Raw genomic sequence first — 115343 nt, 5'->3', positions numbered from 1 at the left:
CATCCAGTATTAGCTTGCCACTACGCCGTTTTTGACTTCTATTTTTTTGCCATTGGAGACCAGTATCAACAAGCATCAACAATGCTGCAGCCGCATACAGAGTGCGCCCCGCCAGCTCGGCCACGTCAGTGGTGCCACCCAGCACCAAATAGAAGGCGGGGATGGTCAACAATAAGCCGATCAATAACAAAGGTCGGGTAAACCAGGTCCAGAAGCGTTGCGTCACTGGAAATTTCATCGTATTTTCACCAAAAATCTCTTCACGTTAATCACCCGATAGCGCATGTGAAACCCGGATCCAGCCTTATCACTTTTTGGCAATCATCAATGAAAAAATTGAGCACGTCTTGTGATGGCGCAAATTTTGTAGAAATTCGAAGAATAAACGGGAGAAAATGCGGCAAAAAAAATAAGGCGGGCAAATTAAGCCATGCCATAAAACAAAGGCCGCTTGCCTTGAAGACAAAGCGGCTTTTTTTTGCAAGCAGCTGAGAACGCTGCGATTTTAGAAAGCAGCGATACCAGTCTGGGCGCGGCCCAGTATCAGCGCATGGATATCATGTGTACCTTCATAGGTGTTGACGACCTCCAGGTTCACCAGATGACGGGCAATGCCAAATTCATCAGAAATACCATTACCGCCCAGCATATCGCGTGCAGTGCGGGCGATATCCAGAGATTTGCCACAGGAATTACGCTTCATGATGGAAGTGATTTCAACTGCCGCAGTACCTTCATCCTTCATGCGGCCCAGACGCAAACAGCCTTGCAGTGCCAGCGTGATTTCTGTCTGCATGTCTGCCAATTTTTTCTGTATCAGCTGATTCGCAGCCAGTGGGCGGCCAAATTGCAGGCGGTCCATGGTGTATTGACGTGCCGTATGCCAGCAAAATTCTGCCGCACCCAATGCACCCCAGGCGATACCGTAACGGGCTGAATTCAGGCAAGTGAACGGGCCTTTGAGGCCTTCTACATTCGGCATCAGGTTTTCTTCTGGTACAAATACTTCATCCATGACGATTTCGCCAGTGATGGAAGCACGCAAGCCGACCTTGCCATGGATGGCCGGTGCTGTCAGGCCTTTCCAGCCTTTTTCCAGGATAAAGCCACGGATACGGCCATCATCCGTTTTTGCCCAAACCACAAAGACATCAGCGATAGGGCTATTCGTGATCCACATCTTCGCACCACTGAGGGAATAACCACCCGGCACAGTCCTGGCACGGGTCACCATGCTGCCTGGGTCAGAGCCGTGATTAGGCTCGGTCAGGCCAAAGCAGCCTATCCATTCACCCGTTGCCAGCTTGGGCAGGTATTTTTGTTTTTGTGCTTCGCTACCAAATTCATTGATAGGCACCATGACCAGCGAGCTTTGTACGCTCATCATGGAACGGTAACCAGAATCAACACGCTCCACTTCACGCGCCACCAGGCCATAGCAAACATAGTTCAAACCAGCACCGCCGTATTGCGTAGGGATCATGGAACCCAGCAAACCAAGCTCACCCATCTCACGGAAAATGGCTGGATCTGTTTTTTCATGACGGAAAGCTTCCAGTACCCGCGGTGTCAGCTTTTCTTCGCAATAGACACGTGCAGCATCCTGCACCATGCGTTCTTCATCGCTGAGTTGCGAGGACAATAACAAGGGATCTTCCCAACTAAATACAGCCTTGGCCATCTGTTTCTCCTGATTTGAATATGTACCGTTATATATTTATTTACATGCCACTTTCCTACCATAAGAAGTGACATGTCTGGTTTTATGCAGCCTTATTGATGTGGCAAATGCAGCAAGGACAAACCCAGTTGCGCCCTGCGTACCAGCCAGGGGCTGGGGCGATAGCGCGGGTCGCCAGTACTGGCATACAAGTTCCGCAAAACCAATAGTATACGCGAAGTGCCGAGTTTGTCGCCCCAAGCCAGCGGGCCTAACGGATAAGCGAGGCCTAATACCACTGCCTTATCGAGGTCTTGCGGGCTGCAAATACCTTGCTGGGCGATGTCGCTAGCGATATTGATGATGGTCGCCAATATGCGCTGAACAACAAAACCGGCGCTATCCTGTATCAGGCTGACGCCCTGTCCGCTTTTTTGCAGCAGGGACTGGCATTGTGCTGCCAGGTTTGCATCTGTAGCGGGATTCATCATCAGGCTCAGATGTCCCTGGCAAGCAGTCAAGGCATCTATGCCAAGAGTACGGCGGGCATCCAGCCCGGCTCTCGCCACACAGGTGCTGACATCTTCACCGTATGGGCTGACTATACACAGCGCCTCTGCAGATGGCTGCTCACCATTTTCGATAGTAACGCCGCAACGCTCAAACAACGCAAGCAGTGCTGGCACCGCGTCCGCATTTTCCTGGTTGACCCATACTGGCCCTGCCCAGACGGGCTGCTGCTCAGGAACCGGCGGCACTTCCTGGTTACCGTTATAAGAATAGAATCCACGCCCAGTCTTTCGACCCAGCACACCGGCATGTACTCGCTGCGCAGTGATGACACTGGGGCGATAGCGTGGCTCTTCATAATACTGATGATAAATCGCTTCCATGACAGGGTGCGATACATCCAGCCCGGTCAGGTCCAGCAATTCAAACGGCCCCAGCTTGAAGCCTGCGGCTTCACGCATGATCTGGTCGATCTGGCGAAAGCTGGCGACATTCTCTTGCAGGATGCGCAGGGCTTCCGTGCCATAACCGCGCCCAGCATGGTTGACGATAAAGCCCGGCGTATCCTTGGCGCGCACTGGCAAATGCCCGGTTTGCGTGGAGAACGCCATGAGCTGCTCTGCGACCGCAGCATCGGTCAGCAAGCCATCAATGACTTCCACCACCTTCATCAAGGGGACTGGATTAAAGAAATGCAAACCTGCGACACGCTCAGGTATTTTTGTACCTGCCGCAATGGCGGTAACTGACAGGGAGGAAGTATTGGTCACCAGTATGCAAGCGTCGCTGACGATGTCATCAAGTTGCTGGAACAAACCACGTTTGACATCCAGCTTTTCGACAATAGCTTCTACCACCAGGTCACATTGTGCGAGGTCCTGCATGCCATTGACGACTTGCAGGCTTTCTAATGCACGCTGATACTGTTCTGCACTGAGTTTTGCTTTGCTCAGCATTTTTTGCCATTGTTCGGCAATCAACTGACTGGCTTTGCTTGCTGCATCGGCCTGCACGTCAAACAAGAGCACGCTAAAACCTGCCTGCGCAGCAATCTGCGCGATGCCGCGCCCCATGGCACCGGCACCGATAACACCAACAACAGCAATACTGGTCTTCATATTTACTCCGGGACGATGGCGGTGACTTCTATCTCCACCCTGGCTCTGTCTTCTATTAAGCCTGCCACCTGTACTGCTGTCATGGTCGGGTAATGCCGGCCTATGATATCGCGATAGGCTTCGCCAACTTCTTTGTAAGCACCTACATATTCTTTCTTATCGATCACATACCAGGTCATGCGTACGATATGCTCAGGTTTGGCATTTGCCTCTGTCAATACTTCAACGATATTCTGCAAGGCCTGTCTTACCTGGCCCGCGAAATCATTGGTCTGAAAGGCGCATTGCGCATCCCAGCCCACCATGCCACTGACGCATACGGTGCGGCCACTGGCAGAAATGCCATTTGAATAGCCACGTGGTCTGGCCCAGCCTGGAGGTTGCAAAATGTCCATCATCTATCCTCTCATTGATGACTATTCAGCTCCTAAAGTCTGAAAAGTCCATTATATCTATCTAATATTGCAATACTTCAGCATGGCAGTACGCAGTTCATCAGGTATGGCTACCGCCTTGCGCAATTTCAAATCCATCATGACCAGAACCAGCCTGGCTTTCAAGCGAACATCCTGTTGTGGCCCGCTAAAGCAAATTTGCAGTTCAACTGAACTCTTGCCCAGCTTCGTTAAGATCAATTCTGCCAGCAAGCTTTCACCCAGTTCTGCCGGCTTGATGAAATCCGTTTCCAGATGCACGGTCGGTAAACCTATGCCACGCGCAATATGCATTTCATGGAAACTGCAAGCCAGACCTTGCGCGCACCAGTCTTCCACCACACCATTCATCATTTCAAAATAGCGCGGATAAAATACAATACCAGCCGGGTCGCAGTGGGCAAAGCGTATCGGTAATTCAGCGTTAAAGATCATGCCGCAGAAAACTCTTTCAACAATTCACGGCCTATGATCAGTTGCTGCACTTCCGTCGCCCCTTCATAAATACGCAGAGAACGGATTTCACGGTACAAGCGTTCTACCGGTACTTCGCTGACGACACCCAGGCCGCCAAACATCTGCACCGCTGCATCTATCACTTGCTGCGCACCTTCAGTCGCAATCAGTTTGGCCATGGCAGCTTCCTTGGTAACTTTCCTGCCCTGGTCTCTTTGCCAAGCGGCACGGTAAATCAACAGGGCTGAACTATCTATGGTCGTAGCCATCTGAGCCAGCTTGGCCTGCGTCAGTTGGAAATCGGCCAGAGTCTGGCCAAACATCTTGCGCGCCGTTACTCTGTGCATGGCTTCATCCATGGCACGACGGGCAAAGCCAAGCGCAGCACCAGCCACGGACGTGCGGAAGATATCCAGCGTCGCCATTGCTACCTTGAAGCCCTGCCCTGCCTCACCCAAACGCTGTGTTGCCGGGATGCGGCAATTAGTAAACTTCAGGCGCGCCAGCGGATGTGGAGCAATCACATCGATACGTTCGGCAATCTCAAAGCCAGGCAAGTTAGCATCAACGATAAAGGCAGTGATGCCACGCGCACCCGGCGCTTCGCCAGTGCGGGCGAACAATACATAAAAGTCGGCAATGCCGCCGTTGGAAATCCAGGTTTTCTCACCATTCAATATATAGTGACCACCATCAGCATCGTCGACAAATTCTGCCGCACATTGCATGGCTGCCACATCTGAACCTGCTTCAGGCTCGGACAGGGCAAAAGCAGCAATCGCCTCGCCTTTGGCTACCTTGCTCAGATAAGTTTGCTTTTGCGCATCTGTGCCATGCAGGCTGATCGCTCCTGAACCCAGCCCTTGCATGGCAAAGGCAAAATCTGCCAGACCCGAATGACGGGCCAGGGTTTCGCGTATCAGGCAGATGGCACGGGTATCAATGACGTCAGCATTGCCGCCATAGGCACTGCCGCCTATGGCATTCTTGAGCCAGCCAGCCGCGCCTAGCTGCTTGACGAGATTGCGGCAAGCCTGATCGACATCCGCAGCATGATGATCAGGCAGGTTTTCTGCAGACCATGTATCCAGCGTGCGTTGCAATTCACGGTGCTTTTCATCAAAGAAGGGCCAGTCCAAATAGCTAGTGTCAGTCATAATATGCGTCATGCTCAATTCCCTTCAAAAACCGGCTTTTGCCTTGCTACGAAGGCATGGTAGGCACGATGAAAATCATTGGTCATCATGCAGATAGCCTGGGCCTGTGCTTCCGCTTCTATGGCTTCATCGACGCCCATGTTCCATTCCTGCTGCAGCATTTTCTTGGTCATGCCATGAGCAAAATTCGGGCCTTCGGCCAGGTTTTTCGCATAGTCCTGCGCTTCTGCCAGCACATCGTCCGGCGCTGCCAGTCGATTGAAAAACCCCCAGCGCTCTGCTTCTTCGCCTGACATCGAGCGCCCTGTATACAGCAAATCTGATGCTCGCCCCTGTCCTATGATGCGCGGCAAAATGGAGCAGGCACCCATATCGCAACCAGCCAGACCAACCCGGGTGAACAGGAAAGCCGTCTTGCTACGTGCCGTGCCTATGCGAATATCAGAAGCCAGCGCCAGTATTGCACCTGCGCCAGCGCAGACGCCGTCAATCGCAGCAATAATCGGCTGAGGGCAGGCGCGCATGGCCTTAACCAGATCACCCGTCATGCGGGTAAAACTCAGCAGACCTGGCATATCGAGCTTGGTCAGTGGACCGATGATTTCATGCACATCACCGCCAGAACAAAAGTTTTCACCAGCACCGGTAATGACGATGGCCTTGACATCATCGCCATACGACAAAGTACGGAACAGGTCGCGCAACTCTGCATAAGAATCAAAAGTCAGCGGGTTTTTGCGTTCAGGCCGGTTCAGGATGATGGTGGCAACGCCAGCATTGACGGCATAAGTAAAATGCTGTGCTGCATAGTTTGCCAGCTGCTGGCGATTGCCAGGCAAATCCTGGGCTTGTCCGGGTAGATATTTCATATGGATTGTTCCTGCGAAGGTTTGTTGTCCAGGTCGCTATCAGCACCCGGTTCATGCAAATGCGTTTTCACTTGCGACAATAATTCAAATAATTTACTTTTCTGTTCTGCCTGCAAGCCAGAAAACATATCGGCTATCCATGCTTCATGGACAGCCGCCATACGTTTGAAGGCACGACGGCCAGCAGGTGTCAGCTTGACGCTGTAAGCACGTCTATCCTTGAGGTCGGCCACACGGGTCACCAGTTTTTCTTGCTCCAGTTGATCAGTAATGCCAGTGATATTGCCGCCGGTGACCATCATGCGCTTGGACAACTCCCCCATACGCAAGCCTTCGGGATGTCGCTCCAGTTGCGCCATCAGGTCGAAGCGTGGCAAAGTAATACCGAATTCGCTGCGCAGACGGCTGCGAATTTCGCCCTCTATCATCACGGTGCAAGACAGCATGCGCAACCACAGTCGCAAGGACTGATGGTCATCTTGCGTCAGGCGGGTTTCCATGTCGAACACTGGGTTGCTGTCTTCTTTCATACCTGATCTTGTTTGTTGCTCTGATTTCATCACATGACTTCGCCACCAGCTACGGCTATAGACTGCCCATTCATCGCCGATGCGCCATCCATGCATAGCCACAGCACTGCATCTGCCACTTCTTGCGGCTGTACCAGGCGTTTTTGCGGATTGCCCGCAGCCAGTTCAGCTTTCGCCTGTTCTTCAGTACGGCCAGTTTTGGCGACGATCTTGGCAACTGCCTCTTTCACGATATCGGTTTCGGTGTAACCAGGGCAAACCGCATTCACGGTCACGCCTTTCGCCGCGACTTCCAGCGCCACTGCCCGCGTCAGGCCTATTACGCCATGTTTGGCAGCGCAATAGGCAGAGACATAGGCATATCCCTTCAAACCCGCCGTGCTGACCACATTGACGATACGGCCCCAGCCCGCTTCCAGCATCGCTGGCAAAGCCTGTTGCATGCAAATGAAGCTGCCGTTCAGGTTCACGTCCAGCATGCTTTGCCACAAGTTGGCATCAGTTTTCAGAAAAGAAGCTGACCTGGCTTGTCCAGCATTATTGATGAGGATGTCGATACGACCATCCCTGCCTTGCGATAATTGAAAAGCTGCCTGCACTGATTGCACATCGCTAACATCCATGACGACATACTGCACTTTGGCATGGATCAGCGAAGCCACAGCCTCCTGCAAGGTCGCTTCACTACGGCCTGCCAGTGTTACTGTCGCCCCTTCAATGAGCAAGGCTTGCGCTATCGCCAGGCCTATACCTTTGCTGCCACCAGTAACCAGCGCATGCCTGCCTTGCAAACGTTCCTGATACGCTGTCATGCTCATCCTTCCAGCAATTTGGCAGCAACTTGCTGCGGCGTCAGACCGGCGCTGGCTGCGGCGACTTGCCTTTCACGTTCCAGATTGCGTTCCAGTTGCATTTTCCCTGCCACATATTGCTTGGGCCAGGGCATATCGACAAAGCCCAGTTTGGCTGCCTCATGCAAAGTCCAGGCAGGGTCAGCCAGGTGTGGCCTGGCGATGGCACACAAGTCAGCACGGCCAGCAGCGATGATGCTGTTTGCATGATCAGCCTCAAAAATCGCACCGACAGCGATGGTGGGGATTTGTGCTTCATTGCGTATGCGGTCAGCAAACGGCGTCTGGAACATACGGCCATAGACAGGTTTTTCCTGCTTGCTGACCTGTCCGGATGAACAATCTATCATGTCGGCACCTGCTACCTTGAACAGCCTGGCGATGGCGACTGCATCATCAGGCGTAATCCCGCCCTCCACCCAGTCATGTGCAGATATACGCACGGAGATGGGTTTATCAGCAGGCCAGACTGCACGTATGGCGGCAAACACTTCCAGCGGATAACGGCAACGGTTTTCCAGTGAACCACCGTATTCATCTTCACGCTGATTGGTCAGTGGCGAAATGAAGCTTGATAAGAGGTAACCGTGGGCGCAATGCAGCTCCAGCCAGTCAAAGCCTGCCTCTGCTGCTGCTCTGGTCGAATGGATAAAATCATTTTTTATCCGCTGCATATCTGCCGCTGTGGCAGCGTGCGCAACTTGCGAAATGCCCGGCAGGTATTGCTGCTCTGACGCTGACACCAGCGGCCAATTACCTTCTTTCAATGGCTGATCTGTTCCCTCCCAGGCTACGCAGGTGGAACCTTTGGCCCCGGCATGGCCTAGCTGCACAGCAATCCTGGCATCAGTATTGGTGTGGACAAAATCGACGATGCGCTTCCAGGCTTGTGTATGTTCAGGTGCATACAGGCCAGGGCAAGCTGGCGTGATGCGGGCATCGGCAGAAACACAAGTCATCTCGGCAAACACCAGGCCCGCACCGCCCATGGCCCGGCTACCCAGGTGCACCAGATGATAATCACCAGCCACACCATCGACCGCTGAGTATTGCGCCATCGGTGAGACGACTACGCGATTTTTCAATACCATGTCGCGCAGCTTGTAAGGCGTCAGCATGGGTGGAATCGCTGCTTTTGTTTTGGGTACTGGCAAGCCAGCTTTAGCATACGCCTGTTCTGCTATCCAGTGTTCAAAACTACGTACATAGGTCGCATCCCTTACTCGCAGGTTTTCATGCGACAAACGCTGGCTGCGTGTCAGCATGGAATAGGCAAACTGTGGTGCTTCCATGTCGGTATAGCGCTCAACATTCTCAAACCATTCCATGGAATTGCGGGCAGCGCTTTGTATCTTAAGAACTTCAATAGAACGTAAGTCCTGATAGGCTTCCAGCACGGCATCCATGCCTTGCTCGCCATGCTTTTCAAAACTGCGTGCCAGCTCTATGGCATCTTCCAATGCCAGCTTGGTGCCTGAGCCTATCGAGAAATGCGCAGTATGAGCAGCGTCACCCATCAAGACGACTGGCACGCGTTTATTGTTCAACTGGTTCCAGTGCACCCAGTTCTTGCAGATAATGCGTGGGAACTTGATCCAGTTGGCCGAGCCACGCAAATGCGTCGCATTTGACATCAAGGCATTGCCATCCAGGTATTTGGCGAACAGGTTTTCACAAAAAGCGATGGCTTCTTCCTGACTCATTTTATCTATGCCAGCCTTGATCCATGTCTCTTCTGGTGTTTCGACGATAAAGGTCGCAGTATCGCCATCATACTGATAGGCATGTGCCTGGAACCAGCCATGCTCGGTTTCTTCAAAGGCAAAGGTAAAGGCCGAGAACAGTTTTTTGGTACCCAGCCAGACGAAACGGCATTTGCGTGTATCGATATCAGGCTGGTAGCTTTGCTCATAGCGTGTGCGCACTCGGCTGTTCAAGCCATCGCAGGCGATAACAAGATCAGCACCATATTCCAGCGCCAATGTCTGGTCGTCTGTAACGTCGGTTTCAAACACCAGCTTGACATCCAGTTCTTCACAACGCTCTTGCAGGATATTCAGCAAACGCTTGCGGCCTATGCCGCAAAAACCGTGACCACCGGAGGTAACAACCTGCCCCTTGAAATGCGTGTCGATATCATCCCAGTGATTAAAGGACTGCAAGATGGAACGGGCGGTCTGTTCATCTGCATTCACCAGATTACCCAGGGTCTGGTCAGAAAACACCACGCCCCAGCCAAAGGTATCGTAAGCACGATTGCGTTCGACGATGGTGATCTGGTGCGCAGGGTTTTGCTTTTTCATCAGCAGGCTGAAGTACAGGCCAGCCGGGCCACCGCCTATGCATAGGATGTTCATTAATATACCTTGAAGAATAAATTTCTACTTTGAGCAATTCGCGAGCCGAGCGATGCCTTACTGCATTTTGCAAGAGGCTACATAGGCATCGGGATGATTAGTGAACACCGGACTCAAAGTTTTGTTGGTCACCCTGCCCTGACCATCCTTGCTGATGATGCGTGCATAATAATTTTGCACAGGGTAGTGATTGCTGTTGAACTTGAAGTCACCACGCACAGATTTGAAGTTGGCAGCCTTGATGGCTTTGCCCAAAGCGTCCTTGTCTTCTATCTTGCCCTTGACGCCGCGTACGGCACTATCCATCAACATGGCGGCGTCATAACCTTGTGATGCATACAGCGATGGCAGGCGGCCATATTCTTTCAGGAAGTCGGCAACGAAACGCTTGTTTTGTGGGTTATCCATATCATGCCCCCACTGCGAGGCATTGAACATGCCCAGCATGGGTGCGCCTACTGCCTTGATGATGTCTTCGTCGGCAGAAAAGCCTGGGCCGAAGAGCTGGGCGTTCTTGGATAAACCGGCATCCACAAACTGCTTGATGAAATTGATGCCCATGCCACCTGGCAGAAAGATATACACGGCATCAGGTTTCAGGTTGCGTATCTGCGCCAGTTCAGTCGCGTAATCAAGCTGACCCAGTTTGGTATAAATTTCTTCAGCAACCTTGCCCTTATAATAGCGCTTGAAACCAGTCAGAGCGTCTTTGCCAGCCGGATAATTTGGTGCAACCAGCGCAACATTCTTAAAGCCCTTGTCATTGACCTGTTTGCCGACAGCTTCATGCAGGCTGTCGTTTTGCCAGGCCACATTAAAGAAGTAAGGATTACATTGCTCACCCGCATATTGAGACGGGCCAGCATTGGCACTGATGTAATGCACTTTGGCACCAAAAATTGTTGGCCCCACTGCCAGCATCAGATTGGAAAACACGATACCGGTCATCAAATCGACCTTGTCCTTCTTGATGAGCTTGTCCACCAGTTGTTTGGTCGCATCAGGATTTTGCTGATCATCGCCCGTGATGACTTCGACTGGCAAATTGCCGAATTTATTGTCCAGATGCTTCATTGCCAGGGAAAAGCCATCGCGTATATCAACACCCAGGCCAGCGCCCGCACCAGACAAGGTGGTGACCATGCCTACTTTGACTTTGTCTGCAGCGAAAGCACAATTCGCATTGGTCGCAGCAATACTGGACAACAACAAACACAGCAAGGTCTTTTTCACGGACGTCTCCTTCGGGTTAATGGGCATGGGCAAATCTTTTGTATCTGATACTTGATATTTAATACTTAGCTGGCAGCAGGTGTACGCAATTTATAGCGTTGCAGTTTGCCAGTTTCAGTTCTCGGCAAGCTCGCCATGAATTCTATGGCGCGCGGGTACTTGTAGGGGGCAATACTATTCTTGACGAAATCCTGGATTTCCTTGCTCAGCTCTGCTGATGCCTGTGCATCACCTTTCAATACGACAAAGGCCTTGACGATCTGGCCGCGCTCTTCATCAGCCAGGCCTATGACTGCACATTCAGACACTGCGGGATGCTTTAGCAAGGCTTCTTCCACCTCAGGGCCTGCAATGTTATAGCCAGCAGAAATAATCATGTCGTCAGTGCGGGCGCGATACCAGAAGTAACCGTCGGCATCCATCTCATAGGCATCGCCTGTCAGGTTCCAGCCCTGGTGGACATAATTTTTTTGCCTGTCATCTGCCAGATAACGGCAACCAGTCGGCCCCTTGACTGCCAGGCGACCAACCACACCGGGGCCAGCCATGTCGCCATGCTCATCAAATATACAAGCCTGGTAGCCGGGTATGGGCTTGCCGGTTGCCCCTGCCCGCGCCTCATCGCCTGCCGCAGAAATAAAGATATGCAGCATCTCGGTCGCGCCTATGCCATCTATCATGACGAGGCCAGTCGCCTGACGCCAGGCTTCACGGGTCGCAGCGGGCAAGGCTTCACCGGCAGAAACAGTTTTCTTGAGGCTGGATAAATCAAAATTCTTTGCCAGCGTGGCCATCTGGCGATAAAAGGTTGGTGCAGTAAAACATACCGTAGCCTTGAATTCGTCTATGGCTTTCAGCAAGGATTCTGGTGTCAGTTTTTCCAGCAAGACCGCTGCTGCACCCACGCGCAAAGGGAATAGCAGCAAACCACCAAGGCCAAAAGTAAACGCCAGTGGTGGCGTGCCTATGAAAATATCGCTTTGCGCAGACTGCAGGGTAGAACGTGGGAAACAATCGCAGATCGCCAATACATCCCTATGGAAATGCATGGTGCCCTTGGGCATGCCGGTCGTGCCAGAGGTAAAACTGATGAGGCAGACATCTTCGGCCAGCGTATCGGCAGCAGCAAATTCAGGCGATTTACCAGCCATGAGCGCTTCCAGGCCATCATCGCCCTGATGATTGAAGTACATCACCTGCGTCAATATGGGATTGGCTTGTACTGCCAGCTCCATCTCTTCACGCAGATTTTCTGAGCAGAGTGCAGCCGCAATTTCAGCTTTATTCGCGATCACGCCCAATTCTTTGGCGCGTAGCAAGGGCATGGTAGGCACGGCTATGCAACCCGCTTTGATGACAGCCAGTACACTGGCAGCCATCATGGGATTATTAGCACCGCGCAACAAGACCCTGTTACCGGGCTGCAAATGCATATCTTCGAGCAAGACATGGGATATACGATTGACAGTAGCCAGCAGATGGGAATAAGTCCAGCTTTCTGTCTGGCTGCGAATAGCGATACTGTCCGCATGGCCAGTTGCACACATCTTGTCGAGCAGGTCAGCGACACAATTCAGGCGTTCGGGGTATTGCAACTCAGGCAAAGAAAAAATCAGCTCAGGCCATTGCTCGCGTGGCGGCAGGTGATCAAAAGCAAAGGTATCCAGATGGGCAGACCCTGGTAGCACAGTTGAATTCATTTCTTCTCCGGCTTTGGTACACAATATAGATACAGCAACCCCGAAAACACCAAACTACTTTAAACCTAAACTATTTTTAGGTAAAGTGTTTTTTTGCATCAAAATCCAGTTTTCCTCAAAGAAAATATTTTCAATTGCTTCGCTTATAGTATATTTTAGGCCTAAAGTAATTTCACATCTGCACCACCATCAGCATTTAGGGATCAGGGGATGAATATCACGCTTTTGCTTGAACACGGCTTAAACGGCTTGCAATTTGGCCTCATGCTTTTCCTGCTGGCAGCGGGGCTGACGCTGATCTTTGGCATCATGGATTTCATCAACCTCGCCCATGGCTCTCTTTACATGGCAGGTGCTTATTTCGCCGCCAGCTTTACCGGCATGACAGGTTCTTTCTGGCTAGGCCTGCTGGCTGCGGTGATAGCGACCGCACTGCTGGGCGTAATATTGGAAGTAGTGGTCTTCCGGCATTTATACCAGCGCGATCATTTATCCCATGTACTGGCAACTTTTGCATTGATACTGATTTTTAACGAGGGTGCGCGCATGATCTGGGGTGCGCAACCACTGATGCTGAATATTCCACCGCAGTTGGCACAACCAGTGGAGTTACTGCCTGACTTCTTTTACTCATCTTTCCGCCTGTTCATCATTGCCACCGGTTTGGCTGTGGCTGGTCTGCTGTATTTTGTCGTCACCAAAACCCGCATAGGCATGCTGGTGCGGGCGGGTGCATCGAACCGGGAAATGGCCATCACCATGGGCATCAATATCAAGCTGGTGTTCACCCTGTTGTTTGCCTTTGGTGCAGCCTTGTGCGCCATCGCAGGTGCATTGTTAGGCTCCATACTGGCGGTACAGGTGGGCATGGGTGAAAGTATCTTGATACTGGCGTTTGTGGTCATTGTCATTGGTGGCATAGGCTCGATACGCGGCGCGCTGGTAGGTGCCTTGCTGGTAGGCCTGGTCGATACCCTGAGCAAAACCTTGCTGCCCGGTGCGCTGAAGCTGTTGATGCCACTGGAAATAGCAGCCAATCTTGGCCCTGCCCTGGCATCGATACTGATTTATGTATTGATGGCAGCCGTGCTGTTCTATAAACCACAGGGCCTGTTCCCTGCACGCGGCTAAACAATAAAAAGGTCAATCATGCAGAGCAGCCTACATCACAGCATATCGCGCAAGTCCAGCATTGGCATCTTGTGCGCGCTGATTGTCTTCCCCCTGCTGGCGACTTACTTCGCCCAGGAATTTTACATAGGCTTGCTAAGTCGGCTGATGATTTTTGCCTTGGTGGCCAGCAGCCTGAATTTGATACTGGGTTTTGGCGGCATGATCAGTCTGGGGCATGCTGCCTTCTTTGGCAGTGGCGCTTATGTAGTGGGCATCCTGATGCAGCATGGAGTCACGTCTGCCTGGATAAGCTGGCCAGCGGCGATGCTGACTGGCTTTTTGCTGGCACTGGCGACAGGTAGTGTCTCACTTAGGACGCGCGGCGTATATTTCATCATGATCACGCTGGCATTCGCACAGATGCTGTACTTCTTGTTTGTATCACTGAAAAATTATGGCGGTGATGATGGACTGAGCCTGGCGCAACGTTCGGCGACCGGGCTAGACATGGCTAATGACAGCAATTTTTATTATCTGGTGTTGGCCATCTGCACTACATTTCTTTTTGTGCTTTACCGGCTGATCAACTCGCACTTTGGGCGAGTGATACAAGCCATCAAGGAAAATGAAACCCGCATGGAAGCCATAGGTTATCCGGTATTTCGCTACAAGCTGCTGTGCTTCGCAATTGCAGGCAGCGTCGCCAGTCTGGCAGGTGCCCTGCTGGCAAACCAGAACATGCTGGTCAGTCCCAATCTTTTGCACTGGACGCAATCCGGCAGCCTGATGGTGATGGTGATACTCGGTGGTGTAGGTTACCTGTCAGGTGGCATCCTGGGTGCGGTATTCATGTTGATGCTGGAAGAGATCCTGTCTGGCTACACCATACACTGGCAGTTATATCTGGGCATTATCCTGCTGCTGGTCGTCATGCTCTTGCCAAATGGATTGGCCAGCCTGCCACAAAAATTCATGTCCGCGAAAAAAACTCAAGGGGATCAGGCATGAGCGTGTTACAGCTAAAAGGCCTGGTCAAACGCTATGGTGGTCTGGTCGCAACCAACAATCTGAGCCTGGATGTATTACCTGGAGAAATCCACGCCATCATAGGCCCGAATGGTGCAGGCAAGACGACGCTGATACACCAGATATCCGGTGCCATTGCACCAAACCAGGGACAGATTATTTTCAATGGTGAGGATGTTACTGGCGTCAGCATGCATGAACGCGTCAAACTTGGACTGGCACGCTCTTACCAGATCACAAATATCTTCCCGTCATTTACTGTCATCGACAATCTGAGTCTGGCAATACAGGCACGTTCAGGCAGCAGCATGCGCTTCTGGCGCAAGGCGATAGATGAACAGGCACTTTCTGAACAAGCCCGCCAACTCGCCAGCGATATAGGTCTGGCAGAAGTAGTAAATAACAAGGCTTGTGAACTCGCGCATGGAGAGCAACGCCAACTGGAATTGGGATTAACTCTGGCGACACAACCCCAACTGCTCTTGCTGGATGAACCCATGGCAGGAACCGGACATGAAGAGTCAGGCAAGATGCTGGAACTGATCGCAGCCCTGCGTGGCAAGGCAGCAGTGATCTTGATCGAGCATGATATGGATGCCGTCTTCAAACTGGCTGACCGCATATCTGTCTTGGTAGCAGGTTCCATTATCGCCACTGGCACGGCAGAGCAGATACGTCAGAATCCGGAAGTCAAGAAAGCTTACCTTGGCGATGAAGCGGACATAGCATTCAAGGAAGTCGCATGAAGACCATACTGGAAGTCGAGCATATCGCCACTGCTTACGGTCACAGTCAGGTGTTGTTTGGCATAGACCTGCAAATCCGCCAGGGTGAAGTCGCCAGCCTGCTCGGGCGCAATGGCGCAGGCAAGACCACGACCTTGCGCTCAATACTGGGCCTGACACCTGCCCATAGCGGCAATATAAGCTTCATGGGCAAGCGCATAGAAAAAATGACGACAGATAAAATCGCCAGGATGGGCATAGCCCTGGTGCCGGAAGGCAGGCAAATTTTTCCTAACCTGACCGTTAAGGAAAACCTGGTCGCCTTTGCTGCCAACCGCAATCAAAGCAAATCGCCGTGGAGCCTGAAAGAGATTTATCAGCTGTTCCCACGTCTGGCCGAGCGTGCAGGCAATATGGGTAACCAGTTATCTGGTGGCGAACAGCAAATGCTGGCCATCTCACGCGCCTTGATGACCAACCCGCATTTACTGATACTGGATGAAGCGACTGAAGGTTTGTCACCACTGGTGCGCGAAGAAATCTGGGCTTGTCTCAGAAAACTGCGTGACCAGGGGCAAACCACGCTGGTCATTGATAAATATGTAGAAAAACTCATGCCCCTTGCCGACCAGCACAGCATCATGGAGCGCGGCAAGATAGTCTGGCATGGCAATAGCGAGAGTCTCACGCAATCACCCGAGACCTGGCAGAAATATGTGGGTGTTTAGAATTGGCATTTAAAATTGATAGCGTGCCTGCACGCCCAGACCCAGTACCTTAGCGCTACTCAAGTTCAGATTATCTGTCTGCAAATGCACACCCACGAACTGATTGCTCCAGCCTATACCTACTGATTTGTAGCGCGTATCAAAGCTCGCATCAAAACGACCATAGGCAGAATGATTGGCGACACTCAACACTGGCAGATTGACGCCGTAAAAATGCCGGACTTGCGCGGCAAATTCCCATTGCTGGTGTTGGTAAGCGAGTCGCGCAGTGTGCGTTTGTGGCACGGAGATTGAGCGTGTCCTTTGACGATTTACACCTTGCAGCAAAGGCTGATAGTTCAAATACCCCTTGCTGTCATATTGCACAACGGCAGAACTCAGGCTTTGCTGCAGCTCTGGCAAATTTTTCCAGGCAAAGCGGTTGTATGCATCTTCCAGTTGATATTGCATACGCCATGCCGGATTGATTTGCCAATCCATGGCAAGACTGGAACTATAGCCTCTGGCCTCCGGCTCAAATTGCTGGAACAAATATTGGTAACGGCTGTTCACATCCAGCTCGCTCGCAGAAAAACTGTAATGTTGGTTATCGACATAACTGGCCGCACCTGTTGCCTGCGTAGCGCGGTACTGCGGGTTCATATAATACACGGCACTGGCAAAGAAGCGTGGCTGATATTCACCACCAAAAGCGAACCAGCGCCCTGCCCGCAAACCAAAGCCTGACCAGCTTTCCAGTTGTGCATCCAGTTGATAATTAACAGCTTGTTGTGGCAAACCAGCTTGCTTATATGCTTTCACAAAAGCCAGGGTAGATGAACTGGCTTTGAGCATGCCTTCCTGGCGGGCTTCCAGATTCAAGCGCCACTCTTTGTATCCTACACCCAGTTCTGCCCGCAAACGCCGCAGACTGAAATTCGGACCATCTTTGGGAGAAAAATCTGTATTCCAGTCGCCCTCGATTTTGCGGGTGGGCATGAAGTCGGATGCTTCCCACAAATCCAGATTGGAAAATACCTGCCAGCCCTCATCACTCTTTTGTGGGGCAAGCACATCCAAAGCATATGCCTGTTGGCTTAGTGATGCGCAGAATAGGGAAAATATGAGGCGGGATGAAAACATGGGCTACTCAAAAAAATAGCCCGCTGGCATGCAGCGGGCCGTCAATCAATTTACAAATTACCTGATGGTTTCAAAGCTGCCATCAACATAGCTGATACGGCCCGCCTTGATATCCAGCCAGCCTACCTTGCTGCCATTCTGAAGTATGTCAGCAACTTCATTGCTGCCGAATACATCGAAAGAAACACCGGATGAACTACTGACACGTACTATTCTAGGCTTGCTCAGGCTTTCACTCATTTGTGCATTAATGACACTGCTGCCGTCCATATATTGTGCAAGAATACTATTGCTGCCAAAAGCATCGTTACTGGCTGTGACATTCAATTTCAATGGTGGGCGTTCTGGCACCTGCACTACACCAGACAGCGCTACCGCTTTGCGAACAAAATTATTTGCGGACTCAGGCTTGCTGCTATCAAAATTATTGTAGGCAAAACGCTCTACCGTTAATTGGCCATTGAAAATTTCCAGCGCGTTTGTCAAACCAGTTGCACTGCTGATGCTACCGACAAAATCAATGCGGTTCGGCTGATAGCTCAAGCCATTTTTATCAGAAGATGCATTGCCGATTTTAATTTCACCACGCACTTTGCTATTGGCAGCTTCAGCAGTAATCGCCAGCTTGAATTCTTTGACACCATTTTTTTGTAAATTACCTTTGTAATTCAAGGCAACAATCGCATACGACCCTTTGTCCAATGCCAGACGCGAACTCACCTGATCTTTTACATAGGATTTTAATTCACCACTGAAGTCATAGCGAAAATTGCCATCGACGGTTTGATTACGGTCAGTGCGAAGACTCCAGCTCTCAAAATCCGAAATCAGCTGACCTGAGCTATTGGTTCGCGGCGGCATCTTACCTTCAACTGTAAAGGCATACAGCTTATTACCCTCCATGGCAAAACTCATCTGGCCTGTATATGTTGCATTTGAATTGCCATTCATGGCAACGGCATCTGCAGGTTTAACTGGTCTTCTAAGGAAATCATTTTTCTCTTCGTTCCAAACAAAAACTGCTTTTTGCTGAACAAGTTCAGATCTATAGTTAAAACGGCTTACATCATTTGCGATCGGCTCCAGCCAGATACGATCTACCAGCTCCACCCATTCAACCTGGTATTTATAACTATACTTATAAGTACCCGGCAAGATGAAACGTGAAAAACGGCATTCTATGCCTGCCGCTTGTGCAGGCGTGGTTGCCACGTTCATAGCATCACGCATGACAGTACAATCGCCCAGATCGCCTATATTCTGATAACCACTCCATAAAGCAGTCTGTCCATAGAACAGGCCATTTACAGCAGTTTCACGAGTCTGCCCATTTCTGTATTTATTGAATTGGTCTATACCTTCAGTAATGGTCTTGGACCAAACCAGCAAGTCTTTATCCAATGGTGCAATTGCTTTTTCAAAATCTGTCTTGACTGCGTTTAGACGCAAATCCAGGCCGCCATTTTTTTGCGCATTGGACACTGCATAGATGTTGCTACGCAAGCTGCCAAACAATTGCTTGGTCACTGCTATCTTGTCAGCTTCAGGTACTGGAGCAGGCAAGCTGCTATTGGTAAATGTGCTGACGCCTGCTACCGAACTTTTACCGGATTTATTGAGATTTTCATCGCCAGCCACTTTTTCAAGGCTAGCCCGCAAAGCAAGGCGGACATCATCGCGCAAATTAAGTGTGCCACCTTCCAGCTTGCCAGCATTGGCAATTTGTCTGACCACGCAAACAACTCGCGCACCTTGTGTATTGGCATCACATGCAAAGGCCTTATCCAAAGCCAGTTGTGAGATAGCGGTCAAGCTGAGCCCTTGGATTTTCTCATCTACATGAGTGTCCAGAGAAGTATCTGCAGTTGTATGGATGGCCGACACCCTTTGTGGATCAAAGCCCAGCATCGCCTGCACGCCAGCCCTGGTACGGTCTATATTTGTGGCTGTCAGGCCGCCTGCATTTTCAGCCAGTTGGACGATCAACTCTGTCAGTGGCGTCACACTCCCCCAATAAACAGGCTCAGGATTGGCTCCCTGCTTGACCACACTGCGTAATATAAGCCCTTCTGGAAATGGCAAATCTGACTGAGTCGCTTCGTCATACATCAAAGCACCGGGAGCAGCACTTACCTCGATGATAAAGCTGCTGATATTACCTGGCAGTGAAATGGAATAAGCACCATCACCGCCAGTGATGGTGCTGGCAAAAGACGTTGCAGATTTATTTCCTGCCTGATCAAGGTTATAGGCAAGAACACGTCCGCCGGCTATGCGCCCCTTTGCGACGACACCATTAAATTGCCTCGCGTTATTACTCACCGATACTGCAGAACCAGCAGTATTTGTATTGGCGTTACTGGCAGAGCCACCACTACCTCCACCGCACGCGCTCAGCAAAGTCGAGAACAGAAGAGAAGCAAAAAATGGAAATTTATTATTTTTCATGTGCAAATGGAAGGTTTGTGCAAAAAAAGCACGACTGTCATAGCAAACGTAAAGTGCAAAAACATGCTAAAAGCATGCAAACACTGCAAGTTTGTTACAAAGTGTAAAGCCGAAAAGTTGGAGATTCTAACACTATAAATATGCCTTGTCGCCCATAAAGCGAAGACTATGGGGGATACAAAAGTATGTTCATTGTTTGCCAAATCAATTCAGAGGGGACCTGATGGCAATACTGAGTAAGCGAAACTAAGCGAAACGAGAAGCTTGCCGGGCAGCAGTTGTTTATGGCTTGACTGCTGGAGATGCGCGCTCAGCGGACGTGGGCGCGGGAGAATTTGCATCCAAAATTTGTACGAAGATTTCGTTTTTCTTGATCATGCCTAATTCGAAGCGGGCGCGCTCTTCCACAGCATCGGTTCCGTTTTTTAAATCCTGCACTTCGGATTCAAGTTTGCCGTTACGTTCTTTCAATTTTTCATTATTGCTTTTCACTAGAGCGACTTGCCTGTCCAACTCCCACACACGCAACCAGCCCCCCTTACCCAACCACAGCGGGTATTGGATCAACATCAGCAAGGCAGCAAAGGAGAGAGCAATCAAACGCACGGGCTATTGAAACAATGAATATAAAAGAAGAAACAAACAAGAAAAAGGGGAACATCGTTCCCCTTTTCGCCACCACAATACCAGATTACTTCAGATTATAGAAGGCATCGCGACCAGGATAGCTGGCAATTTCGCCTAAATCTTCTTCAATACGCAGCAATTGGTTGTATTTTGCCATACGGTCAGAACGGGACAAAGAGCCGGTCTTGATTTGCAGTGCATTTGTACCAACGGCGATATCAGCAATGGTGCTGTCTTCTGTCTCACCGGAACGATGGGAAATCACGGCTGTGTAACCAGCACGTTTTGCCATTTCAATGGCAGCAAAAGTCTCAGTCAAAGTACCGATCTGGTTGATCTTGATCAGAATAGAATTGGCGATACCTTTTTGTATGCCTTCTTTCAAGATCTTGGTATTGGTGACGAACAGGTCATCGCCAACGATCTGGACTTTCTTGCCCAGTTTTTCAGTCAGGATAGCCCAACCGTCCCAATCGCCTTCAGCCATGCCATCTTCAATGGAGATGATAGGATATTTATCTACCCAGGTAGCCAGCAGATTGGTAAAGTCAGCGGAAGACAAAGTCAGGCCTTCACCTTCGAGGTGATATTTGCCATCTTTGTAAAATTCGCTGGCTGCGCAATCCAGGCCCAGGGCGATTTGTGTGCCCGGCTCGTAGCCTGCGGCTTCGATCGCCTGGATAATCAGTTTGATGGCAGATTCGTGGTTATCTACGGAAGGAGCAAATCCACCTTCGTCACCAACCGCGGTAGTCAAACCCTTGTCATGTAAGATCTTTTTCAGCGCATGGAAGACTTCTGCGCCGTAGCGAACCGCTTCACGGAAAGATGGAGCGCCAACCGGGATGATCATGAACTCTTGAATATCCAGATTATTGTCAGCATGCGCGCCACCGTTGATGACGTTCATCATCGGTACTGGCAATTGCATAGCGCCTGAGCCGCCGAAATAACGGTACAGTGGCAAGCCAGCTTCTTCAGCAGCAGCCTTGGCAACAGCCATGGACACGGCCAGCATGGCATTTGCACCCAGGCGGCTCTTGTTTTCAGTGCCGTCCAGATCGATCAGGGTACGGTCCAGGAATGCCTGCTCATTCGCATCCAGACCCATGATGGCTTCTGCGATTTCAGTATTGATATGTTCGCAGGCTTTCAAGACACCCTTGCCCAGATAGCGTGACTTATCGCCATCACGCAGCTCTATCGCTTCACGGGAACCAGTGGATGCACCAGAAGGCACAGCAGCGCGGCCCATGACGCCAGACTCCAGCAAGACATCACATTCAACAGTTGGGTTACCGCGTGAATCTAGGATTTCACGACCGATAATATCAACGATGGCACTCATTCAATTCTCCTAAACAATCAAAATATCGAACAAAATAAAACGAATCTGACTTGCGTCTGCATCTGCATCTGCAGGCCTGATATGGCCTGGCTACAGAGAAATAAAGCAGTAATGAATTTGCTACTTCAAAATAATGGTGCAGATAATACTCCATTACTCTGGTTCGACGAACTGAACAAAACTTTATTCTTGCCGCTTTTTTGCACTAGTAAGCAAAAAAGCCTGTTTCACTACAGGACGAATCAAGCAAAAGCGGATTCCCGGAATTCTGGGCTTCATCTGCAATGCTTTTCGCCACTCAGCTCAAGCATAGCAACAACATTCTTTCAGGCAACTTGGCGTTATTTTGCAAAAAAGGCGAACCGCATAGTGGCTCGCCTTTTTCAATCAGGATTTATTAATGACAGGCAAACCAGCAATCAAAAAAACAGGCTGGTTCAAGCCTGCATCAAATCCGTACAATCTCATGCCTTACTAGCTTCTTGCGCCTTTTTATGCGCTATCGCCGCTTTGGCGAAAGAGATAAACAAAGGATGGCCGTCACGCGGTGTCGATTTGAATTCAGGGTGGTACTGCACACCCAGATACCAAGGATGGACCTCACGTGACAATTCCATGATTTCACACAAATCTTCTGTTGGCGTACGGGCAGATACAATCAGACCTGCTGCCTCAACGCGGCCCAGATAATGATTATTGGCTTCATAGCGATGACGATGACGTTCAGTCACGACATTGCCATAAATCTCTGACGCCAACGTACCGGAAATAACCGCACAAGTTTGCGCACCCAGGCGCATAGTACCGCCAAGGTCAGAATTTTCATCCCGCGTTTCGACTTTACCGTCATGGTTCTGCCATTCATTGATCAGGGCAACCACAGGCTGCTCTGTCTCTGCATCAAATTCTGTCGAGTTCGCCATGGTCAGGCCTGCCTTGTTACGGGCATATTCAATCAGGGCAACTTGCATACCCAGGCAAATGCCCAGGTAAGGTATTTTATTTTCACGGGCATAGCGGGCTGCCAGAATCTTGCCTTCTACGCCGCGTTTGCCAAAACCACCTGGCACCAGGATGGCATCGTATTTTTCCAGCGACTTGGTGCCGTGCGCTTCGATTTCTTCAGAATCAACATACTCAATATTCACACGGCTTTCAGTGTGGATACCGGCATGACGCAAGGCTTCTGTCAAAGACTTATAAGACTCTGTCAGGTCGACATATTTACCGACCATACCGATAGTGACTTCTTCTTTCGGATTTTCCAGCGCATAGATCAATTTGTCCCACATGGCCAGATCAGCTGGTTTTGGTGACAGACCCAGTTTATCGCAGACGATTTTATCCAAGCCCTGATCGTGCAACATCTGTGGAATCTTATAGATGGTATCTGCATCCCATACAGAGATCACGGCTTCTTCAGCCACATTGGCGAACAGGGAAATCTTGGCGCGTTCATCATCAGGGATAGGACGGTCAGCACGACAAAGCAAGGCATCCGGGAAAATACCGATTTCACGCAGTTTTTGTACGCTGTGTTGAGTAGGCTTGGTCTTCAATTCACCGGCAGCGGCAACATAAGGCACCAGCGTCAGATGTACGAAGGCAGCCGCATTACGGCCAGCGCGCAGGCTCAGTTGGCGGGCAGCTTCGAGGAAAGGCAGGGATTCGATATCGCCGACTGTGCCGCCAATCTCAACCAGGGCAACATCAGCACCGGCAGCGCCACGATGGATGAATTCCTGGATTTCATTGGTGATGTGCGGGATAACCTGCACAGTCTTACCCAGATATTCGCCACGGCGTTCTTTGCGAATGACGGATTCATAGATCTGGCCAGTGGTGAAATTATTCACCTTTTTCATTTTGGCCGTGATGAAGCGCTCGTAGTGGCCCAAATCCAGATCAGTTTCAGCGCCGTCATCGGTCACGAAAACTTCGCCATGCTGGAAGGGACTCATGGTACCTGGATCCACATTGATATATGGATCAAGTTTGAGCATAGTGACTTTGAGACCGCGCGATTCAAGGATCGCAGCGAGAGAGGCAGCGGCAATGCCTTTGCCTAAAGAGGAGACTACGCCCCCCGTAACGAATACAAACTTAGTCATTGCAGAAGGTGCCGAACGGCACAAGCGGGAAATTCGAATTATACATCACTAAGCAGCGATGTGCGAGAATTCCCGCCTGCAAATCCAGTGAAATTTCAGAACGTAGCTGGCTTACATTGCATAAATAATTTGCAACCTTGCAAAATTTTGTGCACCCTTGCCATTACTCAATTCCTTGATTTCATTGCTGCGACGGATGAAGGATGCTGATGCGCCATAGTTTTCACCACGCCAGAAATAGCCTACTTCAAACTCGCCCACCAGGCTTTTGGGTTTAACTGCAGTATCCTGGTTATTAAAATAACCGCCCTGTATACTAGCGTTGTAAGCAACAGCTTTCAGCTCGGTACGTAAGAAACCATAGCTGGCTACTTGCTCCGGCATCGCATTCAAGTTACCCCCACGAATCATCAGCTCTGCGCTGGCGTCAGTAAAGATGTTGCCGAAACGACCTTTCAGGCGCGGTGCGATATCCACATTCGACAATAGCGCCATTCGACCGGGTGAATACTCACCTGACAACACTGCACCCCACTCGTTGCGTAATTGGGTACTCCAGCCCTGAGGCAAGGGTTGCTTCAATAATCTGTGCAAATGCGTCTGCGTCCATTCGCCACCGGCGCAAGGGCCCATGCATCCTATATCCAGCCCCAAACGCTGACTCTTGCCGTTAGCTTCATTTTTTTCGCGATATAAGCCTGCAAATAACCAGCCAGCATAGGGATGGTCGATTTTGGCAATCTGGCTCGGTGCCAGCTTGATGTCGGATGCCGTATACAACTCCTGCCCCAGACGCCAGCCATAAGTCAGCGCCTGCATCGAGTCAGCCTTGGTAAAGCTCTGCCCTATTCTATTACCGCTGGTATAAAAGCCGTCGTCCTTCTTGAGTAAAAGGCTATCGTTATCGATATCCACTTGCCAGGTAATCTTGCCTGCCTGCCGTACCTGAGCAAACTCACCCCAGGATGGCAAAGTCTCTTGTGCAAATACACTGGCAGAGAAGAGCAATGCTGCCAATAAGGTGGAAAATTTCAATACAGGCATGATTTGATTCATGTATTTGTCGCGATAGAGTTTAAATGGGGCTTATATTGAGTTTAGTTTCATGCGTTCCAGCATGGTAAGCACAGCAATGGCTGTATGGCTGGGCACTTCCATCGTGATCAGGTGACCGCCAGGAATAAGGACATAATTATCGCCCATTAATTTCTTCGTCGCATGGGGGCCAGCCTGACGGCACTCTATGGATTCAGTTCCACCAACAAAACCGACTGGCACATTGGGTGGACGTTTGTTCAAACGGCCCAGGCCATGCGGCAGCGTGCGGTAAATTGCCGTTTCCACTTCGCGGGTAAAGCGCAGGGTCACGCCTTCAGGATGCGGCTTAAGTCCAGCCTTCATATAGTCACGCAAGACTTCTGGCGGCCAGATGGCAAACATTTCTTTGGAGGCGAAGTGCTGATAAGCCGCCTCTTCGTTTGCCCAGAGATGACGGCGCCTTTCTGAAAACCGCGCAGGCGAAAACTTTTTATCCAGTCTAAGGGACTTAAATATACGCAAGAGCATCGCCCGCCAGCCAGACACTACAGGCGAATCCAGTACCACCACGCCACGCACCAGGTCTGGCCTGGCCCTGGCGGCCATCAGGGACAATATTCCACCCAACGAATGCCCCAGTAAAATCACAGGTTGCTGATAGTTTGCCTGCAGGGTATCAATCAATTCCTGGACGAGATTCCGCCAGCCATCTGTCACAGGATAAGCCGGATCATGACCGACCATGTCGGTCGCGTGAACTTCATAGTCAGCGCGTAAATGATCGAGGAACATACGATAAGTCCCGGATGGAAAGCTGTTGCCGTGGACAAAATGGATGATGGGTTTTACGGTAGTCTCGTTCATAGCAAGGGTATAGCATTACCGGCCAAACCAATAACGCGCATTTTCCTCTCTGAATTGTGAAGTTTTCAATGATGCGCCAAATTGTATGCTGATTGCACCCGATTCATCTGTTCTTAGACGTTTTATTCCAAAATCAGCATAGCGCTGGAAGACTTCTGGCTTGGGATGTTGATAACGGTTCAGGTATCCGACTTGAAAAATGGCAAGCTCAGGCTGCACTATCTTCAGGAAAGGTGCAGTGGAAGATGTACCGCTGCCATGGTGTGGAGCCAGCAACACATCAGCCTTCAGCTTTTGCGGGATGGTATTCACCAACTCATCTTCCTGTATTGCCTCGATATCGCCCGCCAGCAAGATGGTATGCATTCTGGTTGACACTTTTAGCACGCAACTACGGGCATTTGGTTTCCATTTCGTGCTTTCATAACTGGCGGCGACAGGTTGCAGGACTTCAAAATGCACGCCATCCCACTGCCATGATTGGCCAACCACGCAGCGCCGGTGCTGTTTTGCGGCTTGAACGATGGGGCTGTCCAGGCTCAGGGAACTGCTCAATAGCTCAACTGGCAAATTCTTGAGTATGCTTAAGGCACCACCAGAATGATCGCTATCATTATGGGAAATCATCATGACATCCAGCTCATTAATCCCGCGCGCATGCAAATACGGCAAAATCACCCGGTTACCGCTATCCGCTTCCAGCCCAAAACCCTGACCACTATCGTACAGCAGCCGATGATGTGCGGTTTCCAGCAACAGGGCCATGCCCTGCCCTACATCCAGCGCGGTGATATGCAATTCGCCTTCTGACGGCCTTTTTGCCGTTTGTAACAACAAAGGTAAGCAGCAGATAAGGCCCAGACCACGCAAAGGCCATGCTTTGGGTGCCAATAACCATAACACCCCCAGCATGGCGAGGACAAACAGCCAGAATGAAGGTATGGGTGCAGTCCACACGGCATAGGGCAAGGCACTGAAGTAAGTCAGGAAGCGTGCCAGGAAATCCACAAGAACATGTGAAATTTGCAGCAGCCACGCCGACAAGGGAGCTGGCATGACACTCCCTATCAATGTCAGCGGCGTGACCACCAGGCTGACCAGGGGTATCGCAACCGCGTTCGCCAAAGGGCTGATGAGTGACATTTGCCCAAATAAAAACATGGTGAGTGGAATCATGCCTATCGTCACGGCATATTGCATCAAGGATGCTAAGCGCAAGGTGTAGAGTAATCCTTGGGTATGCCCTTCCGGTGGTTTGGGACGCTCATCCCCGCCTGTGGCAAATACGATAATCGCGACAGCAGAAAAAGATAACCAGAATCCCGGCGATAAAACCGCCCAGGGATCGGCCAGCACAACCAGACCAAGTGCGAGACTCAAGACTGCAGAAAAACTGCTGATACGCCCTGTCCACACAGCCACTGCAACCACACTGAGCATGATCAGGGTTCTTTGGGCGGGCAAACCAAAACCAGCCAGGGCAACATAAACCAGTGCCATCAGCGCACCTGCCAAAGCAGCCGCCTTTTGTGCAGGTAAACGCAAGGGTAATGCCAGATTCAGAAAGAAAGAATGCCGCCAAAAATGAAACACCAGGCCAGCGAACAAACCAGCAACCATGGTGATATGCAAGCCGGAAATACTGATCAGGTGACCGATACCCACCCGGTTAAATACCGTCCAGTCAGCTTGAGATATCTCGCGCTGATCGCCTACCACCAAAGCGACCAGCACACCCGCATAGGGTTGAGATGGCAAAGCGGCATGTATGCGTTCACGCAATTTGTAGCGACTGGATGCAATAAGATTGCCTGGGTTCCAGACAAAATCCACCAGCTTGCGGTTATATTGCACGGCGTCTTGTGCGTATTTATCGGGACGCACACTGCCAGTGGCGCGGATGCCCTGCTCCAGTAACCAAGCCTCGTAATCAAAACCGAATTCATTGGCATTGCCATGTGGCCGCTTCAAGCGCACGCGGAATTGCCAGCGTTCTCCAGGCTGTACGGAGGGGACCTTCTGCACACCACCAGAATCACCACCCCAATCAGGACCATACCAGGACAAGGCAACTCTCGATGGCCAAGGTGCGAGAAGAGTCAAATCACCTGCACCGTCTGCGCGCACCTGCTCCACCGCAAAATTAAATCTCTGCCCCCGCTCAGAACGAAAAGGCAGACTGTCGATGGTGCCGGTTAACACGACATCCTGATTTTCCCATTTCCTGGGCAACTCTTCGCTTAAATAAAAATACGCATAGCCACTGGCCCAGACAAACCCCAGTAAGGCAGTGAGAATAAAACGTGCAGGCAAATGCAGCCATGGCATCGGTTTTAATTTGAGTAACAGCAGGATGCCAAGCAGCGACAAACCCATCATCAATGAAAGCCAGTTGTAGCTAAATAGCTCAGCCTGTTGCTGCAAGATGGCTACACCAAATACAAAGCCCAACAACGCCGCTCGCACAGATCAAGCCCTTTGCATGCGTGGCATGATGTGCATGGCATTGACTGTAGTTGCTTCCGCCACTTCAGCCAGACTCAGATTACGCAAGCCTGCCAGCACGGCACCTATACGTGGCAACTGTGCTGGAGTATTAGCCCCCTCAGGTAGCCAGCTGGGGGGAATATCTGGCGCATCGGTTTCGAGCACGATGGCGGACAAGGGCAAGTCTGTTGCCAGGCGGCGTATCTGCAAAGCACGGGTGAAAGTCATGGCGCCGCCAAAGCCCAGTTTAAAGCCCATGTCGATAAATGTCCGTGCCTGCTGCGCGCTGCCATTGAAGGCATGAGCAATTCCGCCACTGACTTTTATTCTCCGCAAATGCTTGAGGATGATGTCTTGTGAACGCCGGACATGAAGCAGCACAGGCAAGTCAAAATCCCTGGCCAGCTTCAATTGTTCCACATAAAAGTATTCCTGCTTTTCCTTTAAAGGGCTTTGCGTCAAGGCGGGTACAAAATAATCGAGGCCAATTTCACCTATGGCCACCAGTTTTTTTTGCGTATCTGCGCCAGCCATCAGCTCACTTACTTTTTCGCGCAAGTGCAGCAGGTCTTCTTCTTTTGAAGTCGGCACATACATGGGATGTATGCCCAGGGCATAAAAACAATCAGCCCTATGCTCGCCCAGTTTGATGACAGTATCAAAATTGCTTTTGTGTACGGCAGGCACGACGATCGCCGACACGCCCGCTTGCGCGGCAGCTTGCGCAACGGCCAGCGATTCACCGCCAAATTCACTCGCATCCAGATGACAGTGGCTATCTATCCACATAACACTTCAAACCCAGGCTAATTTATCAACAAGCTGATTATGAAGCAGTTTGCCTGTGGACTACAATCTTTTGCATATGGACTTTTGTTTGCGTTTCTTTGTGAGCGCGCCAGCGATACACAATCAGGCCGGCCGCCAGGGCTGCCAGCAAATGCTTGATGCTGTGACCACTGATGACATGGAGTTGCTGCAAGATTTGCCCATCCAGCATCTCTGTCATTTTTGCGGCTACATATAAGAGCATGGCTGCACCAAATGCCAGACGGTCTGCAAGCCCGGCTTTCCATATCAATTGCCATAAAGGGATCAATACAAGAGTCAAACCCTGTATCAACAAGTATGGACGCAAGTCCCCGGTCTGCTGCCACCAGATCACCGACGTCAGGGCTGCTATCAGCAGCAATACTAGTTCCATGAAGGCTTTCCTGGCATCCATGCCTGGCAAGCTGGTTGCCCTGACTGCTGCCAACAAGCTGCAACAGGCGAAGGCAATAGGTAATCTATCCCAGAACAGGCGCGCATCATCTGGTGCCAGATGATAGTAACTCGAACCAACAGCAGTAGCAGCCAGACTGAGGGTAAAGATGCAATAAGCAGGAAATGCGACGCCAGTGTCGCCCTGGCGGTATTTTTCCAGCAAAAACCAGCTACCCAGCATAGCCACAAGTGCAAAACCAATATTGGTCAGCACATCAATCGCATGAGGTATGCCTGACCACTCTAATTGATCGGCAAACTCATGATAATGCGTTAATTGTGCAACCGGCCCATGCAGCAATAATGCCGTTACTGCCAGGATTGAGATCAGCGAGGGTAGCAAGGCATGTATATGCAAACCAGTTTTCATTATTCCCACCTATGTTTTAACAGAGACGAGTAAGTGTGACCATAGGCAGCAAATAATGTAACCAATACTGGTAAAGTAGCGACATACAACAATCGAAGTATTAAATCCCGCAACCCTGGGCATGCATGACCATGACTGAAATCAAGCAATTATTAAACATCATCAAACAACAACTGAAGCTACAAGGAAAAACCTACCGAGATGTGGCTACTGCCCTGAATTTGTCCGAGGCCAGTATCAAACGCCTGATGAGTGCCGAGAATGGTGCCAATATGAGTATAGAAAGGCTGGCGCAAATCAGCCACTTCCTAGGTTACAGCCTGCTGGAACTCACTCAGGAAGCAAGTGCCAGTAACACCCGCATACATAGTTTGAGCACTGCGCAGGAAAAGGAACTGGTGTCAGATACAAAATTGCTGCTGGTGGCAGTCTGCGCCCTGAATCACTGGAAACTTGAAGAAATTCTGCAAATTTATCAACTCAGTGAGACAGAATGCCTGAGCAAACTTTTGCACCTGGATAAATTATGCCTGATCAGCCTGATGCCAAATAACCGCATACGGCTGAATATCGCCAGGGATTTTGACTGGTTGCCGCATGGGCCAATACGCCAGTATTTCCATGATACTGGCATGATCGATTTTCTGGACGCGCCATTCAGCCATGAATATGAATCACAGCACTTCATCCACGGTATGCTGACGGAAGCAGCCGCAGAAAAATTTCAGGCTGAGATACGTCAACTCAGGCACAAACTGGCAGAACTGCACACAGAGAGCCTTAGCAGTCCGCTCAAGAAAAGACGTGGCACAGCAGTATTATTGGCCATGCGCGAATGGGAGCCAGCCAGTTTTACTGCGCTACGCAAACCCTAGTATCACTTCCCCGGCCTTGGCAGGCTGACCGCACCAGGGATGACGATATCATCACGCAAGCGCAAAAATTTAAAGCCCAGCAAGCGACGTGGCTTGGCTTGCTTGCTGGTACGGGTTCTCTCATTGGTACGGGCGATAAAAGTATCGAAGCTCTCTTCCCTTACCTGAGGTTCGGCAGAATTCAAAAAATTGCGTTTGCCATTCGCATCAATCACCACCAGGCCGACATGGGTAATCGACTGGAAACCATCCTTGTCTGACACCACGTTCACGAAATCACCTTCGCGTAACTGATCCAGCATGGCATTAACCTTGTCAGCCCTGACATAGGCTTCACGGCTGGTTTGCACAGGGAGACTGGTTTCCTTGCGATGTTGCTCACGCAGGAATTTTGCCCTGTCGACAACGATGTCATAACTCGCTACCTTGTCGGCACCGAACCCGGCGCTGACATCCTTGAGCAACCAGGCATTATTGATATTCCAGTCCACTTCGGTGTAGTGATTGCGCGTCGCCACCCCGATCAAACCATCCTTGTAACGTATGCGCTGCAAGGCCCAGAAAAATTCTTCCCATGAGCTGCTTAAGGCCATGGCATAGGTATGCTCGGCAAACACCAGGCAGTCACTATGAGTGAGGCTATACATGGGCAGGTTGTCATGCAACTCAAAGGGGAATTCCCCCAGCAGGTTCAGCTTGTAGGGCTGGCCTATATTTTTCCTTGCGACAAGGGCGATACGCTGGCGCAAATCGGGTACATTGGCGTATAGATATGCAAGATACTGATCCACCTCTTGTGGCGTCATCTGGAAGATTTTTTTACCTTGGAAGGGTTCAGCAGCCAGCTTGGCCGATGTCGTCACCTGCTTATCCTGGACTTGAGCAGGTGCATTCATCGATAAGGTTGAAGCAAGGACAAAGGCCAACAAACGAAGAATCATAAGCAGACAAAATGAATGATAAGGTCAGGCTTTATACCACAGCCTGGAATTCTCACCACTGAAAAACAAAACGCATACAGCTTAATCGACTGTATGCGTCTATTTTATGCCTGTCCCATCCTGCTTAAACCAGTGCCTGTCTGGCTACCAGTACACCGTCTGCATCGGCATAAATCCAGTCGCCAGGTTTGATGGCGACACCCGCCACATTGATACGGGCATCTCGCATGCCACCGCCATGCTTGGCTGCACGCAAAGGCATGGGTGCCATGGCGCGTACGCCAATATTGCAGGCATTGATTTCATCCACATCACGGATACAACCATGAACAATAATACCTACCCAGCCATTTTTTTCTGCCAGTGCAGCCAGGTTGCCACCCACCAGCGCGCAACGGAAGCTGCCGCCACCATCAATCACCAGGACATGACCATTGCCTGGCTTTTCCAGCGTCTCCCTCACCAGCACATTGTCTTCAAATACTTTCAGCGTGACGGCCTGACCGCTGAATTTGATAACCGTACCATAGCGCATGAAGATGGGCGGGATGACGGCCAGTTCATGCGTGGCGATCTTGTCTTCGTTGGCATCACAAATATCACAGGTAGCAAAGCTCATGATTTGTCCTCGTTCGTATGAACCCTCATTCTAACCAGCTAATCAACAATATTCAAACCGCCAATGCCCTGGTTTTGCTACCAACATTGATGGCCGTCAATATTGCCAACACCTGGAAGAAACCAACACAGATAAATACCCACGAAGGATGATGCGCATCCATGATGGCACCAAAAATAAGCGGCGCCACTGCCAGGCCGGAATCCAGCCCTGAATAAACGATACCATACACGCGACCCGTGGCATTTTTGGGTGCAGCAGCACGTATCATCAAATCACGCGAAGGCCCGGCAATCCCAGAACCAAAACCGATTACCCCCATCAACAGAACAGCAACGCCTGCATTGACTGCGCCGCTCGCCAGAATTAGTGAAAAAATTCCGGCAAAGCTGAATGCAAACGTAATCGTCCTGTCATGATGAGTAGTTTTCGCTGCCAGAAAACCGCCCAACAACATGCCAGCAGCCGAAGCCAGCATGTACAAAGTATAGGCAGTGGTGGCCGAACCCAGTGACATGTCATACATCTGACGCAAGCTGACGGATGAAAAGCTTTGTATGCCGCCCAAAGCCATGGCGGTCATGAAGAAAAAGCCAAAGCACATCCACACCGCAGGAATACGCATGAAATCCATCGCACCCTCGGCGGCTTTGGCAGCATGCGCTGCACTTTTATGCTGGACTATCTCGCTATACAACAGGTCGCGGTAAAAAAACAGTATGGCCAACACGGTAAAGGGCAAGAAGGCTGCACAAAACAAAGCGGTGCGCCAAGTTGTCAGACCGGCGATAGTCACCAGAAAAACAGGTGCCGCCGCCCATCCAAGATTGCCGGTTATGCCATGCACAGAAAAGGCGTAACCCAAACGTTGGCTGGATACTTTCTTATTGAGCAAGGTGTAATCAGAAGGATGGAATACACTATTCCCCACGCCAGCCAGCATGGAACCCATCAACAGCATGCTGTAATTTTGCGACATCGACAACACCAATGCGGCAAACACCAGGCTAGATATGCCAAAAAACAAAACTGCCCTGGCACCGACCTTATCGACGATAAAGCCGGATAAAGCCTGGCCTATGCCAGAGATCACAAAAAATACCGTCATCAGCAAACCCAGTTCGGCAAATGACAAGCTAAAGGCATCCTTAATCCATGGGAATAAAGGAGCCAGTATCATATGGAAAAAGTGGGAAATGCCGTGCGCCAGGCCCACCAGGCTGATCACCATCACATCCTTTTTCATATTCTCCGGCGTTGTCTGGGTTGTCGCTGCTGTCGTCATTAAAATCATCTCCTGTTTCCAAACGCACTTGCAAGTCAAAGCAAGCTTTCAAGCAAGCAGTGTATGCAAAATCCTCTAGTCTGATTTAAGATAGATAGACAAAATTTATCGCATTTCCGCCAACCAGGAAAATAAGTCTTACAGATTAGGAATGACCATGGCAATTGAAATCCTGACCGATACCCGCCCTCAGGCACCAGACAAGCGCCCCACACCTGAGCGCCCTGTACGGCTGGCAGCTAGAAACCTGCCGACGGAAGAAGTCATCAGCATGCATAGCCACACCTGGGGGCAGTTGACTTATACGCCGCAGGGCATGATGCAGATACTGGCGAATAACAACACCTGGTTCGTGCCGCCTTTACGGGCAATCTGGATACCGCCCAATGTGGCGCATGAGGTACGTATCATTGAGCCTTCACAACTGCGGCTGCTGAACATACACGCTGACTTTGCCCCCTTTCGCGGCACAGAATGCCTGGTACTGGAAGTTTCGCCACTGCTCAGGGAATTGATCGCCAGCATGGAAGTAATAGAAGTAGCCAGTACGCGCGAGTTTCATATCGCGGCTGTCATCATGGATGAACTGCAAGCTGCAAAAACGTTACCCATACGCTTGCCTATGCCCAGAGATAAACGACTCAAAAACCTGTGTGAAATTTTGCTGGCCGACCCGGCATCCGGCATGACCATGGAAGATTATGCGATACAGGTTGGGGCATCTTCACGCACCCTGTCACGCCTGTTTGAGCAAGAGCTGGATATGTCATTCACTGCCTGGCGTCAGCAAATGCGTTTATCCAAGGCATCACCATTGATCACCAGTGGCATGCCATTATCACAAGTAGCGTCTGAGTTGGGCTATGCCAGCCAGTCGGCATTTTCTGCCATGTTCAAGAAAACTTTTGGTGAATCACCATCGAGTTTTTTCAAACAAAAATGAGTAATGATAAAAAAAGGGCAGCATTTGCACGCTGCCCCAACTTGCTTTCCTACGAAGGTCTAGACCGGTAATCTATCCCCAGGTTCCAACTAATTTCACGCCAGCTCTCCCGCTTTGCTAAACACCAGTTCGTGGTCTTTGGCATCGATCGCAATAATATCCTTGGGCCCAAATTTACCTTGCAATATCAGTTTGGACAAGACATTTTCTATTTCTTGCTGGATAGCTCGTTTCAAAGGTCTTGCGCCATACACTGGGTCGAAACCAGCCTCGGCAATTTTTTGCAGCGCATCTTCGCTGACCTGCAAACCCATATCCATCTGGCGCAAACGCTGCTCGAGAGTCTTAAGCTGTATCTTGGCAATCGCCCCTATGTTTTTCGCATCCAGTGCATGGAAGACCACGATTTCATCAATACGGTTGATAAATTCAGGGCGGAAATGGGTTTTGACTTCACCCATGACGGCCATCTTGATGACTTCAGGATCGCTACCTTCCATGGCCTGTATCTGATGCGAACCCAGATTCGATGTCATGACGATCACGGTATTTTTGAAATCCACCGTTCTGCCTTGTCCATCCGTCATGCGTCCATCATCCAACACCTGCAACAGCACATTGAAGACATCATGATGGGCTTTTTCGACTTCGTCCAGCAAAATCACGCTATACGGTTTACGCCGAACCGCCTCGGTCAGATAGCCACCCTCTTCATAGCCTACATAGCCCGGTGGTGCACCTATCAGACGTGCCACCGAATGTTTCTCCATGAACTCACTCATGTCGATACGGATCAATGACTCTTCTGTATCAAACATGAAATTCGCCAGTGCCTTGCACAACTCGGTTTTACCAACACCGGTAGGCCCAAGGAACAGGAAGGAACCATACGGACGACCAGGATCACCAAGGCCAGAACGTGAACGGCGGATTGCATCCGACACTGCAGTAATTGCTTCATGCTGGCCAACGACGCGTTGATGCAATGCATCTTCCATATGCAATAATTTCTCGCGCTCACCCTGCATCATGCGCGACACTGGGATGCCAGTTGCACGAGACACAATCTCCGCAATTTCTTCTGCACCTACCTGGGTACGCAAGAGCTTCATTTTGCTGCCGTCTTGCTGGTTTTTATCCGCCTGAGTATCTGCCTGCTTGAGTTGTGCTTCCAGCTCAGGCAATTGACCGTACTGCAATTCAGACATGGTTTGCCAGTCGCCACGGCGCTTGGCTTCATCCATTTGCAGACGGATTTTTTCTATTTCTTCCTTGATATGGGTACTTCCCTGCACCAAGGCTTTTTCTGCTTTCCAGACTTCTTCGAGATCAGCATATTCGAGAGAGAGTTTGCCAATCTCTTCTTCTATCAAGATCAGGCGCTTTTTGGAGCCCTCATCTTTCTCACGTTTGACGGCTTCTTTTTCTATCTTCAGCTGTATCAGGCGACGATCCAGCTTATCCATGACTTCTGGCTTGGAGTCTATCTCTATCTTGATTTTGGCCGCAGCCTCATCAATCAGGTCGATTGCCTTGTCAGGCAAGAAACGGTCAGTGATGTAGCGGTGTGACAATTCTGCCGCTGCAACAATCGCCGGATCGGTAATATCAACGCCATGATGGACTTCGTATTTCTCTTGCAAACCACGCAGGATCGCTATGGTTGCCTCGACACTAGGCTCATCAACAATAATTTTCTGGAAACGGCGCTCCAGCGCTGCATCTTTTTCTATGTATTTGCGATATTCATCAAGCGTGGTTGCGCCTACACAGTGCAATTCACCGCGTGCCAATGCGGGCTTGAGCATATTGCCAGCATCCATAGCACCCTCAGCCTTGCCTGCGCCTACCATGGTGTGCAATTCATCGATAAAGACGATGGTTTGACCTTCGTCCATGGCGATTTCCTTGAGCACGGCTTTCAGGCGCTCTTCAAATTCACCACGGTATTTGGCACCGGCCAATAAGGCAGCCATGTCCAGCGACAGGACGCGCTTGGATTTCAGGCTGTCTGGAACTTCGCCATTGACGATGCGTTGAGCCAGTCCTTCGACGATGGCAGTTTTACCGACACCTGGTTCACCGATGAGTACAGGATTATTCTTGCTGCGGCGCTGCAAGACCTGGATAGCGCGACGAATTTCATCATCGCGGCCTATGACAGGGTCAAGCTTACCCAGACGGGCACGCTCAGTCAGATCCATTGTGTACTTCTTTAAAGCCTCGCGTTGCCCTTCGGCATCCTGGCTATCAACATTGCCACCACCTCGCACTGCAGCGATGGCTGCTTCCAGTGACTTGCGTGTCAGACCATTTTCGCGCGCCAGCTTGCCAGCCTCGGATTTGTCGTCTGTCAGTGCCAACAAGATCATTTCGCTGGCAAGGAACTGATCACCGCGCTTTTGTGATTCTTTGTCGGCTAGGTTCAGAAGGCCGACCAGCTCGCGACCGGCCTGTACTTGTCCATCCGTACCGCTGACCTTGGGCAAACGTTCGAGAGCCGCTTTCAAGGCATTGCTCAGGGCGGCAACGTTCACCCCTGCCCTTTGCAATAATGAACGGCTGCTGCCATCATCCTGGTTGATTAATGCCAACAAGACGTGCACAGGCTCTATGTATTGGTTATCATTGCCGACTGCCTGACTTTGCGCGTCTGCGAGCGCTTCTTGTAGCTTGGTAGTTAATTTGTCGTGCCGCATGACTCTCTCCTGAATAATTAGTTAGCATACAATTTGGGGCAGCCAGTCCAATTTCAAGAATAGGCAAAGCTAAACTCGCAGTGCATTTCACGATGTTTGTTTTATATCAAAGACCACATGGATTTACATCAGATACAAATTACTTACCTTCCTGATCAGGATAGACTATTGCTCAAATTGTCGTTTGCAGAAAATGATAAAGCTGCAAGACAAGAAATAGATCTATTGTTTACCCGCAGGACAACCATGAAATTCTGGCCAGGTTTGCTGGAAGCCATGGGCAAACAAGTTAAGATGAGCAAACCCAGTGCTGCGCACGCAAGTTCAGAACTGGTGCAAATGGAACATGAAGCCTCGGTGGCTGAAATGAAGGACAGTGGCCACTTCAATGCACCGCTGGAAGACGATGTTGAAAGCTGGCCGCTCGGCAAAGAGGCAATGCTACCAGAGAACATACAATTTCACGTCCACGCAAAGCTGCCATTCAGGATGGAATTTACAGTTGCCGGCGGCAAAAATTTTGAAATTGCCATGGGCAAGCGTTTGCTGCACGGCTTTTGCAAATTGTTCCAGGATGCTGTGGAAAAAGCAGATTGGGGTTTCACCCTGGAAATGATGGGAAGTGCTCCTGAAGCACCTCCGGCGGGAATGCTGAATTAGGCCAAATCAAAATAAATATGAAGACGGCAAAGTCTTAATCGAATTTGCCAGACTTTTTAAATTGATTGGTTGCTTCTACCAGTGCTGCAGCAATACCAGGCTCACCGCCTGCATGCCCTGCGTCAGCAATCATCTGTAAACGCGCTTCTGGCCAGGCGTGGTGCAATCTTTGCGCCGTCACTGGCGGGCAAACCACATCATAACGACCTTGCACGATGACAGCAGGCAAATGGCGGATACGGCCTATATCCTCTATCAACTGGTCTTCACGCATGAAAGCACCATTGATCATGTAATGCGCTTCCAGCCTGCCCAGACCTATGGCTACGGCATCTGACTCAAAATCGGCAATGGTATCTGGCTGGGGCAGCAAGAAGATGCAAGAACCTTCATAGCGACTCCAGTTACGCGCCGCCTCGGTGTAAATCGCAGGGTCTTCACTGAACAGGCGTTTGGCATAGGCTTGCAGCAAGTCGTGGCGCTCTTCTGCTGGCACGCCTTCTGCAAATCGTTGATGCACCTCTGGGAAGAACCATTTCATGCCATTCACAAACCATTCCACCTCAGCCTTGGTACATAGAAAAATACCCCTGAGGACAAACCCCAGGCAACGCTCAGGATACGCCTCGCCATAGGCCAGCGCCAGTGTAGACCCCCAGGAACCACCAAAGACCAGCCATTGCTCTATGCCCAGCATGACGCGGATTTTTTCTATATCGTCCACCAACAAGGCTGTGGTGTTATTGCGGTATTCTCCTAGAGGCAGAGACTTACCCGCACCACGCTGATCAAACAGCACGATACGATAATGCGCAGGATCAAAGAATCGGCGATGATTTGGCGCAGTGCCCCCGCCAGGCCCGCCATGCAGGAAAATCACAGGCTGGCCATTGGGATTACCACTTTCCTCCCAATACAAGGTATGCATATCATCGACTGGCAGCATGCCAGTACGGTAAGGTTCTATGACAGGGAACAAAGAAGTAGTATCTGCGCTCATATGAATAAGAAATAGATGAAATAGTGTAGGTAGCTAACAGGGATTATACTCATGTACATAGAGAAGCAATAGGCAATATTGCAACATCTGATTGTGTATTGCGGAATAGACTTTTATTTTTTATGATGCTGTTTTCACATTCATCGTTCAATCATGCCCTTATCAGATCCCCGCACTAATTCGAATGAACCTGAACAATTGGGTGCTCCGGGACTGTACAGTTATTGGTCACGCACGATGGCTGCCTTGAACGGCAAAGGTACAGGAAATAATCCGGAATTTCACAGGGATCGTCTGCTCCTGCATGTCTTGGGCTTGGGTTTGGAACAAACCTCGCAGTATCTGTCGCAAAACCGACCAGGTTTTCAGGAGTTCGAGGCCTGGATTATCCACACGGCAGGCAGGCCATCCAGTAGCACCATCGCCCGTTTGCAAAATTTGTATTTCGGCAGCCCACTCCCTGCCAATGTCTCAAGCTTATTTGAGCACGTCACTCACATGCCCGACGTGCTCAGCATGGAGGATTTACAGCACTGGACAGAGCATGGCTACGTCATACTGCATGAAGCAGTGCCCGCTGCGGATTGTGCGATGGCAGCCCGGACTATCTGGGATGCACTGGGTGCAAGCGAAGAGAATGAAGCATCTTGGTACCACAAGGGGCACGCCAACATCATGGTGCAATTGTTCCAGTCACCCGTTTTTAAAAAAAACCGTCGTTCGCTGCGCATTCACAAGGCTTTTGCACAATTGTGGGGGACTGCAGATTTATGGGCCACCACAGACCGCTGCAGCTTCAACGTTCCTGAGAAACCAGGTCACGTCTTTCAAGGCCCGGACCTGCATTGGGATGTGAGTTTGCAGCAACCTGTGCCACTTGCTACGCAGGGCGTACTTTACCTGACCGACACACCACCAGAGCAAGGCGCACTCACGCTGGTTCCCGGTTTTCATCAAAGGCTGGGTAAATGGATGGATGAATTGCCAGAGAGTGCTTACCCCAGAGAGCAAGACTTGCATGCACTGGGTTCAATACCTGTAGGTGGCAAGGCTGGCGACCTGGTCATCTGGCATCAGGCCCTGCCCCATGGCAGCCGCCCCAATCGTGGCAAGAAACCACGCATCGTGCAATACATCAATATGCTGCCCAGTCAACTACAAATACATGAAACCTGGCGCTGAGCACACCGCGCCATTTAATGAAGAAGCGCTTTATAGGTGGAAAAACCCGCAAAGCAACAGAGAATGGAGCCCAGCAAATGCGCGCCGCTATGCAGCATGGCCCAGCCATAATCACCGCGATGTAAAAGGCCCATGGCTTCTGCAGAAAAAGTAGAAAAGGTCGTCAGGCCACCAAGGAAACCTGTAATCAAAAACAGCCGCCATTCAGGTGAAAGGTGTGGATTGGCAGAAAAAAAAGCAACCGCAAAACCAATGACGTAACCACCACCCAGATTGGCTACCAGAGTCCCGATCGGGAACAAGGGCAAAACACCGTTCAGCCACAATCCCAAAGCCCAGCGCAGCCAGGCACCAAATGCTGCGCCTATACCAACGGCCAGCGCACCAAGCCAGCTCATGCAGGATCCCCTCCTTGGGCCGGCATATTCCACTTTTGCAGTGCCAGGTCATCGGTTTCACGCGCATCTACCCAACGAGAACCCTCAGGCGTTTGTTCTTTCTTCCAGAAAGGTGCCTGGGTCTTTAAATAATCCATGATGAATTCGCAGGCAGCAAAGGCATCACCTCGATGACGTGTCGCCACAGCCACCAGTACAATCTGGTCCAGCGGCTGCAAAGGCCCTACCCTGTGTATGACTAGGGTATTGATGAGATCCCAGCGCGCCTGCGCCTGCACAACTATCTGTTCCAGCGCTTTTTCTGTCATGCCAGGATAGTGTTCCAGCTCCATGGCACTGATATTCTGCCCATCATTGATATCGCGCACCAGGCCAACAAAGCTGACCACGGCACCTATACCAGGATTGCCCTGGCGCAGTTGCGCCAATTCTGCATTCAGATCAAAGTCAACAGTCTGCACGCGAATAGTAATACCAGTCATGCATCACCCCCCGGTAACCGGAGGGAAGAAAGCAACTTCTGCACCTTCACTGATCTTCGTATCAGGTTCACACATTTGCTGGTTATATGCCATGCGCAAAGCGCGCCCCGGTGCCAGCACGTCTGCCCAGACATCACCACGTGCAACCAGCCAGGATCTGACTTCGCCTACGGTGTTGATATCTGCGGGCAAGGCTACCTTTTGCTCAGACATGCCCAGTTTTTCACGGACACTGGCAAAAAAACGTAATTGTATATTCATCATCTGAAACACTAGAAATATGGGAAGGCAGAACCTGACAGATTACATCAGGCTGCTAAATGGGATATATCGTACCAGCTCACCCTTGCGTATGCTCTGACCTGGCGCAAGATCGATCAGGCCATCACCCCAGACTGTGGAGGTCAATACACCCGAACTTTGATTAGCGAACAAATCCAGTCCACCATCGACATTCAGGCGGCCCCGCAAAAATTCATTGCGTCGATCTGGTTTCAGCCAGTCAAAATCAGCACGCACATGGTAAGCAGCAGGTTCAACTTTTTCCACGCCCTGCATGCGCAGAATGAATGGGCGGACAAACAGCAAGAAAGTCACGAAGCTGGACACCGGATTACCCGGCAGCCCCATGAAAAACGCCTTGCCTACTTCCCCAAAAGCCAAGGGCTTGCCTGGCTTCATGGCTATCTGCCACATATTCAGGCTACCCTCAGCCTCAACGGCTGGTCGTATATGGTCTTCTTCACCAACAGAAACACCGCCCGAGGTAATAATGAGATCATGATCATGGCTGGCACGGCGCAAAGTGTCACGCGTGGCGTCCAGCTTGTCTGGCACGATGCCATAATCTGTGACCAGGCAACCCAGGTCTTGCAATAAACCAGTCAGCGTAAATCGGTTGGAGTTATAAATTGCACCCGGTTTCAAAGGCTCCCCCGGCATGGTCAATTCGTCGCCAGTAAAAAACACCGCGACCCTGGGCAAGCGCAATACCGGTAATTGCGCTAAACCTACCGAGGCAGCCAAACCCAGTTCTTGCGCTCTCAAACGCGTTCCCGCTTTCAGGATAGTGGCACCTGTCTGGATATCTTCTCCCTGCCTGCGCACCCATTCACCAGCCCTTGGCTGATGCTTGATAAGCACAAAATCACCGTCAGCCTGACATTGCTCTTGCATGACAACGGCATCTGCCCCCTGGGGTATCATGGCGCCAGTGAAGATGCGTGCCGCCGTACCTGGCTCTAAGGCCTGGGCGACATGGCCAGCAGGTATTCTTTGTGAAATACGCAGGCGGCTCTCACCACTGTTGCAATCGCTGGCGCGCACGGCATAGCCATCCATCTGAGTATTGTCCACAGGCGGCACGTTCAATAAGGATGACTGGTCCGCAGCGAGGATGCGGCGATTGGAGGCGATTGTCGCCAGCGTTTCCACACCTTCAATGGGGCGCACTGCTGACAACAAAAAGTCTAGCGCTTCTTTGGCGCTTAACATTGGTTTGGACATAGTTCAGATTTCCACTTCAGCTTATGTAGTATTAAGCTGCATTGTAGCCTGAGTCCCGGCGGTTGACTTATGAGAGCGCCACTAAGCCTTATAGTAAATCTAAAGAAATCTGAAAAAAAATCCACACGTAATGAATTATGTGGATTTTTATCTTAAAGCCCAGATGCAGATCAAGACCACATCGCAAAAATCAGCAAGTCATCAAGGCACAATGGCAAGCTGACCATTCTGGACCGTGACCCTGACCCTGTCACCGACACGGTAATAATTATTCGGTTCGACCAGCACAGCACGCTGATCACCGTTATGCAGGCGTATAGTCAATTCCAGTTTATTCCTTGGAGAGGAACCACGCTCCATTTCATTGCCAATCACGCCGCCAGCAATCGCACCACCTATGGTAGCCAGATCACGCCCTGTGCCTTTGCCAACCTGATGTCCAAGCACGCCACCAAGCAAAGCACCAACCACTGCACCACCACCAGAAGAACCGCCGCTACCAACATTCACTTCACGCATACCAACAATAGTTGCAGTATCAACATAACTATTTTGATACTGGTTAGCATAAGGTTGTGACTGAGGATACTGTGGCTGGTACTGCGACGGATATTGTGCAGGATATTGATTTTGCGTATGCGCTGGATAACGCTGAGTCGCACATCCTGCCAACACGCCAACAAGAGCAAATGTGGTCAGGATAGTAAGCTTGCGCATGATGAACTCCGAAAAAAGTAAGATAAGCAATCAACGCGGCAGCACAATTATTGTTGACTGCCAGGATAAAAAAAAGATCAAGCAATAGGAACTTGCTTTTACCGCCACAAACAAAGACAAGTAAAAACTTTAACTCCTGAACCCAAATATTGGTCGAACTTTGAAAACGTACGTAAGCAAAGACTACCAAGTGTTTGTTTCAGGATAACAAATTTGAAGTCAAATCACCAATGAAATTGCAACATGGATACTAATAGGAACGATTATCATTTACTTTTCTATTCCATTTAGTTACAATTGCACACTGATTTTTTTACATTCCCACCTCAGCCATTCTTCAAGAAAAGCCAGCGGTATTTATTTTTAATCTTATTTTCCCCCCAGGAAATATCATGGCCCACATCAAGAGTCGCAAGCACAAGCACGCCCTGTTCACTTCGCTCAGCAATTCACGTTTCAACCATACAATGACTGTCGCAGCGGCCGCGTTTTTGCTGCCAATCGCTGCCCACGCTGCCGACCCGGCCTTGCCAGAAGTCAAAGTAACAGCAAAAACAGAGAATGACTTCAAAGCTGACAAAGCGTCGTCTGCAAAGTACACCCAGCCTCTGGTTGACACAACTCAAACTATCACCGTCATCAAGCGCGAGCTGATAGACCAACAAGGTGCACTGACGTTGACTGAAGCCTTGCGTAATACGCCTGGCGTAGGCGCGTTCTTCCTGGGTGAAAATGGTAATACCAACACTGGTGACACTATCTATATGCGCGGTTTCGATGCTTCCAGCAGCATTTATGTTGATGGCGTCCGCGATCTGGGTTCGATTTCACGTGATTTGTTCAATATTGAACAAATCGATGTTCTCAAAGGCCCGGCCGGTACTGATGGTGGTCGTGGTTCCCCTACTGGCTCGGTCAACCTGGTCAGCAAACAAGCGAATCTTGATGATGCAACATTCGGCAACATCACAGTCGGTAGCGGCAGCCAGAAACGCGTAGCACTTGACTGGAACAAAGTCATCAGTGCTGAACAAGGTTCTGCCTTCCGTTTGAATGTGTTTGACCAGGATAGTGGCGTTGTTGGCCGCAATGAAGTCAAAAACAAGCGCTGGGGTGTCGCTCCTGCGATTGCATTTGGCTTGAAATCCCCTACCCGTTTCTATCTGAATTACCTGCATGTACAGCAAGACAATGTGCCTGATGGCGGTGTACCAACAATAGGTTTGCCAGGCTTTAGCAGCCCGGATCCGAAACGCCCATTCCTGGCCACGGCACCAAAAGTCAATCCAGAGAACTTCTATGGTTCCCGTAGCGACTTTGACAAAGTTACTGCTGACATGCTGACTGCTCGTGTAGAACATGATTTCAACAACAAAGTCAAGCTGATCAATACTGCCCGCTATGGCAAGACCAGCCAGAATTACCTGTTGACAGCTTTCATGGGCTCCACCGCCAATTTGCTGACACCGTCAGCCACCGATATCTCGACATGGACACTGGCTCGTAGCATCCGTACCCTGAAAGATCAGGAAAATGAAATCCTGACCAACCAGACCAATCTGGTTGCAGACCTGGATTTAGGCGGCTTAAAGCATAGCCTGGTAGGCGGTATAGAAGTCACGAACGAAAAACAAAATACCTGGGGCAACAATGGCTTGGGTACTTTGCCAGCAGCCAATTTTTACAACCCAAATCCAAACGACGCTATCACTGGCCTGGCACCTGTACGCAATGCGGTGTTCACCCGTGGCAGTACCAATACTGTCAGTGCCTATGTGTTTGACACAATCAAGTTCAGCCCTGAATGGCAAGCGAACGCGGGTGTCCGTATTGATCACTACACAACTGACTATTCTGCGGCCAGCCTGTCAACAGCAAGCGCCAATCCAACCTTGCCGGTGGGCACGCCTATCCCAACCAATCTGAACATGGCTGGCAACCTGGTTAATTTCAAACTGGGTGCATTGTATAAACCAACTAAAGACAGCAGTGTCTATGCATCGTACTCCACTTCCAAGCAACCTCCGGGCGGCTCCAACTTTGCTTTGAGCTCAGCTGCCAGCAGCGCTGCCAATCCAAAGTTTGACCCGCAAGAAACCAAGAATATGGAAATTGGTACCAAATGGGATTTGCTGGATCAAAAACTGTCCTTCACTGCAGCGATTTATCGCACAGAAGTATCCAATGAAGTGGTGCAAAACCTGGCTGACTTGATGTACTACCAAACTGGTAAAAAGCGCGTACAAGGTCTGGAACTGGGTGTGACAGGCGCGATCAACCGTAACTGGCTGGTCAGTGCAGGCTATACCCGCATGGACACCAGCGTTGAAAGTGGCCCTCTGGTCACTGCCAGCGGTATCAACAACCTGAGCTACACGCCAAAACAAAGCTTGACGGCATGGACTTCCTACCAGTTGCCTATGGGTATCAAACTCGGCGGTGGAGCACGCTTCGTTGATGCACTGTTGCGCGGCACGGATGGCGCAGTTGGTACACCAGCAAAGACAGAAGCCTATTGGGTAGTTGATGCGATGGCCAGCTATGCTGTAACCAAGAACGTAGACCTGCAATTGAACGTCAACAACCTGACCGACAAAGTCTACGTTGCGGCCATCAATAAGAGCGGTTATCGTTATACCCCTGGTACACCAAGAGCGGTGAGCCTGACAGCAAATGTAAAATTCTAAAGTAATATCGGCCCCTCACTCTCTTGAGGGGCTTTTTTTCTGGAGCAATAGCAATGATGCTACATATACCTGGCGTGCTCAGCCGTGAGCAAGTCAGCGCAATTCGCCAACGGCTGGACGCAGCAAACTGGGTGGATGGCAAACAAACAGTGGGTGCGCAAGGTGCCCAGGTTAAACGCAACCGTCAACTGCCTGAACATTCTGCACTAGCACAAGAACTGGGTCACATCGTTCTGGCTGCATTGAAAAACAACCCCATTTTTTTTGCTGCCGCCCTGCCGTTGCGCATAGTCCCACCGCTGTTCAATTCCTATGCTGGCGGCGAACACTATGGCCTGCATGTTGATGGTGCGGTACGCAATGTCGCCAACGCCAACTACAGTCTGCGCACCGATGTATCATCCACTTTGTTCCTGTGTGACCCGGAAGACTATGACGGTGGCGAACTGGAAGTAGTCGACACCTACGGCACGCATGAAGTCAAATTACCAGCCGGCGACCTGATACTTTACCCATCCACCAGCCTGCACCAGGTCTTGCCAGTCACACGTGGTGAGCGTGTATGTTCTTTCTTGTGGACACAAAGCATGATACGCGATGATGCACGCCGTACCATGCTCTTTGAAATGGACCAAAACATTACCCGCCTGCGCAGCCAGCTTGGCGATAGCCATGAAGTGCTAAGTCTCACTGGCCAGTACCACAACCTCTTGCGTATGTGGTCCGAAACCTGAGCCTCTTCCTGATTTACACCAGCTTCACCCATTCCATCCCCGGCACACGCCGGGGAAGTTATTTTAGCGGTTCAAACAGTCTTCGCAAAAAACACGTGGCTCGTTCACACCAGAAAAACGGGTCTGCAACTCATGCCACGCACAAAGGCATACTTTGTCAGGTCATCCGCCTGATGGCTACAAGCCATTTTTTGTGCAATCGGCCGTTTAACCATTGAAGATGATCAATGTAAAAACTGTGCAATTCATGAAACATCAAATCCTGGGCAATCGCCATACCAAAAATGGTAAAGAGAACCATTCTTATTTATGCCAAATTGAGCGAACTTTGCAAACCTTTCAATCAATTCCCGGCTAGTCCCAGACTGATCTGGCAGGCTTGAGACGTGCATTTCCCCTATAATGGGTGTGTACCTCTGCCTTGCCTGTCTGCAGGTAGCGGAGTATCGGAGTATCGGAAATTTTTTAGGCAGATTCAAGAAAACAGCAAATCCCATTAATCAGCATATGCGACTCAATAATTCTATCCGCCAGAAAACCCGGAGCATGGATGCTTAAGCCGTTTTCCGACTATGTCGCCAACAAGAGATTTGAATCCCTCGATGGTCTGCGTGCCATCAGCATCATTGCTGTCATCTGGCATCACACTGCCCCGGCTGGCGTCCATGCAATCCTGGCGGGTATCGGTGCGCAAGGAGTGCAATTATTCTTCGCCATCAGCGGTTTTTTGATCACCAGCTTATTGCTCAGAGAACGTGAACGCAATGGCAAGCTAGACCTCAAGGCATTTTACCTGCGCCGTTCCTTGCGCATCTTCCCACTGTATTACGGCACGTTGTTGCTATACATAGGCCTGGTTTTTTTACTTGAACGTCATACCGCTGTGGGCCAGGCTTTTTTCCAGAACCTGATTTACTTTGCCACCTACACGTCAAATTTATTTGTAGCCCTGGATGGGCGGGTGATCTTTTATTTCGCCTGGTCGCTGGCTGCAGAAGAGCAATTTTACCTGGTGTGGCCACCCTTGCTTTTGGTAGCTGGATCAGCCAGGCGAGCCAGCGTCATTCTCGCTATCGTCATTATTGCCTGCATCGCTAGTCAATTGCTGGGGCAACACAGCCTTGATGTGATTCAACTGCCTATTGTACTTGGCGCCTTGCTGGCGATAGGTTTGAATAACGAAACCGTATTTACTTCGCTTTACCGCATACTTGGCCAGACATGGTCTGCTCCATTGATATTTATTGCGCTTTTACTTTCTTTAATCAGCAATGCATTACCAGGCTTTGTTTCATCCATACTGTTTGCTGCCGTGGTTGGCGCTTGTGTCATACAGACGCAGCATCCTTTGGCACCCATACTCAGCTTCAAACCACTTGCCTACCTGGGAGCTATCAGTTATGGCATGTACATGTTGCACATGCTGTGCAAAAATTTTGTCAGCAAGCTTTTCAAGTCATTCCAGATTGGTGACCCTGGCATCGCAGTTTTCCTGCTCACCATGCTCATCACCATCATCCTGGCCAGCATCAGTTACCGCTATTATGAATCGTGGTTCCTGCGCTTGAAAACACGCTTTGAGCGCTAGACTATAGAGCACTGCCAGATTCAAGCACCCTGCCAGGAAAAATGCTCAAGCTTGGCAGTTGATCTTCTCCGCCCTCTTTGATCAATACCGGCATCAAACAGGGGGATTAAACCAGCAAACCGGGCTTGCCAAGAGTTATTGACCCTGAACTGCGCCAAACTCTCAGCGCTGCTGCGATGTAGCAAGCAAGTTTTTAGCAAGCTGGAAAAATCCCTGCACTCATCATACAAAAACACACCCTCTTCTTCTGCCCGCAAGGACATTTCCCCAAAGTTGGAAGACAAAACCGGTATCCCCAAAGAACGGTATTCATAGTATTTAATAGGGTCCACCGATGCCGTCAGCAGTTTGCGTTTGAACGGAATCAATCCTACAGAAAACTTTTGCATGGCGCGCATTGCCTCGGCATGGCTGCATGCTGGCAGGATTTGCACATTACCTGGCAACACGCATGGTGGTGGCGTGAACACAGGACCGATCAAACGGACACGGGCCTGCGGATCGCTGATGATCAATGAAGACGCCAGTTTCACCACTGCTTCCCAGTCAAACCAATGGCCTATGGTGCCAACATAGCCATACACAGGGGCCTGTATGGATCTTGGCAATGCAGGCGGCAAATTATCACTGTCACAGGCATTCAAAATCAAACTAAGTTTGTCCTCATGTGCAGAAAAACGCGATACGGCACTGGAGGAAACGACAATTTTATTCACCCTGCCAGCCAGATGCCGTTCAGTAAATTCCATGGCCTTGCTGGAAATCCCCTCATAGAATGCAGGAAAATCATCCATGGCATCGTAAAGGGAAGGCAATTCAGGATGTCGTGCCATGGCTTGCAAGGCCAGCTTGGAAGGCTTGCCTACCACAATCTGCGCCCTGCCACCAGCGACGAAACTGTCTATCTCTGCCATGGTTTTGCGCCACATCCATTGATGCAAATAACCTGATGCGGGCAATGGCTCTATGGGCAGCGCTGCCACTTCTACCAGACTCAACCAGTCTGCCTTGAGCGGGTTTTCCTGTGTTTTCACAGTTGAGCAAGAGCGCGGCTTTTGTGCCATTTTTGCTGCAAGTACCCGCTTTACATCAACTACACCCGGCAAGCGTGTGGGGTAAGGATCTACCCACAACACCCTGGCTTTAAATTGCTGATGAAACCACTGTACAAACTGGTGCGGTCTTTGTGCAAAGCTATGCCAGGGTACAGGCGAGAAATAGACGAGGCGCATCATGCAGGCTCAGCTTCAAACCCAACTTCAAGCCCGGCATCAACCGGCTGAAGCGCAGGCGCCAGTTCACCAGAGAAATGCTGTTGCAGCACTTGCACAATACGCCCTGCCGCCAGGCCATCCCCATAAGGAGATACGCCCCTGGCCATGGCACGATAAGCTGCTTCATCATCCAGCAGGATTTGGGCTTCGGCGACGATATTTTCAAAATTGGCACCGACCAGTTTCACTACCCCCTGCTCTACCGCCTCTGGTCGCTCAGTTTCTTCACGCAAGACCAGTACAGGTTTTGCCAGAGCGGGTGCTTCTTCCTGTACTCCACCAGAATCACTGATGATCAGGTAAGCGCGTTTCATGGCAGCGACAAATGGCGCATAGTCCAGTGGTTCACACAAATGTATATTGGCGCACTTGCCCAGCGTAGCATGGGCAACTTCCTTGACATTTGGATTTGGATGCACGGGATAAAGGAATTGCACATCCGGATTATCTGTCGCCAGTTTCAGAATAGCGCGGCAGATATGCGCAAAAGGCTCACCAAAATTTTCACGTCTGTGAGAAGTCACCAATACCAGGCGCTTGCTGGCATCCAGGTCTATGCCCAGGTCCAGTTCGCGTTCAGCCGTCATCAAGAGTGCATCGATGACGGTATTGCCGGTGACGATAATGTCTGCATCCGACACGCCTTCTTTCAAGAGATTTTGACGTGAACTTTCGGTAGGTGCGAAATGCCAATGAGCGAGGCGGCCTGTCAGTACGCGATTGATTTCTTCAGGAAATGGATTATCCCTGTCCCAGGTACGCAAACCAGCTTCCACATGGCCTATGGCTATTCTGTGATAGAAGCAAGCCAGCGATACTGTCATCACTGTCGTTGTATCACCCTGCACCAGGACTACATCCGGTTTTTCTGCCAGCAAGACTTCATCCAGGTCGAGCAACATGCGGCCAGTCAGCGTGGTCAGCGATTGATTCGGACGCATCATGTTCAAATCGATGTCGGCTTCGATATCAAAGAAAGCCAGTACCTGATCCAGCATCTGCCGATGCTGGGCAGTGGCCAATACCCGCACTTGTGCCCACGACTGCTGTTGCAAGGCCAATATTACCGGAGCCATTTTGATGGCTTCAGGACGTGTACCGACGACACACAGTATTTTTTTCATGATGATGTTTTCTTTCTGATTCAGAAATTTCTGAAAATGATATTCAATGAGGATCAAGCCTTTTCAAAGGCTTTCTCCATGGCTCTGGCACGGCAATCCCAATCATTGGCATCTGCCAATTGCGCCAGGCGCTGAGTAAATGCCGGGTCGTCTTTTACCGCAAAGGCCGCATCCAGCGCATCGCTGAGTGCTTCCACGCTATTGCCGGAAAATACTTCTTCAAAAGCGACGCACTCTTCCATGTCCCTGGTAACGACAACAGGTTTTTCCAGGGCAAAGTATTCAAACAATTTGAGTGGTGAAGTCGTACGGGCAATTTCACCTGGAGCGAACGGGATAAAGCAGACATCAAACTGGCGCGCATAGGCTGGCAATATCTGGTAATCAACCGTGCCCATATACAAAAGATTGTCGGCTCTAAGCAATTTCTCTGAACCACCGTAATAATCAGGTCCGATAAATACAAAGCCAAGATCAGGGCGGCTAGTAACAAGATCAGCCACGGCTTCATACCAGAGCCATGGGGCCAGCGCACCAAAATAACCAACCACTTTGCTGTACTTGCTGCGGAAGCTTTTCAAATTTTGTGGCAAAGGCGTGCTCAAATGTTTGGGATGGCGGTAGTGCATGGTATCCACACCGTTTTGCGCCAGAATGACCTTATCTGCACCGACGGCAGCAATGGCTTCAGCTTCCAGTTTCTTGGCGGATGCCACGACATAATCGGCACCGCCATTGAAAGCAAAATCTTTCAGCGCCAACAAGCGCCGCACATTCTCTGCATCACCACTGATTTGCGGATCGATGTGATCTATGTATTCATAAACCAGCGTGCCGCGCTTGCCATTTTCCAGCAGCAGTTCGGGGGTATTCGCATATGCAGTCGAATACAGGGAGCGCGTCACGTCCTGCAATTGATTGACTTCATGACGATTGGTGATCCAGACATTTTTCACCACTTCCCTGCAACCCTGGACATCATCGCCAGCCCAGTTGTCGGTGCGATAAATCACCAGATAACCAAGGCGGCCAAAGGCAGCAGCGATATGCTGAGGACGTTGATACAGCGGCACATTCCAGTCGATGACCAGTTCTTGCACGAAGATGCCTTTGTAATCAGAACGACGTGACAACACTTGTTGCTGAAATTCGGGCCAACTCAAATCCTTGTTTGTTGATTTCGTTACGACGGCATTGCCCGCAGCCGGTGTGGCTGCTGGCAGCCCAGCAACAAATGCCTGAGGCGCGGCACCATTGCTTGCTGGCGTAGTACGCACCCAGCGCACAAAATCATGCCGGGGACCATGCAAGGCCCAGCGCATTTTTGCTGGCAAACGCCAGAATATAAACTTGGCCAGGTCATACGAGGCACGCCCCGGGCTAAGCACGAACTGTTTAGTGAAACGCAAAGGCCGCGTCAGTATCCAGGAATAAGACTGTTTCAATGATTTGATGGCTTCTTCCTTGCCGTGCACATCCAGATTCAGCCTGGCCATTTGCGCATCGCGCACATCAAGTTGCTGCAATAATCTTGCGTAGTCTTGCTCTTTTTGATGCAGGTTTTCTGACAATTGCTGATAGCTGGCATTGAGCTGCTGCAACTTCGCATCACGTGTCGCGATTTCAGCTTGTGCTTCAGACTCTTTGCTCATCTGCGTTTGCAATTCGTGTTCGCAGCTTTGCAAATTCTCATTAAGAATGGCAATTTCCTGATTGCGCACTTCCATATCCTGCTGGATTTTTTCGCACTTCTCCACCAATCTGGCAAGAGCTTGTTGCAGTTGCTGACTGAATTGCTCATGCTGGGCTAGCATTTGCTGCTGATGGGAGTTTTCCAGGATCTGCTTTTCTTGCGTTTGCTGTGACTGCTGCAAGAGCAACTGATTTTTACTCAGTGCCTCTTGCAATTGACTCAGTTCAGAGTGTGTATCCTGTTGCGCCACGTGTACCTGACTTAAGCGCAGGCCAAGTTTTTTAGTCCAGGCAGTATCTGCATACATCAGGATGACCTGGTCACCTTGCCACAAACTATTTTCCAGCTTGCGACAATCGACCACCTTGGCCCAGATCAGGCTAAAACCATTTTCCAGTTGCAGCGGGATGTTTTCAGGAAGAAAAGAATAAAAATGCTCGCTATCGCGTTGCAATTCGCAATAAGGCAAAGCCAGTACAACTGCTTTCCTGGCACGTTGACTGATGGTGTGCAAAACCTGGTAGGGTTGATGAAAATGCTCCAGCGTATTCGAAGAAAATACCAGATCAAAATTATCCTGCCCGGTCTCAGCTTGCTCCAGCCAGTTGTTATTCACGAAATGCAAACCTGGGTAACGCGTGCTGGCTTGTTGAATCGCTGAAGCAGAAAAATCCACGCCAGTGATTTTTTCACAAGCCACATAGCTGGCCCAGACATCCGTACCATCGCCTTGCGCACAGCCCCAATCTACCAGATTCAAATCTTGCTGGCGGATTTGATCCAGCAACCAGGACGGCAGATGTTGAATGGCCACTCGGGCAAAGAAACGCGATTGCTGGTCACCCTTGCAGGCCAGCCAATCATTGTCAAATCGCGTATCCCAATACGCACGGGAATTAATTTCTGTTTGCATGTTTTTACTATCTATCACTGATGGTTACTGCTACTTTTATTTCGACCAGGCTGCCAATACTTCTTGCCTGGCACTCACGGTTGGCACAACTACCTCTTGCGCAATCGGCGGCTGGAACAAACCAAAGAAACGCTGATCGGCAAGAGAAGAGAAATAATGCGCACCCTCTATGTATTCGTAATAATGAATATCCCTGTGCAGACGGTTCTCTACCGCTGCCACCAACAGATACTTACCCGTAACCAGGGGATTGGTAAGTTTGAAGCTGACTTCAAATTGTTCAGCATCGGGCAAGCGCATCGCTGCAAAATCATGCGTCGTCGATACGATAAGATCACTGCCTTTTAAATCCTTGATGGATACGGCAATACTTAAATGTTCTCGCGAGATGTTTGCTGGTATGCGCAAACTGATTTTGACATCCAGTTCACTACCCCATTCATGTACATCCCTGCGTGTGCCGTTTGTATCGAGCACAGACGCAGAAAGTATCAAGCCCTTGTGTGATCCCCAGTGAGTCGTGGGACGACTATCCAGAGCGACTTCTTCTGCACTATGCAAACTCTCTCTGATACCAGGTAAATCTACGCCAGACATGGAGATGCTGGCAACTGCCTGCACTTTCTCATCTTCGTTAGTGGCAGCATCATCATCCTGGAACATCATTTCCATATAGCGACCGGTAACAGGAAAGACATCCCCCTGCTCCAGCATGCGGCCCTTGTCCAGCCAGATGGCACGGTCGCACAGGGTGCGCACCGAACTGACATCGTGACTGACAAACAAAATGCTGGCACCGGTCTTTTGTATATCCTTGATACGGCGCATGCACTTGGCAACAAAGCGCGCATCACCAACTGCCAAAGCTTCATCAACGATCAGGATTTCTGGATCGACGTGAATGGCAATTGAAAAAGCCAGGCGTGCGTACATGCCGCTGGAATAGGTCTTGACTGGCTGATCCAGAAAATCGCCCAACTCGGAAAACGCCAGAATTTCATCCATGCGGCCCAGCATCTGCTCTTGCGGAATCCCGAGGATAGCGGCGTTCAATAAAACATTTTCACGTCCAGTAAATTCGGTATTAAATCCTGCACCCAGCTCCAGCAAGGCCGCGACCCTGCCATGCGTGGTGACTGTGCCCGAGGTCGGCGATAAAGTGCCGCATATCATTTGCAAGAGGCTGGACTTGCCACTGCCATTACGGCCTATGATGCCCACTGTTTCACCTGGTGCAATCTCAAAGGACACGTTGCGCAGGGCCCAGAACTCACGGTAATAAGTTTTGGCGCGTGACAACAGCATTTGCTTGAGCCTGTCCTGCGGTTTGTCGTAAAGGTGATAGCACTTGCTCAGTTGCTCTACCTTGATAGCAAATTTAGAGGACATCAGCAAACCCCTTACGCGTTTTTTGAAACCAGGCAAATCCTAGCCAGGCAATCAGACCAGAAATGAAGAGATAAATCAGCCAGCTTTGCCAATCCAGGTGTTTACCCCAAATCATGGCATCACGACTTTGCTCTATCACCTGCGTCAAAGGACTCAACTGCACCACCGCACGAAAATCTTCAGGCAAGGCGACTATCGGATAAAACACGGGCGACAAAAAAGTCAGCACTGAGACAGCAACACCAACAACCTGGTGAATATCACGAATAAATACTCCTAGCGAAGCCAGCAACCAACTCAAGCCCAAACTCAAGAGCACCAAAGGCAACAACACTGCTGGCAAATAGAAAATGGTCGCAGGCGGAATGCCAAAAAATATCGAGTAAAAAATCAACCAGACAGTCAAGCTGATCAACAAATGAAAACAGGCTGCCCCCATGGCAACCACAGGCAAAATCTCCAGCGGGAAGATGACTTTCTTGACGTAATTGACGTTACTGACGACCAGAGATGGCGAACGATTGACGCATTCAGAAAACAAGCCAAACACCATCAGGCCAGCAAACAAAACCAGGGCAAACTCAGTCTTGGAGTCAGATCCACCTGCCCAGCGCGCCTTGAACACCACGCTAAATACAAAGGTATACACGGCCAGCATCAGCACGGGATTAAAGAAAGACCACAACAGTCCCAACAATGAGCCCTGATAACGGATCAACACTTCTCGCTGGATCAAACTCACTATGAGTCTGCGATGCTGTCTCAATGAAACTAGCAAGCTATAAGGCGTAATAGATGGTACTGCGTGAGGATTCATTAAAGATGTCGATTCAAAAAATGTGCGCCATAATCACGGTCACAAAAAGCCATCCCTTCGCTAAAGCAAAGGTGATATGTAGATTCCCCAAAAAGGGCGCTTTGAATGCAAAGCATTCAAACAAGATTAATTTTTAATTTTTCCCAGTACAAAAAAATGTACTGCGTTCTTGCCACGGCAAATAGATGCTGGCCGCTGCAAAGAGAAACACCTTGATTCGCTCGTATCGGGTGCTCAACTATTACGCAAAAAAAATGCTCAACAGATGAGTACTATTTCAAGAAGCGATTATACGAAGAGGGGTCGAAAAGAATTTCTGCCAAATGTCGCGCAATTGTATGTTATTTGTACAAGCAAGAATACCCGCTAAGTAGTTCCACGTAGAGAGTGCGTATCTACTTGCAGTCATGTGAGTGCGTCTATTCCTCTTGCAGTTGATTAATAAATGCGGTCCATCGCTACTGCAAAATAGCCGGCGGCGCAAAAACCAGGCAGAACAAGGAAGATTCTCAATCTTGAAGCGACGGGCGTACTAGCATGGGCGCTGCTTAACACGATCAATCGCGTTGCAAGTGCCTGGCTTTTCAGCACATCAAGCGGCAAAGGAAGAAATGTGCCATCGCCCCTCGCTTCCTTTGCCGCTTTTTATGCGCGGTCTTTAGTCGGCTCATGATCTAGCCATCAGCATGTCGCCGCAGGTAGCAATAGACACCCCATAGCTCGATCAATCCCATGCTGGCGATGTCAGCGCCTATGCCTAGGTACGAAAAGCGCGTCAAGAGCAATTCCAGCTCGCTGATGAACGTGGGCTTCATGCTGCGACCTCATCATCCGGCGTATCAAACAAAGAGTAAGACGCTTTGCCGCCGTAGATGTACTTTCCCACACGATGCACTTTGCCGCAGGCGCTTTCTTCATACACCCACACCAAATCGACGATATGTCCTCGCTCAATCAAATTCAATTTGCGCGCTGGTGGGTGGAGAATGTCGAGATGCATGTTTGCCTCGATGGTAGAGACGCCGCCAAGGCTTTGCATGGCGACAAGCAGGCGATGGCATTGCGTATCTGTGTCAGTGCCGCTATGCTTTTCACGAATCTTTTCCAATGCCTCTTTGCGTAAGCTGGGGGTATTTTTTTTGTCCATGTTGTTCCCCTTATGCCTTGCGCGATGCTTTGACGTGGGCTCCGATAAATCCAGAAACATCGCTTTCCAGCCAACCCACGGCGCGTGCGCCCAGGTTGATCGGTGGTTTGAACTGCCCGTCTTTTATCAGGGAATAGATGATGCTGCATGATGAGCCTGTGCGCTGTGCAACGCTAGGTAGACGTAAAATTGTTTGATGTGACATTGATGACCTCATAGAAAAAGCTTCTTTCGAAGATGTCCTAACATGATTGCTATGGACTGAGATCATCGTATGGCGTTTGAATTTAATTATCTATTTTGCAAATTTAGTACAATTTAATTGTACTAAGCACATTTGTATTTCACTTAGCTAGCGCTTGTTGTAACTCCGTTTTTCTAGCCCCCAATACTCTCTTAACCATTTAATTGGTAAGTTCGTATTTGCAGTTATTACGCTATTTTGATGTATTTTGGAATGTCTGATCAAAGCTGGTTTTAATTCGAGAATTGCCTCAGCTATGTTCCCTGTAGTTTTATCCCAAGGTGGAACGTGAGAGTCAACCATATCTATAAATTTTATTCTGCATTGCTCAACTTTTCGAGCCTTTGCTTTCCCTCCGAGTTTTGTGTCTGAAGATTTCTTTTCAATATAAATTTCTTCTTTTATTAGTAGTGCTTTCTTTATTGCATTTGCAGTCTTGCTATATTCGATTCCATTATCATCTACAGCCCCGGCGTTGGAAATTGCGTGTTCTAGCAATGAAGACTTTTTATATTTTGGATTGTCACTTAATGCCAAAATATAGTGAATAAGATTTTCTTCGTTAATTTTCTCTTCGTGCTTGGCAAGTTCTTGTTGTAAATCCTGTGCTGAAATTTTAAATGCTGCCGCCGCCTGAAGAAGCTCTTCGTAATTTGGAAAGGCTGCCCTAAGCCAATTTGCTGTTTTTATTAGCCGCTCTTTCTGTTTAGTCTGAAATTTCGCAAGCTCTATTTCTTCGTTTGATTTAGTCTTATTCATTTCAATCTACCTTCCAATCGGGCGTGAAAGTTAAGTAACATATGCATTAATGTAAGCGCTACCCAATCAAGATCAGAATAATCCGGTTAAATTGGCTACGCAATAGACTTCCCAAACCTCTCAGCAATCACGGCTCCCCCCTCTACCCCATCAAAATAATCTGCCCAGCGCTGCATCATCTTTTTGCGCTCTTCTAAAAATTGCGCTCGGTCGTAGGCACGGGCGATTTTGTCTTTCTGTACATGGGCGTGTTGTCTATCCACGACTTCATGCATATAGCCAAAGCTTATTCTATGGTGATCATGACTAAGGCCCTGAAACCATGCGTAATCACCTTATCTTCATAGCCCATACGGTAAGTGCCGTGCGGATAGCGTCGCCGCTCCAGGGCGCAGTGCGTAGCTCGCTGCTTCTGACGAAGATCAGGAGCATTAAGCGAATGGCGATACGGGTTGACATGTAAAGGCGCGCATTGTTTTTACGTATGGCGGCGAGAAACGGCGGGAGTACTTTGCGGGCGATGGTCGGGAAGTGACCTGAGATGGAGGGTTTAAGCACGTCTTTGTGGTCTGCGGCCGGGTTCCGGTTCTCAATGCCGTGTTGATCAGCAAAAACAGCCCGCCGCCACCTGCCAGCTTATAGGGCTTGTCCCTGGCCTTGGCGTTTTTAGGCTGTACATCTGTCAGCGGCTTGGCGAGCTTAGGCATTTTGCGAGTATTTCCCTTGAGCGATCCGCCTGAAACCCTGAAATATACCCACAAAGCAACAGGATGCAGCAAGACGTTAAAACGGATTATAAAACAAAAAACCCGCGTTCTCACTAGGAGAATGGCGGGCTTTCTGGACGTTCTTGGACTTCTTAAAACTTGTCTTGGCGGAGAGGGGGGGATTCGAACCCCCGATAGGTTTGACCCTACGCCTGATTTCGAGTCAGGTACATTCAACCACTCTGCCACCTCTCCGGCTTTGGTTGTTCGCTATTAAACGAAGCCTTAGATTATAGCAAAAAAACTGCCCAAATCAAAATGAGTGTTTTGGCACGTCTATCAGTTTTGAATTGCCGCAAAGCAAGACGACATGAAGATGTCATAAAGCAAGACTATATTCTGGTGCAATGCAATAAGTTAGGCGACTTGCGTCTGCAGTTGCGCTTACTCGTATCAATTCAGAACTTGGCTTCAATGGAAAGTAGTTTAGTGGGGGATACTATGGATTATTTGTCTCAACAAAACCTGGTATCAGGGCAGGATATTGATCAGTTTGGCGCACTATCAGCATCTTTGATGCTGGCGCAGTTAGAGCGCATCATTGAGCAAAGGCTACTGACCGCGCGCTTCCAACCCATAGTGCAAATGCAAAATGGCGATATTCTCGGCTATGAGGGTCTGATACGCGGCCCATCGGATAGCCCCTTGCACTCGCCTGTCAATTTGTTCAAAGCAGCATGGGATAATAACTTGACGGTAACTGTAGAGCACCTGTGCCGCCGTATCGTGCTGGAGCAATTTGCCGCGCAAAAATTGCCAGGCAAGTTGTTTTTGAATGTCAGTCCAGAATGCTTGCTGCAAAGAGATGTACGCTACGGTGAAACACTGGATTATATTCATGAGTTGGGCATAAATCCTGAACGTGTCATCATCGAGTTGACCGAGTACCAGCCCACGCATGACTATGCCTTGCTGTGTGAAGCAGTCATACATTATCGCGAGATGGGTTTTGAGATTGCGATTGATGACCTGGGCGAGGGATTTTCCAGCCTGCGCCTGTGGTCGGAGTTAAAACCTGACTACGTCAAGATCGACATGCATTTTATTCAGGGCATAGATCATGATCCGGTCAAGGCACAGTTCGTGCGCTCTATCCAAAGCATTGCTGAAAAATCGGGAACGCGGGTAGTTGCAGAAGGCATAGAAACGCATGCCGAGTTACTGGCTGTGCGTGACCTGGGTGTTGCTTGCGGGCAAGGTTACCATATTGCCCGCCCCCACCCTACTCCGGCGCGTGCAGTGTCGGCCGAAGTTGCGCGGGTATTGACGGCGAACCCGTATCAGGCGGCGCGGCGCGCATTTGGCAGTTTTGAGCAAACAGCTACGGTAGAAAAAATATTAAAGACACCACCAACTATTTCTTCACGCATGCTGAACAACCAGGTCGATGATATCTTTTTGCAACATCCCAAATTGCAAATCATTCCAGTGGTAGACGATGGTGTTCCAATTGGACTGATCAACCGTTACCATATGATAGATCGCTTTGCCCGCCCCTATCAGCGCGAGTTATATGGCAAGAAACCGTGTACGGTTTTCATGGAAGCGCATCCTGTTATCGTCGATAAAAATACCAGCATGCAGGATGTCAGCCATATTATCGTGGAAGCCAATCCTGAACATTTGATCAATGGCATTATCATCACCGACCAGGGGAACTATATAGGTATGGGCAGCGGGCCGGATTTGATGCGCGAGATCACGCAAATGCAAATCAATGCGGCGCGTTATGCCAATCCATTGACGCAATTACCAGGCAATGTACCTATCAATGAACACATCGACGTATTACTGCAAAAGGACCAGACTTTCTGCGCATGCTATTGCGACCTTGATCATTTCAAGCCATTTAATGATGTCTACGGTTATCGCCGGGGTGATGACATCATACAAATGACCAGTGAAGTCCTAAAAAGACATTGTGATCCGCAACTGGATTTTATTGGACACATTGGCGGCGATGATTTCATCATCTTGTTTCGTAGTGCGGATTGGGAAGTACGCTGTCAGGCGATACTGGCAAGCTTTGCTGCTGCCATCTATGATTTTTACAGTAATGAAGACCGGGACCGCGGTGGCTACCTGAGTGAAGACAGGCAGGGGAAAAAAGTTTTTTATCCACTCGTCAGCTTGTCTTTGGGCGTGGTGAAATCCAGAGCAAATCGTTATTACTCCCACCACCAGATTTCTATCGCTGCTTCAGATGCCAAGAAGCAGGCAAAGAAAATTCATGGCAATAGCTTGTTTGTTGACCGTCGCTCAGAGATGGATTTGCTGGTTGGGTAAACCAGTGACGAAAAAAACGCTTCGCTTTATTTCGTGAAGCGTTTTTTCTTGAGGCGAAGACTGCTTAAGCTGCTGGTGCCAGTTTTTCCAAACCACCCATATATGGGCGCAAAGCTGTAGGGATGACGACAGAGCCATCAGCCTGCTGATAGTTTTCCAGCACCGCCACCAGAGTACGGCCAACCGCCAGCGCAGAGCCGTTCAGGGTATGCACCAGTTCAGGCTTACCCTGGGCGTTGCGGAAGCGGGCTTGCATGCGGCGCGCCTGGAAGTCGAACATATTCGAGATGGAAGAAATCTCGCGGTAAGTATTCTGCGCTGGTAGCCACACTTCCAGATCGAAAGTCTTGCAGGCACCAAAGCCCATATCACCAGTACACAGGCTCATGACGCGGTAAGGCAGCTCCAGCTTGGTCAAAACAGCTTCAGCATGGCTCACCATTTCATCCAGGGCTTCCATGGACTTTTCTGGGTGTACGATTTGTACCATTTCGACTTTGTCGAATTGATGCTGACGTATCATGCCGCGGGTATCGCGGCCTGCGCTACCCGCTTCAGAACGGAAGCATGGTGTGTGTGCCGTCATTTTGATAGGCAAGACATCTGCAGCCAATATCTCGTCGCGTACCGTGTTCGTCAATGTGACTTCTGAAGTCGGGATCAGGTAAAAGGTCTCGCCTGTGCCTTCTTGTCCGCCTTTTTTCACTGCGAACAAGTCTTCTTCAAATTTGGGCAACTGGCCTGTACCGCGCATGGAATCAGCATTCACCATGTAAGGTGTATACATTTCGGTATAGCCGTGTTCCAGCGTTTGCATGTCGAGCATGAACTGGGCCAGTGCACGATGCAAGCGCGCCATGCCACCCTTCATGACTGAAAAACGGGAACCTGTCAGTTTGACTGCAGTTTCAAAATCCAGACCCAGGGCAGAACCGATGTCCACATGGTCTTTGACTTCAAAATCAAAAGCGCGTGGCGTACCAACTTTGCGCACTTCCACATTACCCGTTTCATCCTCACCGACAGCAACGGATTCATGAGGCAGATTTGGGATGGTTTGCAAGAATGCACTCATGCGTACTTGCAAATCACTCAAATGCGCTTCTGATGCTTTCAACTCTTCTGGAATGCTGGCGGCTTCAGCCATCAATGCGGAAGTATCTTCACCTTTGCTTCTCAGATTACCGATCTGTTTGGAGATGGTATTTTTTTTGCCTTGCAGCTCTTCAGTACGGGACTGGATTTGCTTGCGTTCGGCTTCGAGGGCATTAAATGTCTCTACATCCAGCTGGAACTTTCGGGTAGCCAGGCGCGCTGCCACATTGGCTACATCTTTGCGCAAAAGTTGAATATCTATCATGATTTTAAGTGCAGTGAACTAAGCTAATTGATTATTGTATCAAGGGATGGCCATTTCCCCTATTTTCAGATAAGGAGAAATGCCGTTTTTACATCGTACCTGTACATCAATACCTGACCAGGCTACGGTAAGTCAGCTTGGTATTACCCTCTGCAGGTACGCTGATTTTCCATACCGCAGTATTGCTGGCGCTCTTGGTATAAGGGTGGCTGCTGTTCAAGACTTGCCAGTCACCCGGCATGGGTTCTTGCACGGTAACGACGACGGCTTCTTTCTTTGCATTCTTCAATACCAGCTCATAGGCACTCTCAAATACATAATTGTATTTGCCTGTTCCTGCTAGTTTTTTGAAGTCTGTCTGCTTCTTGTCTGCCGTCACATCAAAAGCTTCGCCCAGTTTGAGGCGAACTTTTTCATTCTTTGGTGTGTGATCAACACTGTCTTCACCAATGAACTGGGCATTGCCTGCGCCATCTTTTTTGTAAACTCGCACTACACCTTTGGGCAAAGGCATGCCCAATTGAGAAGCTTCTTTATTGTCGAATTCGACAAAGACACCTATCTTCATTTTTTGACCAAGATCACCGTAACTGCTTTGGTAGTAATAGTCACTACCTGCCAGCAGCAACTCCTTGCGGGCGGGTACGCCAGAAGCGCTCAGCAAGGCTACTTGTTTGGTCTGATTCTCGGCAATAGTGGTTGGTCTGTCCAGCGTGTAGAGATGGTACTCAAACAAAGATTCTTCTGCCATGGCTCTTTTGGCCATCATGGCTTTAGGGGCATCCATTTTGATAGCACTTCCAGCAACTTCTATTCTTTGCGTCACCTGATTGACGTCACCCGCCACCAGTTGCAGCTTGGCATTGCGGTATGTCGTGCCACTAGTATTGCCCAGCGTGACCCAGCCTGAAATATCAAGCTTGTCATCAGCAGCATTCAGTTCGACGACATAATCTGCCTTCCAGGACAAACCACCAGTCAGGTAACTGAGTTCTACATCCTGTTGTTGCGCGCCGTTGTTATCGAGTGCCATGACCAGTGTCGGGCGGTCACGCAAATTTGCAGGCACGTCCGGATAAATAATGCGGCCAGGCATACCGGTTTCTATGCGATCACCTATCTTCAACACCACGCCATTGTTGGCTGACAAGACTTGTGCAGATTCTGTGGTCTCTACACCAGTTGCCGGGTTGGTGCGGACGATGCTGACATTGCGGCCTACATATTTTTCCAGCAGTTTTTGCGGTGTCAGCAAATCAAAATTAAAATTTTGCTCCACAACTGACAAACTGCCTGGGGCTGACAGGCTGCGCAGCAAAGCAGTTTCAGCACGCATTTTGGCACTGACATCACGGAAAGCCAGCGCGCTTGTTCCGCGCTTCAAAGGCAGCTTGCGCTGATCCTTGATCAGTGCAAGGTTTTCATTGTAGATCGTGACCGCGACTTCTTTCTGGTCAGCCAGGGTACTGCGCTGTTCTTCTGACTGGGCATAGGCACTGCCAACCAGGGACAATAGCAATATGCTTGCGGTAAAGGGTTTATGCATGATTATCCTTGATAAGATATTTGGTTTGCTGAGGCACTACTTATTAGCTTGATCATCCAGACTACGTAAATAGGCGAGTTTTTCTGCTATCTTGATTTCCAGCCCACGTGGTACAGGGTGATACCAGGATTCGTTTTCCAATCCTTCTGGCAGATAGGTCTCACCTGCTGCATAGGCATCTGGCTCATCATGGGCATAGCGGTACAATTTGCCATAGCCCAGTTCCTTCATGAGCTTGGTCGGGGCATTGCGTAAATGTTCTGGAACTACACGTGACTTGTCTTTGGCAATCATGGCACGCACGGCATTGTAGGCTTTATAGACTGCATTCGATTTGGCAGCACAAGCCAGATAGATTACCGCTTCTGCCAGGGCCAGTTCGCCTTCGGGTGAACCCAGTCTTTCATAGGTTTCTGCCGCATCGAGGCAAATACGCAAAGCGCGTGGATCAGCCAGGCCGATGTCTTCCGAGGCCATGCGCACGATGCGCCTGGCCATATAGCGCGGGTCGGCACCACCATCCAGCATGCGCACCAACCAGTACAGGGCTGCATCAGGATTGGAGCCGCGCACTGATTTATGCAGGGCAGAAATCTGGTCATAGAAAGCGTCGCCGCCTTTATCGAAGCGACGCAAGGCATCGCCCAGGCATTCGCCGAGCAAGCCCTGGTCTACTGTATCGAGATGCTTGGCGACCGCCGCATGGGCAACGATGTCGAGATTGTTGAGCAATTTGCGGCCATCGCCGTCAGCACTGGAGACCAGGCTGGCCATTGATTCGGCTGTCAATTTCAAACCATCCAGTTCACGCTCGCAAGCGCGTACCACCATGGCTGTCAGATCTTCATCGGTCAGTGACTTCAAGACATAAACTGAGGCCCGCGACAGCAAGGCGCTATTGACTTCAAACGATGGATTTTCTGTCGTTGCACCGATGAACGTAAACAAGCCACTTTCCACATGCGGCAAGAAGGCATCTTGCTGACTCTTGTTAAAGCGATGGACTTCATCAACGAACAATATGGTTCTGCGATGGGAAGTTGCCTGCAATATCTGGGCTCGCTCTACTGCTTCACGTATGTCCTTGATGCCAGACAGGACCGCCGACAATGCGATGAATTCACACAGAAAAGCATCGGCCATCAGACGCGCGAGCGTAGTCTTACCCACGCCCGGCGGCCCCCACAATATCATGGAGTGTGGTTCACCTGATTGAAATGCCACGCGCAAAGGCTTGCCCTCGCCCAGGATATGCTGCTGGCCTATGACATCATCCAGCGTGGCCGGGCGCATGCGCTCTGCCAGTGGTGCAGGCTTTTTGCGCGTATTATTGTGCAACATACTCATCTATTGGCGAAATACATCAGCACCAGCGGGTACAATAAACTTGAATTCATCTGGTTTCAGACTGGGGTTTTTTTCCAGATTTTTCAACGTCAATATGGAAAATTGACCAAAATTATCACGCAATTCCAGCGCCACAGGCACACCATCTTTCATGCCTATACCGATCCGTTCAAACTGCGTATCTTTGGCTTTGGGAGTGGCTTCCAGCCATTCCATGCCTTGTTTGGCACCGACTTCCTTGAAGCTGAAATTTTTATCCAGATCTGCCGTGCCAGCACTACCAAACAAGATAGCCGCCGGACTTGAGCCAAGCGCATTGCCCAGCGCCTTGACGGTGACCTGGTTTAAGTCTTTGTCGTAGATGTACAATTTATCACCATCGGCTTGCAAGATTTGCTCATAAGGCTTGGTATACGCCCAGATAAACTTGCCTGGCCGGGAGAAAATAAAATTGCCACTGGTAGTTTTGCTGATCTTGGGATTGCCATCGACCATTTTTACTTGTTGCTGAGTAAATTCCCCCCTAGCACTTTTATTATTAGTGACAAAAGACTTGAATTGATCAACTGCAGATGCTGATGCCAGCGCTGGCATCAGGGCCAGCGCGATGACGCCAGCTGCTATTTTTGCCATCATGGTAGTTTGTTTCTTCACTGATTGTCCTGTTCTATTGCTACTCTGTTGCTGTGTTCCCGGCTGGGACCAGGATTTCGCGGTTACCATTAGACTGCATGGTAGATACGACACCGCTTTGTTCCATTTGTTCCAGCAAACGGGCGGCGCGATTGTAACCGATACGTAAATGTCTTTGCACCAGCGAGATCGAGGCGCGGCGGTTCTTGAGTACGATGGCAACTGCCTGGTCATAGAGCGCATCTGCTTCACCACCCCCTGCGCCTGCACTCTCTCCACTCGCTTCACCACCTTCTTCCAAAGTGCCGCCCTCCAGTATGCCTTCTATGTAATTTGGTTCACCTTGAGATTTCAAATATTCAACCACGCGATGCACTTCTTCGTCAGATACAAAAGCACCATGGACGCGGATGGGCAAGCCTGTGCCCGGTGGCATGTAGAGCATATCGCCCATACCCAGCAAGGCTTCAGCCCCCATCTGATCAAGAATGGTGCGCGAGTCTATCTTGCTGCTAACCTGGAAAGCGATACGGGTAGGGATATTCGCCTTGATCAGACCGGTGATCACATCTACTGATGGTCTTTGCGTCGCCAGTATCAGATGCAAGCCTGCGGCACGGGCTTTTTGCGCGATACGGGCGATTAGTTCCTCTACCTTTTTACCGACTACCATCATCAGATCAGCCAACTCATCAATAATAATGACGATGGTTGGCAATTTTTCAAGTGGCTCTGGCGCATCTGGTGTCAGACTGAATGGATTGGGGATATGCACTTCCTTGCGGGTTGCCTCGGCAATCTTGGTGTTATAGCCAGCCAGATTACGCACACCCAGCTTGGACATCAGCTTGTAACGACGCTCCATCTCTGCCACCGCCCAGTTCAGGGCGTGGCCTGCCTGGCGCATGTCAGTGACTACTGGTGCCAGCAAATGCGGTATGCCTTCATAGACTGACATTTCCAGCATTTTTGGATCGATGAGTATCATGCGCACATCATTCGGATCTGACTTGTACAGTAGCGACAAGATAGTGGCATTGATACCCACAGATTTACCTGAACCTGTCGTACCTGCCACCAGCAAATGCGGCATCTTGGCCAAATCTGCACAGATAGGAAGGCCGCCAATATCCTTGCCCAATGCCACAGTCAGGCTCGATGCGCTGTCGTTATAGACCTTGGACCCCAAAATCTCGGTCAGGCGCACGATCTGGCGTTTGGGGTTGGGCAATTCCAGGCCCATGAAATTCTTGCCGGGTATGGTCTCGACCACACGTATCGATGTCAATGACAAAGAACGCGCCAGGTCACGTGCCAGATTGACGATCTGACTACCCTTGACGCCGGTAGCCGGCTCAATTTCATAACGAGTAACGACAGGACCAGGATAGGCCGCCACCACCTTGGCATCGACACCAAAGTCTGAGAGTTTCTTCTCGATCAGGCGGCTGGTGAATTCCAGGGTTTGCACGCTGACAGTTTCTTGGACTGGTGGTGACTCATCCAGCAAAGACAAAGGCGGCAAATTGGTATCTGGCAGCTCATTGAATAAAGATACTTGTTTTTCTTTTTCTACGCGCTCAGAGCGCTGAACGGCGACTACTTGCGGTTCTATGCGAATAGGTGCGGCCTCTACTATCTTGGCTCTTTCCTGTACCACGACTTCTTCACGCTTGACGGCTGCGGTCTGGCCCGCGCGCCTGTCTTCGGCATCTTCATGCTTGTTTTGTACAAAGACAAACAGCAATTCGATGCCTGTCCCTATACGTTCAACGATAGTTAGCCAGGATACGTGGAAGTAGAGGCTAATACCCAGAGCTATCATCAACAACAAGGCCAGCGTCGCACCAGTAAATCCCAGCGCGGCAAAACCGGCATTGCCAATCAGCTCGCCCAGCACCCCACCTGGCCCCAGCGGCAAGGCCACTTTGAGACTATGCATGCGCAAATATTCCAGCCCCATGCTGCCTGCCAATAACAAACCAAAGCCGACATTACGGACCAGAATTTCAGGGAAGCCTACATCCTCTTCAGGTTCAGGGTTGAGCTTCACCCTCTGCGACAGATTGCTATAGGATATCCATACCTGGCGGCAAGCAAATACACACCACCACCAGGCAGACAAACCAAATACATAAAACAGCACATCGGACAGCCAGGCACCAAATTTGCCAGCTACATTGTGTATGCGCGGAATATCCACCGACCTTGACCAGCCAGGGTCTTGGGTCGAGTAACTTGCCATGATCAGTATCAGGCAAATGCAAAATGCGGCCAGCGCTATCCATTTCGCTTCCATCAAAAGTACCAAAAAGCGATTTGGCGGCGCTGCAGGTGCAGCAGCTTTTTTGCTTCGAGTATAAGCTTCGTTACCAGTAGTCATAAAACAGAGAGCAACCTCATTCGGACAGCCTTCAAAAGCTGACAAGATAGCATGAAGCCGTGCATGCGCCAAACATGTGCGCTGTAACAGTTGAAACAGATATGCCAGCCTGGCGCCCACGGCGGGAAGACGACCACTGTGAGGATAGTCTATAATTTAGGCTTATCTCAGGATAGCGATGCAAAATTAGCAAAAAACTTGAAATTCGCATGAAAAACGCCATCTATTGCCAGCAACTCAGCTACTCCATCAACTTTTTATCAGGTCTGCTATGTCCACACCCAAACATGCTCGCGTATTAATTCTTGGCTCTGGCCCTGCAGGCTATTCTGCTGCTGTGTATGCTGCCCGCGCCAATTTGAACCCTGTGCTGATCACGGGTGTAGAACAAGGCGGCCAGTTGATGACCACCACCGACGTGGAAAACTGGCCAGCTGACCCTATGGGTGTGCAAGGCCCTGAACTGATGCAACGTTTTCTGCAACACGCAGAACGTTTTAATACTGAAATCATTTTTGATTACATCCATACCGCCAAGCTCGATGAAAAACCGATACGCCTGATTGGCGACCAGGCGCAGTACACTTGTGATTCTTTGATTATTGCCACTGGTGCATCTGCCCAATACCTCGGCCTGCCGTCTGAACAAGCATTCATGGGCAAAGGCGTCTCTGCCTGCGCAACTTGCGATGGGTTCTTTTATCGTGGCAAGGAAGTGGCTGTGGTAGGTGGTGGCAATACGGCAGTGGAAGAAGCCCTGTATTTGTCGAATATTGCCAGCAAGGTCACGGTAATCCACCGTCGCGACAAGTTCCGTGCAGAGGCAATCTTGATTGACCGCCTGATGGCCAAGGTTGCTGAAGGCAAGATAGAAGTCAAATGGAACCATACGCTCGATGAAGTTATCGGTGATGAGTCTGGCGTAACCGGTATCAATATCAAAGCTGCAGATGGAACAGTTACCCCTATCACTGTGCATGGTGTCTTTATAGCGATAGGCCACAAACCGAATACCAGCATTTTTGATGGCCAACTGGAAATGTATAACGGCTACATCAAGACCCGCACAGGTACAGAAGGAATGGCAACAGCCACGAATGTACCAGGCGTGTTTGCCGCTGGTGACGTGCAAGATCATATCTATCGCCAAGCGATTACGAGTGCGGGGACAGGTTGCATGGCAGCCCTGGACGCACAACGCTTCCTCGAAGAATAAGTTCACATCAAGGAAGTACAGCATGTCGTCTTTTAAAAATCTTGCTGACCTGAAATCACTCAGTCAGCAATTAAAGCAGCAAGAAGAAAGCCGACAGCGCGCCGAAGCAGAACGTCTGGAACGCGAAAAGAAAGCCGAAGAAGAAGCCAATATTTTTCGTTCCAGCGTAGGCAAGGTCGAAGTTTTAAAGACTGTGGTCAAACATCACCCCGCGCCCACTCGCCTTGAGCCTCTACCCTTTCAGCACATCGCCGATGAGCAGGCAGCGCTACAGGAATCTTTATCGGATGAGTTCGACGCTGACTCCTTGCTGGAAACAGATGAGAACCTGAGCTACACCAGATCAGGTGTAGGCCAGGATGTCGTAAGGAAGCTGCGTAAAGGCCATTGGGTCATACAGGCGCAACTTGACCTGCATGGCTTGCGTAGGGATGAAGCCAGGGACAGCCTGGGAGAATTCCTACGTAAATGCATGCGCAATGGCACACGTTGCGTGCGTATCATTCATGGTAAAGGTCTGGGTTCTATCAACAAGGAACCTGTGCTTAAGCAAAAAGTCAGGAACTGGCTGATACAGAAAGATGAAGTATTGGCATTCAGCCAGGCGACTGCGGCTGATGGTGGCGCTGGTGCATTGATCGTACTACTGAAATCCTGAGCATAGATAATGCACCTGAGCCCGGTCGGATTCAGGTGCAACAAACTTAATTGCGGAACTTCTTGTCTTTGGAAATAACGGTCATATCCACATATTTTGAACCGTTATGATTTGAAGGCGAGAAGCTGACGTCAAAACCGCCGACATCATAACTACTGCGATTGATGCTTTCCAGCGAAGACACCAGTTTTTCTCTCGTCAATCCAGGTCCGGCACGCTTTAATCCTTCAACAAACACCTTGGCCGCAACGTAGCCTTCAAGGCTGGAGAAATTCAGGTTTTTAATGCCTGCCTTTTCCAGTGTTTTTGTATACTCACCCACGACAGGTATGGAAGGCGACCACGGAAATGGCACTACCTGAGAAATTACCACACCTACCCCTTCTTTATCGAGTGCATCTGCCAATGCCTGGCTACCGACAAAGGACACGTTGTAGAACATGCCAGTGTAGGATGCCTTGCGCATTTCTTTGACCAGCGCACTACTCGCGGCATAGGTGCTGATCTGGATGATGGCATCCGGGCGCTTGGGCAAAAGCTTGCTTACGGCTGCGGCCACATCGAGGCTGTTTCGCTCTACTGTTGCCACTTCAGAGACGCGCAAATTCCTTTTTTTCATCGCCAGTTCTACGCCAGCCAGACCAGCCTTGCCATAAGCATCGTTTTGATAAAAAACGGCGATATTTTTAGTGCCAAGATTCACCAGGCGGTCGATCAGATATTCAGTCTCATCGTTATAACTGGCCCGGATATTGAAAATTTGCTTATTGAAAGGCTCTCGCAAAGACTGCGCACCAGTATAGGGGGCAAAGAATGGAACTTTGGCTTGCGTGAAAATGGGTAAAGCTGCATTACTGGTGGCTGTCCCTACATAGCCAAATAAAGCAAACACACCATCATTTTCAATCAGGGCCTTGGTATTCGTGGCCGCCAAGTCTGCCTCATACTTATCATCCTTCTTTATAATTTCAATCTTACGACCATATACACCACCAGTTGCATTGACCTGATCAAAATATAACTTGGCACCAGAATTCAACTGTATGCCCAACTCTGCAGCAGGTCCGGTAAACGCTGCGGACTGCCCAAGTAAAATTTTCTTGTCAGTGACACCAGTTTCAGCTTGGACATTTGCCATCGCCATCAACACCAGTGCCACCCCTATTTTTGTTTTTGCTCTTGCTTTTGAAACACCAACAAATTCACTTACTGCTAACTGCTTTAACTTCATCATATTTAAACCGCATCAGGTCCCGTCTCGCCAGTGCGAATACGTATCACCTGCTCCACATTTTGTACAAAAATTTTCCCGTCACCAATCTTGCCGGTGTGGGCTGCCTTGATAATTGCGTCGACAACATTGTCGGCAATCTTGTCGTCGACCACGACTTCTACCTTGATCTTGGGTAAAAAATCGACGACGTATTCTGCGCCACGATATAGTTCAGTGTGGCCTTTTTGACGACCAAAACCCTTGACCTCGACGACGGTCAGACCCGTCACGCCAACATCAGCGAGTGCTTCACGGACTTCGTCGAGTTTAAAAGGTTTGATGATTGCGGTGATCTGTTTCATTTCTCTCTCCTTATAATTACGGTTAATACAATTAATGCGGATTAAACTAGTCTCTGAACTTCGAAGTAATCGGATAACGCCAGTCGCGCCCAAAAGCACGATGTGTAATCCTGATACCTATGGGCGCTTGACGCCGCTTGTATTCGTTAATCTTGATGAGTCGCGTGATACGCTCAACATCTTCCGGCTGATAGCCAGCTGCGACAATTTCTGCTCGGGCCTTGTTTTCTTCCATATACATGGCCATGATGCCATCCAGAATGTCATAGGGCGGCAAGGAGTCCTGGTCTTTTTGATCAGGTCGCAATTCAGCTGATGGCGCCCTCGTCAGTATCCGCTCGGGTATTACGGCTGACAGGGTATTGCGATAGGCGCACAGGCGGTACACCAGGGTTTTGGCTATGTCTTTGATAACAGCAAAACCACCTGCCATGTCACCATACAAAGTACAGTAACCTACGGCCATTTCACTTTTGTTACCTGTTGTCAAAACGATGGAACCATATTTGTTCGACAAGGCCATCAAGAGTGTGCCGCGTATCCTGGCCTGGATATTTTCTTCTGTCGTGTCTTCTTTCAAGCCGGCAAACTCCTGGCTCAGGGTAGAACGGAATGCATCGAAACAATCGCTGATGGCAATTTCATCATAGCGCACACCTATTCGGGCGACCATATCACGCGAATCCAGCCAGGAGATATCGGCTGTATAGGGCGAAGGCATCATGATGGCCCTGACCTTATCTGCACCCAAGGCATCGACAGCAATTGCCAGTACCAGGGCAGAATCAACGCCACCAGACAATCCCAGCAAAACACTGGGAAAGCCATTCTTGCCAACGTAATCCCTGACGCCCATGACCAGCGCCTGATAAACCTCGGCTTCTAGCGTCAACGCCGCCTCGATCCGGGTAGGCAAAGGCTGTGCTCCATCAAATTCTATCAACTGCAAATCAGCTTCACAGTGTTTCAATTGCGCACTGATCTGGCCCTGAACATCCATGACAAAGGAATTGCCATCAAAAATCAATTCGTCCTGGCCGCCAACGAGGTTAGCGTAGACCAAGGACAATCCTTGAGAAATGACATTTGCACGCATGACATCATAGCGTTGATGCTGCTTGCCCATATGGTAGGGTGAACCATTGGGTACCAGCAGCACTTCTGCGCCAGCCTGTTTGGCCAGCAGAGGAGCATCAGACGACCAGGTATCTTCACAGATATTGATACCGAAATTCACGCCCTTGATGGTGAACACGCAAGCCTGATTAGCAGATGAAAAATAACGCTTTTCATCAAACACCATGTCATTAGGCAAGTCGCGCTTGAAATAGGTTGTCAGTACGACACCGTCTTGCACGACAGAAACAGCATTATACCTCTTTCCGTCCACTTCACTGGGATGACCGACCAAAACAGCAAGTCCGGGAAATAGCGTAAGCTGTCTCTTCAAGCTATCCAGAGCATGGGCAGCATCCAGATAAAATGCCTGGCGCAGCAACAAATCTTCTGGCGGGTAACCTACCAGAGATAGTTCTGGCGTGACGAGTATATCTGCGCCCTGCTCTGCAGCACGACGGGCATATTCTGTTATCTGTGCAGCATTGCCGGTAAGATCACCGACAATACTATTCATCTGGGCAATGGCAACTTTTACTGTCATATTGGCAAATCTGTATAAAATCGAAAATGAAATCTGAATCTCCAGCCCCACATTATCGCATGCGCATCGTCACTTCACTGAGCGAGATCGCGCCCTTGGTCTGGGACAGTCTGGTGGCTGACCAGGCACATGCCAATCCATTTTTGTCGTATGCATTTTTAAGTGCACTGGAAGAATCAGGTTCTGCCATTGAAGAAACCGGCTGGCAAGCCTGCTTTATCACGATCTGGGATGGCGAACAATTGGAGGCCGCACTACCCCTTTACGAAAAGACACATTCTTACGGAGAGTATGTGTTCGACTGGGCCTGGGCCAAAGCTTACAAGCACCATGGATTTGATTACTATCCCAAATTGCTGTCTGCCATTCCGTTTACGCCCGTGACAGGAAGCCGCTTGCTGGCGCGCAATGAGCCAGCCCAAAGGGCGTTGATCACCGCTTTGCAAGAACTCCAGCAAGCGGGCGATTACTCCTCAAGTCACCTGCTCTTTCTGCCCGAAGAGCAGGCACGGTTGCTCAGTGAAGAAGGTTACCTGTTACGCAAATCTGTGCAGTTCCATTGGAAAAATCAAGGCTACCAATGCTTCGATGATTTTCTGGATAACCTGGATAAAAAGAAACGCAAAAACATCCGTGCCGAACGCAGAAAAGTACACGATGCCGGCATACAGTTCATACATGTGCGCGGACAAGAGATGCAAGACGATGACTGGCGTTTTTTTAAAAGCTGTTATGACCAGACTTATGAAGAGCATAATTCCTCGCCTTACCTGAATCTGGATTTTTTCTTGCGCTTAGGCAAGAGCATGCCTGAGAATATTCATCTCATTGTCGCATTGCATGACGACAATAAAATTGCCGCCTCATTGTTAATTCATGATACACAGCGCGTCTATGGACGCTACTGGGGTTGCCTGGAAACACATCCCTGTCTGCACTTCGAGACAGCTTATTATCAATCCATAGAATTTTGCATTCAAGAAAGAATCGCTATTTTTGAAGGCGGAGCTCAAGGCGAACACAAAATGGCACGCGGCTTTTTACCTACAACTACCTGGTCTGCCCACCATTTGAGTCATGCTGAATTTTCTGATGCCGTTTCCAATTTTCTGGTACGTGAATCCAGGGATATTGCACTATATTTAAATGAGTTACATGAACACACACCCTACAAAATCCTGAAACACATTGAAGCAAGCGCCACTTGAATTTTTACCTGGATCAGGGCATCCTGTCGCAATGCAAAACAATTTTATATCCACGCCAAATGCGCCGCCTGCAGCATTGCCGACCAAACGCGTAGGACGCTTTTATTTAAGCGAACGTATAGGCATGGGATCAAATGGAGCGGTGTATCGGGGGCACGATCCCGTTATTGACCGTGATGTTGCCATCAAAATATTTAGTGCAGGCAGTAATGCTGCCGACAAGAAACAACGCGAACAACAGTTTATCAACGAAGCACGTGCTGCTGGCAGATTATCCCACCCGAATATCGTCACCATTTTCGATGCATCGAGTGAAGGTGGCACAGCATTTATCGCGATGGAATTTCTGCAAGGCAAGGATTTGCGACATTTGCTCGCCGAAGGCAAACAATTCGACATTATTGAGACGACTACCCTCATACAAAAAATTGCCGATGCCCTAGCCTACGCGCATGCCAATGGTGTGATACACCGCGATATCAAGCCCGCCAATATTTTTGTACTACCCAATCAGCATCCTAAAGTCGTGGACTTTGGTATCGCCCGAGCCCCCAATCGCGTGCTGGATGAAACCAGGGAACAAGCGCATACCCTGTTTAATAATAATATCCTGGGCACCCCCAACTACATGTCGCCAGAACAGGCGAACGGCAAGCAGGTCAATGCACTGACTGATGTGTACTCCCTCGGCACCGTCATGTATGAAATGCTGACAGGACAAAAGCCTTTTCAGTCGCAGGATGTAGACAAATTATTGCAACAGATTGTAAGTAAAGTAGCAAAGTACCCGTCTGAAGTTCGCCCAAGCATCCCGGACTCCCTATCCAAAATCGTCATGAAGGCAATGCAAAAAGATCCGGCTGCACGCTATGAAAATGCAGCAGAAATGTCTTTGGCATTGGAAAAATTCCTTGAGCGCGACAAGAAATTGAAACGCAAACGCCAAAAACAGGGTGGCGAGTCAAACAGCTACAGAGATGATGAAGACAAGCAGCCTAGCTCTTGGTTGAGTTGGATGGCAATTGTATTCGCGGTTGTGGGAATTGCGGCCTATTTGATGCACAGGTTTTAAGTGATGCTTCCAGTCTACGAAACTGGGGAGCCAAAAAAAAGCTGCGATATGAATCACAGCTTTTAAATCGCAGTTTTTCTATAGCAGCAGAAGTATTATGCTTCTGCTTTATTGAAATTTTCTACGCCAGCAAGAATTTCTGCTCTGGCATCATCAGGACCACCCCAACCTTCAATCTTGACCCATTTGCCTTGCTCCAGATCTTTGTAATGCTCAAAGAAATGCTGGATTTGACGCAGGCGCAATTCATTCAAGTCTTCCGGTTTTTGCCAGTGTGTGTAGATAGGCAAAATCTTGTCTACAGGTACGGCCAATACTTTGGCATCGTTACCGGCTTCATCTGTCATTTTCAGGATGCCGATAGGACGGCAGCGCACTACTACACCAGGGATCAGCGGGAAAGGCGTGATAACCAGTACATCAACCGGATCGCCATCACCGGCCAGGGTTTGTGGCACATAACCATAGTTGCAAGGATAATGCATGGCAGTGCCCATGAAGCGGTCTACAAAAATAGCGCCGGTCTCTTTATCAACTTCGTATTTGATCGGGTCCCCATTCATAGGAATTTCGATAATAACGTTGAAATCATTTGGCAGATCACGACCTGCTGGTACTTTATTCAAGCTCATCTTGCACTTTCTGTATAAGAATCAATAGAAGAAATGGTTTGGGCAAGATTATATAGTTTTTCAACGCAAAATTGTGCAATGCAACAGGCATCAATACAATTTAACATGCACATATACAATCAATTTCCTCATAACATGGTGGCAATCGCACATTGGCGATAACGACTGGCAGCCTCTTCTGGTTGCCCCAGCGCCTCATGCAATTGCGCCAGCTTCAAATTGGCTTCTCGCACAGTGCGCGGATCTACTGCGTCCGATAAGGCTTGCTCCATATGTCTTTGTGCCTTGCCCCATAATTTTTGGCGCAGACATAGTGTACCAAGGGTCAGTGCCAACTCAGGATCGGTAGGATGCTGCTCTGACCATTTTTCACAATGTTCAATTTGTGACAACAAGGCAGCCGAACCTTCAGAAGCAGCCGCATCACGGTAGGCACGCATGAGGCGTTCATCCCACTCTTCCACCAGCGCTTTTTCGACGATACCCCGAGCATCATCAAACAAACCATGAGAATTGAAGGCAGCAGCTGCAGTAGATGCTACAAAAGCAGACTTGCGATCTGCCTGAGGAATTTCATACCAGACGCGGCGTATGGATTCGGTATCATGCCCCTGGTTTTTCAACAAGTCTTCATAAGCCAGCTCACGCAAACGCTGCGACAACGCCGGATGCAGGGCGCGGTGTTTGTCCAGGGTGCGTACCAGCTTCAAAACTTCCTGCCATTTTTGCGCTTGCTGGTTGGCCTTCAATGCCCAGCGCAACACTTGAATATGGCGGGTACCATTGGCATTCAGCTCACGCACTGCTTCCAGCGCCTTGCCAGGCTGATGCTGATCCACCAGCAATTCAGTCATACTCACCAGGCGAGCGACCTTGTAAGCATTGTCTTGCTCAAGGCCGGCAAACCAGGAGTCGCGTCGTTCAAACTGGCTCATATGGTGAGCAGCTCGCGCGCCTATCAGGGACGCAATCGCTGCATTGTCCGGCAATTCCGTAGCACGCATGGCCGCTTTTTCAGCATGACCGAAACGACCTTCAAACAGCGCCTTCAAGGCCTCACGCAAAGCCTTGTTACTGTCTTTCTCACGCTTGTTCTGACGATACAAGGCTACCTTGCGTGGCATTTTCCTGGTGGTGATAATGGTACGTATCACCAGATAAATCACCACAAAAACAACCAGCAAAAGGAACAGGAAGAAGTTCAGTGACAAGTCTATCCTGTAAGGTGGAAAGAACAGGACTACATTCCCGGGGTTATAACGTGCGCCCACAGCAAGACCAACGGCAAGCGCGAAAAGAATCAGAAGCCGGATAAAGATACGCATACTCTTATGGCTTCACTTTATAGTTACGTACCGCATTCAGGCTTTCACCCAACGTCGGCATTTCTATCGACAGATTGCTACCCTGCACCTGGCGCAACAAGGCTTGCACAGTCTGTGTCTGCTTGGCACGGGTATCAAAATATTTGGCGATAGCATCCTGGGCGGCAATCATATCGCTTCTGAAGATACTTTCATTTCTCGACAAAAGTGCCAGTCTGGCGTTCAACAAGCGCAATTTCAGGTTCTCACGAGCAAAATAAGATTGCGAGGGAGTCAGCAACAGTACATCAGGTGTTTCCACATTCCTGACACGTATCAATTGCTTAACTTCACCCCACATCTCGCTGGAAAAACTCTGCCAGCCATCTTGCAAGCGCATGCTCCAAGTACTCTCTTCTACGTCATCGACGACTTTTTTGTCTACCTTGGCACTAGCAGCAGACTTGGGCAAGACGCGCAGCGGCGCTTTTGGCGGCGTCGCCGTCACAACGGATTTCTCATCCGACCACAGCGGTATATGGTCAATCTGGGCAATCACACTATCGAGACGCAGCGCCACACCTGGCAAATCAAGGGCAGGTAAAGATTTTAGTCTTTCTATGTCCTTGGCAAGTGCGCGGCGTATTGAGATAAACTGTGGTTTGTCTGACTTGGCCAGACGACCATCGGCATTTTGCAAGGCAATCAAGGCACCCTGTACATTGCCGGCCAATTGCAATTGCTGGCTGGCTGTTGCCAATACCTGTTCAATTTCGGCCAGGGCCCAGTCGTCACGATTCTTGGACAAATCCTGATAGAGCTGTTCCAGAGCCAGTTGCTGACTTTGCGATTCAGATTGCTTGCCTTCAAGGAGAATGACTTTGGACTGAATTTCCTTGGCAGTCTCCTGCACATTGCGCGCCAACAGCTTGGTTTCACTGCTATTGCTATCTGCGGTCAACAGGCGTTTGGCGACCTCGTCACGCAAACCGCTGATCTGGTTTTGCGAAGACCACCAGTTCGCGGCCAGCAAAACAGCCAGCACACCAGATATCAGGTAAGCAGGATGGTTCCAGCCGGGTTCTCTCGGTTCCTTGTATGCCTCTGCAGGCAAAACAGGGACTGGCTGTCGCGCCACAGCGTCGACAGGGCTTGCCGTTACGACGGCTTCGGGATTTGATTGCTGTTCACTCATAGACGAGATTGTAACGCGACAAGCAGTTGTTCGTCGCCAGAAGCTGTTAAGGTTATGGATAGAAACCCCAGAGACTTTGCGGTTTCTTCGATACGGCTATGTGGCACCAGCAAATGTTGCCGTTGCATTTTTGCCACGCCGTCAGTTAAATCTAATGTTGCGACATAGTCACACAAATTGCGCAAAGCTTCAGAACTGGTGATGATCCAGTCATTCTCAATGTCCAGCAAATGCTTCAATTGCTGTTGAAGGGTCTGATTGATTGCGGGCTTTACTCTGCGGTAGGCTGCTACTTGCACTACTTCTATGCCTTGTTCGCGCAAAGCATCAGCCAATAGTTCACGCCCTGACTCACCGCGCACAATCAGCACTTTTTGTCCCTGTAGAGCAGGCAAGTCCAGTTCGGCTAGCAGGGTTTCAGAATCAGTCTTACGCGAATTGCGCGGGCGCAAAACAGTTGCAGTCTGATCATTCACACCGTACTCCGCCAATTTAGCCCGACTACCCTCACCCATGACGGCAAAAGTCAAACCTTGCGGCACAGTAGTCAGGTGGCGGAAAAAAGCATCAATCGCATTTGGGCTGACAAAGGCAATTAATGCATAGTCGTGCAACTGCTTCAACTGCGTCAGTAAAGCAGCATTGTCTTCCAGTGCCCCGATCTCAAGCAAAGGGAAATGCACTACTTCGCGCCCCATTGCCAGGACTTGCCTGGCAAAATCCTGAGCCTGAGCTATTGGACGTGTCAGTATGACCGTATTATTTTGCATGCCTGGGCTATGTCATTCTGTAATCTGGGCTTTGCAAACTGCCAATATCGCTTCGGCATCCTGGGCAGACAGGGCTTGCGCCAGCTTCAGTCCCAGCTCATGCGGCTTGTCTGCAGTCCCAGTCGCTTCAGCTTTGGCAATGCGCGTGCCATCAGGCGTTGCCACCATCGCCCTGATCTGCATTTGGCCGTTATCAACTGTGGCAAATGCCGCCAGAGGTATTTGGCAACTGCCACCAAAAGCCTTGGACACTGTCCGCTCCGCCGCTACAGCCTGGGCTGTCTCGGTATGATTTAAAGCTGCCAGCATGGCGTGCAGCTCTGGCCGGTTGTCTGGTATTTCTATTGCCATCGCCCCCTGCCCTGCAGCTGGCAGGCTTTCTTCAGGGTCCAGGCAGGCGCGTATGCGTTCAGGTACACCCAGGCGTTTCAGGCCAGCTGCAGCCAGGATGATGGCAGCATATTCACCATGATCAAGTTTGCGCAAACGGGTATCCAGATTGCCACGTAGAGGCCGTATCACCAGATGCGGGTAACGGGCAGAAATCAGGGCCTGACGACGCAAGCTGCTGGTCCCTATGACGGCACCAGCAGGCAAACTGTCCAGCCCGGCATAGTCATTGGAAACAAAGGCATCACGCGGATCTTCACGCTCCAATATGGCTGCAAGAGTAAAACCCTCAGGCAAATCCATGGGTACGTCTTTGAGTGAATGTACCGCCAGATCAGCACGACCTTCGGCCATGGCGACTTCGAGTTCCTTGACGAACAGACCTTTGCCGCCCACCTTGGAGAGCGCCCGATCAAGTATCTGGTCGCCGCGGGTAGTCATACCCAAAATCTCTATCTGCCAATCAGGATACAGCGCGGCCAGGCGGTCACGCACATGTTCTGCCTGCCACATCGCCAAACGGCTTTCGCGTGAGGCAATAATCAATTTTTTAGAACTTGAGGAGGTCAAAATAAGGCTACTTTCAACTATAAAAGCGGGATGCACGGGATACAAAAGCAAACCGCGATTTTATCATTGCAGGAAATGACTTTATAAGTAATTCAGATGACAAGATGGCAGTTTTAACAGAATTAAATTAAATCCACACTAAAACCAATCCCAAACTCGTCCAAAATCTGGTCAAACTTGACATAGCCAGCCTGAAAACGGCATCATAGCCGGAGAACACGCCTTGATATACGTCATGCCGCCCAAGCTTCCGCGGCATTTTTTACGTATACTCTACGGCTACTGGCAATTTCACCGCAATTTCACTGCATTACCCAATTGGATTTAGCATGCTCCCTGGTACTGAAGATAAAAAACACCTGATACTAACGGGTGACCGCCCTACCGGCCCCCTGCACCTTGGCCATTTTGTTGGCAGTTTGCGCAATCGCGTCAAGTTCCAGAACCAGTATGAGCAATACATCATGCTGGCAGACGCCCAGGCATTGACTGACAATATGGAAAACCCTGCCAAGGTCCACGACAATGTCATGGAAGTGGCGCTTGATTATCTGGCAGTAGGTATAGATCCTGCCAAATCAACGATATTTATTCAGTCACAAATCCCAGAACTGACAGAATTAACTTTCTATTACCTCAATCTGGTCACCGTAGCCCGCCTGGAGCGCAACCCGACCATCAAGCAAGAGATCGTTTTGCGCAATTTTGAGCGCGATATCCCTGCTGGTTTCTTGACTTATCCAGTCAGCCAGGCAGCAGATATCAGCGCCTTCAAAGCCAGCCTGGTGCCCGTCGGTGAAGACCAGATTCCAATGATAGAACAGACCAATGAAATCGTGCGTCGTTTCAACCGCCTGGCAAATAAAGATATTCTGGTTGAATGCCAGGCGCTGGTGCCTGAAATTGGCCGGCTGCCGGGCGTGGATGGCAAGGCCAAGATGAGCAAATCTCTGGGCAATGTCATCAACCTTGGCTTCACACCTGCTGAAATCAAGGCAGCTGTGCGAAATGTTTACACTGACCCATTGCATTTGCGCGTGGCTGATCCCGGCCACCTGGAGGGCAATGTCGCCTTTATCTACCTCGATGCTTTTGATGAAGACAAAACCGGTCTGCAAGAAATGAAAGACCATTATGTGCGCGGCGGCCTGGGTGACAGTATTGTCAAAGGTCGTCTGGAAGGTATTTTGCAAGATATGCTGAAACCGATACGTGAACGCCGTGAAGAGTATGCCAAAGACCGCGGTCAGGTTTTGCAAATGCTCAAGGATGGCACCCGCAAAGCACGCGAAATTGCTGCTCAGACCACCGACGAAGTCAGGGCTGCGATAGGTCTGAAACACTTCTGATCTGCGAAGGGATTCGAATCTCCGACCCACCTAATCACCTTTGAGCAAAAATTTTATGAGCGCAACTGATTTTCATCTGACACTCAGTTCCGCTCGCGCCCTACATCTGGCAGCACAGGGCTTGCTGCAACCGCCTCCGCGCAAGACTGGCAAAGACGATGTATTGGCTTGCATACGCAATATGTCGGCTCTGCAGATTGATACCATAAACGTAGTGGCGCGCAGCCCTTATCTGGTTCTATGGAGCCGCCTTGGGCATTTCGAGCATGCCTGGCTCAATGAATTATTGGAAGAAGGCCATTTGTTTGAATACTGGTCGCATGAAGCCTGCTTCTTGCCTATAGAAGACTATGGCCTGTACCGCCACCAAATGGTGTCACCACAAGGACTGGGCTGGAAATACAATCACAAGTGGCTACAAGAAAATACGGCACAGGTAGAAACCATACGGCAGCATATACGTGAAAACGGGGCCAGCCGTTCGGCTGACTTTGAGCGCACCGATGGCAAAAGTGGCGGCTGGTGGGAATGGAAGCCAGAAAAACGCTCACTGGAAGTCTTGTTCACGACAGGTGAAGTGATGGTAGCCAAACGCCATAACTTCCAGCGCATCTATGATTTGCGTGAGCGCGTGCATCCAAAATGGAATGATAAAAAACATTTGCGCACGCCGCTAGAATGCGAACGCACGCAGATACTACAGGCAGTGCGTGCGCTAGGCATTTGCAAAGCCAGCTGGATGGCTGATTATTTTCGCATGGGTAAATTTGATGCAAAAAACCAGCCTGTGCAACTGGTTAAGGAAGGCTTACTGATACCAGTGCAGATAGCAAATCAGGAACAGCTTTTCTACGTTCATCCAGCCCGTCTGGACGCCCTGCAACTAGCGCAAGACAATCAACTCAAGGCAACAGCCACCCGTATACTCTCCCCTTTTGATCCAGTTGTCTGGGATAGAAAACGTGCCATAGAATTTTTTGATTTTGACTACAAGCTGGAGTGCTACACGCCCGCCCCTAAACGGCGCTACGGCTACTTCACCCTGCCTATATTGCGCAGGGGGGCACTGATAGGCCGCATGGATGCCAAAGCCCATCGCAAGGATGGCATGTTCGAAATCAAGGCTCTGCATCTGGAATCTGGCGTACGAGTTTCCAAGGCAATGACCACCGATCTAGGCAAGACCTTGCGCGAATTTGCCGCGTGGCATGAATGTACAGATATACAGCTACAACACTGCAGCTCACCAGAGCTAGGTCAACTGCTGGCCACAGAAATTTAATTGTTGACAGACAAAAAGAAAAATACAGAACAAACAAAATTTCCACTCTATTGAGCATATTCTCTTATTCTCCTTGTTTGAAATCAAGGCAGATGTGACAATCCACCTGCATGCTGGATACACCTTCAAGGGGATAGACTATGTACAAGCGTATACTGCTACCGACCGATGGCTCAGAACTGTCACATGCCTGTGTTACAGCTGGCCTTGAATTTGCCCAACAATTACAGGCAGAAGTGGTTGCGGTATATGTTGCTGGCAATTATCAATATCCGCTCTATGTCGATATCTTGCCACCCAATGGCCCCACCGAAGAAGAGTACCAGGCGGCCATGCAAACACTGGCAGAAAGCTACCTGCAACCTGCCAGGGAAGCAGCGAATGCAGCTGGCCTGGCTTATCAGGAAGTCATACAATTCAATGACTCCACCGCCAAGGAAATCGTCCATACAGCCCAGGAATATGCCTGCGACCTGATCTTCATGGGTTCACATGGCAGAAGCGGCCTGGGTCAATTCATACTGGGCAGTGTTACAACCAAAGTCTTGTCCTTGTGCCTGATCCCAGTGCTGGTACACAGGATCAAACATCACTAAGGAACCTCTGATTAAGTCCAGCAGGCTAGTCGCAAGTTCTTGATTTTTCGAGGATTAATTTTTCGGTTTTGGACTTAATCAGAGATTCCCTAAGTACATGTTTGCGATTCGTAGAGAGCGTCAGCGCTCGAAGAGCAGCGCATGAGCCCGATCATATGCGAGCAGTAAGATCGCAAACAGGTTCTAAGCGAGACAGAACCACACGCCTGCACTGGCTACAGTACAATGTTGGAAATCCTTGCTTTGGCACAAGTATGTGCCAAAGCGCCGCTGAACATGAAATGTAGCCCTATTGCCTCTATGACCCGCATCTTGATAGCCGACGACCATACCATCATGCGCGAAGGACTGAAACGCATACTTGATGGCATAGAAGACATACAAGTAGTTGCCGAAGCAGTCGATGGTTTCGATACCCTGGAAAAAGTACGCACCACCGAATTTGATGTCTTGCTGATGGATTTGTCCATGCCTGGCCGTAGCGGTGTAGACCTGATACGCCAGATCAAGGACGAATTCCCCAAATTGCCAATCCTGATACTCACCATGCATGAAGAAGAGCAGTATGCCGTGCGTGCCATACGCGCTGGTGCGCGTGGCTACCTGACCAAGGAAAGCGCAGGCACACAACTGGTCACTGCCTTGCGCAAGGTTGCCTCGGGTCGCCCGTACATCAGCATAGAAGTAGCAGAACAACTGGCTATGAGCGCCATGCCTGCAGATGACAGCCAGCCGCATACCAGCTTGTCGGACCGTGAATTTGAAGTATTTACCCACCTGGTCAAGGGCAAATCAATCACTGAAATCGGTGAACTCTTGCATTTGAGCGTAAAGACAGTCAGCACCCACAAAACTCGCATCATGCAAAAAATGAATATGAGCAATTTGTCTGACCTGGTGCAATACGCCGTGGCACACCATCTCCTGTAGCCTGAATACTGTAGCCTGCACCCGCCTTCCTCCTCGACCATATCCCTTCTGACGGCACCTGATTGACCACCATCAAATCAGGTTGTCTTCTCCGGCCGCCATATTACTGCTAGGAATATTCCTACAGATACAGCGCCAAATCTGACAATTCAAATCAGCATCTCCTGATTTAAATCAATGCTGATGCTGACGATAATAGAGCCTAAGCAAACACGCACAACAAGTCACAACATGAACCTGTACATCGTCGAAGATTCAGTCCTGATTCAAAACCGCCTGGTGCGGTTCGTTGAAGAAGTGCCTGGCATGCATGTCCTGGGAGTCGCAAGTGACATGGGGAGCGCCTACCAAGCCCTGCTTGGCAATGACGCCGACGCATTGATACTGGATCTCCAGCTCGCCGATGGAAACGGCTTGCAGCTGCTGAGGAATATCAAGCAAAGCAGGCCAGCCATCAAGGTAGTGATACTGACAAATCACGCAACAGAAAACAATCGCGTACTTGCATTGCGGGCAGGCGCAGATGGTTTTTTGGATAAGTCCACGGACTTTGGTTCGCTACAAGATTATCTGCTGCGTTGGCAGCAACCAGATTCAAATCATCAAATTAACTAATGTCGCAAACCGTTCAAGGGGACTACCATGACTACAGCAACCTTTACAAACAGTACCAGCAGCCTGTCTTCAGTTGCCAGCAAGAATAGTTTTCCAGTCATCTCCAATGAGGCTGGCTGGCGTTGCCATGGCAATCTCTGGTCCAACCTGCATGAAGTTTGCGAACTTCTGCGCATACCTACCCCTGCTGCTTCTGCAGATGAAGAAGTGTTGTTTCAGCATGTGCGTTACAAAGCGGGTCAGCGTGTACACACCATAGGCCAGGATTTTGAAACACTTTACATCGTCAATTCAGGATTCTTGAAAACTGTCCTCATCGACGAGTATGGCAATGAGCAGGTATTGAGTTTCCCCATGAAAGGTGATCTGCTCGGGATTGATGGCATACATAACCAACAACATGCCTCTGAAGCCGTAGCACTGTCTGATTGCGACATCATACTCATGCCTTACAAGACTTTCTCTGCGCTGGGACGTATTTATGCAGAGCTGGAGCAAGCCATGTTCAGCGTCATGAGCCGCGAACTGGTGCGCGAACAAATCATGATAGGCATGCTGAGCGCCCTGAGTGCTGAAGCCAAGGTGGCTCGCTTCCTGACTACACTCGGGGAACGCTTTAGCCAGCTCGGCTATTCTGGCAAGTCCTTTAATTTGCGCATGACACGTCACGAAATCGGCAGTTACCTGGGCCTGACACTAGAAACAGTCAGCCGCACCCTGTCTGCCTTTAATGAAATGGGATTGATCAGTGTCGAGCAACGCCAGATAGCACTTCTAGATGTGCCCGCACTGAAAACCCTGCGTCGCCTGCCACCTGCCAAAGCGCGTATCAAAGTCAGTGAAAAAGTGTCGGCATTAGTTGGTAAGAACCTATTGCCACAGTGGGGCAAAGAAGTTGCTGTTGCTTTAAATTAGTGTAAGCTTTAGCAAGTAAGTATCGACTTTTGCCGGGATCATACCGGCAAAAGCATCGCTGAACTTGTTTTTTCCCACGATTTGAGATCAAGGAGCAAAACATGCCGTACAAAACCATCCTGGTTCATATTGATGAATCTGAGCGTTCAAATTTTCGCGTGCGTGTCGCGGCTGAAATCGCTATGTGCGACGAAGCACATCTGGTAGGCACTGCAGTCACTGGTGTGTCACGTTTCATCTATCAGGATGGCAATATCAGCGCGAATGACCCCAATCTGACCATACACTTGAGTTATTTGCGCGAGCGTGCAGAAAAAGCGGTAGACAGTTTCAACCAGCAAGCTCAGGCAATCGGCGTCAACTCTTTCGAGAGCATGATCGCCAATGATGAAGCAGGCGGCGGCATCGGTTTGCAAGCCAGATATAGTGATCTGGTTGTAATTGGCCAAACCAATCGCGACGAACCTTCGCCTTCCGTACTGCCAGACTTCCCAGAGTATCTGATCATGAATTCTGGGCGCCCAATATTGATTATCCCTTATGTCGGTGACTTCACGACTGTTGGCAAACGTCCCCTGATCGCCTGGGATGCCAGCCGTGAGTCAACGCGCGCCATTACAGACGCAATCCCCTTGCTGCGCCGTGCAGACTTGGTCCAGGTTGCGATTTTCAACCCCAAGTCCGTGCCAGACAGCCATGGTGAACAGCCAGGCGCTGACATTGCCCTGTATCTGGCCAGACATGGCGTCAAAGTCGAAGTTGGCGTGCATAAAACCTCGACCGATATCGGCAATGCCCTGCTCTCGCTGGCACATGATCTCGATAGCGATATGCTGGTCATGGGTGGATATGGTCATTCACGCTTCCGTGAAATGATCATGGGTGGTGTCACCAGAACTATTTTGCAAAGTATGACCGTGCCTGTGCTCATGTCGCATTAAGCGATTTTACCTGTCATCGTCAATGACACTCCTGCTTCAGGAGTGTCATTTTCATTTATAGCTGCCAGCATGGTGAACTGCCATTAAAATACTCCCTTCCTTTATTATCAAATCAAAAAAACATGGCACAAGACTATTCCAGACTGGTAATAGTGCGCTGGACTGCAGGTTTACTCGCAATCTTGTCGCTTCTTTTATGGTTGAATCATGCTGCTCTATCTGCCATGCAGATGCCAGCACCTTTGCCAGTACATACGGTGCTGGAAACCGTCACCATCGTCATTTTCACGTCAGTGTTTATTGTTTGCTGGAATGCTTTTGGCGGCTCCAGAAAAAAAAGTAGCGTCATACTGGCGGTCGCGTTTTTGTGTACTGCCATACTTGGGTTCATGCATGCCATCAGCTTCCAGGGCATGCCAGGCTTTCCTGACGCAGAGGACATGCATAAGTCCCTGCTGTTCTGGTTGCTGTCACGTTCATTCATTGCAACTACCCTGCTGGGCCTGGCAATGGCGCCACAAGACTCTGAGGTCAGTCCGCTACAAGCTTACTTTGTTCTGACTGCCGGGCTCCTGGCGACCGCAGGCTGGATGGTGATGGTATTTATGTTTCCACACTTGTTACCACTGACGTATATCGAAGGCGAAGGACAAACCTCATTCAAAATGGCCTGTGAACTTGGCCTGATCGCCATCAATTTGTTCACCGCCTACCGATTTAACAAGCAAGGCGCTGCCTCATCCCCAACAAATGAACTGGGAGGACGCCTGCAAATAGAACGTGCGCCCTTGTTCCTGGCTGCGATACTGCTGGCAATCTCGGAGGTCTATTTCGCTATTTATGTAAATGGCAATGATGTCTTTGTCGCGGTGGGCCATGTATTTCAACTGCTGGCGGCAATCGCCATTTACCGGGGCATGGTTGCTGTCAACATTCATACTCCCTATGCCACTCTGGCGGAGACCAGCCAGAACCTGGCGCGCTCGGCGGAAGAACTGAGTATAGAGCGCGAACGCTTGAGTCGCATGATAGACACTGCCATCGATGGCATCATCACGATCGATGAAACCCAATCCATCATTCTGGTCAACCCTGCCGCAGCAGCCATGTTTGGTCATGATGTGCAGTATTTGATGGGGGCTTCACTCAATACCGTATTGCCTGAACGCCATCGTCAGGTGCATGGAAGGCATGTAAAGGAATTTGGTGAAACCGGTGCAACCCGCCGGAAGATGGGTAGCAATTTTGAAGATTTTTATGTGACGGGCGTCAAGGCAAATGGTGAGGAATTTCCCATCGAAGCATCAATCTCCAGTCAGATAGAAAACGGCAGGCGTTTTTACACCGTGATCTTCCGCGACATCACGGAACGCAAGGTAGCCAAAGAAAAAATGGCGCTCTACCATGATGAATTGACGCAGTTGTCCGCTACCCTGCAAAGCATACGCGAAGAAGAACGCAAGCACATAGCGCGCGAATTGCATGATGACCTGGGCCAATTGCTGGCCGCCCTGCGCATGGATTTATCGTTACTGCAAAGGGATAGCATACTCACTGGCAAGACCCAGCAAACCATCAACAGTATGGACCAGTTACTACTGACATCAATCACAACCTTGCGGCGAATCGCCACTGATCTCAGGCCACGCGCACTGGATGAAGGTGGCCTGTATTTCGCACTACAGACCCTGCAAAAAGATTTTTCCATCCGTCATGGCATAGCTTGTGACTTGGAAGCCAATGAAGAACAACTGGCGCTAGACGATGCGCGCAGCACTGCCATCTTCCGCATCGTCCAGGAATCATTGACGAATGTGGTCAGACATGCGGCTGCAACAGAAGTACAAATTGTCTTTGAGCGTAATGCCACCATGCTAAGTTTCAGTATTGCTGACAATGGCAAAGGCATAGAGGCTGAAGAAATGCGCAAATCACGTTCTTTCGGCCTGGTCGGCATGCGCGAGCGCGTCAAGGCCATGCATGGCGAATTCTTGGTTGACAGCCAGCCTGGTGAAGGCACCAGGTTGAAAATTAATTTGCCACTACGTTATGTAAATAACTAAATCAAATAAATCATGCAAATTAAACAAGCAATTTGATTAGCTGTGCAAACTTGTCCATTCCAGTATAAGCTTGCATAAAACTACCTCGGATTGCATAGTAACTGGAGTATTCATGTCGGTATCAGCACTCAATAGTGGTCTGTCCGGGCTCAAGGCTTTTAGCCGTGCGCTAGACAGCTCTGGTCACAATGTTGCGAATGCCAGCACCTCTGGCTTTATTCCCCAGCAAACCAGCTTCCAGGAACAAGCTGCAGGTGGTGTCACTGCCAACATTAGCAAAGAGGGAAGTAGCCTGGCATCTCAAGAATTGAGTGGCACTGACCTGGCGAATGAAATTGTACAATCCATACAATTCAAGCTTGGTTTTGACTTGTCAGCCAAGGTCGTCAAAACAGCAGATGAGATACTGGGAACGCTCATCGACATCAAGGCTTGAAGATTGTCTGCCGCTCAAGCAGCTGGCACCAGGCACAAGAAGGATGGCATATCCTTCATATCAAAATACCACAAACCCATAGCACCTATCCCCATCAAAATCGCTGCCGCCAGATAACGCAATCCACACATGATGCTCTTATTGTGCGCCTGCTGCATGATCGCCTGCGTCAGTAATAAATGCGGTAGCGCAAACAAGCCAAAGATCAGCATCAGCAGACCGCCAGACCAGGCATCACCAGACAAAAGAGCAAACGGGGCAACGCCATACAAGAGTCCGCATGGCAGGCAGCCCCAGCTCATCCCCAAAAGAAAAGGATATTTTGCTGCTTGCTGCAATGATGGCAATTTCCTGCTCATACGAGCATGCAAATTTGCCCAAACATTTTGCAGAAACGGCAGGCGTGGCAACAGGCCTGATATGCGCAAGGCGAGCAATATCAACATCAAGTTACCGATTACAAACAGGATTTGCTGGACAGGGAGATAAGGTTTAAACCACATGCCGGCAGCACCCAGCCCGCCGAGTATTGCACCGGCGATTACATAGGTAAAAATACGCCCGCTTTGCAACAGGCTTTGGTACAACACCCTCGCATGCAGACTGTCGGTAGCACCAACTTGCCTGCTCTCAGCCGCCACGGTAATGGGAATAACTTTGCTGACCGATGCTGCTGGTTTACCGGTCTTCTGCCCCGCCTGTGTCAACAGCATGGAAATACCACCGCACATGCCAACGCAGTGAACGCCGCCTATGGCGCCAGCGGTCATCGCGGCAAACACCAAAGGCAGGGTCAGCATATCAAATCAACTTGGAATATCTGGCACCTGATTGCTGCCCCAGATAGCGGTCAAATACCATGGCCAACGCGCGCACAAATAAACGCCCCCTGGCTGGAATACTGATGCTGTTGTCATCAATGACCAGCAAACCTTCTTTCGCATAGTCCTGCAACTTCAGCAATTCCGCAGCAAAGTAATCATGAAAGGAAATGCCGTACTGCATTTCCAGAAATTTGAAATTGAGCGTGTTGCTGCACATCAGGCTCATGATGACTTGCCGGCGCAAGATATCATCTGCATCAAGGTGATATCCTTTTTCAACAGGCAGTTTTCCTTGATCGAGACAGGCATAGTACTCATCAAGGGTACGCAGATTTTGCCCATAAGAAGCCCCAATCTTGCCTATTGCTGATAAACCCAGCGCAATCAGGTCACAATCTGCTCGCGTGGTATAACCCTGAAAATTCCTGTGCAGGCTGCCATCCAGCGTCGCCCGTGCGAGGCTATCATCCGGTTTGGCAAAATGATCAAGGCCTATGTAAACATAACCTTCTGCCAGCAAGCGTTTTATCGACATCAGGAAAATCTGCAGGCGCTGTTCAGCCGATGGCAAATCTGCTTCGGCAATACGACGCTGCGGCTTGAAGCGCGTGGGTAAATGGGCGTAGTTATACAAGGCAATGCGGGCTGGTGACAGCGCGATTACCTGATCCAGAGTTTGCGAAAAACTCTCCAGATTTTGTTTGGGCAAGCCATAGATCAAGTCGAAATTAATCGATTGAAAACCACAGGCGCGACTATCTGCCACGGTCTGCGCCACCATTTCGTAAGGCTGTATGCGGTGCACAGCTTTTTGCACATCGGCATTAAAGTCTTGCACTCCCAGACTGGTGCGATTGAAACCCAGCTCAGCCAATAATTGCAAAGTCTCAGTGGTGACTGTGCGCGGATCGATCTCTATCGATATTTCCGCATCATCGGCAAAGTCAAAATGCTCGCGCAGCACGTGCATCAACTGGCGCAACTCGGCATGACTAAGAAAGGTTGGCGTACCGCCACCAAGATGCAACTGACTTAACGTTTCACGCACATGCAAGTGCTCAACCACCAGCTTCAGTTCCTTGGCCAGATACTCCAGATACTTGGCTGAGCGGCCATGATCCTTGGTAATGACCTTATTGCAGGCACAGTAATAACAAAGTGAAGCACAAAACGGGATATGTATGTACAGCGACAATGGAGGCTTATTGACGAGCAGGCTACGCTCTTTTAGATACTGCATATAAGATTCAGCAGTAAAGTCCACCGCAAACCTGTCTGCCGTTGGATAGGAAGTGTACCGAGGCCCCAGGCTATCAAAACGGCGTATCAGGTCTTCCGGGATTTCTATCGCTGGAAATGCAGCCGGCTCGTTCATGTTCATGATGCGGTTCTCTATTTCTAGTGTGCTTTTTGCACAAGCAAAGCCGTCAAACCACTAGACAGAATTCCCAGCAACCAGAAGGCAAAAAAGCCTACTGTGTATGCACCAGTTTCATGCATTTGCAGGCGCCGATCCAAGACAATCAACTCCATCGGATCAACCATACTGAAGAACAAGCCTGTTGCCGCACAAGCCATCAAAAAAGCTGGCCACAAAACGATCATTAACATCGAACGTAACTGTGGTTTGCGTGGTGTGATAGTGCTATGTTCCAAATCCTGTCCCCTTCTAGTGATTATCCAGCCTTCGGTCAGCAAAATTCAGGGATAGGCCTCATTTTGCTGCATTCAGTTGTACTGGTTTTTGTCCTGGATCAAACCAGTCACCAGTCAGGCGCCAGTCGGTAGTCTCCAGTTTGATATGAAACAGCTTAACAGTGTCTTCGCCGACCTTTGGCATCAGTTTTAACTCACCTTCATAATGCCCGGGCGCTGTCTGCTTCAGAGGTAAGCGGCGTATGACTTCGCTGACCGAATTGCTTCCTTTTGCTGCATTGGCCAGGCTGAGCTGTATGGTTTCAGGCAAATTACCTTTACCACTCAGTTGCAGTCTTACCTTGCTATTGGTAAGGTCGGCATTGATATAGGCGTTCAGTTGTAGTTCCCTGGCCTTGGCATCACGCTGTATATCTTTATTGATCATCAAGCCTTGCTTGTAATAGTCCTCGGCCACGACTTTGTCAGCACCATGCATGGCGATGTAGCCGGTATAAATACTTGCACACACCACGAATGCAGGGCCGCCAGCAACCAGCAGCAACCATGGTTCTCTGTACCAGGTATCGCGCCTGGATTTTGGGGGCATCAAACTGGCTTCCATTTTTTCTCCTATCGCGGAACGATAAATACGGCTTTCTCAGTCACCGTCACTTCTGGCGAGTCCAGATCCTTGATTACAAAACGTATGCGGTTAGAGCCCGTTGCCAACGCTTTGGCAGGCACCCGTACCCTGACCGGGAATGCTTTAGTGCTGGCAGAATCAACTTCAAGAGTAGCAGAATTGACGATAACCGCACCAGCCGCGCCATGCACTTCGACACTATAGTGGCGTGCTGATTCCTGGGTATTCATCACTTGCAGGCGGTAGACATTCTCAATCGCGCCAGTTTCTGTGATTTTTGGCATGCTTCTATCCTTGAGGACATCCACCTTCAAGGGCGTATGCAGGGCCAGAGAGACGGCCGCCAGTAAAATGATCAAGCCTAGCAAGCCACCATAGATGAGCGTGCGCATGCGGAATACGCGCTTCCACATGGCTTTGTCATCCAGTTTGCGTGTCAGCGCATGCTCTGTGGTATAGCGTATCAGGCCGCGCTCATAACCCATCTTGTCCATGACCTGATCACAGCCGTCGATACAGGCACCACATGCAATACATTCATACTGCAAACCTTCGCGGATGTCGATGCCGGTAGGACAGACCTGGACACAAATCCCGCAATCGACACAATCCCCCATACCCTGGGACTTGTAATCAACCTTCTTGTTCCTGGATCCGCGTGGATCACCTCGCGCAGTATCATAAGTAACAATCAGCGTGTCCTTGTCGAACATGGCACTCTGAAAACGCGCATAAGGACACATGTATTTGCAAACCTGCTCGCGCATCCAGCCGGCATTGCCATAAGTGGCAAAGCCATAGAACAGGAACCAGAATGTTTCCCAGGGACCCAGTGTAAAATCACCAACAGCGATCGCCAGTTCACGGATAGGCGTGAAGTAACCTACAAAGGTGAAACCAGTCCAAAGAGCCAGAGTAATCCAGATGAAATGCTTGAGGAATTTGAGTGAGAATTTTCGCGTCGACATGGGCGAAGCGTCCAGCTTGATCCGGGCATTGCGCTCACCCTCGACCTTGGCTTCTATCCACAAAAAAATCTCGGTGTAGACAGTTTGCGGGCAAGCGTACCCGCAGAATAATCTGCCAGCGATGGCAGTGAACAAGAACAGACTCAAGGCCGAGATCACCAGCAAGACAGCCAGATAAATAAAGTCTTGCGGCCACAAAACCAGGCCAAAAATATAAAATTTGCGAGCTACCAGATCAAACAATACCGCTTGTCTGTCATTCCAGTTCAGCCAGGCTGTACCATAAAATAACGCCTGCGTAAAAAATACCAATACCCAGCGCCAGGAAGAAAACCAGCCTGTTTGTGTACGCGGATAAATCTTCCTGCGTTCTTCAAAAAGCGCCAATTCAGCTTCTTCTATCGGCACCGGGATGATGGGTATGTGCTTCATCTTGATTCTGTTCTTCTTAGTAAGGCAAAAAAGCAGCGTTATTCAACGCGGGTGGGGCGTGCTGTATGATCATGCTCGTCCTTATTGTTGATTAACGCTGCTGTTGATATCAACAATTACTTGCTTGCCGCTGCTTCAGATGCAGTCGCAGCAATTTGCTTGACCGCGCCAGCATCTGCATCACTGATCTGGGCTGAGGCAGAGTTGTTCGACAAACCCCAGACATAAGCTGCCAGCAAATGTACTTTGCCTTCGGTCAAGATACCTTTGTGCGCTGGCATCTGATTACTGCGACCCTTGTTGATGGTTTCCATGACGCTGTCGATACCACCTCCATACAGCCAGACTTTATCTGTCAGATTCGGCGCACCCAGCGCCTGATTGCCCTTGCCTTCACCACCATGGCAAGCAGCACAGGCAGCAAATTTAGATTTACCCAAAGCAGCCTTGATAGGATCATGGGCAGAATTCGACAAGCTCAGCACATAATTGGAAACGTTCCTGACGTCATCATCCGTACCCAGCGCTGCACCCATAGGTGGCATCTGACCGTGGCGACCTTCTCGTATGGTGGTCAAGATTGTTTGTGGATCACCGCCATACAGCCAGTCATTATCCGCCAGATTCGGATAACCCTTGCCGCCTTGCGCATCTGAGCCATGACATTGGGCACAGGTATTGAGGAACAGACGCTGACCAATGTCCCGTGCTTGCGCATCCATGGCAACTGCCTTGACATCCATGGCCAGGTACTTGTTAAAGATGGGACCATACTGCGCCTCGCCATCCTTCATTTCTTTTTCATAGGCTCCCTGTTGGCTCCAGCCAAAAGTACCCTGCCACTTGCCAAAGCCAGGATAAACCACAAGATAGCCCACGCTATATACCACTGTCAGATAAAACAACCACATCCACCATTTGGGCAGGGGATTGTTTTGCTCCATCAAGTCACCATCCCAGACATGGCCTGTAGTTTCTGCTGGCAAAGGCTTGCCATCACTTCCTACCTTAACCTTGACCTTGGATTGTGACCATAACAGTAAAACACAGGCCAGCATGGACAAGGCCGTGACGATGGCGATACCGGTACTCCACCATTCATTAAAAAAGTCTGCCATGGCTATTTTCCATTCTCATTATCAATTGGCAAGCGTGCCATTTTTTCGAATTTCTCCTTATTCCTGGCACTGAATGCCCAGTAAATAATGCCAAGGAATACGATGAGGCTGACGACCGTTACAACGCTGCTGATTATTGTGAAATTCATTTCATTTCTCCCCGAAAGGCCGGGCCATTAATGTCCCGGCTATTCCTTTATCAATTCTTGCTCTTGATCGCAGTACCCAGTACTTGCAGATAGGCGACCAGCGCATCCAACTCGGTTTTGTTGGCCACTTCAGCCGAGCTTGCCTTGATTTGTTCGTCGGTATAAGGGACACCCAGGGTTTTCATGGCCTGCAATTTTGGAGCAATCGCATTTGCATCCAGTTGAGTCTTGGCCAGCCATGGGTAGGCGGGCATATTCGACTCCACTACCACTGAGCGAGGATCATTCAAATGGTCCCGGTGCCAGCTATCACTGTAACGACCACCTACCCGCGCCAGATCCGGGCCAGTACGCTTACTACCCCACTGGAAAGGATGGTCATAAACAGATTCCCCAGCGACGGAATAATGGCCATAACGTTCAGTTTCAGCACGGAAGGGACGTATCATCTGCGAATGGCAACCATAGCATCCCTCCCTTAGATAAATATCACGTCCAGCCAGTTGCAGTGCCGAATACGGCAGCATTCCCTGTACTGGCTGAGTCGTCGATTTTTGAAAGAACAAGGGTACGATCTCAACCAGACCACCAACACTGATCGTCAGAATCACCAGCACCAGCAACAAGCCGACATTGCGTTCAATCAGATCATGAGTAAACTTACGCATCAAATTTCTCCTTTGATTTATGCATGTGCTGCATTAGCAGGCAAAGCCGGGATCGCATTATTGACAGGCTTGGCAGCCATGATCGTTTTGGCGACGTTGTAGGCCATGACCAGCATGCCACCCAGATACAGCAAGCCACCCGCCATACGTATGACATAGTAAGGGTAAGTCGCTTTCACGCTTTCCACGAAGGAATATGTCAACGTGCCGTCTTCGTTGACTGCGCGCCACATCAGACCTTGCATAACACCAGCAATCCACATCGATGCGATGTACAAGACAACCCCAATTGTCGCCACCCAGAAATGCACTTCGATGAGACGCTTGCTATACATTTGAGTTTGACCAAACAGGCGCGGGATCAGGTAATACAAGCTACCGATGGTAATGAAGCCAACCCAGCCCAGAGCGCCAGAGTGAACGTGACCTACAGTCCAGTCTGTGTAGTGAGACAAGGCATTGACAGTCTTGATCGCCATCATCGGTCCCTCAAAGGTCGACATGCCATAGAAAGACAGGGACACGATCAGGAAACGCAGGATAGGATCAGAGCGCAACTTACTCCAGGCACCAGACAGTGTCATGATACCGTTGACCATGCCGCCCCAGGATGGCGCCAGCAAAATCAGCGAGAACAGCATGCCTATGGATTGCGCCCAGTCTGGCAAGGCGGTGTAATGCAAATGATGCGGACCCGCCCACATGTAAGTGAAGATCAATGCCCAGAAGTGAACGATGGACAGTCGATAAGAGTAAACCGGGCGCTCGATTTGCTTGGGAATGAAGTAATACATCATGCCCAGGAAGCCCGCAGTAAGGAAGAAGCCCACCGCATTGTGGCCATACCACCATTGCACCATTGCATCCTGCACACCGGCATAAGCAGAATAGGATTTCATGAACGACACGGGCATGGCTGCACTATTGACGATATGCAAAACAGCTACCGCAATGATAAATGCGCCGTAGAACCAGTTGGCTACATAAATATGCTCAACCTTGCGTTTCATCAGCGTACCGAAAAACACCACGGCATATGATACCCAGACCACGGCGATCAGCAAGTCGATAGGCCATTCCAGTTCTGCATATTCCTTCCCCTGGGTATAACCTAAAGGCAAACTAATGGCTGCCGCGACGATGACCAGTTGCCAACCCCAGAAAGTGAATTCGGCAAGACCATCAGAAAACAAGCGGACATTGGAGGTACGCTGTACGACATAATAAGAAGTCGCAAATAAGGCGCAGCCACCAAAAGCAAAAATCACGGCATTGGTATGCAGGGGGCGCAAACGCCCGTAGCTTAGCCAGGGTATCCCCCCAAGAAATTCCGGCCAGGCAAGTTGAGTTGCAATCACCACGCCCACGAGCATGCCGACTATTCCCCACACCACTGCCATGACAGAAAATTGCCGTACAACCCGATAGTTGTATGTGTTTTCTTTAGTTATTGTCATGATCTCACTCTGTTGTAAAAATACACTGTAAGAATAACAATCGGACTGCCCGACTACATTGATACACATCAAATATTGCCGGATTCAAAGTCGATTGCTCGCGAAAGACAACATTAGCAAGAATAGACAAAATTTTAATTTTTGACAAAAAAAAGACACCTCGAAGGTGTCTTTTTCCAACAGCAAATGTAAAAAATTATGGTGCAGCGGTTACTGGTGCTGCTATTGCGGCTTTATTGATGGTGACTTTTGCTCTTTGCTTCAGCAATTCAAGATAGGCATACAGGTTCTGTGACGATTGCATGCCAGCCAATTGCTGTGCCTCGGAAGCACGGCGCTCTTTGTCAGGCGTACCTGGGCTGACCTTGCCTATGCGGAAAATAACATAGCCAGCCGTACCCAGCGATGTCCCAACGAACGCCGGCAGCTTTTGAGTATCTGCACGCATCAAATCAAGCAGGGCAGCAGGAGGAATATCCTGATTTTTCAACCGCGATACCATTTTGGCTTCTGTAAATCCAGCCGTTGCATCTGCTGCTTTCAATGCAGCCAGTTTGGCGACACCTTCTTTTTCAGCCAGCGCAGCTGCTTCGGTTGCGGTTACTTGCGCCTGAATTGACGCCTTGACTTCTTCAAACGGACGTTTGGATGCGGCTTTGTATTCAACAATGCGACCAGCAATCAAAGTATTCGGGGCAACTTCTACTGCCTCTGTGTTGTGTTTTTTCTTGACCACATCATCAGAGAAAATAGCCTTCAGGAATTTAGGATTATTGGTTTCCATCGTCGCTGGCAAGCCTGGTTTGCTGTTACGTGACAAGCCATTCACCGTTTGTATTTTCAGTTTCAACTTTTCGGCCGCGGGCTTCAAGCTATCGCCTTGCTCGTACAAGACATTGGTAAATGTCTCTGCAGCTTCTGTGTAAGCTTTGCCTGCTTTTTGCTTCTTGATATCAGCAGCAATCTGCACCTTGACTTCATCCAGTGTTTTGACACCGGCAGGCTTGATGCCGGTTACTGTGATGATGTGAAAACCATAGTCAGACTGCACCAGTTCACTGATGTCACCTTGCTTGAGCTTGAATACACTTTCATCAAACTGCGGAACCATCATACCTTTGCCAAAGAAATCCAGATCACCGCCTTTTTCTTTAGATCCTGGGTCATCAGAATTTTCTTTTGCCAGCTTGGCAAAATCTTCTGGCTTCTTGCGCAGTTGCGCCAGGATATCGGCAGCTTTGGCTTTCGCCTTGGCTTTATCAGCGGCACTGCTATCCTTGGCTACAGCGATCAGAATATGGCTGGCGCGACGCTGCTCTTCTGTCGTATAGGATTTTTCATTGGCTTTGTAGTAGGTCTGGACATCGGCATCAGACACTGTCGTTTGCTCAGCCAGCACTTCACTATTCAAGACGACGTATTCAGCATTGATTTGTTCCGGGATCTCGAACTGTGCCGAATTTTTTTCATAATAGGCCTTCAGCATCTCATCAGTGATCTTGACACGATCAGCAAAATCACCAGGCTTGTACATCAACATCTGTACTTCACGTTCTTGCTCATTAATCGCCGAGAAGCGTTCTGCCACCGTTTTAGGGACAAAGGCACCAGCCTGAACAGGTGCCAGCAATTGCTGGAGCACCATATCCTGACGCAAACGCTGCTCAAACATCAGCGGAGTCATCCCCTGCTGTGCCAACACGCGTGTGTATTCCTCATTGTTAAAATGACCGTCAGCCTTCAGCATGCCTGGTGATGTGGCAATTTTATCTTGCAAAGTGGCATCGGCAATTGTCAGTTTTTTAACAGCAATCTCACCAGCTATCGCCTTGCGGTCTATCATTTCATCCAGAATGCTCTGTCTTGCTTCTAGCGTATTGAGCATCTTTGCATCAAATTGCGGCCCATACATTTGACGCATGCGATCCAGTTGATCTCTCAGTGCCTGATCGAACTCAGCCTGAGTAATAGGAGCGCCAGCGACCTTTGCAATACCCTCCTCTTTACCAAAGGAACGCAAAACGTCGGGATTGCCGAATAAAACAAGAGACGGCAAAATCAGAACAGCTAACAAAATTTGCATTAAGCGCTGATGGGTACGAATAAATTCAAACATGTTCAACCAATCACGTGGCTAAGTATCACAATAACAATTTGACGAATACAAAAAAAGGCGAACTTTCGTTCGCCTTTTCGATTTTCTGGCGGAGCGGACGGGGCTCGAACCCGCGACCCCCGGCGTGACAGGCCGGTATTCTAACCAACTGAACTACCACTCCTTTTTTACTGCATGAAACTATATTTTGCTTGATACTGGTGGGCGCTGAGAGGCTCGAACTCCCGACCTAAGCCTTGTAAGGGCTCCGCTCTACCAACTGAGCTAAGCGCCCCACACATACAAACAAACATCGCGGCACATGTCACTGGGCCACGAAAGAGCATTAGTTTACCGCATCTTTCAAAGCTTTGCCAGGTTTAAATTTCGGAACCATGGCAGACTTGATCTTGATTGGTTCACCAGTTTTAGGATTACGGCCGGGCCTGGCAGCACGTTTGGCAACAGAGAAGGTACCAAAACCGACCAAAGTTACCGTGCCTTTTTTCTTCAATGTGGTTTTTACCGCGCCGATCACTGCATCCAGCGCACGCGACGAAGCCGCTTTGGAAATATCCGCTGTTTTCGCAATATGATCGATCAACTCAGTCTTATTCACTTATAGCCCCCTCACAAAAATTTGAATTTCGTGATGATGTATTCGATTATTTTATTGGTCGTGCATCTATCACGGCAAGCAGGAAATCTGCATCCGGTATTAGAGCAAGCCGCCAAGCTTTGTGTCAAGCTGTTTGCAAGCTTTCTGGGCAAGTTTGATGATTTGTAATTTGCTTATACAAATTTTCTGCGTTTCAAGGACTAAGTTAAGTGCAAAAATTCAGATAGCTACTTTTTTGCTACGTGGAAAAGCTACTCTCTCCTTGATCCTGAATTAGAATGCAAGCAGCATATTGTGCAGTCATTCCAAAATCAGTATACGGTATGAACTAAAGTTATAGAAAGCCCTGACCGTCATCCTGCTGCGAGTGCGGGACATGGGCACTGGGAAAACCCTTGGGTAATAAACACCCAAATACAATCACAAAAGATAATGAAGAATTTTGACGTAGCAATTGTAGGTAGTGGACTGGCTGGCTTATCTGTCGCTTTACATCTGGCACAAACACGCAAAGTCGCGATTATTTCCAAACGTGAATTACTGGATGGCGCCAGTAACTGGGCACAAGGTGGCATTGCTGCCGTGCTGGATTCCCACGATAGTCATGAGCAGCACATATCAGACACGCTGATAGCTGGTGGCGGCCTCTGTGATGAAGGCGCCACCCGCTACATCATCGAACATGGCCGCGAAGCGATAGACTGGCTGATAGAGCAAGGTGTGCCGTTCACCCGTGATGAAGAAGCAGAACTCGGCTTTCACCTGACACGTGAGGGTGGCCACAGCCAGCGTCGCATCATCCATGCAGCCGACGCTACCGGCCATGCAGTGCAAGTAACGCTGGAACAAAAAGTACGCAATCACCCCAACATCAGTCTGTTTGAACATCATTATGCGATTGACGTGATTACGACTGCCAAACTGGGCGATACATCTTCTACACCACATTGTCTGGGCCTGTATGTGCAAGACGTAAAAACCGGCAAAGTGCATACCTTTGCCGCGCAACATACCGTGATGGCCACTGGCGGTGCAGGCAAAGTCTATCTGTACACTACGAATCCTGACACGGCAACTGGTGACGGTATCGCCATGGCCTGGCGCGCTGGCTGCAGGGTCAGCAATATGGAGTTCATCCAGTTCCACCCTACCTGTCTGTATCATCCATTCGCCAAATCATTTTTAATTACAGAAGCCGTGCGTGGTGAAGGTGGCATATTGAAATTGCCCGCCGAAGCTGGCGCAGCAGCAGGCAAACGTTTCATGACCAACCATGATGAACGCATGGAACTGGCACCGCGCGACGTGGTTGCCCGTGCGATTGACTTTGAAATGAAAAAACGTGGTCTCGATTTTGTTGAGCTTGATATCAGCCACCAGCCGCCAGAGTTTTTGAAGGAGCACTTCCCCACTATTTATGCACGTTGTCTGGAATTAGGCATAGACATCACCAAACAGGCCATACCAGTGGTCCCTGCAGTTCACTTCACTTGTGGCGGTGTCGTCACTGATACAGATGGCCGCACTGATTTGCCTGGTCTATATGCCGTTGGCGAAACTGCATATACGGGCTTGCATGGTGCAAATCGCCTGGCGAGCAACTCTTTGCTGGAATGCCTGGTAGTAGGCCGCGCCGCAGCCAAACATATAGAAGCCCAGGAGCGTGCCAACGTCATTGCCCTGCCTGACTGGGATGAAAGCCGGGTGTCGGATGCAGATGAAGAAGTAGTCATTGCCAATAACTGGGATGAGTTACGTCGCTTCATGTGGAATTACGTGGGCATAGTCCGCACCACCAAACGCCTGGAACGCGCCAAGCACCGCATACGCCTGCTGAAGGAAGAGATAGACGAGTATTACGCCAATTTCCGCATCTCGAACAATCTGCTGGAGTTGCGCAACTTGGTAGAGGTGGCCTCACTGATCGTCAACAGTGCCTTATCGCGCCGGGAAAGCCGTGGCCTGCATTTCAGCCGTGACTACCCAGATACCCTGCCCAAAGCCCTGCCAACAGTGCTGTCGCCAAAGCGTAAAAAATAGAAATTACAAAATCAAGCCAGTATTCTACCCATAAAATCAATAGCCATTTGACAAATTAAATTATCACCGTGATACTGCCCTGCATATTCGCCGGGCGTTATCACTACACTTTTTTCTGGCGAGATTCACACCGCTCAATAGAAAAATTTGCATGATAAAACTCAGTCAGATACGTAGAACATATACGCAGGGCGGCAATGAAATTCGGGCGCTTGACGGCATAGATTTACACATTGCCAGCGGCGAGTTTGTCGCCATCATGGGCCCTTCCGGTTCAGGCAAATCCACATTACTGAACGTCCTTGGTGCACTCGACCGACCTGATCATGGTAGCTACTTGCTGAATCAGGAAGACATCAGCATCATGAATGACGATGCCGCATCTGATATTCGCAATCGCAATATTGGCTTCGTCTTTCAATCCTTTCATTTATTGCCGCGCCTGACTGTGCTGGAAAATGTCTTGCTGCCGCAGCGTTACAGCAAATTACCAGATGCTCAGGCAGAAACACGCGCCCGCCAATTGCTGGAGCGCATAGGTCTGGCAACCCGCATGAACCACCGGCCAGGTGAATTATCTGGCGGCCAGTTGCAACGTGCTGCCATCGCCCGCGCCCTGCTAAATCAACCTGCCCTATTACTAGCAGATGAGCCGACTGGAAATCTGGATTCAAAAAGTGCCGCCGATGTATTGAGTCTACTAAGCGAATTGCACGCTGGCGGTCAAACCCTGGTGCTGGTCACACATGATCCCGCTGTCGCCGCAAGAGCACAAAGAACTATCCACCTGGCGGATGGCAAGGTAGCGGAGATGGCTGCATGAAGCACTTGCACAAATACACGACACTTTCGACCATGAGCCTAAGCATATTGGTCGCATTCATGACTACACCAGCGCTGACCTCTGCCACGGCCATTACACCCGCAAACACAGCCAGCGCATCGCCATCATCAGTAGCAAAAAACCGCCCGGTTTTATTGACTGGCGAGGTGATTGCCAAAGATTCGCAAACCATCTTTGTGCCGCCATCGAATGCCGCTCCGGTGGTGCTGCGCAACTTCATTGCGGAAGGAAGTAAGGTAAAAAAAGGGGACCTGGTGTTGCGCATAGAAACGCCCGATAGTTCAAATATAGAGCAATTGGAAATTGGCATGCAGCAAACCAGGGCCAAGGCCGAAGCTGAAGTAGCCAAACTTGAAGTCACCGCACTTGAAGCAGAAAAAAACCTCATTACCGCTAAATCTGCACTCGCAAAAGCATTAGTCGATGCTGCATTGCCGAAGTCGCAAATTTCTGGACTGGATTTTGACAAGCACCAGGGGGAAAAAGAAAGATCGGAACGTGATCTGCAAGTGAAACAACTGGCATTTGACAATGCCCAAAAATCCATCGTCAGGAAAAAATCAGATGCGGATCTGGAACTGAAGAAGCAAGAAATCAATATCAATTACCTGAAAACACAATTGACGCGCTCAGAAGTGCGCGCCGCTCAGGATGGTTATGTCGTACACGGCTACAGCAAATGGCGTAACGAAAGACTGGAAGAAGGCTCCAGTGCTTTCCCTGGCAATAGTGCCGGCCAGATCATAGGTTCAGGCCAGATGGAAGTCAGAGCTTGGGCACTGGAAGCGGACAGGATCTACTTAAAACAGGGGCAAGCCGTCAAACTAAAGTTTGACGCCCTGCCTGGCATTGAAGCGCTCGCCAGCATCGCACTAATATCGAACGCCCCTGAAGAACATAATACCTGGGGCTATGGCAGATACTTTCGTGTCGACATCAAACTGCCAGAGCAGCAGGATTTTAATCTGGTGCCTGGCATGAGTGTCCTGATAGAACCGGCTGCGCACATCAACAAGGTCAACAGCAACGCTCTCCCGAACAACAAAGAAATGACGATAGAAGGCGAGATAAAATCGCGCAGCATCACCTCTGTAGGTCCGCCATCCATACCCTACATCTGGCAATATACGTTGGCGAAAATTGCCCCAGAAGGTAGTGTAGTCAAAGCAGGGGACATGATTGCCATGTTTCAGGCGGCAGAAGTACCTACCAAGCTCGCCAATCAAAAAAGCCAGCTCAATGAAAAACTGCGCGCATTGGAAAAATTTAAGCTGGAGCAAATCGAGGGAGAAAAAGCAGCTGATCTGGCGGTCGCAGAAGCCCAAAGCAATGCTGAAAAAGCCTCGCGCAAAGCCACCATGCCAAAAGAATTGATCCGGCGTGTGGATTACGACAAGCTGGTGATAGAAAAATCACTAAACAGCGAACTGGCGGCTCTTTCCTTGAAACTGCACACTTCGCAGGCACGCGCCCGCAAGGCTGAAAAAACTGGGCTAGAAACAGAAATAGCCATGCTGCAAGGAAAAATTGACGCTCTGACCAAAGGACAAAAAGCCCTGACCGTGCTGGCGACAAAGCCTGGGATGATCATTTACAAAAGTAATTTTGAAGGTGAAAAATTTACCACCGGCAGTCAAGTCTGGATTGGTTTATCCATCGCCAGTGTAGCTGATCCAGATAAATTATTTGTTTTGGCCAAAGTGCCCGAGGCTCAATCAAACTCAATCAAAATTGGACAGAGTGCGCGCATCAACATACCTGCCGCAAATTTGACAGTAGCAGCGCGCGTAAGCGGACTGGGCAATGTGTTCCATAGCAAATCGACTTCACAACCAGTTATCGTGCGGGATATAGAGCTGGAATTCGATCAAATGCCTAAAGGCCTTAAGCCCGGTGCGGCAGTGCAAGCAATTCTCAGCACATCAGGAGCAGAAACCATCGTGGCCGGAGCAGTCAAAAAATGAGAATTATCCCTCTCGTCACCTGTGTGACAATGACCCTGAGCATTCTGGCGTGCACCAACAAACAGGATCAAGCTCAGCTTGCAACTGAAACTTTCGCCCCCAGAATCTGGCAAGAAAACCTAGTCGTTGACGGCGAAATCATCGCCGCCAACAAAACCCCGCTGACTGTACCTGGTCAGGGCTGGGATAGTCGTACCCTGATAGAAATGATACCCGAAGGTAGCCTGGTAAAAAAAGACCAGGTCATCGCCCGTTTTGATGCACCCAAATCACGCATGGAATTGTCGCAGGCCGAACTGGAATTATTGCGCAAAGAGTTGGCAGCAGAGTCCATACTGGCCAGCGATACCAGTAGCCGTTCCACTCTGGCTGCAGACAGTGCCAAAGTGCAGACTGATTTGCTCTTGAGTGAACGCTATGCCAACGCAGACCTGGCGATTTTTTCCCGCAATAAAATACTGGATGAATTGCAGGATAGCGGATTCCTGAAAAACAAGCGCACTTACTTGGATTGGAAAACAGGGCAAGTGCAGGCGCGTAGTGCTGCGGAACAGGCGGTATTAAGCTCACAGAAAGAAAGTGTCAACTTAAATGCCAGTCAGCACAAGAAAAACCTCGATGCATTGGAGTTAATGGCACCGCACGATGGCGTTTTCCTGCTACAAGCAAGCTGGGATGGCGCCAAACCTCAAGTAGGTTCCAGTTTCCGCCCCCGCGAAGAATTTGGTTCACTGCCCGACCTTGATCAACTGGTTGCCAACTTCAACATAGAAGAAGGCCGCACCTTTGGCCTGAAAGTTGGCTTACCGGTTAAAGTGCGCCTGGCTGGCAGCGGCCAGGAAATTGAACTCAGCATCACCAAGGTAGGAAATAGCGCAAGCGTCACTTCAAAGGATTCCCCGGTCAAATTCATTAACTTTGAAGCTGCATTCAAGAAAGAACAGGCACAAAGCCTGGCATTGAAACCAGGCCAGGCATTATTGGGTACGGTGAGTCTCATTAATCAAGCCAAAGCCATGACGGTACCAAACATCGCACTGGTACAAGACGGTGCCAGCTTTGCGACCTATGTCAAGGAAGGCGAACAGCTCAAGCGCCAGGCCGTAGTCATGGGTCAGCGTGGCCCAGTACGCAGCGAAATCAAATCTGGCATCAGCCCAGGGAATCAGGTTGTCCTTCTGCCCGAAATGAAAGAGAAAGACAAGAATAAAGACAAAGAAAAAAACAAGGATACACAGTCATGAACCGCGCCTTGATCCTGGAAGCCATCAATGAATTGCAAAGGCGAAAATTACGCACTGGCCTGACTTTACTGGGCATGATATTTGGCGTCGCCGCTATCGTTGCCATGCTGGCCGTCGGCGAAGGCAGCCGCCGCGAAGCCTTGCGCCTGGTGGCTGAGCTTGGCCTGGACAATGTCATCATCGAAAGCAAAAACATCGATGACAAGCGTCTGAAAGAAATACGTACTCGCTCGCTGGGCCTGTCAGTAGCAGATGCAGATGCAGCACTGGCGGTCGTGCCTGGTGCAAAAGCCGTGGCATTGAAAAAGGAAATCAAGGTTGACCAACTGGTTAGCGGTAACACTGTTGTCCCTGCCCGCGCCTTTGCTGTATCGGACTCCTACGCTGAACTCGGTGGACTGCAAATAGGCCTGGGTCGCTGGCTAAGCCAGCAAGATGATGCCAGTCTGGCCCCAGTCTGCGTGATAGGTCCACGCCTGGCGCATCAACTTTTTGGCGACAAGAACCCTGTGGGCGAACGCATCAAACTCAATCACGCCTGGCTAGAAGTTGTCGGCGTGCTGGCTAACCGTGCACTCAGCAAATCAGAATTTGAAGGTGTCAAACTGGGACTGGACGATGAGCGCCTGTTTGTCCCCTGGCAAACAGGGCGCGCCCGCTTCAACTTCACCGCACTGGAAAATGAAGTCGATGGCATGAGCTTGCGCCTGGACGGCCAGACCCCGCCAGACATCGCCGCACGGGTCCTGCAAAACCTGATTGAGCAAAGACATGCGGGAAGTGACGACACCAACCTCATCGTACCCATGGGCTTGTACCGGCAGAATCAGCAGACCCAACGCATATTCACCATCGTCATGAGCTCGATTGCTGCCGTATCCTTATTGGTGGGCGGCATAGGCATCATGAATATCATGCTGGCAAATGTACTCGAACGCCGTCGTGAAATTGGCTTGAAACGTGCCCTTGGTGCGCGCAGACGTGATGTCATACAGCAGTTTCTTGCCGAAGCCCTGGTCATCGCCTTTAGCGGGGCTTTGCTAGGTGTATTGCTGGGCGCAATAGCGGCATACAGCATCGCCGCACTGGCGGGCTGGTCAGTTGCCTGGTCACCTTTCAGCCTGTTTATTGCCGTCAGTTCTTGCGTGGCAGTTGGCCTGGGCTTTGGCGTATTCCCGGCACGTCAGGCTGCGGAACTGGACCCGATTGCGGCATTGCGGACGGATGGCTGAAGCAACTCCATCTGCATCGTCTACTGTAATTAAATTTTGGCAATCCGAAACGGGAAAAAAATGAAATTCAAACCCTTGTCATCCAAAGATTTTGAATATCTGTGTGATGTATATGAAGCAGAAAAATACGATAGCCAGGCCGAATTACTGAAAGACTGGAGAACATTGGGAGAAATGTATCCCGACTCAAAAATACTGATAACTCTGGATAATTTAGGTCAAGCGCAGTACACATCCATGCATAGCACGAGTTCTCATGATCTGGACGATGCCGAGGGTTACGACTTAAGCTCTCTTGATGCGATATGTTTTGAGAACGGCGAGCATGTCGGCTACCTCAGTACAAAATCTGAATTTTTTATTCGTCTGGGAAATTTTGAAAGGCGATGCAAGGAAACCAGCCTGGAACAAATCTTTCAAGAGAAAAATCTGCTTTTGAATGATGAGTCACTTTCAGAGCTCATATCAGCTCAAGAGAACTGGATATCAATTCTGGACGACAGCGTTTATGCGTTCAGAGCCATCGCCAATACAGCAGAAGACAGTCTGGCAGCATTTCCCAATGGGTATTTTTCATCAGACCTGGATCCCTTTGAAAATCATGCCCTTTGCCGGCATCTCAGAGAAAATTACGCCTACAGCCTGATAGGAATCGGCGCATCATACCTTGCACTCAACCGAGAAACCACGCTAAACCCTGCACAGACAAGTGGCCTGACAGAGCTTTTGCTAAAGCTTTACGGTGAAAAAGCCACTAGCTGGATTGAGTTGGTCATGAGCAAAAAAGATGAATCGCAACATGTGCTGGTGTTGCGATATACGGAATAAGCTATTTCCAACACATTTTGAATTGTAAACTGAGGGAAATGCATCAATCGCGCGCAGTTCAAGAAAAATCAGGAAATATAACTACGCTCTTTATCTCTCGTACGAAATTCATTTTCAAGCCCTGTACAATTTTTCTGCTTACAAGCAAACCAATTGACCTGATTGAATGTGCATGATGAGTTGAGATTATCTTTTAAAAAAACACAATTCTCAAATTCACAGTTAACAAACCTGGCGCCTGAGAATGTCGTCCCGCGAAAAGTACAATTTAGAAACTTTACATCAACCAATACACAAGTATTGAACAATCCCCAGTACCATCCACAGTCCGTAAAGCTGCAAGCCAGGAAGGCAGATGTGATGTCTCCCCCGTCAAATTGTATATCTGAAAACTCACAAAAGCGAAAGACATGCTCATCCAGACTGACGGGCTTTTTCAATCTGGATGCAAAATTTTGGTTTTCAAACAGCATGCAAAACGAAGAACTTAAATAATTCGCAGAGAATAATCCGTCGCCTTGATATCCTTGGTCAGGCTGCCTATGGATATCCTGTCCACACCTGTCTCGGCTATCGCCCTCACCGACGCATGATCAATGCCGCCAGATGCTTCCAGCAAGGCACGGCCAGCGGTGATGGCCACTGCTTCGCGCATCATGTTGGTGTTGAAATTGTCCAGCAAGATAGAAGTCGCTCCGGCGTCCAGTGCAACTTGCAATTGCTCCAGGGTTTCCACTTCTATCTGTATGCTGACACCCGCGTTCAGACTAAGGGCTTTCTGCATAGCTTCGATTACGCCACCTGCGGCTGCGATATGGTTTTCCTTGATGAGGATGCCATCGTACAAGGCCAGGCGCTGATTCTTGCCGCCGCCTACACGCACCGCATATTTCTGTGCAAGGCGAAGGCCTGGCAAGGTTTTACGGGTATCGAGTATTGAGGCTTTTGTGCCAGCGATGATGGCGACATATTTGCTGGCGGCGGTTGCAACAGCAGATAGCAATTGCAGGAAATTCAGTGCAGAACGCTCGGCTGTCAGCAAGGCTCGGGCAGGTGCCTTGATTTTGCAGACGACAGTGTTTGCCTTCATCTGCTCGCCTTCGGCGTACTGCCAGTCTACTTCTATGCTTGCATCCAAAGTCGTCATGACGGCATCGAACCAGGGAGCACCGCAAAGAACAGCATCTTCGCGCACGATGACTTGTGCCTGCACCACTTCATCGGCAGGCACCAGCAAGCCAGTCAGATCAGCAGCCCCGACATCCTCAGCCAGCGCGTCGCTGATATTGCGTTCAAATGCTTTTTGTAAATCTGCATCAAAAGGAAAATGCGTATTCTTTAAATTGCCAGACATGTCCAGATAACCTCAATTAATTTTATTTTTTGCGCAGCATTCAGGCAGGGCCTATACCTGAGAACAACTTGGCTTCTTTAGCCAGATCACTCGATGGGCGCACATTGGCTTTTTTGGCCGCAGCAAAATCCAGCATGCGGTCTATGCAGACCTTGGCTTTTTGTCCGACTACCGGATCAACCTGGATTTCATTATTGCCGCTCTCCAGTACCTGTACCAGATTGCGCAAGCCATTCATGGCCATCCATGGGCAATGCGCGCAGCTCTTGCAGGTGGCGCTATTACCAGCTGTTGGAGCAACGATGAATCGCTTGGTCGGAGCAGCCATTTGCATTTTATGCAGAATGCCATTATCGGTGGCGACAATGAATTCTTCCGCATCGAGAGTCTTGGCAGCATGGATCATTTGCGAAGTTGAACCAACCACGTCAGCCAGCGCCACTACAGCAGCCGGCGATTCAGGGTGCACTAGGACTTTGGCATTGGGATGCTCAGCCTTGAGCACATCCAGCTCTATGCCCTTGAATTCATCATGCACCAGACAGGAGCCCTGCCACAGCAACATGTCTGCGCCTGTCTGTTTCTGGATATAGCCACCAAGATGTTTATCTGGTGCCCAGAGTATTTTTTTGCCTTGCGCATGCAAGTGAGCAACGATGTCCAGACCTATGCTGGACGTCACCATCCAGTCAGCACGCGCCTTGACGGCTGCGCTGGTATTGGCATACACGACCACAGTGCGGTCAGGGTGTGCATCGCAAAACGCCGCAAATTCGTCTGCCGGGCAACCCAGATCCAGCGAACAAGTCGCATCCAGGTCAGGCATTAAGATGGTTTTTTCGGGGCTGAGTATTTTGGCTGTTTCACCCATGAACTTGACGCCGGCCACAACCAGTGTTTTGGCGGGATGGTCACGGCCAAAACGCGCCATTTCCAGTGAGTCTGAAACGCAGCCACCAGTTTCTTCTGCCAGGTCCTGCAGTTCGGCATCGACATAATAATGCGCCACCAGCACAGCCTGCTTTTCTTTCAGGAGCTGCCGCACCCTGACTTTGAGTTCCAGTTTTTCTATTGCTGAGGGCGCATCAGGAATGCGTGCCCAGGCATTGGCGGTACAGCTACTACCCACATCCATTTGTGGGCGTTCAAATTCGACAACTTTGGTTTCCATATAGCCCTACATATCTTGAGTACATGTCTGGCATGCACTCTGATGACAAGAAATTTTGGCAGGCTCGGGTTACCAGATTTGCATCCAGCGCCCCTTTCGCCTGCATCCACTACTGCATTTCAAGCCATAGTATACGCTGTTACCAGATATTTACCCGCGTCGCCGTTGGGCGCAGGGGCGAACGATCGCCCTTGCACTGGAAAGCATCAGAAAATTCTGTCATATTTGCCAACGGCGCGATGACACGGTATTTGTCTGGTGAATGTGGGTCGGTTGCCAGTTTCATGCGTAACATCTCATCACGGATAAGACTGCGAAAGCTCTGGGCATTCGCGACAAAGAAGCGCTGCTCTGCTGTCAAACCATCAATTTCCTTGGCCTGGGGCTTGCGCTCCAGCGATTTTCGCAAGGCTTGCAGGGCAATCTTCATTCCACCCAGATCGGCAATATTTTCACCGGCAGTCAGCTTGCCATTGATATGCAGTTTATCGATAGGGTTGAATTCGTCAAATTGCTTTTCTATGGCTTTGACACGGACCAGAAATTTTTTCTCATCGCCCTTGGTCCACCAGCTTTTCAAATTTCCTTGGGCATCGTATTGGCGTCCTTCATCATCAAAGGCATGCGTCAGCTCGTGACCAATTGTTGCGCCTGTATTGCCATAGTTGGCAGCCGGGTCAGCATTTACATGGTACAGCGGCGGTTGCAAAATGCCCGCAGGGAATACCATTTCATTCATGGTGGGGTTGTAGTAGGCATTCACGGTTTGTGGTGTCATGCCCCATTCATTCCTGTCTATGGGTTTGCCCAGTTTGGCGAGATTGCGCTTGAATTCAAATTCAGCGGCGCGCGCCATATTCGCTGCATAGGGGCCAGTATCGATTTGAAGGCTGCTGTAATCGCGCCAGACATCGGGGTAACCTATTTTTACCAGGATAGTGTCGAGCTTTTTATAGGCTTGCTGCTTGGTGGTGTCTGACATCCATTCCAGCTTGCTAATGCTTTCACGCATGGCGAGTTTGATGTTATCAACCATTTCCAGTACGCCAGCCTTAGCTTCAGGACCAAAGAATTTGGCAACATACAATTCACCCATGGCCTCACCTGCCATGGCATCTATAGAGCCCAGAACACGTTTCCAGCGCGGTTGCAATTCCTTGGTGCCTGCCAACGTCTTGCCATAGAAATCAAAGTTTGCATTGACAAAGGCTGAACTCAAATCTTTGGCGCGTGCATTCGCCAATTGCCAGCGCAAATAAATCTTCCATTGATCGAGGCTGACGGTATTGAGCATGCGCCCTGCTTCGGCAATGAACTTGGGATGGGCAAGATTGAACTGGCCGGACTGCGCCAAACCCAGTTCATTGAAATAAGTTGCCCAGGCAGTTTTATTATCGGTCTTCTGCAAGGCATTCAGGTCAGACAAGTGGTAACTGGATTGCGGGTCGCGCAATTCAACCTTGGTCAACGATGCCTTGGCCAGACGCGTTTCCAGCGACATCACGACTGCAGCATTTTTCTTCGCCTGATCAGGTGCGTCACCTAGCAAGCTAAAAATCTGGCTCACATAAGCGACATATTTGCCACGGATATCTTTGGTCTTGGCGTCAGTCTTCAGGTAATAATCACGGTCTGGTAAACCCAGGCCACCCTGCATGATTTGCGGGAGGTAGCGGGTCGTGTTTTTTGCATCCTGGTCCACTGCAAAACCAAACAGTGGCATGACACCTTGCTTATGCAAACCAGCGATCACTGCCAGCAATTGCTGGCTATCCTGGATGCCATTGATTTTTGCAAATTGTGGCTCCAGTGGCTTGATGCCTTCTTTTTCTATTTGCGCTTCATTCATGCCACTGGCGTAAAACGCGCCTACCAACTGCGCCGCTTTAGTCTTGCCATCACCTTTTGCTGCGGTCTCGGCTATCAACTTCAACGCTGCCAGATTTCTCTCTGTCACTTCATCATAGGCGCTGTAACGCGCACGGTCTGAAGGAATGGGATTGGCCTTCAGCCATTCGCCATTTGAATACTGAAAAAAATCTGTGCAAGGGTCAGCTTTTTTATCCATGGCCATGGATTCCAGCACCAGTTGATTCGAGGTGGCCGTTTGCGCCATCACCGCACTACCCATGCATGCCAGCCCAACCAGGCTGGCCAGCAAACTGTGTTTGAAGATATTTTTTGTTTTCATTTTTTTCCCTGTCTTTTAATCTTGTTATGGCAGTACTTGTACTGCTATGCCTGAATACTGGCCGGGTGAACGATACACCCTCTGTGTGGCTTTCTGGAAGTCTTCAGGGTCGGCTTTTGGAATATCCATGAATTTTTGCGGATTCAAATCCACCAGAGGGAACCAGCTACTTTGCACCTGCACCATGATGCGATGTCCTCGACGAAAGGTGTGCTGGATATCCGGCATGTTATAGCTGATAGCGGCAACCTTGCCCGGAACAAAAGGTTCTGGTTTTTCAAAGCTGTTACGGAACTTGCCACGTAAAGGCTCACCTCTTACCAGCTGTTGATATCCAGCCATCACCACCGGCGGTGGCGGCACGTCATTGGCACGTTCTCGCGCTACCTGCTTATCGGGATAAGTTGATGGATAAACGTCGATGAGTTTGACGACCCAGTCAGCATCCGTACCAGAAGTTGAGACAAACAATTTCGGATTAACTGGTCCAACGATGGTCACATCTTCTTCCAGAGGTTCCGTCTGATAAACCAGCACATCTGGCCGTGTGGAGGCAAAGCGCTGGTCGGACACCATATACTCGCGCGGCGCACCGGTAGCCGTATAAGAGATGAAAGGCACGGGCTTTTTAGGGTCGCTGATATATTCATCAAAGGTATTAAATTCTGTCTTTGGTTCTTTCCAGCTCAGGCTGCCATCACTACCAAAATACAGTGTACGTTTTTGTGCCTGCTGAGGTGGCCAGCTTGTGTATTCTCGCCAGACATTGGTACCGGTTTCGAATACGGTCACCTCAGGCAATGCTTTGCCAGTTGCGCCCTTTAAATGTTGTTCAAAGAATGGGAAGACTATGTTTTTGCGGTAGTAGTCGCCTGTCTTGGTATCAAAATTCACATTGCCCAAGGACTTGCCTTCTGCACTGCCCCATGCTCCGTGCGACCACGGCCCCATCACCAGACCGTTGTAATAGCCCTTGTTATTGTTTTTGATGCTGTGATAAGTGGTGAACGGTCCTTGCGGATCTTCTGCATCATACCAACCACCTACAGTTAACACGGCTGCCTTGATGTTTTTCAGGTGTGGCGCGATGTTCCGGCTTTTCCAGAATGCGTCATAACTGGTATGTTCTATCGTCGGCATCAGCAACTCGCGTTGCTTGTCGTTCAGCTGTGCCGTAATGTTTTTCAAACTCATGTGCTTGAGAAAATATTGATAACCATCAGATGTCCCATAATCAAACTCTTCCCAGCGCTTGGGCAGTGTAGTGGGATTTTTTTCTACCGTAAAATTGGAGTAAAAACCAAAATTGGCCGCCAGCATGAAAGCACCGCCATGATACGAATCATCGCCCATGTACAAATCGGTTACCGGGGCCTGCGGTGATGCTGCCTTGATGGCTGGGTGTGAGTCTATGATGCTGGCGGAAGTATAAAACCCAGGGTAAGAAATACCCCAGATGCCGACTTTGCCGTTATTACTCTTGACGTTTTTCAACAGCCATTCAACGGTGTCATGCATGTCCTGGCTTTCCACACCCTCGCCCGCCAGTCTGTTGGACTTGATATGCGGCGTCATTTCTTGCCAGACACCTTCAGACATGTAGCGGCCCCGTACATCCTGCTTCACAAAGATATAGCCGCTTTGATCAAATTCCCTGGAAGGGCCTAATGACTGCGGGTAAAAATCCACGCCATAGCGTGACTGTCCCGCATCAAAGACCCCACTGCTATACGGTGACCGGTTCATCAGGAAAGGGTAAGTTTTACTACTATCCTTGGGAACATACACAACAGTAAACAGACGCACACCATCGCGCATGGGGATCTGGTATTCATATTTGGTATATTGCTCGCGTATGGATGGCCTGGCAGCTTCAGGAGCATCAGCCATGGCAGACCCGGCAGCTTGGGCTGGAAAATTTACCATCAAGGCCAGTGCGCACATCGCCGCACATTTCTTAATCACAAATGTCATAACTTCCTTCAGATTTCGCTAAATTTCACTAAGTTTTTTTATTTTGGCGAGCATGCCTATAAGCTGAGCCCGCAAATATCCGTTGATAAAGAGTGAAATTTTCCCAATAAGTTTCCTGATTTCGACCTAAACTGAAAAACAGGCTGAAAATAGGCATAAAGCCAGTCACTTATTTAGCATTTACGCAAAATTGTCCCAGCAAGACGTAGCGACGAAGACAGTACTTTAGTACGCCGCTCCTAAGAGGCTGTTCGAGATCTTATTGTAAACAAAAGGAATATTGCGTAAACTTAGGTGATGAGAAAAGCCTACCCAAGCGACATCAGTAGAGAACAGTTTGCAAAGATAGAAGATATTCTGCTGAGCG

General features: G+C 49.7%; 102 protein-coding genes and 3 tRNA genes (1 of these 105 running past the window's edge). 31 read left to right on the top strand and 74 right to left on the bottom strand.

The features are described 5' to 3' along the window. From H8L47_RS16105 to H8L47_RS16050, 12 genes are all read right to left on the bottom strand, one after another. Positions 1–238, bottom strand: the 5' portion of a protein-coding gene (locus tag H8L47_RS16105) for a potassium channel family protein (protein ID WP_186954612.1). It extends 551 nt beyond the left edge of the window; only the first 238 of its 789 coding nucleotides appear in the window; the start codon lies at positions 236–238; its stop codon lies off the left edge, out of view. Positions 239–505: 267 nt separating this feature from the next. Further along, on the bottom strand, positions 506–1681 hold the full coding sequence (locus H8L47_RS16100) for an acyl-CoA dehydrogenase (protein WP_186954611.1): 1176 nt from the start codon (positions 1679–1681) through the stop codon (positions 506–508). A 92-nt stretch (positions 1682–1773) separates the two neighbouring features. Continuing rightward, positions 1774–3288: a 3-hydroxyacyl-CoA dehydrogenase gene (locus tag H8L47_RS16095; RefSeq protein ID WP_186954610.1), complete on the bottom strand. Its 1515-nt coding sequence runs from the start codon at positions 3286–3288 to the stop codon at positions 1774–1776. A gap of 2 nt (positions 3289–3290) precedes the next feature. Next, the gene (locus H8L47_RS16090; protein WP_186954609.1) at positions 3291–3683 is read right to left on the bottom strand and encodes a RidA family protein; all 393 of its coding nucleotides are present in this window, start codon (positions 3681–3683) and stop codon (positions 3291–3293) included. A gap of 57 nt (positions 3684–3740) precedes the next feature. Further along, positions 3741–4157, bottom strand: a complete 417-nt coding sequence (locus tag H8L47_RS16085) for an acyl-CoA thioesterase (protein ID WP_186954608.1) — start codon at positions 4155–4157, stop codon at positions 3741–3743. Beyond that, the gene (locus H8L47_RS16080) at positions 4154–5335 is read right to left on the bottom strand and encodes an acyl-CoA dehydrogenase family protein (protein WP_186954716.1); all 1182 of its coding nucleotides are present in this window, start codon (positions 5333–5335) and stop codon (positions 4154–4156) included. Before H8L47_RS16080 ends, H8L47_RS16085 begins: the two co-directional genes overlap by 4 nt. A 14-nt stretch (positions 5336–5349) precedes the next feature. After that, a complete protein-coding gene (locus H8L47_RS16075; RefSeq protein ID WP_186954607.1) occupies positions 5350–6204 on the bottom strand; it encodes an enoyl-CoA hydratase family protein in 855 nt (284 codons plus the stop codon). After that, on the bottom strand, positions 6201–6734 hold the full coding sequence (locus H8L47_RS16070; protein WP_230413776.1) for a MarR family winged helix-turn-helix transcriptional regulator: 534 nt from the start codon (positions 6732–6734) through the stop codon (positions 6201–6203). The genes H8L47_RS16075 and H8L47_RS16070 overlap by 4 nt, the downstream gene beginning before the upstream one ends. Before the next feature lie 29 nt (positions 6735–6763). Continuing rightward, positions 6764–7546, bottom strand: coding sequence for an SDR family NAD(P)-dependent oxidoreductase (locus H8L47_RS16065; RefSeq protein WP_230413775.1), 783 nt, complete (start codon positions 7544–7546; stop codon positions 6764–6766). Positions 7547–7548: 2 nt separating this feature from the next. Then, on the bottom strand, positions 7549–9942 hold the full coding sequence (locus H8L47_RS16060; RefSeq protein WP_186954604.1) for a bifunctional salicylyl-CoA 5-hydroxylase/oxidoreductase: 2394 nt from the start codon (positions 9940–9942) through the stop codon (positions 7549–7551). Between the two features lie 57 nt (positions 9943–9999). Then, positions 10000–11202 carry an ABC transporter substrate-binding protein gene (locus tag H8L47_RS16055; protein ID WP_186954603.1) on the bottom strand — a complete coding sequence of 401 codons (1203 nt, stop codon included), beginning with the start codon at positions 11200–11202 and terminating at the stop codon, positions 10000–10002. Positions 11203–11240: 38 nt separating this feature from the next. Then, entirely contained in the window at positions 11241–12875 is a 1635-nt protein-coding gene (locus tag H8L47_RS16050; RefSeq protein ID WP_186954602.1) for an AMP-binding protein, read from the bottom strand. 210 nt (positions 12876–13085) lie between these two features. Between H8L47_RS16050 and H8L47_RS16045 the strand changes: the two genes are divergently transcribed. The 4 genes from H8L47_RS16045 to H8L47_RS16030 are packed head-to-tail and all read left to right on the top strand — an operon-like array spanning position 13086 to position 16467. Then, positions 13086–14006, top strand: coding sequence for a branched-chain amino acid ABC transporter permease (locus tag H8L47_RS16045; protein WP_186954601.1), 921 nt, complete (start codon positions 13086–13088; stop codon positions 14004–14006). 18 nt (positions 14007–14024) lie between these two features. Next, positions 14025–14996, top strand: a complete 972-nt coding sequence (locus H8L47_RS16040; RefSeq protein WP_186954600.1) for a branched-chain amino acid ABC transporter permease — start codon at positions 14025–14027, stop codon at positions 14994–14996. Continuing rightward, a complete protein-coding gene (locus tag H8L47_RS16035; protein ID WP_186954599.1) occupies positions 14993–15760 on the top strand; it encodes an ABC transporter ATP-binding protein in 768 nt (255 codons plus the stop codon). Before H8L47_RS16040 ends, H8L47_RS16035 begins: the two co-directional genes overlap by 4 nt. Then, entirely contained in the window at positions 15757–16467 is a 711-nt protein-coding gene (locus H8L47_RS16030; protein ID WP_186954598.1) for an ABC transporter ATP-binding protein, read from the top strand. The genes H8L47_RS16035 and H8L47_RS16030 overlap by 4 nt, the downstream gene beginning before the upstream one ends. A gap of 9 nt (positions 16468–16476) precedes the next feature. On the opposite strand, the gene H8L47_RS16025 is transcribed toward H8L47_RS16030, so the two are convergent. The 10 genes from H8L47_RS16025 to H8L47_RS15980 form a co-directional block, all read right to left on the bottom strand. Then, complete coding sequence (locus H8L47_RS16025; RefSeq protein ID WP_186954597.1) at positions 16477–17589, bottom strand: hypothetical protein; 1113 nt, start codon at positions 17587–17589, stop codon at positions 16477–16479. Between the two features lie 57 nt (positions 17590–17646). Further along, a complete protein-coding gene (locus tag H8L47_RS16020) occupies positions 17647–20037 on the bottom strand; it encodes a hypothetical protein (RefSeq protein WP_186954596.1) in 2391 nt (796 codons plus the stop codon). A 282-nt stretch (positions 20038–20319) separates the two neighbouring features. Beyond that, positions 20320–20643, bottom strand: a complete 324-nt coding sequence (ftsB, locus tag H8L47_RS16015; RefSeq protein ID WP_186954595.1) for a cell division protein FtsB — start codon at positions 20641–20643, stop codon at positions 20320–20322. Between the two features lie 85 nt (positions 20644–20728). Beyond that, positions 20729–22012, bottom strand: coding sequence for a phosphopyruvate hydratase (gene eno, locus H8L47_RS16010; RefSeq protein WP_186954594.1), 1284 nt, complete (start codon positions 22010–22012; stop codon positions 20729–20731). A gap of 464 nt (positions 22013–22476) precedes the next feature. Beyond that, positions 22477–24123 (bottom strand): CTP synthase, encoded by a 1647-nt coding sequence (locus H8L47_RS16005; RefSeq protein WP_186954593.1) that lies wholly within the window; start codon positions 24121–24123, stop codon positions 22477–22479. Positions 24124–24234: 111 nt separating this feature from the next. After that, a complete protein-coding gene (locus H8L47_RS16000; protein ID WP_186954715.1) occupies positions 24235–25167 on the bottom strand; it encodes a lipid A deacylase LpxR family protein in 933 nt (310 codons plus the stop codon). A 42-nt stretch (positions 25168–25209) separates the two neighbouring features. Continuing rightward, a complete protein-coding gene (locus tag H8L47_RS15995) occupies positions 25210–26025 on the bottom strand; it encodes an alpha/beta fold hydrolase (protein ID WP_186954592.1) in 816 nt (271 codons plus the stop codon). A 15-nt stretch (positions 26026–26040) separates the two neighbouring features. Continuing rightward, a complete protein-coding gene (locus H8L47_RS15990) occupies positions 26041–28491 on the bottom strand; it encodes a DNA internalization-related competence protein ComEC/Rec2 (protein WP_186954591.1) in 2451 nt (816 codons plus the stop codon). Between the two features lie 3 nt (positions 28492–28494). Then, on the bottom strand, positions 28495–29301 hold the full coding sequence (locus H8L47_RS15985) for a TatD family hydrolase (RefSeq protein WP_186954590.1): 807 nt from the start codon (positions 29299–29301) through the stop codon (positions 28495–28497). A 37-nt stretch (positions 29302–29338) separates the two neighbouring features. Next, positions 29339–30148 (bottom strand): hypothetical protein, encoded by an 810-nt coding sequence (locus H8L47_RS15980; RefSeq protein WP_186954589.1) that lies wholly within the window; start codon positions 30146–30148, stop codon positions 29339–29341. A 131-nt stretch (positions 30149–30279) separates the two neighbouring features. Between H8L47_RS15980 and H8L47_RS15975 the strand changes: the two genes are divergently transcribed. Beyond that, positions 30280–31023: a helix-turn-helix domain-containing protein gene (locus H8L47_RS15975; RefSeq protein ID WP_186954588.1), complete on the top strand. Its 744-nt coding sequence runs from the start codon at positions 30280–30282 to the stop codon at positions 31021–31023. Positions 31024–31025: 2 nt separating this feature from the next. Here the strand turns inward: H8L47_RS15975 and H8L47_RS15970 are convergent, their stop codons facing one another. From H8L47_RS15970 to H8L47_RS15960, 3 genes are all read right to left on the bottom strand, one after another. After that, entirely contained in the window at positions 31026–31964 is a 939-nt protein-coding gene (locus H8L47_RS15970; RefSeq protein WP_230413774.1) for an N-acetylmuramoyl-L-alanine amidase-like domain-containing protein, read from the bottom strand. Between the two features lie 124 nt (positions 31965–32088). Next, complete coding sequence (gene rraA / locus H8L47_RS15965; protein ID WP_186954587.1) at positions 32089–32583, bottom strand: ribonuclease E activity regulator RraA; 495 nt, start codon at positions 32581–32583, stop codon at positions 32089–32091. 52 nt (positions 32584–32635) lie between these two features. Continuing rightward, positions 32636–33868 (bottom strand): MFS transporter, encoded by a 1233-nt coding sequence (locus H8L47_RS15960; protein ID WP_230413773.1) that lies wholly within the window; start codon positions 33866–33868, stop codon positions 32636–32638. Positions 33869–34025: 157 nt separating this feature from the next. On the opposite strand from H8L47_RS15960, the gene H8L47_RS15955 reads away from it, so the two are divergent. Next, a complete protein-coding gene (locus H8L47_RS15955; RefSeq protein WP_186954586.1) occupies positions 34026–34811 on the top strand; it encodes an AraC family transcriptional regulator in 786 nt (261 codons plus the stop codon). A gap of 95 nt (positions 34812–34906) precedes the next feature. On the opposite strand, the gene clpB is transcribed toward H8L47_RS15955, so the two are convergent. Continuing rightward, positions 34907–37510, bottom strand: a complete 2604-nt coding sequence (gene clpB / locus H8L47_RS15950) for an ATP-dependent chaperone ClpB (protein WP_186954585.1) — start codon at positions 37508–37510, stop codon at positions 34907–34909. Between the two features lie 246 nt (positions 37511–37756). Here clpB and H8L47_RS15945 point away from each other — a divergent pair, with 246 nt between their 5' ends. After that, the gene (locus tag H8L47_RS15945; protein WP_186954584.1) at positions 37757–38170 is read left to right on the top strand and encodes a hypothetical protein; all 414 of its coding nucleotides are present in this window, start codon (positions 37757–37759) and stop codon (positions 38168–38170) included. 34 nt (positions 38171–38204) lie between these two features. On the opposite strand, the gene pip is transcribed toward H8L47_RS15945, so the two are convergent. Beyond that, positions 38205–39170, bottom strand: a complete 966-nt coding sequence (gene pip, locus H8L47_RS15940; protein ID WP_186954583.1) for a prolyl aminopeptidase — start codon at positions 39168–39170, stop codon at positions 38205–38207. A gap of 153 nt (positions 39171–39323) precedes the next feature. On the opposite strand from pip, the gene H8L47_RS15935 reads away from it, so the two are divergent. Beyond that, positions 39324–40352, top strand: coding sequence for a phytanoyl-CoA dioxygenase family protein (locus H8L47_RS15935; protein WP_230413772.1), 1029 nt, complete (start codon positions 39324–39326; stop codon positions 40350–40352). Between the two features lie 14 nt (positions 40353–40366). On the opposite strand, the gene crcB is transcribed toward H8L47_RS15935, so the two are convergent. The 5 genes from crcB to H8L47_RS15910 all read right to left on the bottom strand — a co-directional run bounded on the left by crcB (position 40367) and on the right by H8L47_RS15910 (position 43455). Next, entirely contained in the window at positions 40367–40750 is a 384-nt protein-coding gene (gene crcB / locus H8L47_RS15930; RefSeq protein ID WP_186954582.1) for a fluoride efflux transporter CrcB, read from the bottom strand. Continuing rightward, on the bottom strand, positions 40747–41223 hold the full coding sequence (gene moaE, locus H8L47_RS15925) for a molybdopterin synthase catalytic subunit MoaE (RefSeq protein WP_186954711.1): 477 nt from the start codon (positions 41221–41223) through the stop codon (positions 40747–40749). Before moaE ends, crcB begins: the two co-directional genes overlap by 4 nt. Before the next feature lie 12 nt (positions 41224–41235). Beyond that, positions 41236–41493, bottom strand: a complete 258-nt coding sequence (gene moaD, locus H8L47_RS15920; RefSeq protein ID WP_186954581.1) for a molybdopterin converting factor subunit 1 — start codon at positions 41491–41493, stop codon at positions 41236–41238. Positions 41494–41535: 42 nt separating this feature from the next. After that, the gene (locus tag H8L47_RS15915; RefSeq protein WP_230413771.1) at positions 41536–42738 is read right to left on the bottom strand and encodes a molybdopterin molybdotransferase MoeA; all 1203 of its coding nucleotides are present in this window, start codon (positions 42736–42738) and stop codon (positions 41536–41538) included. Between the two features lie 201 nt (positions 42739–42939). Next, positions 42940–43455 carry an outer membrane lipoprotein gene (locus H8L47_RS15910; protein WP_186954580.1) on the bottom strand — a complete coding sequence of 172 codons (516 nt, stop codon included), beginning with the start codon at positions 43453–43455 and terminating at the stop codon, positions 42940–42942. Between the two features lie 392 nt (positions 43456–43847). Here H8L47_RS15910 and H8L47_RS15905 point away from each other — a divergent pair, with 392 nt between their 5' ends. The 3 genes from H8L47_RS15905 (at position 43848) to H8L47_RS15895 (ending at position 48464) form a co-directional block, all read left to right on the top strand. Beyond that, the gene (locus H8L47_RS15905) at positions 43848–46142 is read left to right on the top strand and encodes a catecholate siderophore receptor Fiu (RefSeq protein WP_186954579.1); all 2295 of its coding nucleotides are present in this window, start codon (positions 43848–43850) and stop codon (positions 46140–46142) included. A gap of 53 nt (positions 46143–46195) precedes the next feature. Beyond that, complete coding sequence (locus H8L47_RS15900; RefSeq protein WP_186954578.1) at positions 46196–46876, top strand: Fe2+-dependent dioxygenase; 681 nt, start codon at positions 46196–46198, stop codon at positions 46874–46876. 550 nt (positions 46877–47426) lie between these two features. After that, the gene (locus H8L47_RS15895; RefSeq protein WP_186954577.1) at positions 47427–48464 is read left to right on the top strand and encodes an acyltransferase family protein; all 1038 of its coding nucleotides are present in this window, start codon (positions 47427–47429) and stop codon (positions 48462–48464) included. A 20-nt stretch (positions 48465–48484) separates the two neighbouring features. Here the strand turns inward: H8L47_RS15895 and H8L47_RS15890 are convergent, their stop codons facing one another. From H8L47_RS15890 to H8L47_RS15840, 11 genes are all read right to left on the bottom strand, one after another. Then, a complete protein-coding gene (locus H8L47_RS15890) occupies positions 48485–49699 on the bottom strand; it encodes a glycosyltransferase family protein (RefSeq protein ID WP_186954576.1) in 1215 nt (404 codons plus the stop codon). Next, positions 49696–50862, bottom strand: a complete 1167-nt coding sequence (gene wecB, locus H8L47_RS15885; RefSeq protein WP_186954575.1) for a non-hydrolyzing UDP-N-acetylglucosamine 2-epimerase — start codon at positions 50860–50862, stop codon at positions 49696–49698. The genes H8L47_RS15890 and wecB overlap by 4 nt, the downstream gene beginning before the upstream one ends. Before the next feature lie 53 nt (positions 50863–50915). After that, on the bottom strand, positions 50916–53468 hold the full coding sequence (locus H8L47_RS15880) for a methyltransferase domain-containing protein (RefSeq protein ID WP_186954574.1): 2553 nt from the start codon (positions 53466–53468) through the stop codon (positions 50916–50918). 36 nt (positions 53469–53504) lie between these two features. Then, positions 53505–54857 carry an ABC transporter ATP-binding protein gene (locus H8L47_RS15875; RefSeq protein WP_186954573.1) on the bottom strand — a complete coding sequence of 451 codons (1353 nt, stop codon included), beginning with the start codon at positions 54855–54857 and terminating at the stop codon, positions 53505–53507. Beyond that, a complete protein-coding gene (locus H8L47_RS15870) occupies positions 54847–55674 on the bottom strand; it encodes an ABC transporter permease (RefSeq protein WP_186954572.1) in 828 nt (275 codons plus the stop codon). The genes H8L47_RS15875 and H8L47_RS15870 overlap by 11 nt, the downstream gene beginning before the upstream one ends. A gap of 674 nt (positions 55675–56348) precedes the next feature. Next, the gene (locus H8L47_RS15865) at positions 56349–56489 is read right to left on the bottom strand and encodes a hypothetical protein (protein ID WP_186954571.1); all 141 of its coding nucleotides are present in this window, start codon (positions 56487–56489) and stop codon (positions 56349–56351) included. Next, a complete protein-coding gene (locus H8L47_RS15860; RefSeq protein WP_186954570.1) occupies positions 56486–56821 on the bottom strand; it encodes a helix-turn-helix domain-containing protein in 336 nt (111 codons plus the stop codon). The genes H8L47_RS15865 and H8L47_RS15860 overlap by 4 nt, the downstream gene beginning before the upstream one ends. A gap of 10 nt (positions 56822–56831) precedes the next feature. Continuing rightward, positions 56832–57026 (bottom strand): helix-turn-helix transcriptional regulator, encoded by a 195-nt coding sequence (locus tag H8L47_RS15855; protein WP_186954569.1) that lies wholly within the window; start codon positions 57024–57026, stop codon positions 56832–56834. 147 nt (positions 57027–57173) lie between these two features. Next, positions 57174–57824, bottom strand: coding sequence for a hypothetical protein (locus H8L47_RS15850; protein WP_186954568.1), 651 nt, complete (start codon positions 57822–57824; stop codon positions 57174–57176). A gap of 95 nt (positions 57825–57919) precedes the next feature. After that, positions 57920–58087: a hypothetical protein gene (locus H8L47_RS15845; RefSeq protein ID WP_186954567.1), complete on the bottom strand. Its 168-nt coding sequence runs from the start codon at positions 58085–58087 to the stop codon at positions 57920–57922. A 609-nt stretch (positions 58088–58696) separates the two neighbouring features. After that, a tRNA-Ser gene (locus H8L47_RS15840) sits at positions 58697–58786 on the bottom strand. Between the two features lie 321 nt (positions 58787–59107). Between H8L47_RS15840 and H8L47_RS15835 the strand changes: the two genes are divergently transcribed. Then, on the top strand, positions 59108–60877 hold the full coding sequence (locus H8L47_RS15835) for a GGDEF domain-containing protein (RefSeq protein ID WP_230413785.1): 1770 nt from the start codon (positions 59108–59110) through the stop codon (positions 60875–60877). 64 nt (positions 60878–60941) lie between these two features. Here the strand turns inward: H8L47_RS15835 and serS are convergent, their stop codons facing one another. The 5 genes from serS to H8L47_RS30280 form a co-directional block, all read right to left on the bottom strand. Then, positions 60942–62237, bottom strand: coding sequence for a serine--tRNA ligase (gene serS, locus H8L47_RS15830; protein ID WP_186954565.1), 1296 nt, complete (start codon positions 62235–62237; stop codon positions 60942–60944). A 106-nt stretch (positions 62238–62343) separates the two neighbouring features. Continuing rightward, positions 62344–63783, bottom strand: coding sequence for a DUF4139 domain-containing protein (locus tag H8L47_RS15825; RefSeq protein ID WP_186954564.1), 1440 nt, complete (start codon positions 63781–63783; stop codon positions 62344–62346). A gap of 36 nt (positions 63784–63819) precedes the next feature. Next, the gene (locus H8L47_RS15820; protein WP_230413770.1) at positions 63820–65124 is read right to left on the bottom strand and encodes a replication-associated recombination protein A; all 1305 of its coding nucleotides are present in this window, start codon (positions 65122–65124) and stop codon (positions 63820–63822) included. A 6-nt stretch (positions 65125–65130) separates the two neighbouring features. Further along, complete coding sequence (lolA, locus tag H8L47_RS15815; protein ID WP_186954562.1) at positions 65131–65853, bottom strand: outer membrane lipoprotein chaperone LolA; 723 nt, start codon at positions 65851–65853, stop codon at positions 65131–65133. Then, entirely contained in the window at positions 65804–68146 is a 2343-nt protein-coding gene (locus H8L47_RS30280; RefSeq protein ID WP_186954561.1) for a DNA translocase FtsK, read from the bottom strand. The genes lolA and H8L47_RS30280 overlap by 50 nt, the downstream gene beginning before the upstream one ends. 271 nt (positions 68147–68417) lie before the next feature. On the opposite strand from H8L47_RS30280, the gene trxB reads away from it, so the two are divergent. Together trxB and H8L47_RS15800 are read left to right on the top strand one after the other, a co-directional pair. Next, positions 68418–69362, top strand: coding sequence for a thioredoxin-disulfide reductase (gene trxB, locus H8L47_RS15805; RefSeq protein WP_186954560.1), 945 nt, complete (start codon positions 68418–68420; stop codon positions 69360–69362). A gap of 22 nt (positions 69363–69384) precedes the next feature. Continuing rightward, on the top strand, positions 69385–70020 hold the full coding sequence (locus H8L47_RS15800) for a Smr/MutS family protein (RefSeq protein ID WP_186954559.1): 636 nt from the start codon (positions 69385–69387) through the stop codon (positions 70018–70020). Positions 70021–70066: 46 nt separating this feature from the next. On the opposite strand, the gene H8L47_RS15795 is transcribed toward H8L47_RS15800, so the two are convergent. The 3 genes from H8L47_RS15795 to H8L47_RS15785 all read right to left on the bottom strand — a co-directional run bounded on the left by H8L47_RS15795 (position 70067) and on the right by H8L47_RS15785 (position 73255). Then, positions 70067–71164, bottom strand: a complete 1098-nt coding sequence (locus H8L47_RS15795; protein ID WP_408057709.1) for an ABC transporter substrate-binding protein — start codon at positions 71162–71164, stop codon at positions 70067–70069. A gap of 92 nt (positions 71165–71256) precedes the next feature. Continuing rightward, a complete protein-coding gene (locus tag H8L47_RS15790; protein WP_110253085.1) occupies positions 71257–71595 on the bottom strand; it encodes a P-II family nitrogen regulator in 339 nt (112 codons plus the stop codon). A gap of 46 nt (positions 71596–71641) precedes the next feature. Then, positions 71642–73255: an NAD+ synthase gene (locus tag H8L47_RS15785; protein ID WP_186954558.1), complete on the bottom strand. Its 1614-nt coding sequence runs from the start codon at positions 73253–73255 to the stop codon at positions 71642–71644. Positions 73256–73281: 26 nt separating this feature from the next. Here H8L47_RS15785 and H8L47_RS15780 point away from each other — a divergent pair, with 26 nt between their 5' ends. Both H8L47_RS15780 and H8L47_RS15775 read left to right on the top strand, forming a co-directional pair. Beyond that, a complete protein-coding gene (locus H8L47_RS15780) occupies positions 73282–74463 on the top strand; it encodes a GNAT family N-acetyltransferase (protein WP_186954557.1) in 1182 nt (393 codons plus the stop codon). Between the two features lie 31 nt (positions 74464–74494). Further along, entirely contained in the window at positions 74495–75535 is a 1041-nt protein-coding gene (locus H8L47_RS15775) for a serine/threonine protein kinase (RefSeq protein WP_186954556.1), read from the top strand. A gap of 95 nt (positions 75536–75630) precedes the next feature. Here H8L47_RS15775 and ppa read toward each other — a convergent pair whose 3' ends face one another. The 5 genes from ppa to hemC form a co-directional block, all read right to left on the bottom strand. After that, positions 75631–76167 carry an inorganic diphosphatase gene (gene ppa / locus H8L47_RS15770; RefSeq protein ID WP_186954555.1) on the bottom strand — a complete coding sequence of 179 codons (537 nt, stop codon included), beginning with the start codon at positions 76165–76167 and terminating at the stop codon, positions 75631–75633. Between the two features lie 128 nt (positions 76168–76295). Then, on the bottom strand, positions 76296–77492 hold the full coding sequence (locus H8L47_RS15765) for a heme biosynthesis protein HemY (RefSeq protein WP_186954554.1): 1197 nt from the start codon (positions 77490–77492) through the stop codon (positions 76296–76298). A 4-nt stretch (positions 77493–77496) separates the two neighbouring features. Then, positions 77497–78666 carry a uroporphyrinogen-III C-methyltransferase gene (locus tag H8L47_RS15760; protein ID WP_186954553.1) on the bottom strand — a complete coding sequence of 390 codons (1170 nt, stop codon included), beginning with the start codon at positions 78664–78666 and terminating at the stop codon, positions 77497–77499. Next, positions 78663–79436, bottom strand: a complete 774-nt coding sequence (locus tag H8L47_RS15755; protein ID WP_186954552.1) for a uroporphyrinogen-III synthase — start codon at positions 79434–79436, stop codon at positions 78663–78665. The genes H8L47_RS15760 and H8L47_RS15755 overlap by 4 nt, the downstream gene beginning before the upstream one ends. Before the next feature lie 12 nt (positions 79437–79448). Beyond that, positions 79449–80396, bottom strand: a complete 948-nt coding sequence (hemC, locus tag H8L47_RS15750) for a hydroxymethylbilane synthase (protein ID WP_268978063.1) — start codon at positions 80394–80396, stop codon at positions 79449–79451. 329 nt (positions 80397–80725) lie between these two features. On the opposite strand from hemC, the gene trpS reads away from it, so the two are divergent. The 9 genes from trpS to H8L47_RS15705 all read left to right on the top strand — a co-directional run bounded on the left by trpS (position 80726) and on the right by H8L47_RS15705 (position 89523). Further along, positions 80726–81745, top strand: coding sequence for a tryptophan--tRNA ligase (trpS, locus tag H8L47_RS15745; protein ID WP_186954551.1), 1020 nt, complete (start codon positions 80726–80728; stop codon positions 81743–81745). A 55-nt stretch (positions 81746–81800) separates the two neighbouring features. After that, positions 81801–83027 (top strand): winged helix-turn-helix domain-containing protein, encoded by a 1227-nt coding sequence (locus H8L47_RS15740; RefSeq protein WP_186954550.1) that lies wholly within the window; start codon positions 81801–81803, stop codon positions 83025–83027. A 140-nt stretch (positions 83028–83167) separates the two neighbouring features. Then, complete coding sequence (locus H8L47_RS15735; protein WP_186954549.1) at positions 83168–83623, top strand: universal stress protein; 456 nt, start codon at positions 83168–83170, stop codon at positions 83621–83623. A gap of 300 nt (positions 83624–83923) precedes the next feature. Further along, positions 83924–84553 (top strand): response regulator, encoded by a 630-nt coding sequence (locus H8L47_RS15730; RefSeq protein WP_186954548.1) that lies wholly within the window; start codon positions 83924–83926, stop codon positions 84551–84553. Between the two features lie 231 nt (positions 84554–84784). Further along, on the top strand, positions 84785–85168 hold the full coding sequence (locus H8L47_RS15725) for a response regulator (protein ID WP_186954547.1): 384 nt from the start codon (positions 84785–84787) through the stop codon (positions 85166–85168). A gap of 27 nt (positions 85169–85195) precedes the next feature. After that, a complete protein-coding gene (locus tag H8L47_RS15720; protein WP_186954546.1) occupies positions 85196–86083 on the top strand; it encodes a helix-turn-helix domain-containing protein in 888 nt (295 codons plus the stop codon). 101 nt (positions 86084–86184) lie between these two features. Next, positions 86185–87024 (top strand): universal stress protein, encoded by an 840-nt coding sequence (locus tag H8L47_RS15715; RefSeq protein WP_186954545.1) that lies wholly within the window; start codon positions 86185–86187, stop codon positions 87022–87024. A 122-nt stretch (positions 87025–87146) separates the two neighbouring features. Further along, a complete protein-coding gene (locus H8L47_RS15710) occupies positions 87147–89087 on the top strand; it encodes an MASE3 domain-containing protein (protein ID WP_186954544.1) in 1941 nt (646 codons plus the stop codon). 112 nt (positions 89088–89199) lie between these two features. Further along, complete coding sequence (locus H8L47_RS15705) at positions 89200–89523, top strand: flagellar basal body rod C-terminal domain-containing protein (protein ID WP_230413768.1); 324 nt, start codon at positions 89200–89202, stop codon at positions 89521–89523. Positions 89524–89537: 14 nt separating this feature from the next. Here H8L47_RS15705 and H8L47_RS15700 read toward each other — a convergent pair whose 3' ends face one another. The 13 genes from H8L47_RS15700 to H8L47_RS15640 all read right to left on the bottom strand — a co-directional run bounded on the left by H8L47_RS15700 (position 89538) and on the right by H8L47_RS15640 (position 100134). Continuing rightward, on the bottom strand, positions 89538–90323 hold the full coding sequence (locus tag H8L47_RS15700; protein WP_186954543.1) for a sulfite exporter TauE/SafE family protein: 786 nt from the start codon (positions 90321–90323) through the stop codon (positions 89538–89540). A 1-nt stretch (position 90324) separates the two neighbouring features. Then, on the bottom strand, positions 90325–91728 hold the full coding sequence (gene hemN, locus H8L47_RS15695; RefSeq protein WP_186954542.1) for an oxygen-independent coproporphyrinogen III oxidase: 1404 nt from the start codon (positions 91726–91728) through the stop codon (positions 90325–90327). A 17-nt stretch (positions 91729–91745) separates the two neighbouring features. After that, positions 91746–92003 (bottom strand): hypothetical protein, encoded by a 258-nt coding sequence (locus H8L47_RS15690; protein ID WP_230413767.1) that lies wholly within the window; start codon positions 92001–92003, stop codon positions 91746–91748. A 58-nt stretch (positions 92004–92061) separates the two neighbouring features. Then, positions 92062–92607, bottom strand: coding sequence for a FixH family protein (locus H8L47_RS15685; protein ID WP_186954541.1), 546 nt, complete (start codon positions 92605–92607; stop codon positions 92062–92064). 8 nt (positions 92608–92615) lie between these two features. After that, a complete protein-coding gene (gene ccoG, locus H8L47_RS15680; protein ID WP_186954540.1) occupies positions 92616–94028 on the bottom strand; it encodes a cytochrome c oxidase accessory protein CcoG in 1413 nt (470 codons plus the stop codon). 116 nt (positions 94029–94144) lie between these two features. Further along, on the bottom strand, positions 94145–95146 hold the full coding sequence (ccoP, locus tag H8L47_RS15675; RefSeq protein WP_186954539.1) for a cytochrome-c oxidase, cbb3-type subunit III: 1002 nt from the start codon (positions 95144–95146) through the stop codon (positions 94145–94147). A gap of 2 nt (positions 95147–95148) precedes the next feature. After that, positions 95149–95295, bottom strand: a complete 147-nt coding sequence (locus tag H8L47_RS15670; protein WP_186954538.1) for a cbb3-type cytochrome oxidase subunit 3 — start codon at positions 95293–95295, stop codon at positions 95149–95151. Positions 95296–95345: 50 nt separating this feature from the next. Further along, positions 95346–95963: a cytochrome-c oxidase, cbb3-type subunit II gene (ccoO, locus tag H8L47_RS15665; protein ID WP_186954537.1), complete on the bottom strand. Its 618-nt coding sequence runs from the start codon at positions 95961–95963 to the stop codon at positions 95346–95348. A 17-nt stretch (positions 95964–95980) separates the two neighbouring features. Beyond that, positions 95981–97420: a cytochrome-c oxidase, cbb3-type subunit I gene (ccoN, locus tag H8L47_RS15660; protein ID WP_186954536.1), complete on the bottom strand. Its 1440-nt coding sequence runs from the start codon at positions 97418–97420 to the stop codon at positions 95981–95983. A gap of 196 nt (positions 97421–97616) precedes the next feature. Next, positions 97617–99536 (bottom strand): SurA N-terminal domain-containing protein, encoded by a 1920-nt coding sequence (locus H8L47_RS15655; protein WP_186954535.1) that lies wholly within the window; start codon positions 99534–99536, stop codon positions 97617–97619. A gap of 86 nt (positions 99537–99622) precedes the next feature. Further along, positions 99623–99699 (bottom strand) — tRNA-Asp (locus H8L47_RS15650). Between the two features lie 35 nt (positions 99700–99734). Next, positions 99735–99810: transfer RNA gene (locus tag H8L47_RS15645), tRNA-Val, on the bottom strand. A gap of 51 nt (positions 99811–99861) precedes the next feature. Continuing rightward, a complete protein-coding gene (locus H8L47_RS15640) occupies positions 99862–100134 on the bottom strand; it encodes an HU family DNA-binding protein (RefSeq protein WP_186954534.1) in 273 nt (90 codons plus the stop codon). A gap of 432 nt (positions 100135–100566) precedes the next feature. On the opposite strand from H8L47_RS15640, the gene nadB reads away from it, so the two are divergent. From nadB to H8L47_RS15610, 6 genes are all read left to right on the top strand, one after another. Next, positions 100567–102174 (top strand): L-aspartate oxidase, encoded by a 1608-nt coding sequence (gene nadB / locus H8L47_RS15635; protein WP_186954533.1) that lies wholly within the window; start codon positions 100567–100569, stop codon positions 102172–102174. Positions 102175–102325: 151 nt separating this feature from the next. Next, positions 102326–102997, top strand: coding sequence for an ABC transporter ATP-binding protein (locus H8L47_RS15630; RefSeq protein WP_186954532.1), 672 nt, complete (start codon positions 102326–102328; stop codon positions 102995–102997). Next, positions 102994–104982, top strand: a complete 1989-nt coding sequence (locus H8L47_RS15625; protein WP_222616563.1) for an HlyD family secretion protein — start codon at positions 102994–102996, stop codon at positions 104980–104982. The genes H8L47_RS15630 and H8L47_RS15625 overlap by 4 nt, the downstream gene beginning before the upstream one ends. Positions 104983–105011: 29 nt before the next feature. Next, the gene (locus H8L47_RS15620) at positions 105012–106226 is read left to right on the top strand and encodes an efflux RND transporter periplasmic adaptor subunit (RefSeq protein WP_222616562.1); all 1215 of its coding nucleotides are present in this window, start codon (positions 105012–105014) and stop codon (positions 106224–106226) included. Further along, the gene (locus H8L47_RS15615) at positions 106223–107458 is read left to right on the top strand and encodes an ABC transporter permease (protein ID WP_186954530.1); all 1236 of its coding nucleotides are present in this window, start codon (positions 106223–106225) and stop codon (positions 107456–107458) included. Before H8L47_RS15620 ends, H8L47_RS15615 begins: the two co-directional genes overlap by 4 nt. A gap of 60 nt (positions 107459–107518) precedes the next feature. Beyond that, a complete protein-coding gene (locus H8L47_RS15610; protein WP_186954529.1) occupies positions 107519–108286 on the top strand; it encodes a hypothetical protein in 768 nt (255 codons plus the stop codon). Positions 108287–108354: 68 nt separating this feature from the next. On the opposite strand, the gene H8L47_RS30450 is transcribed toward H8L47_RS15610, so the two are convergent. The 5 genes from H8L47_RS30450 to H8L47_RS15585 all read right to left on the bottom strand — a co-directional run bounded on the left by H8L47_RS30450 (position 108355) and on the right by H8L47_RS15585 (position 114976). Continuing rightward, on the bottom strand, positions 108355–108759 hold the full coding sequence (locus H8L47_RS30450; protein WP_408057705.1) for a pentapeptide repeat-containing protein: 405 nt from the start codon (positions 108757–108759) through the stop codon (positions 108355–108357). Positions 108760–108773: 14 nt separating this feature from the next. Next, the gene (gene nadC / locus H8L47_RS15600) at positions 108774–109640 is read right to left on the bottom strand and encodes a carboxylating nicotinate-nucleotide diphosphorylase (protein ID WP_186954527.1); all 867 of its coding nucleotides are present in this window, start codon (positions 109638–109640) and stop codon (positions 108774–108776) included. A 40-nt stretch (positions 109641–109680) separates the two neighbouring features. Continuing rightward, on the bottom strand, positions 109681–110811 hold the full coding sequence (gene nadA, locus H8L47_RS15595) for a quinolinate synthase NadA (RefSeq protein WP_186954526.1): 1131 nt from the start codon (positions 110809–110811) through the stop codon (positions 109681–109683). Positions 110812–110950: 139 nt separating this feature from the next. Further along, on the bottom strand, positions 110951–113002 hold the full coding sequence (locus H8L47_RS15590; protein WP_186954525.1) for a M13 family metallopeptidase: 2052 nt from the start codon (positions 113000–113002) through the stop codon (positions 110951–110953). 24 nt (positions 113003–113026) lie between these two features. After that, a complete protein-coding gene (locus tag H8L47_RS15585; protein WP_186954524.1) occupies positions 113027–114976 on the bottom strand; it encodes a CocE/NonD family hydrolase in 1950 nt (649 codons plus the stop codon). Positions 114977–115343 lie beyond the last annotated feature (367 nt).

It is taken from the genome of Undibacterium umbellatum (assembly GCF_014284125.1).
In the GTDB taxonomy this organism is placed as follows: Bacteria; Pseudomonadota; Gammaproteobacteria; order Burkholderiales; family Burkholderiaceae_D; genus Undibacterium; species Undibacterium umbellatum.
Note: the sequence above shows the minus strand (reverse complement) of the source record. Positions and strands in the feature narration are given on the sequence as shown.

Coding starts and splice junctions, on each gene's coding strand:
- H8L47_RS15915 (WP_230413771.1), bottom strand. CDS start 42,738: ATGTCCAAACCAATGTTAAGCGCCAAAGAAGCGCTAGACTTTTTGTTG.
- H8L47_RS15935 (WP_230413772.1), top strand. CDS start 39,324: ATGCCCTTATCAGATCCCCGCACTAATTCGAATGAACCTGAACAATTG.
- nadA (WP_186954526.1), bottom strand. CDS start 110,811: ATGGAAACCAAAGTTGTCGAATTTGAACGCCCACAAATGGATGTGGGT.
- eno (WP_186954594.1), bottom strand. CDS start 22,012: ATGAGTGCCATCGTTGATATTATCGGTCGTGAAATCCTAGATTCACGC.
- H8L47_RS16035 (WP_186954599.1), top strand. CDS start 14,993: ATGAGCGTGTTACAGCTAAAAGGCCTGGTCAAACGCTATGGTGGTCTG.
- H8L47_RS16000 (WP_186954715.1), bottom strand. CDS start 25,167: ATGCCTGTATTGAAATTTTCCACCTTATTGGCAGCATTGCTCTTCTCT.
- ccoN (WP_186954536.1), bottom strand. CDS start 97,420: ATGACAATAACTAAAGAAAACACATACAACTATCGGGTTGTACGGCAA.
- H8L47_RS15855 (WP_186954569.1), bottom strand. CDS start 57,026: ATGTCACATCAAACAATTTTACGTCTACCTAGCGTTGCACAGCGCACA.
- H8L47_RS16070 (WP_230413776.1), bottom strand. CDS start 6,734: ATGAAAGAAGACAGCAACCCAGTGTTCGACATGGAAACCCGCCTGACG.
- H8L47_RS15730 (WP_186954548.1), top strand. CDS start 83,924: ATGACCCGCATCTTGATAGCCGACGACCATACCATCATGCGCGAAGGA.
- H8L47_RS15800 (WP_186954559.1), top strand. CDS start 69,385: ATGTCGTCTTTTAAAAATCTTGCTGACCTGAAATCACTCAGTCAGCAA.
- H8L47_RS15725 (WP_186954547.1), top strand. CDS start 84,785: ATGAACCTGTACATCGTCGAAGATTCAGTCCTGATTCAAAACCGCCTG.
- H8L47_RS16020 (WP_186954596.1), bottom strand. CDS start 20,037: ATGAAAAATAATAAATTTCCATTTTTTGCTTCTCTTCTGTTCTCGACT.
- H8L47_RS15585 (WP_186954524.1), bottom strand. CDS start 114,976: ATGACATTTGTGATTAAGAAATGTGCGGCGATGTGCGCACTGGCCTTG.
- H8L47_RS16085 (WP_186954608.1), bottom strand. CDS start 4,157: ATGATCTTTAACGCTGAATTACCGATACGCTTTGCCCACTGCGACCCG.
- H8L47_RS15700 (WP_186954543.1), bottom strand. CDS start 90,323: ATGCTGACCCTGCCTTTGGTGTTTGCCGCGATGACCGCTGGCGCCATA.
- H8L47_RS15615 (WP_186954530.1), top strand. CDS start 106,223: ATGAACCGCGCCTTGATCCTGGAAGCCATCAATGAATTGCAAAGGCGA.
- clpB (WP_186954585.1), bottom strand. CDS start 37,510: ATGCGGCACGACAAATTAACTACCAAGCTACAAGAAGCGCTCGCAGAC.
- H8L47_RS15620 (WP_222616562.1), top strand. CDS start 105,012: ATGACCCTGAGCATTCTGGCGTGCACCAACAAACAGGATCAAGCTCAG.
- H8L47_RS15835 (WP_230413785.1), top strand. CDS start 59,108: ATGCTGGCGCAGTTAGAGCGCATCATTGAGCAAAGGCTACTGACCGCG.
- H8L47_RS15670 (WP_186954538.1), bottom strand. CDS start 95,295: ATGAATTTCACAATAATCAGCAGCGTTGTAACGGTCGTCAGCCTCATC.
- H8L47_RS16060 (WP_186954604.1), bottom strand. CDS start 9,942: ATGAACATCCTATGCATAGGCGGTGGCCCGGCTGGCCTGTACTTCAGC.
- H8L47_RS15705 (WP_230413768.1), top strand. CDS start 89,200: ATGTCGGTATCAGCACTCAATAGTGGTCTGTCCGGGCTCAAGGCTTTT.
- H8L47_RS15870 (WP_186954572.1), bottom strand. CDS start 55,674: ATGAATCCTCACGCAGTACCATCTATTACGCCTTATAGCTTGCTAGTT.
- H8L47_RS15775 (WP_186954556.1), top strand. CDS start 74,495: ATGCAAAACAATTTTATATCCACGCCAAATGCGCCGCCTGCAGCATTG.
- H8L47_RS15780 (WP_186954557.1), top strand. CDS start 73,282: ATGAAATCTGAATCTCCAGCCCCACATTATCGCATGCGCATCGTCACT.
- H8L47_RS15875 (WP_186954573.1), bottom strand. CDS start 54,857: ATGTCCTCTAAATTTGCTATCAAGGTAGAGCAACTGAGCAAGTGCTAT.
- H8L47_RS15685 (WP_186954541.1), bottom strand. CDS start 92,607: ATGGAAGCCAGTTTGATGCCCCCAAAATCCAGGCGCGATACCTGGTAC.
- moaD (WP_186954581.1), bottom strand. CDS start 41,493: ATGAATATACAATTACGTTTTTTTGCCAGTGTCCGTGAAAAACTGGGC.
- ccoG (WP_186954540.1), bottom strand. CDS start 94,028: ATGAAGCACATACCCATCATCCCGGTGCCGATAGAAGAAGCTGAATTG.
- H8L47_RS15900 (WP_186954578.1), top strand. CDS start 46,196: ATGATGCTACATATACCTGGCGTGCTCAGCCGTGAGCAAGTCAGCGCA.
- ppa (WP_186954555.1), bottom strand. CDS start 76,167: ATGAGCTTGAATAAAGTACCAGCAGGTCGTGATCTGCCAAATGATTTC.
- H8L47_RS16005 (WP_186954593.1), bottom strand. CDS start 24,123: ATGACTAAGTTTGTATTCGTTACGGGGGGCGTAGTCTCCTCTTTAGGC.
- serS (WP_186954565.1), bottom strand. CDS start 62,237: ATGATAGATATTCAACTTTTGCGCAAAGATGTAGCCAATGTGGCAGCG.
- H8L47_RS16045 (WP_186954601.1), top strand. CDS start 13,086: ATGAATATCACGCTTTTGCTTGAACACGGCTTAAACGGCTTGCAATTT.
- H8L47_RS15735 (WP_186954549.1), top strand. CDS start 83,168: ATGTACAAGCGTATACTGCTACCGACCGATGGCTCAGAACTGTCACAT.
- lolA (WP_186954562.1), bottom strand. CDS start 65,853: ATGGTAACCGCGAAATCCTGGTCCCAGCCGGGAACACAGCAACAGAGT.
- H8L47_RS15740 (WP_186954550.1), top strand. CDS start 81,801: ATGAGCGCAACTGATTTTCATCTGACACTCAGTTCCGCTCGCGCCCTA.
- hemN (WP_186954542.1), bottom strand. CDS start 91,728: ATGAACATGAACGAGCCGGCTGCATTTCCAGCGATAGAAATCCCGGAA.
- nadC (WP_186954527.1), bottom strand. CDS start 109,640: ATGTCTGGCAATTTAAAGAATACGCATTTTCCTTTTGATGCAGATTTA.
- H8L47_RS15790 (WP_110253085.1), bottom strand. CDS start 71,595: ATGAAACAGATCACCGCAATCATCAAACCTTTTAAACTCGACGAAGTC.
- H8L47_RS15905 (WP_186954579.1), top strand. CDS start 43,848: ATGGCCCACATCAAGAGTCGCAAGCACAAGCACGCCCTGTTCACTTCG.
- H8L47_RS15980 (WP_186954589.1), bottom strand. CDS start 30,148: ATGAAAACTGGTTTGCATATACATGCCTTGCTACCCTCGCTGATCTCA.
- H8L47_RS15970 (WP_230413774.1), bottom strand. CDS start 31,964: ATGATTCTTCGTTTGTTGGCCTTTGTCCTTGCTTCAACCTTATCGATG.
- H8L47_RS15630 (WP_186954532.1), top strand. CDS start 102,326: ATGATAAAACTCAGTCAGATACGTAGAACATATACGCAGGGCGGCAAT.
- trpS (WP_186954551.1), top strand. CDS start 80,726: ATGCTCCCTGGTACTGAAGATAAAAAACACCTGATACTAACGGGTGAC.
- H8L47_RS16080 (WP_186954716.1), bottom strand. CDS start 5,335: ATGACTGACACTAGCTATTTGGACTGGCCCTTCTTTGATGAAAAGCAC.
- H8L47_RS16065 (WP_230413775.1), bottom strand. CDS start 7,546: ATGACAGCGTATCAGGAACGTTTGCAAGGCAGGCATGCGCTGGTTACT.
- H8L47_RS15720 (WP_186954546.1), top strand. CDS start 85,196: ATGACTACAGCAACCTTTACAAACAGTACCAGCAGCCTGTCTTCAGTT.
- H8L47_RS15955 (WP_186954586.1), top strand. CDS start 34,026: ATGGCAATTGAAATCCTGACCGATACCCGCCCTCAGGCACCAGACAAG.
- H8L47_RS16100 (WP_186954611.1), bottom strand. CDS start 1,681: ATGGCCAAGGCTGTATTTAGTTGGGAAGATCCCTTGTTATTGTCCTCG.
- H8L47_RS16055 (WP_186954603.1), bottom strand. CDS start 11,202: ATGCCCATTAACCCGAAGGAGACGTCCGTGAAAAAGACCTTGCTGTGT.
- ccoO (WP_186954537.1), bottom strand. CDS start 95,963: ATGCGTAAGTTTACTCATGATCTGATTGAACGCAATGTCGGCTTGTTG.
- H8L47_RS15995 (WP_186954592.1), bottom strand. CDS start 26,025: ATGAACGAGACTACCGTAAAACCCATCATCCATTTTGTCCACGGCAAC.
- H8L47_RS15610 (WP_186954529.1), top strand. CDS start 107,519: ATGAAATTCAAACCCTTGTCATCCAAAGATTTTGAATATCTGTGTGAT.
- rraA (WP_186954587.1), bottom strand. CDS start 32,583: ATGAGCTTTGCTACCTGTGATATTTGTGATGCCAACGAAGACAAGATC.
- H8L47_RS15945 (WP_186954584.1), top strand. CDS start 37,757: ATGAAATTCTGGCCAGGTTTGCTGGAAGCCATGGGCAAACAAGTTAAG.
- H8L47_RS15715 (WP_186954545.1), top strand. CDS start 86,185: ATGCCGTACAAAACCATCCTGGTTCATATTGATGAATCTGAGCGTTCA.
- H8L47_RS15785 (WP_186954558.1), bottom strand. CDS start 73,255: ATGACAGTAAAAGTTGCCATTGCCCAGATGAATAGTATTGTCGGTGAT.
- H8L47_RS15710 (WP_186954544.1), top strand. CDS start 87,147: ATGGCACAAGACTATTCCAGACTGGTAATAGTGCGCTGGACTGCAGGT.
- H8L47_RS16050 (WP_186954602.1), bottom strand. CDS start 12,875: ATGAATTCAACTGTGCTACCAGGGTCTGCCCATCTGGATACCTTTGCT.
- nadB (WP_186954533.1), top strand. CDS start 100,567: ATGAAGAATTTTGACGTAGCAATTGTAGGTAGTGGACTGGCTGGCTTA.
- H8L47_RS15655 (WP_186954535.1), bottom strand. CDS start 99,536: ATGTTTGAATTTATTCGTACCCATCAGCGCTTAATGCAAATTTTGTTA.
- H8L47_RS15795 (WP_408057709.1), bottom strand. CDS start 71,164: ATGGCGATGGCAAATGTCCAAGCTGAAACTGGTGTCACTGACAAGAAA.
- H8L47_RS15890 (WP_186954576.1), bottom strand. CDS start 49,699: ATGATGCGCCTCGTCTATTTCTCGCCTGTACCCTGGCATAGCTTTGCA.
- wecB (WP_186954575.1), bottom strand. CDS start 50,862: ATGAAAAAAATACTGTGTGTCGTCGGTACACGTCCTGAAGCCATCAAA.
- H8L47_RS15865 (WP_186954571.1), bottom strand. CDS start 56,489: ATGAAGCCCACGTTCATCAGCGAGCTGGAATTGCTCTTGACGCGCTTT.
- H8L47_RS15910 (WP_186954580.1), bottom strand. CDS start 43,455: ATGCGCAAGCTTACTATCCTGACCACATTTGCTCTTGTTGGCGTGTTG.
- H8L47_RS16040 (WP_186954600.1), top strand. CDS start 14,025: ATGCAGAGCAGCCTACATCACAGCATATCGCGCAAGTCCAGCATTGGC.
- crcB (WP_186954582.1), bottom strand. CDS start 40,750: ATGAGCTGGCTTGGTGCGCTGGCCGTTGGTATAGGCGCAGCATTTGGT.
- H8L47_RS15960 (WP_230413773.1), bottom strand. CDS start 33,868: ATGACGACAGCAGCGACAACCCAGACAACGCCGGAGAATATGAAAAAG.
- H8L47_RS16090 (WP_186954609.1), bottom strand. CDS start 3,683: ATGGACATTTTGCAACCTCCAGGCTGGGCCAGACCACGTGGCTATTCA.
- H8L47_RS15825 (WP_186954564.1), bottom strand. CDS start 63,783: ATGCATAAACCCTTTACCGCAAGCATATTGCTATTGTCCCTGGTTGGC.
- H8L47_RS15880 (WP_186954574.1), bottom strand. CDS start 53,468: ATGCAAACAGAAATTAATTCCCGTGCGTATTGGGATACGCGATTTGAC.
- trxB (WP_186954560.1), top strand. CDS start 68,418: ATGTCCACACCCAAACATGCTCGCGTATTAATTCTTGGCTCTGGCCCT.
- pip (WP_186954583.1), bottom strand. CDS start 39,170: ATGAGCGCAGATACTACTTCTTTGTTCCCTGTCATAGAACCTTACCGT.
- H8L47_RS15975 (WP_186954588.1), top strand. CDS start 30,280: ATGACTGAAATCAAGCAATTATTAAACATCATCAAACAACAACTGAAG.
- H8L47_RS30450 (WP_408057705.1), bottom strand. CDS start 108,759: ATGCTGTTTGAAAACCAAAATTTTGCATCCAGATTGAAAAAGCCCGTC.
- H8L47_RS15755 (WP_186954552.1), bottom strand. CDS start 79,436: ATGCAAAATAATACGGTCATACTGACACGTCCAATAGCTCAGGCTCAG.
- ccoP (WP_186954539.1), bottom strand. CDS start 95,146: ATGGCAGACTTTTTTAATGAATGGTGGAGTACCGGTATCGCCATCGTC.
- H8L47_RS16075 (WP_186954607.1), bottom strand. CDS start 6,204: ATGAAATATCTACCCGGACAAGCCCAGGATTTGCCTGGCAATCGCCAG.
- H8L47_RS15760 (WP_186954553.1), bottom strand. CDS start 78,666: ATGAGTGAACAGCAATCAAATCCCGAAGCCGTCGTAACGGCAAGCCCT.
- H8L47_RS15860 (WP_186954570.1), bottom strand. CDS start 56,821: ATGGACAAAAAAAATACCCCCAGCTTACGCAAAGAGGCATTGGAAAAG.
- H8L47_RS15590 (WP_186954525.1), bottom strand. CDS start 113,002: ATGAAAACAAAAAATATCTTCAAACACAGTTTGCTGGCCAGCCTGGTT.
- H8L47_RS16095 (WP_186954610.1), bottom strand. CDS start 3,288: ATGAAGACCAGTATTGCTGTTGTTGGTGTTATCGGTGCCGGTGCCATG.
- H8L47_RS15985 (WP_186954590.1), bottom strand. CDS start 29,301: ATGTGGATAGATAGCCACTGTCATCTGGATGCGAGTGAATTTGGCGGT.
- H8L47_RS30280 (WP_186954561.1), bottom strand. CDS start 68,146: ATGACTACTGGTAACGAAGCTTATACTCGAAGCAAAAAAGCTGCTGCA.
- H8L47_RS15625 (WP_222616563.1), top strand. CDS start 102,994: ATGAAGCACTTGCACAAATACACGACACTTTCGACCATGAGCCTAAGC.
- H8L47_RS15765 (WP_186954554.1), bottom strand. CDS start 77,492: ATGCGTATCTTTATCCGGCTTCTGATTCTTTTCGCGCTTGCCGTTGGT.
- H8L47_RS16025 (WP_186954597.1), bottom strand. CDS start 17,589: ATGTTTTCATCCCGCCTCATATTTTCCCTATTCTGCGCATCACTAAGC.
- H8L47_RS15895 (WP_186954577.1), top strand. CDS start 47,427: ATGCTTAAGCCGTTTTCCGACTATGTCGCCAACAAGAGATTTGAATCC.
- H8L47_RS16030 (WP_186954598.1), top strand. CDS start 15,757: ATGAAGACCATACTGGAAGTCGAGCATATCGCCACTGCTTACGGTCAC.
- H8L47_RS15850 (WP_186954568.1), bottom strand. CDS start 57,824: ATGAATAAGACTAAATCAAACGAAGAAATAGAGCTTGCGAAATTTCAG.
- H8L47_RS15820 (WP_230413770.1), bottom strand. CDS start 65,124: ATGTTGCACAATAATACGCGCAAAAAGCCTGCACCACTGGCAGAGCGC.